Genomic DNA, 89,822 nt, shown 5'->3' on the forward strand with positions numbered 1-89,822 from the left:
ATTATTTATTACGGCTATTACAAACAGGGATTATCCAGTCATAATGGCAATTAACTTAATATTAGCGACATCGATATTAGTAGGAAATCTGTTAGCTGATATATTCTATGCCATAGTAGATCCGAGAATACGTTACGATTGAGGTGAAAACTGATGGAAACTCAAGTACAACAAAATATGCCTCCATCGCCTGGGAAAGTTGATAAAGGAGCTCCTAAAAGTTTAAGTCCTTTCCAATTAGCGATGCGACGTTTTCTGAAAAATAAATTGGCTATAGCTGGAATATTTATTCTTGCATTCTTCGTTTTAGTAGCCGTTTTTGCAGATGTCATTGCAACGCATGATCCAGTTCAATATGACATGTACAATATTGAAGCGAAAGCTTCATCGGAAAACTGGCTAGGTACTGACAGTTCAGGAAGAGATAACTTTTCAAGACTAGTATATGGATCAAGAATTTCATTAACAATTGGATTCTTCGCCATGTTGTTTACATTGGCAATAGGGATAACACTAGGTTCACTATCTGGTTACTATGGCGGGAAAATTGATAGCATCATAATGAGAGCAACTGATTTAATGTTAATTCTACCATTCTTGCTACTCGTATTAACGGTTATAGCAATACTAGAAAATATTAATATTACGATATTTATTTCCGTTATTGCTTTAACGTCGTGGCCAACATTAACGAGGCTCATTCGAGGTACATTCTTATCGTTAAGAGAAAAAGAATATATTTTAGGAGCACGTTCAATAGGGGCATCAGATTTTAGAATTATATTTAAACACTTTTTACCAAATGCTGTCGGACCGATCATCGTTAACGCGACATTAATGATGGCGACGATGATCATTATCGAATCAGCATTAAGCTTTATAGGGTTCGGAATTCCTCAGCCAACACCAACTTGGGGGAATATGATTACCGAAGCGAACAATCTTAGGATGCTGCAAGATAACTGGGAAGCGTGGCTGCCACCCGGTTTGGCAATTTTATTAACCGTACTAGCGATAAACTTTATCGGTGATGGATTAAGAGATGCATTTGATACAAAAGGTTAGGAAGAGAGTAACCACTCTCTTCCTTTTTTTGCATAATTCGACATATTTTCACATCAAATAGATTATAGTAGGAAATTTTTATTCTACCTATTTACTATATAATTGTGAAAAAAATTGAAAAAAACAATGCATATTTTATTTTTTCATTGTATAATGTTTCGTGACATCTATCTAAATAGTTTAATTCATTTAAGTTTTCTAACTTCTAAAGAAAGTCTGTTTTTAATGACAAGAATTCGACAAAGGAAGGGGATGTGAAACGCTTAAATTAAAAAGTTTTAAAATTATGACTTTTTACCCAGAAGATTTTTTGTATGATTTATAAGATTGTTTTTCTCTATATTAATATATCAATATTTGGGAAGTGAAAATAATTTATATCTAGTATTTCAATATAAAGTTGTAATAGTTTGTAATATTTGGGTGTCAGAAAATTGCAAGATTTACTTTACAACTAGTTATCAGACAATTAAAATAATTATAAAACTGTAACAAGATTGTTAGGAAATTGAAAATGAAATTAAACATTGACTTGTTTTAAATACTATAATAATATTTTTAATACCGTTATTTTTTATTATTTTCAGAAAATATTGAAGGGTTTGGTATCCTATGAGCAATCAAGAAACGCTTTTAGAGATAAAGGGTTTGCATACTGGATTTGATATTGACGGACAAACGTACCATGCAGTAAAAGATGTTTCTTTTGACGTTAAGCCTAAAGAAGTCGTATGTGTTGTCGGTGAATCTGGATGCGGGAAAAGTGTCATGTCTCTATCAATTATGAATTTATTGCCAAAGCATAACGGCAAAATTGATAAGGGGCAAATTTTATTCCAAGGCAAAGATATTGCTCCTTTATCTGAAAAAGAAATGAATCGTATTCGTGGAAAAGATATAAGTATGATCTTTCAAGAGCCAATGACTGCACTAAACCCAGTTTTAACCATTGGTTTTCAAATGGATGAAGTTTTAGTTAATCATACAAATACCTCTAGTGAAGAAATACGAAAAAAGAGTATTTCTTTATTACAGCAAGTTGGGATTTCGCGGGCAGAGCAAATTGTTCATGAATACCCACACCAGCTATCTGGTGGAATGCGCCAACGAGTCATGATCGCAATGGCCATTGCTTGTCAGCCTAAATTACTAATTGCAGATGAACCTACGACTGCATTGGATGTAACGGTTCAAGCTCAAATTCTTGAGTTGATTAAAAATATACAAGATGAAGTTGGTATGGCTGTCATGCTTATTACCCATGACCTAGGTGTTGTAGCTGAAATGGCTGACCGAGTAGTTGTGATGTATGCTGGGCAAGTTGTAGAACAGTCTGATGTTGACCGAGTGTTTTACAATCCGAAACATCCATATACAAAATCTCTATTAAGCTCGATTCCACGAATGGATGAAGAACAAGAACAGCTGAACACCATTAAAGGAATTGTTCCTTCATTAAAAAATATGCCGCAAGTTGGATGCCGTTTTGTCGATCGTTGTCCTGAAGCGATGCCGGAGTGCCGAAATATGACTCCACAATTAGGTGAAACGGAAAAGGACCATTCCGTTCGTTGCATTCTTTATGATGCAAGCCATCCGGATAAGGAAACGGAGGTACGATCATGAGTCAACAGACACAAAAGTCAGAGCACTTGTTGGAAGTGAAAGAATTAAGGAAGTACTATCCTGTACGCGGAGGTTTTTTCCGTAAAAAAATCGGTGATGTAAAAGCAGTTGATAACATATCGTTAGAACTAAAGCGTGGAGAAACGTTTGGATTAGTTGGAGAGTCCGGGTGTGGAAAATCTACTGCTGGCCGAACGATCACTCGTTTGTTTAAACCAACTGAAGGCAAGATCTTCTTTGAAGGGAAAGATATTACGAGGTATCGAGGGCCACGATTAAGAAATATCCGAAAAGATATTCAAATGGTCTTCCAAGATCCTTATGCTTCTTTAAATCCAAAAATGATGGTTGGCAGCATCGTGACAGAGCCATTAATTAATTATCATGGAGGATCAGAAAGAAAGTATAAAGATGAAGTAATGGAACTCCTTACGAAAGTAGGACTTCCAGAGGATGCTTATTATAAATATCCGCATGAATTCTCAGGTGGCCAACGTCAAAGGATCGGGATCGCAAGAGCATTAGCGTTAAAACCGAAATTGATCGTTGCAGATGAACCTGTTTCAGCATTAGACGTTTCCGTGCAATCACAAGTATTAAACTTGTTAAAAGAATTACAGAAAGAGTTTAATTTAACTTTGCTTTTTATCGCTCACGACTTAAGTGTCGTTAAACATATGAGTGATCGAATCGGTGTCATGTATTTAGGAAATCTTGTAGAAGTAGCTGATGCAGATGAACTATATAAAGATCCAAAACATCCATACACAAGAGCATTAATTTCTGCAATTCCACAACCAGATCCGCGAAACAAAAGTGAGCGAATTATTTTGAAGGGCGATGTACCAAGTCCTCAAAATCCACCTGTGGGATGTCCGTTCCACCCTCGCTGTCCGGAAGCGATGCCGGAATGCAGTGAGAAAAAACCTCAATTAAAGGGGGTGACCGAGGAACACAGAGTTTCATGCTTGCTATATGAATAACCGATTTTGGTGTTACTTAAACATTAAGGGGGATTTACAAGGATGAAGAAATCACTATTATTGCTACTAGCAATGCTACTAGCTGTTTCTTTACTAGTCGTAGCTTGTGGTGGCGGAGACGATGAAGAGACGGATACAGATCCGGCAGATGAAACAGATGATGTTGATGATGAAACAGAAGGTGACGATGAAGGAGAAGACGATGTTGCTGAAGGCGACATTCCGCAAGGCGGAACCGTCACTTACGGCTTTACACAGCCTTTCGCAGGTGTACTTGACTGGGCTCACTATGACGGTCAAGATGACAGCTTAGCGTTAAAAATCTTTAACGGAGATGCATTAGTTGCAACAGGCGATGACCTTCGCCCTGTTCCACACTTAGCTCATGACTGGGAATGGTCTGAAGATAACTTAACGGTGACTTTTCACTTAGAAGAAGGAGTTATGTGGCATAATGGTGAGGAACTAACTGCAGAAGATTTTGAATTTGCATGGGAAATCATTGCACACCCTGATTATGATGGACCACGTGTATCGAATGTCAATATTATTGAAGGTTTCGATGAGTACAATGAAGGAGATGCTGATTCTCTTTCAGGTGTAGAAGTTGTAGATGACTATACTATAAGTGTTACATTTAAACAAGCTGCGCCGAATAATATAGATGCTTTATGGACGTACCCTGCACCGAAAGCACATTATGAAGGTATTGAAATTGCAGATTTACCAGAATCTGACGAAATTCGTCGTAATCCTGTCGGATTAGGTGCGTATCAAGTAACGAACGTTGTTCCTGGTGAACAAGTAGAATTTGAAGCGTTTGAAGATTACTGGAGAGGTGCACCAAACCTTGACGGCGTCGTTTATAAAATTATTGATGGAACGATGGCTGCAGAGCTGTTAGCTCAAGGAGAGGTTGACATTGTAGAACTACCTCCAGGTCAAGCAGTAACGCTTGAAGGAGACGACAGGGTTTATTTAGAAGACATTGAAGGATTATCTTACAGTTATATTGGCTTTAAATTAGGGCATTGGGATGGCGACGAAAACGTCATGGACAACCCGAAATTTGAAGATAAACTAGTACGTCATGCATTTGCTCATGCAATTGATCGTCAAGGCATTATCGACTCATTTAGTGAAGGTTACGGAACCGTTATTAATGCTCCAGAATCTGTCATTAGCTGGGCATACCCTGACGAGTCTACATTAAATCAATACGAGTATGATCCAGATCGTGCAATGGAACTATTAGACGAAGCTGGCTTTGAAGATGTCACAGGTGACGGCTGGCGTGAAAATGCTGACGGAGAGGAATTCACAGTAAACTTCATGTCAATGAGCGGATCAGATATTTCTGAGCCACGTGCACAGTATATCGTTCAAAATTTACAAGATGTAGGCATTAATGCTCGTCTACAAGATGGTCAACTTTTCGAGTTTAACCTTTTCTATGATTTAGTAGAAGAAGACGATCCAGACATTGACCTATTTATGGGTGCTTGGGGATTATCTGCAGACCCAGATCCAACAGGTCTATGGGCATCTGATGATTTCTGGAACTTCCCTCGTTGGGTAAATGAACAGTCTGATGAATTAATTGCAGAAGGTCTTAGTGAAGAAGCATTTGATGATGATTACAGAAGATCTGTTTATCAAGAATGGCATCAGCTTGTAAATGAAGAGTTACCACTCATTCCATTAAACTCACCACTAGATGTTTATGGTATTTCTGCTGATGTTCAAGGGGTAACGGTTGATATTCGTGATGCGATCACAGATCCTCATTTATGGTACAGAACTGACGCTGAATAATTATCAAGCTTTATGGTTTTCATAAAACCGGAAAGAATTAAAAGAGCAAGGAGTAATGATCAATGTTACTTTATACGTTACGTCGAATACTCATCATGATTCCGATTTTGGTCATGATCTCCATTGTGGTATTTGCCCTGGCATTAGCGATGCCAGGGGATGCCCTTTCCGGGCAAATAGACCCTGCCAATTCAGATCCTGCATATATTGAAGAGCAAAGAGAGCGTCTCGGATTAAATGACCCAATTCATCAGCAATATTTAAGTTGGGCTGGGGGAATTTTACAATGGGATTTCGGTCGTTCGTTTAATTACAAAATGGATGTAACAGAACTGATCGGGCAAAGGTTGCCGAACACAATCCTGCTTTCGATAATGTCATTAATTATCACTTATATACTGGCGTTTTTTATGGGGAAATATGCTGGTCGGCATCCGTATTCAATTGGAGATTATGGTATTCAAGGGTTAAACTATTTAATGCTCGCAATTCCTAGCTTTGTTGCAGCAATCTTTGCGATATTCTTTTTCGCTTTTACATTAGGTTGGTTCCCTGCAACTGGTAGTATTGGCTCGGGTGTGACGCCTGGAACGATGGAATATTGGATTAGTAAAATACAGCATACGGCTTTACCAGCTTTAGTACTTGGAATGTTAACAACAGCTAGTTACACGCAATTTTTACGTAATGATATTATTGAAAGTTCGCAGAAGGATTATGTCCGAACTGCAAGGGCAAAAGGGACACCAGAAAACCGTATTTATAATAAGCACATTTTAAGAAATTCTGTCATCCCAATTATCACACTATTCGGATTCGATATTGCCAGCATTATTGGCGGATCGGTCATTATTGAAACAATTTTCACTTATCCTGGTATTGGAGAGTTATTAATTAGTTCAATCAACAATCGTGATTCGTCTGTCGTCATTGCGATTACGTTAATGCTCTCGATCGCTACGTTAGTAGGGAACTTAATTGCCGATCTTGTCTACGGTGTCGTTGATCCTAGGATAAGGGTAGAATAGGGGTGTATGTATGGCAGTATTAGATACTCAACGTGAAGCACAGTTAGAGAAAAAAGCGAAAAAGCAATCTCCGTGGGCAATTGCACGTAGAAAATTGTTTCGAAATAAATTGGCGATGATTAGTATTTTATTTTTAATTACGGTGACGATTTTGTCCTTTTTAGCACCGATGTTAGCTCCATTTGATCCAGCACGGGTTGACCCGACTAATCGACATGTTGCTCCTGGGGGAGACTTTCTTCTTGGAACAGATAGTTCCGGAAGAGATATTTATACACTATTGCTTTATGGTGGAAGAACATCATTAACAATTGGGTTTAGCTGTATGATTATTGTTGTCACTCTAGGGACAGTTATCGGATCGATTGCCGGTTATTACGGTGGTTGGGTTGATGCAGTATTAATGCGTTTTACAGACTTCGTCATGAATTTCCCGTTCCTCGTCTTTGTAATCGTATTAGCTTCTATTTTTAGAGAGGCTGGAATATGGGCTCTGATCGCAGTCATCAGCTTACTCGGTTGGACGGGAGCAGCCAGGGTTGTTCGAAGTAAAACAATGTCAGAAAAAGAAAACGAATACGTCATGGCAGCAATTTCGATAGGCGGTACTCCTTTTAAAGTCATTCGAAAGCACGTGTTACCGAATGTTATGACAACCATAATTGTACAAGCAACATTATTGTTGGCGGTCATGATTGTTGCTGAAACGTCGTTAAGTTTCTTAGGCTTCGGGGTCCCTTCAGGAACACCGAGCTGGGGGAATATGATGACTGAAGCGAGTCAGCCAAATGTGATTCGTAATATGTGGTGGATTTGGGTTCCGCCTTCATTAGCGATCGTCTTTACAATCCTCTCAATAAACTTTATTGGTGAAGGACTAAAAGATGCGTTTAACCCGAAATCTGCTAGATAATAAATAGAATGCTAGAGTGTATTTCCAAAAAACAATTTTGGAAATGCGCTCTTTTTATATGTAATCAATGTGGGGAGCGTTGGTCACCTTTATATCTTTATACTACATTTTTTAATAAAACAGGTTAGTCGATTTTCAAAGATGGTCATAATAGTAGAAAAAGAAAATGAATCTACTAGAAAAGGGAGAGATTAAAGGTGAATAAATGGCTTTCATTTATAGTCGGTATTTTGTTTGTTGATTTGCTATTTCATAGCGGCCATGCCTATGCAATTGGTTTGAAAGCGACAACCTTATTCGAAAGATTAAGTGCCCTACTATTCACATTGATTCTTACAATACTCTTTTACTATTTGTGCAGAAAGTTTTTTTCGAATTCGTTTTTTCATGGTGTCCTATTCTCATCAGGTTTTTTTGCTAGTTTTGATATTATTGTTGTACATTGGATCTTCCAATTACATCGTCTAACACACGGACCAGAAGCAAATATTCTTGAGCCTTTTTTAGTTGTCGTTGGAATTACAATGATGATATATGCGATAACTAGAGAGAGAAATGAGGAGATAATCGTTTAAAAGTTTAGTAAAGACAATACCTTCAATTGCCTTTTCGTAAGAAACAACGTACACTCGTACTATAAAACGATAAAATTATAAGTGGTGTTCGTTATTTGCGTTATCTACTTAATAACGGAGTCTAGTAATAAAAAAAACGAATACGTTCATGATAATCAACGGTGAAAACTTGGCTCTCCTTTTGAGGTCAATGAAAATATAGGAGTTCATGATGAAGACAAACGTTCAATTAGCAGATGAAATGTTTATGGAAGAAGCGATTGCTGAGGCTGAAAAAGCAGCCAATAAGGGCGAAGTCCCAATAGGAGCTGTCATTGTAAGAGAGGGAAAAGTGATTGCTCGTGGCCATAATATGCGTGAACAAATTCAACAAACGACTGCTCATGCAGAAATGATTGCTATAAAAGAAGCGTGCGAATTAGTGAATAGTTGGCGATTAGAGGAATGCACATTATATGTAACGCTTGAGCCATGTCCTATGTGTGCAGGTGCAATTGTTCAGTCACGAATGAAACGAGTCGTTTATGGTGCAGCGGATTTAAAAGCGGGGTGCTGTGGTACATTAATGAATTTGTTGGATGAACCGAGGTTTAACCACCAAGTTCCGTTTACAAGTGGGGTTTTAGGTGATCGATCATCTCTCATGCTAAAAACCTTTTTTAAAGAGCTTCGGAAGAAAAACAAATAACGAAATTTAATGGAGGAATGAATATGAGACCAAACCAAATTTCATTAGAAACGGCTAAAATGATATCGGAAAAATTAAAAATGCCACTAGAACATGTGATGCACACACCACCACATATTTTAATGGAAAAATTAAAACAAGTGGAAGAGCAAGGATCTGATAAAGATGAAGCTGACAAGAATGATAAATCTGATGATTAGTTTTATGTGAGGCTACTCAACGAAAAGCGTCCGGCGATAGCGATTTCGAATTCAAATACAAGAAAAGACTTTAGGGATAACTCAATTAAAAAAGCCCTTAGTTGGTTAAAGCCCTTATAGAGCGAAATTAAAACGGCCTGTTTTACGGATAGGATGTTTATTCGGAAAAGGTATCCAATGTTACCATTAATCACTTTCACTCATCTATTGCAATTATCGATAAAAAAGTCTATACTATTATTTGCGTCGCATTCATAGACGCACTAAACATGTTAATCAATTTGCCGTGCTAAGCGGGGAGGTAGCGGTGCCCTGTACTCGCAATCCGCTATAGCGAGGCCGAATCCCTTTCCGAGGTTTTAGCATCGTAGGGTCTGACCTAAGTAAGTGGTGTTGACATTTGGGTTCCACGCAACGGGAATCCGTGAACCCTGTCAGGTCCGGAAGGAAGCAGCAGTAAGCGGTACCTTCCGTGTGCCGTGGAGTTGCCTGAATCGAGCTAACTGCTTAGGTAACGCCTGGGGTGCTATTACCGAAGAAAGGTGCACGGCTTTAATTTTACATAGAAAGGCTGTCTGTATGAGCAGGCAGCCTTTTCTCAATAGGTAAAAAGTATAACATTCTAGCTTTCGATAGATGTCTAGCCCCAAAGAGCATTTACATCACGAGCTTCCACACGGATGTGGTGACTTCCGCGTTCCCGCAGGACGCGGGGGTTTTAGTCGAAGGTCTGATCTAGCGATTTACCTCGACGGACAGGACGTCCTAATGCCGGGCATGCCACAGGACGTGGCGTATTGCCCGGTTGACGGATAAAACCACAGAGCGATGCTAGAAGAGGAAGAGGCAGCGCTTTTCGCCGATAGGCGGGCGCCTTGCGCTTTTCTTATGCGTTCTGTACTAGAGAAGTTCATTATACTTTTGAAAAAAGTTTTTCTAATCGGTATAATAAAGAGGGTTAAGGTTTGATGTTGAAGTCGATGAAATGATATACATAATGACTATAAGGACCACGAAAGAAAGGGTGCGCTACATGAGCTATCAAGCGCTTTATCGGGTATGGAGACCTGCAACGTTAAAAGACGTTGTCGGTCAGGAACACATCACGAAGACGCTAAAAAATGCATTAATACAAGAAAAGCTCTCTCATGCCTATTTATTTACGGGTCCGAGAGGTACAGGAAAAACAAGTGCGGCAAAAATTGTTGCGAAAGCGATTAATTGTGAAAAAGCACCTGTCGAAGAACCTTGTAATGAATGTACTGCATGTAAAGGAATTCAAGACGGTTCTATCGTAGATGTCATGGAAATTGACGCTGCAAGTAATAATGGCGTCGATGAGATTCGAGACATTCGAGATAAAGTAAAATTTGCACCAAGTGCAGTTCGATATAAAGTTTATATTATTGATGAAGTCCATATGTTGTCTACTGGGGCGTTCAACGCTTTGTTAAAAACATTAGAAGAGCCGCCAAAGCACGTCATTTTTATATTAGCGACGACGGAACCGCATAAAATTCCATTAACGATCATCTCACGTTGCCAACGTTTTGATTTTAAACGAATTACAGCACAATCAATGATCGGAAGAATGAATGAAATTATTGAAGCATCTGATATTTCTGTTGAGGAAGAGGCACTTTCGATGATCGCAAGAGCTTCTGAAGGCGGTATGCGAGATGCTCTCAGTATACTTGACCAAGCTATTTCTTATGCAGATGATGCTGTCACCCTTCATGATGTTTTATCTATTACAGGTGCTGTATCTCATCAATTGTTGTATGATGTTGCACATGCATTAAAAGATGGTGATGTAGCAGAAGGTTTAAACGCGGTTGATTCAATTGTTCGTGATGGAAAAGACCCAAGCCGATTTATCGAAGATTTAATCTTTTTATATCGAGACATTTTAATGTATAAAGCTGCGCCGCAGTTAGAAGAGTCTCTTCAGCGAGCAGCTACAGATGAGAAGTTTAAAGAACTAGCCGACAATCTTGAAAACAGCTGGATTTATGATGTTATGGAGAAACTTAATAAATCACAACAAGAAATGAAGTGGACGAACCACCCGAAAGTTTTCCTTGAGATGTTTATCGTTCAAGCTTGTCAACCACAAAGCAATATAATACAAAATTACTCTGGAATAGCGCAAAACGAAACGATCCAAGCTCTAGAAAATCGAATCAAGCAATTAGAAATGAAACTGCAAAATGCTGCTGCCATTTCAAGTCAAGGAAGTGACACACAGCATCAAGAACCTTCCAGACCGAAGCCGAGACCTGCCCAAGCTACTGGAAAAAGTCGTGCACAATTGGGACGAGTAAAAGAAATGTTAAAATCAGCATCAAAGCAGCATCTTCAAGCAGTGCACAGTCAGTGGGGGCAAGTGATGGAACAAGTAAAGCAAAAAAGTGTTCCAGCCTCAGCATGGCTTAATGATTGTAAACCTGTTGCATGTTCTGAAAATGTGTGTGTTCTTGCATTCAAAAATGAAATGCATCGGGATATGATTGATAATAAATTTAGATCAGTCGTAGAAGAAGTCATGATGACGACATTCCAGAGGCAAATAACTTTGATCACGTTGCTTTCCGTCCATTGGGAGGAAACGAAGCAATCCTTTGTAAAGGAACAAAAGAGCAGCGATGAACATGATGGGGAAAGTGGTAATAGTAATGAAAACCCTGTTGTTGATGAAGCGGTGAAACTAGTCGGTGAAGATTTAGTGGAAATTAAAGATTAATCGAGTATGAAAAAAGAGTGGAATATCATTTTAATCATTCCCTTTATAAGAAGATTGATAAAGCGGGAAAAGGCAGCTATTTATTACTTAAAGATAAAAAGTCCATTGAATAATTTAATATTTATAAAAGAACTGTTAAACTTATGTTAATGACTAAAAACGCATAACATTGAATAAATAAGTAGAGAGGAAGATATTAATATGAAAAACATGGGTAATATGATGAAGCAAATGCAAAAAATGCAAAAAGAAATGGCGAAAGCTCAAGAGCAGTTAAAGGAAGAGACAGTTGAAGCAACTGCGGGCGGCGGCATGGTAAAAGTAGTAGCAAATGGAGAAAAGAAAATTTTAGATATAGAAATTAATGAAGAAGCAGTCGACCCGGATGATGTAGAAATGCTTCAAGACCTTGTCTTAGCTGCAACGAATGAAGCACTAACAAAGGTCGATGACTTAGTAAGTGAAAGAATGGGTAAATTTACAAAAGGCATGAATATTCCGGGAATGTTTTAATAATCATGAGAAATAGTTCTATAGAACAAAAAGACTTGGTTTAGATGCCAAGTCTTTTCTATGAATGGAAGGTTTGTATACTTCCTATATATCATTTAAAAAACCAGTCTTTTTATAATATGAAATTTGAATGATCACGATATAAAATTGTTTTATTTTCGATTAAACACTTTCGTTGTAAAATAGATAACACTGAAAACATTTTAATTCTTATCCATTGAAGGGGAAATGAATATGCAATACCCTCAACCGATTTCAAAGTTAATTGAAGGATTTATGCGCTTACCTGGTATTGGGCCAAAAACTGCTGCACGATTAGCATTTTATGTATTAGATATGAAGGAAGATGATGTGCTAGACTTTGCGAAGGCACTCGTGAATGCGAAAAGGCAATTAACTTATTGTTCGGTCTGTCATCATATAACCGATACAGATCCATGTCGTATCTGTGATGATAAGTCTCGCGACGGATCTGTTATTTGCGTCGTTCAAGATGCAAAAGACGTGATCGCTATGGAAAAAATGAAGGAATATACCGGACTCTATCATGTACTACACGGAGCTATCTCTCCAGTGGATGGAATTGGACCGGAAGACATTCACATCCCAGACCTGTTAAAGCGCCTGCAAGATGAAACAATAAAAGAAGTGATTGTAGCAACAAACCCTAATATAGAAGGGGAAGCGACTGCTATGTATATTTCAAGGCTTGTTAAACCGACTGGGATGAAGGTCACTCGGATTGCTCATGGGCTACCAGTAGGTGGTGATTTGGAATATGCCGATGAAGTAACGTTATCGAAAGCAATAGAAGGTCGGAGGGAACTATAGGAGGAGAAGAATGCTTTTTAGAAAAAAGGGGAAAATAAGATGCGCAGAGGATGACCAACTCCTCACATTATTAGATAAAATAAAGGAGAAATCTGATCAACAGCACACTCTTATTGATGAAAGTATAGCTTACCATGGAGAAGTCGTTTATTATGCAAAAATGGAAAAAGCAAAATATTTATTTCTATTAAAGGAAGCTAGATATCGTAAAGCACATCTAAAGTAATTGGAGCAATTCGGTCAAGCTTAATGCGTTGGATATTAATATTATATAGAAGAAAGTTGAAGTAATTTGTACTAAGTAACCTTCTGGACTCATACACTTCTATAGAGCTTGTCGTAGGACTAGCAATAGTACTTTACTTATAGGAGGTTAGTTAGTATGGAACCTGTACTTGTGATAACTTTATTAGGCTCTCTCATCTTTCTATTATTAATTTTAGGTGCACCAATGAAGCCTTTGCGTTGGATTGGACAAGGTGCAATCAAGTTGTTAATTGGAGCTCTATTATTGTTCTTTTTAAATGCATTCGGTACGTTGATTGGTTATAGTTTACCGATTAACATTTTTACAGCAACTGTGTCTGGTTTTTTAGGGGTTCCTGGGATTATTGCATTAATCTTTGCAGACATGCTTCTAATTCCATAACCCCTGAGAATTCTTTTAGTTTGATACACTCATTGACCGATGATGTCGACACCTTAAATAATTTAAAAAGGTTGTTGACTTTGTTTTTTGATGATGGTATATTATTATTTGTCGCCGAAAAAACGACGGCAGGTGAACAAAATTATTTTTTTAAAAAGTTGTTGACTGAATGTTGATTTGGTGATACGATAATTAAGTCGCCAAAAAACGGCGTCAACATAAAGTGACCTTTGAAAACTAAACAAAAAGCCAAGCGAAATGGGATATGAAAATATCCCGTCAATGAATTTTTTTAATGTAAGAGTTAAGGAACATCGGCTAATGACATCACATCCTGTGATAACACCGATGTTAGCGCATCCGTGCGCGTCAAACTCGTTAGATCTTTAACAGATCACACTTTATTGGAGAGTTTGATCCTGGCTCAGGACGAACGCTGGCGGCGTGCCTAATACATGCAAGTCGAGCGGACCAACTAAGAGCTTGCTCTTAAGAGGTCAGCGGCGGACGGGTGAGTAACACGTGGGCAACCTGCCTTGCAGACTGGGATAACTCCGGGAAACCGGGGCTAATACCGGATGATCAATGGAACTGCATAGTTCTATTGTAAAAGTGGGGATTTATCCTCACACTGCAAGATGGGCCCGCGGCGCATTAGCTAGTTGGTAAGGTAATGGCTTACCAAGGCGACGATGCGTAGCCGACCTGAGAGGGTGATCGGCCACACTGGAACTGAGACACGGTCCAGACTCCTACGGGAGGCAGCAGTAGGGAATCATCCGCAATGGGCGAAAGCCTGACGGTGCAACGCCGCGTGAGTGATGACGGTCTTCGGATTGTAAAGCTCTGTTGTTAGGGAAGAACAAGTGCTGTTCGAATAGGGCGGCACCTTGACGGTACCTAACCAGAAAGCCCCGGCTAACTACGTGCCAGCAGCCGCGGTAATACGTAGGGGGCAAGCGTTGTCCGGAATTATTGGGCGTAAAGCGCGCGCAGGCGGTCTCTTAAGTCTGATGTGAAAGCCCACGGCTCAACCGTGGAGGGTCATTGGAAACTGGGGGACTTGAGTGTAGGAGAGGAAAGTGGAATTCCACGTGTAGCGGTGAAATGCGTAGATATGTGGAGGAACACCAGTGGCGAAGGCGACTTTCTGGCCTATAACTGACGCTGAGGCGCGAAAGCGTGGGGAGCAAACAGGATTAGATACCCTGGTAGTCCACGCCGTAAACGTTGAGTGCTAGGTGTTAGGGGTTTCGATGCCCTTAGTGCCGAAGTTAACACATTAAGCACTCCGCCTGGGGAGTACGGCCGCAAGGCTGAAACTCAAAGGAATTGACGGGGGCCCGCACAAGCAGTGGAGCATGTGGTTTAATTCGAAGCAACGCGAAGAACCTTACCAGGTCTTGACATCCTCTGACCACCCTAGAGATAGGGCTTTCCCCTTCGGGGGACAGAGTGACAGGTGGTGCATGGTTGTCGTCAGCTCGTGTCGTGAGATGTTGGGTTAAGTCCCGCAACGAGCGCAACCCTTGATCTTAGTTGCCAGCATTTAGTTGGGCACTCTAAGGTGACTGCCGGTGACAAACCGGAGGAAGGTGGGGATGACGTCAAATCATCATGCCCCTTATGACCTGGGCTACACACGTGCTACAATGGATGGTACAAAGGGCAGCGAGACCGCGAGGTTGAGCGAATCCCATAAAGCCATTCTCAGTTCGGATTGCAGGCTGCAACTCGCCTGCATGAAGCCGGAATTGCTAGTAATCGCGGATCAGCATGCCGCGGTGAATACGTTCCCGGGCCTTGTACACACCGCCCGTCACACCACGAGAGCTTGTAACACCCGAAGTCGGTGCGGTAACCTTTTGGAGCCAGCCGCCGAAGGTGGGACAGGTGATTGGGGTGAAGTCGTAACAAGGTATCCCTACCGGAAGGTGGGGATGGATCACCTCCTTTCTAAGGAGCATATAGCTCATTACTTTATCGACGTTTGCGCTTTTTGTTTAGTTTTGAGAGGTTATTTTTTTATCTCTCCATTAAATGTTATTTGCAAAGAGGATTAAGCTATTCGATGAAGAGCGACGATCATCTGCCGTTTTGCAAAGAGGGTCAAGGAGTTCAAGGAAGCAATTGACGAGCCACTGGAGCGTACAACAGTACGTGAGGATGGTGAGGAATGAAGCTGACACAGAAATCTGCAGGCCATCTGCCGCAAAATTGTCCTTTGAAAACTAGATAACAGTAGAAAGACTGATTGATCTTCACCGGTTGTTTGAAGCGAATCCTAACGGATTCGAACGAGTACAACCGAGTGTCTTAGAAGGTTAAAAGACGCCATATGCAAAATTGCAAAACTCAAATTGAGTAGGTTTTGCAAGGAGGATCGAGTTGTTCAAGGAAGCAAGGAATTGAGCGACTGAGCGTATGAAATAGATACGTGACAGGAGCGAGAGACACAGCTGACACAGAAGAACGACGATCATCCGCCGCAAAATGGTTAAGTTATGAAGGGCGCACGGCGAATGCCTTGGCACTAGGAGCCGAAGAAGGACGGGACGAACACCGATATGCTTCGGGGAGCTGTAAGTAAGCTTTGATCCGAAGATTTCCGAATGGGGGAACCCACCACCTGTAATGAGGTGGTATCCATACCTGAATCCATAGGGTATGAGAAGGCAGACCTGGGGAACTGAAACATCTTAGTACCCAGAGGAAGAGAAAGAAACATCGATTTCCTGAGTAGCGGCGAGCGAAACGGAAAGAGCCCAAACCAAGAGGCTTGCCTCTTGGGGTTGTAGGACACTCCATACGGAGTTACAAAGAAACGGAGTAGATGAAGCGACCTGGAAAGGTCCGCGGGACAAGGTAAAAGCCCTGTAGTCGAAACTTCGTTTCCTCCGGAGTGGATCCTGAGTACGGCGGGACACGAGAAACCCCGTCGGAATCCGGGAGGACCATCTCCCAAGGCTAAATACTCCCTAGTGACCGATAGTGAACCAGTACCGTGAGGGAAAGGTGAAAAGCACCCCGGGAGGGGAGTGAAAGAGATCTTGAAACCGTGTGCCTACAAGTAGTCGGAGCCCGTTAATGGGTGACGGCGTGCCTTTTGTAGAATGAACCGGCGAGTTACGATTACGTGCAAGGTTAAGTTGAAAAGACGGAGCCGCAGCGAAAGCGAGTCTGAACAGGGCGAATGAGTACGTGGTTGTAGACCCGAAACCGTGTGATCTACCCATGTCCAGGGTGAAGTCCAGGTAACACTGGATGGAGGCCCGAACCCACGCACGTTGAAAAGTGCGGGGATGAGGTGTGGGTAGGGGTGAAATGCCAATCGAACTCGGAGATAGCTGGTTCTCCCCGAAATAGCTTTAGGGCTAGCCTCGAGGGAAGAGTATTGGAGGTAGAGCACTGATTGGACTAGGGGTCCCCACAGGATTACCGAATTCAGTCAAACTCCGAATGCCAAATACTTATCCTCGGGAGTCAGACTGCGAGTGCTAAGATCCGTAGTCAAGAGGGAAACAGCCCAGACCATCAGCTAAGGTCCCCAAGTATACGTTAAGTGGAAAAGGATGTGGAGTTGCTTAGACAACCAGGATGTTGGCTTAGAAGCAGCCATCATTGAAAGAGTGCGTAATAGCTCACTGGTCGAGTGACTCTGCGCCGAAAATGTACCGGGGCTAAACGTATCACCGAAGCTATGGATTGTCCTTACGGACAGTGGTAGGGGAGCGTTCCAAGGGCGTTGAAGCTCAACCGAGAGGATGGGTGGAGCGCTTGGAAGTGAGAATGCCGGTATGAGTAGCGAAAAGAGGGGTGAGAATCCCCTCCGTCGAAAGCCTAAGGTTTCCTGAGGAAGGCTCGTCCGCTCAGGGTTAGTCGGGACCTAAGCCGAGGCCGAAAGGCGTAGGCGATGGAAAACAGGTTGAAATTCCTGTACCACCACGTCACCGTTTGAACAACGGGGGGACGCAGGAAGGTAGGGTAAGCACGGCACTGGATGTCCGTGTCCAAGCAGTGAGGCTGGTAAGTAGGCAAATCCGCTTACCGTAAGGCTGAGCTGTGATGGCGAGCGAAATTTTAGTAGCGAAGTTCCTGATCCTACACTGCCTAGAAAAGCCTCTAGTGAGGTGACTGGTGCCCGTACCGCAAACCGACACAGGTAGGCGGGAAGAGAATTCTAAGACGCGCGGGAGAACTCTCGTTAAGGAACTCGGCAAAATGACCCCGTAACTTCGGGAGAAGGGGTGCTCTATTAGGGTGTATGCCCGAGAGAGCCGCAGTGAATAGGCCCAAACGACTGTTTATCAAAAACACAGGTCTCTGCCAAGCCGCAAGGCGACGTATAGGGGCTGACACCTGCCCGGTGCTGGAAGGTTAAGAGGAGGGGTTATCCCTTACGGGAGAAGCTCTGAATTGAAGCCCCAGTAAACGGCGGCCGTAACTATAACGGTCCTAAGGTAGCGAAATTCCTTGTCGGGTAAGTTCCGACCCGCACGAAAGGTGCAACGATTTGGGCACTGTCTCAACGAGAGACCCGGTGAAATTATATTACCTGTGAAGATGCAGGTTACCCGCGACAGGACGGAAAGACCCCATGGAGCTTTACTGTAGCTTGATATTGGATTTTGGTACAGCTTGTACAGGATAGGTAGGAGCCTTGGAAACCGGAGCGCCAGCTTCGGTGGAGGCATCGGTGGGATACTACCCTGGCTGTACTGGAATTCTAACCTCGAACCGTGATCCGGTTCAGGGACAGTGTCAGGTGGGCAGTTTGACTGGGGCGGTCGCCTCCTAAAGAGTAACGGAGGCGCCCAAAGGTTCCCTCAGAATGGTTGGAAATCATTCGCAGAGTGCAAAGGCATAAGGGAGCTTGACTGCGAGACATACAGGTCGAGCAGGGACGAAAGTCGGGCTTAGTGATCCGGCGGCACCGTATGGAAGGGCCGTCGCTCAACGGATAAAAGCTACCCTGGGGATAACAGGCTAATCTCCCCCAAGAGTCCACATCGACGGGGAGGTTTGGCACCTCGATGTCGGCTCATCGCATCCTGGGGCTGAAGTAGGTCCCAAGGGTTGGGCTGTTCGCCCATTAAAGCGGTACGCGAGCTGGGTTCAGAACGTCGTGAGACAGTTCGGTCCCTATCCGTCGCGGGCGTAGGAAATTTGAGAGGAGCTGTCCTTAGTACGAGAGGACCGGGATGGACACACCGCTGGTGTACCAGTTGTTCCGCCAGGAGCATCGCTGGGTAGCTACGTGTGGACGGGATAAGTGCTGAAAGCATCTAAGCATGAAGCCCCCCTCAAGATGAGATTTCCCATCACGTCAAGTGAGTAAGATCCCTCAGAGAAGATGAGGTTGATAGGTCTCATGTGGAAGCATGGCAACATGTGGAGCTGAGAGATACTAATCGATCGAGGGCTTAACCAATGTTTTATCAAACCTTCTAATACCGAAGGTCATCAGTCAAATGTTATCTAGTTTTGAGAGGATAAAGAAAAGTTGAATTGCCTTGTATGAGTAGGCAATGAAACAAGAGAACTTCTCAACATTTAAATAGTCCAGTGACGATAGCGGAGAGGTCACACCCGTTCCCATGCCGAACACGGAAGTTAAGCTCTCCAGCGCCGATGGTAGTTGGGGGCTCTCCCCCTGTGAGAGTAGGACGCTGCTGGGCTATCAAAGGCACCTTCAAAAGAAGGTGTCTTTTTTTATGAAATGAGATGTTATTGAGGGGAAAATGGTTTGTGTATCATTAATTTAGAATCATTCTAGTTAGCGGATAAAATGAAATTTTTACCGGATAAACTGAAAAATTCGCGGATAAACCATCAGATAAACCCGGATTTTCGCGGATAAACGATACATACGTCCACAACGACACAAAAAGTGACTGTCCTGAAGCGATATAATCGCAGTTAGGACAGTCGATGGTTTATTCTCTTTCATCAGGATAAATATAATACTTCGTACCAAACGTTTTCGGCATGTCAGCATTGACAGCACGCTTAAAGGAAACTGCGAGCATGATCATAATAAAAATGAGCGGGAACCCTCCGACAATGCTTGCTGTCTGTAGCGTTTCCAGTCCTCCTAAGTACATTAAAATAATCGAGGGAGTGGCTAAAATAATTGCCCAAAACATACGATTCCATCGAATTGGTTCATCGTCAATTTCTTTTTGCGTGACAGAGGCTAAAATGTATGAACCAGAGTCAAAGGTTGTAGCGAGGAACACAAGGGCAAGGACGACAAAGATTGTGACGAATATAGGACTCAATGGTAATTGGGCAATCGTTTCTATAATCGCTGCTTCTGTACTTACATTGTTCATCGTCTCGATTACTGAATACTGCCCGCTAAGTTCTAGATATAAACCAAAATTACCGAGGATCCCGAAAAATAATAAACAGCCGACTGTACCATAAACAAGCGTTCCGACAACCATTTCACGAATTGTTCGACCTTTTGAAATACGAGCAACGAACAAACCGACAAATGGTGCATAAACGAGCCACCAAGCCCAATAGAAGATCGTCCAATCTTCTGGAAAGCCTGTCCGTTCAAAAGGCCCTAAATCTTTAAAAGGTTCAGCCCACATGCTCATCCGAAAGAAATTGTCTGCTAATAGACCGACACTGTTGATCATTGACTGACTGAGAAAAACAGTTGGACCGACAATGAACACAAAGCCTAACAAGATGAATGACAGCCAGAGGTTTAGGTTACTGAGCATTCTAATGCCTTTTCGAAGTCCTGTGTATGAACTAATCGCAAAGATCGTTGTAGCGATAATGAGAACAATTGTATATAAGACAATATCTGGCTCAATGCCAGTAAAGTGACTAACACCAGCACCAATTAATGGAGTGGCTAATGCCATTGTTGTACCAGCTCCACCTAATAGACCAAACATAAATAAAACATCAACAATTGTCCCGACAGGACCGTCTGCATATTTTTTTAATACAGGTCTGCAAGCCTCACTTACTTTTAACACTGGACGTTTACGGACGTAAAAGAAATATGAAATCGGTAAAGCAGGTAAGCAGTAAATTGCCCATGCTATCGGTCCCCAATGAAAAATACCATATGTAACAGCCCATTCAATGGCTTCTCTTGTTCCTGGCTCGACTCCAAATGGCGGAGATTGATAATAAAAAGCCCACTCAATTGTCCCCCAATAGAGAACACTAGAACCGATCCCTGCAGCAAAGAGCATTGCTGCCCAAGTTAACGTATTAAACTCTGGCTGAACTCCTTTAGTTCCTAAAACAATACGTCCATACTGGCTAAAAGCGATGTATATTAAGAAAATGAAAAGCACTATTCCGATTAGTAAGTAAAGGACACCAAAGTTATGGGTTACGAAACTGTTCGCTGCTGTAATTGCCATGTCCCCAAATTCTGGTACAGTGATTAACGGTACTGCGACGATCAATAATATAGCTATAGCACCAATAAAAGTAGGCCAATCAATCAAACTTTTGTTATTCATAGCAGTCTCCTTTGTGTTAATCGAAATTACTTTGTGTAAGCTTTCGTAGTATGTATCAATCATTGCCAGTCTATTCTTGAGTAAGTCAAAATTAGAATGAAACAATTTTTTTAATTGAAAAGGTTGCATTTACTTTTTTATCGAGACAGGAACAAGGACGAAAAGTGTTGCATATAGTGAATCATCTATTTTCATAGATAAAAAGGATAGAGTTGTTCGTTCTCGGCCATACTATAAATGGAGGTGGAGAAACGATGAAAAGTATATTGAAAGAAGAAAAGAAAGATTGTTTCCAAGAATGCTTGATTTGTAAAGAGAAAAAAGAGGCAGGCATTCATTTAGTAAACTTCTTTATTTGTAAACATTGTGAAAGAGATGTTGTTGAAAGTGATGTTGAGGATGAAAGCTATGATTATTATGTCGAACAGCTCAGTCAGGTCCGAGATCAGCTGATTCCTTATCAAAGCAGTAGAGTGCATTAATGATTCGTTATCTGATAAAATGCCTGGTTTTCCATTTCACGAGAATCAGGCATGTTTTGTAGAAAAGAAAAAACACCGAAAAAAATCAGCCCAACTCTAATGGAGTAGGACTGATTTTTATTAAGGAGACTTCCATGATAATTTATTTCAAGAAAGCCTCGTAATAACGGACGATTGTTGCCGCATACTCACCACGCGTTACTTTGTGATCAGGTGAGAATGTTGCTGTGATTTCTGGTTCTAATGCGAAGTCATCTTGTTCTACATCGAAGTTGACATTCATTATGTTGAGATTGATGGCTAACTGAACATAGCCGCGAAGGTGTTCAGGTACATCATCTTGGTCTTCTAACACGATGTGCTCATCTTTGTATTGAACGGTAATATCACCATCAAAATCTTTTGCTTCCTCTTGTAAGCCTAGCGCTTGTACAAGAGAATAGGAGAGTTCTGCACGAGCTACATTACCACGTGGGTCAAATTGACCGTCATTGATTATCATGACACCATCGTCATATTGTTTCGCATCTTTTATTGCAGCTCCTTGTGAAGCGACAGCTGATGCATAGGCATCTAATTCACTATCAACACCTAATTGACCTGAAAGGTCGAGATTTTGTCGAATCCCTGTTCCCATCACGAGATAACGTGCTAAGTCTTCCCGCTTTATGTTTTGGTTTGGCATGAATCGGTTATCGTTGAAACCGTCGACTAAACGATTAGAAACAGCTAATTTAATCGCATCTTCCGCAGAATGCCCTTCAACATCGTTCAATCCAGTAAAGTCAGAAACGGTTGTTAGTCTGATAGTGCCTTCAACTTCTTCTGGTAAAGCAAGTCCAAGTGGGTTCACTTCATGTCCACGTAAACCGATGACTTTTAATTCCCACTCACCCTCTATTGGGTTACTCACTTGAACGACGCGATCAAAGTAAAGAGTGAATAAGAGTGAAACTCCTGATGAGTACTCTTCACCATTTGGATCAACAAGGACTAAGTTCACTGGGTTTCCAGTTAACTCATAGAGACCTTTCCCATCTATGCGTGCAGACAATCCAGCAACACCCTCTTCTACTTCAAAGAGGTAAGAATTTGACGTTGCACCGAGAGGGTCGTAATCAATTGTAAAGCTATTATGTTCTGTTGTTGTTTCAACATGACTGTTGAAGTCTTGATTGATATTTAATACTGAACCATAATCTTTATCGAAAAGAACGGAGTCAAGAGCAGCATATGCATTCACATAACCTGCACCAACTTCCCATGATTCATATCCTGGCATGTTTGTTGCTGTATTTTGCAGGATGGCTTTTACTTCATCGGGAGATAATGTTGGATCAGCTTCAAGTAATAAAGCAACAATTCCTGCTACGTGAGGAGTAGCCATTGACGTCCCGCTCATGACCGTGTAATACGGCAGATAAGCTGTTTCAATCATTTCAGCGTCTTTTTCCACACTTAACACTGCTAGAGGGGAGGTCGTTTTCGTTGAGATAATATCCACACCTGGAGCAACAACCGTTGGCTCATCTCTCCATGTGAATTCTTGACCATCAATGATGAATGTACCACCGCCATCTTTTGTTCCACGAGAAGAGAAATCTGCTAATGTCCCATCTTTGACACCAGCACCGACACTGATGACCCATGGTGCTTTTGCATATGGATTGTGTGTGTTCTCGCCAGGTCCAGAATTACCAGCAGCAAATAAGACGGTAATGCCACGGTCGTATGCTTTCTTACTTGCAACATTTATTGGATGGTAAGGATCAAAGTCTCCTGAACTTCCCCAAGAGTTAGTAATCACACGAATGTCATAACGAGTTTGGTTGGTTACGGCGTAGTCGAATCCGCCAATTCCATCAAGAATAAATAAAGCGGCTCCCGAACCGTAACCAATGAGGTCAGCACCTGGTGCAACACCTTCATATTTTCCGCCAGAATGAGCGCCTGTTCCACCTACAGTACCGGCTACGTGCGTTCCGTGCCCAGAGTTTGTGTCTGTATTTTTAACGTCTTCTACATAAGTGACAGGAAGTAATTCAGGATCTAAAGCGTTTAAATTCAATGAAGCCATAACATTTTGTACGAGGTTTTGACCAAATTCGTGGTCTTTATGTAGCCCATCGACACCACTATCATGGACGACAACTCCAACACTGTCACCAGTAAATGGGAAACCGTCATTTACATTTTGGAATTCTTGTGAGCGGCGAGCACGCTCAACACCTGTTAGATCTGTTGATTTGGCATTGAAATACTCAAGCTCTTCATTCAAATAAATTGAAAGAATATCGTCTTGTTCTTTTAACGTTTCAATTTGACTCTTAGTTGCTAATACGCCAGCGATTGGAAGAGTCTCCATAGTGACACCTGTTGAAATTCCTAATGAATCAAGGAAGTTCAATTGATCGTCTGATACAGGTTTATCTTGATCATACGTAATAATCACTTCATAAATTTCTAAGTTATTCTTTAATGCTTCTTCTAGTGACTCTCCAATTTTGACGTCTTGATTTGCGTGAATGCTGGAGTCACCGTTATAGAAAAAAAGGGCAATCACGAGTGATGCGACGATCGCACCAAACGATAAAATGTATCGTTTCAAATGATTTCATCCTTTCATAATTGATGATTATTTGTCGTTCATTGCTTCTTCCACAGCGTCATATGCATTGATAAATCCCCCGCCAACTTCCCAATCTTCATAACCTTCCATTTCAGTAGCGGTCGTTTCAATGATTTCCTTCACTTCTAAAGGGTTTAATGAAGGGTTAGCTTCGAAAATTAGGGCTGCTACACCTGCAACATGCGGTGCTGCCATAGACGTTCCACTCATTGTTGCATAATAAGGCAAATAGCCGGGCTCAATGTGTTCAATATCGTTTGCCGCTGATAAGGCGGAAAGTGTCCCAATAACGCGTGTTGAAATGATTAAACGTCCTGGTGATGTCACGGTTGGACGGTCAACCCACTCCCATTCTTCCCCATCAACAACAGCGGTGCCGCCGCCATTTTCCACACCACGAGATGAGAAGTTTGTCAGTGTTTGATCACGTTCTGCTGCTGCAACAGTCACGACCCAAGGAGCTTTCTTGTAGTTACCAGAAATTGTTCCTTCTTCTGGACCAGAGTTACCGGCAGAAAAGACTGTTAAAATGCCCCGATCATACAATTTTTTCGTTGCGATGTTAATTGGATCCTCTGGGTTGAACGGATTACCAGCATCTCCTGTTGAACCCCAGGAGTTTGTAATAACGCGGATATTGTATCGCTGTTGATTTACAAGCGCATATTCAAAACCGCCTAAAATATCTAACATCGCAATCGCTGCACCTGAACCGTAACCAACGATATTCGCTCCCGGAGCAACACCTTCGTATTTACCGCCAGATTTAGCACCTGTTCCACCTACGGTTCCTGACACATGTGTGCCGTGACCAGAGCTAGTATCTGTGTTCGGTACATCTTCAAGGTGAAAAATTGGTAAGATCCCACTAATTGAGTTTAAATTTAATTGTCCCGCCACATTTTGAACGAGATTGTTGCCTAATTTATGGTCATCATGAGTTCCATCAACGCCACTGTCGTTTACTACAACCCCAACACCATTACCAGTGATTGGGAATCCGTCATTTTCCTTTTGGAAATCTGAACTCGTTCTAACAGCATTTACACCAGTTTGTTCCGTTGCACTGTAATTATCGTACTCAAGCTCCTGGTTATAAAAGATCCCTCTAATCTTTTCATGTTCAATCACGTTGAAGAGAAGTTCTTCCGTTACAATCGCACCTGCTAAAGGTAATTCTTCGAACACAACAGCTGTTTCTAACCCGAGTTTCTTAAGAAGTGAGATTCGGTCATCTTGTGTTGATTCGTGGAAAGTAATAACAACTTCGGCAGTATTAAAGCCACTGCTTATTAAATCATTTAGCTCACTGTCAATTTTATCGAGGTTAGCATCGAGAGCTTGTGAAGACCCATTATGTAACATCGTAATCAATAAGATTAAAGCTAAGCTTAGGGTGAAAATGAGAAATTTTTTCACGACGATCCCTCCTTTCAAGAAGAGTATATGTTTTCTGAAAATTATTAACAATTGTGCGTTTGGGTATAAAAAGTGACCCATAAGTAGTGTTTGTATCATACGAAAGTATTAGAGAGGTCAGGGAATCAAAGGGGGGAAAAAAAAAACACCCAAACCTTTTTAAGTAAGGGTGTACGAATAATGCCCGACTAAGTGAATTATTTCGGTGGAATCGTAATGAGTTTATTTTGAACTGCATGAATAATCGCTTGAGAACGGCTTTTTACATTGAGCTTACGGAAGATTTTACTTACATGAATCTTAACGGTTGTTTCAGATATATAAAGTCGCTTCGCAATTTCCTTGTTTGATAAGCCTTCTACTAGAATTTGTAGTACTTCTTTTTCGCGATCGGTTAATTCTGCTTTCGTCGAAGCCGTATGTTTGTTTTGATGGTAATCGATCAATTTCTTTGTCATGATGGAATGAATGTAAGATTCACCTTTATGAATAACGAATACAGCTTCAATCACTTGTGAAGTTGGCGAATCTTTTAACACGTAACCTTCTGCTCCTAGTTCAATCGCTCGGTAAAAATAGTTTTCCTGACTAAACATCGTTAAGATCAACACTTTCATCGATGGGTCCATTTCTTTAATTTCTGCAAGTAAGTCCAACCCATTTTTCTCAGGCATATTGATGTCTAAAATGACGACATCAGGGTTGCTCGATTTCAAATTATCTAAAATTCGATCATGAGCATTGGATTCTCCGACAACTTTAATGGTAGCTTCTGCTTGTAAAACATTTTTAAGACCGTCCCGCAAAACGGCGTGATCATCAATCAAAAAGGTTTTAATCATGTTTCGATGCCTCCATTTCAATCCGAGGGACAGTTAATGTGATTTCTGTACCTTTGCCCTCCGCACTTTCAATATCTAATGTGCCGTTAATTTTTTCTGCGGCTTCATTCATATGGCTGATGCCGAAATGGGAATCCTGTTCGGCTTTTATCATAGCTTGAAGGAGCGAAAAGCCTTGTCCATCATCTTTTACACATAATACCGTTTCATCTTGTTTATATGCTAGTCGGACGTGTGTTTGTTCACTTCCGCTATGTTTAATACTGTTTTGAACACTCTCTTGGAACGTATTGTAAATGACTTGTTCCACTAACGAACTTAAATCATATGGTTTTCCTTCAATTTTGAAAGAGACGTAATGTTGTGATTGGCGCATAAAAGTTTCAATACGTTTATTCATAGCAGGAATCAGTCCGACCGTTTCTTCTTTAGGTGGACTGAGCGTGTAAATGGAATTTCGAACTTCAAACAAACTATGACGCATGTTTTCAATGCTCGAGTCTAGTAACGGTTTTATACGTTGGTCGTTCGTTTTTCTCCCCATCGTTTCTAATTGCATGACCGCTGCTGCTAAATTCTGAGCAATCCCGTCATGAATGTTTCTAGCAATTCGGTTCCGCTCTTCTAACAATCGGTGTTCTTCTTGTTCTTGAATAAGCTTTCGAGTGACGAGGACAGCGGCCAATTGATTCGACACGGTCGCAAGAATATTAATTTCTGTTTCCATGAAACTATTTGTTCGTGCTTTGGCGACAATGATTAATCCAATAGTGTTTTGGTTCATTTTAATCGGTGTGTAAATGAATGACTCCATATCTTCACTAAATAGTCTTTGTAGAGGCCCCCCGTTCTGGTCTTTACGACTTTTATAAAAGATCTGTTCTTCCCAATTGACCTTATTAATTTCTTTCTCTTCTAAACCCAAATCTTGAATTGGATGATCATGGTGTGCAACTCTCCATTCTTCATCCTCTTTAAAAATAAGAAGGGACTGATCAAATACCATATGTTCTTTAAATTTAATCATGAAAGCGGAAAGTCCTTCTTCTTTTAGAATGAACTTATTCAAATCTCTCGTTAAATGGAAGAGTCGCTTTAACCGGTTTCGACCGGATTTGATCCGCATGAAACTTGAGCCGATAATCGATAAACCAACAAGGGGTGAGAAAAAGAAAAAGTAAGAGAAAATATCGATATGACCTCGGTCTTCGGCGGATATGACGTACAGCAAGATCCCGTAAATTAATGAAAACAAGGCACTATTTAATTCTGTCTTGAGTTTTGTTTTCCATGCAGTGAATGTGTATGCTTGTGGCCTTAACAGAAGGACCACATCAAAAATAGCGTTATTGATAAGGACATGAATAATTAAAAATGTCGTAAAGATCACAATGCCTTCTAAAACTGGAGTGGTGAGTGAACTAAGTATGTAAGTCGATAAAAAGGTGGCGACTAAATATCCAGCATAAAAACTAAGTATCAATTGCGCGGGGTTAAATAATACCGTCCGAAATGGGCGTTTTTGTAAAGCGTGGACAACCAAAATGACGACACCATAAGTCACAATGGCATATTCGATGCCATAAACGAGATAGAGGACGTAGACGATTGGGAAATTGATGGTCGTAAAGCCGTTCCATACAGGGATCGGAAAGTATTCAGTAATTCCAATCAATAAAGCGAATAACAGTAAAATGACAAATGCTGTTTCAAGCTGAGGCAGCTGGAATAATTGAATCATGTATAAAAGACCACCTAAAATCGTGGTCGTATACATAAAACTTTTCGCAAACAGCTCTTTTTGTGCATATGCAGGTGTGAGTGGTGTCATTGTATTCCTCCGCCTGAACTCATTATTAAAGGATGTTCAAAAAGTCTGGGAATAATAGCTTTCGTATCTCTGCGTTGACTCGTTTATCGTTACTCACGTATGAACACCATACGTTCCGCCACTCAAAACTTCGCAGCCTTGAAAAACACTGTCTCTTCTTCTTCAAGCTGAGCTTTGTCGTGTATCCGACAACCGGATAAAACGTAACGTCCTGTTCGTCGAGACAACTCGATAGGTCAGGTCTTCAGCTAAACTCCCCGCGTCCTGCGGGAACGCCGAAGTTACCATATCCGTGTAGAAGTTCTTTATGTGACGCTTGTGGCTCTTTTTGTCCCACTTTTGAACACAAACTATTACTAATTTGATATTGATTGATAGACGTGTACCTAAGGTCTTTGTCATCGTTTTTTATGGTCATCAATCAACATGTTTTCTTTAAATTCTATCACATACAAGTGATATCGAATATAGCTCATAATGATGCTTAATTAAACAAGTGGCACTGTTCGCTAATATGCCATAGGGGACATAATTTGGTCATTTCTTGTTTGATGCCTATATAATGTTACTGATATTTTGTATAATGGTGAAAGTATGATTTTGTGAAGGTTGGAATGTTAATGGACCAATTCAAAACACCATTATATGACCAATTAATGACACATGTAGATAAAGCCCCTTTATCCTATCATGTACCAGGCCATAAAAATGGTAAAGTCTTTCATAAGAAAGGACAAAATGTATATGAGGCGATTTTACAGCTCGATGTGACGGAAATCTCCGGAATGGATGATTTACACAATCCAAGTGGAGTCATTAAAGAAGCACAACAGTTAGCAGCCGATCTGTATGAAGTCGATCACAGTTTTTTCTTAGTTGGCGGTTCAACGGTTGGAAACCTCGCAATGATCCTTAGTGTCGTTCAGCGAGGAGACACCGTTTTAGTTCAGAGGAACAGTCATCAGTCGATTTTTCATGGGATTGAGCTGAGTGGAGCGAAACCCGTTTTTCTCGAACCCGAAATAGATTCTATGACCGGACTGCCCTTAGGTGTTTCAGTAGAGGTCGTGGAAGAGGCAATTCAAAGGTATCCAGAGGCAAGTGCTCTTATCCTAACGAACCCTACTTATGAAGGATACGGTCAATCATTAAAAAAGCATGTCGCGGCTGCCCATAAAGTAAATATTCCTGTCCTTGTCGATGAAGCGCATGGAGCTCATTTCGTGTTTAATAGTGAAAGCTGGCCAGAATCGGCCATTAAAGCAGGGGCAGATATCATTGTCCATTCTGCTCATAAAATGCTTCCGTCGATGACGATGACGTCTTTTTTACATATTCAAAATGAACGTGTTGAAGTCGAATCAGTCAGTCATTATTTAAAAGTACTGCAATCAAGCAGTCCGTCTTATCCATTATTAGCTTCATTAGATTTGGCAAGAGCGTATTTATATCAGCAAAAAATAGACAGTTCTCATGAAGAAGTGAAGAAGGAAGCAATAACATTTAAACAACATTTTCAAGGAGACTTACAATGGAAGTCAGCACCTGAAGAAGTCGGTGCTTTCGTACAAGACCCTTTGAAAGTATTGTTATTCAGTCCATTTGGAGCAAATGGGTATGAACTGAGGCGTCAATTGGAAACATTACAAATATTTGCCGAGTTTTCAACACGAGACAACGTTTTGTTCACATTACCGTTATCAACAAAGATAAAAAACTATCCAGTAACTGAAATGGTTGAGCTTTTTCAAAAGAAAAATGAAACGAAAACAAACCCATACCGGCCGATTATAAAAAAATCAAAGCTTATTTCTGAAGCGACATGTTTGCCTGAAGAAATAAGAAAGATAGATACATTTCTAGTTCCATATGAAAAGGCAGTCGGATATATAGCTGCTGAGACAATTACTCCTTATCCACCAGGGGTTCCGCTTATATTTAAGGGCGAAATGATTTGTGAAGAGCAGTGTAGTCAGTTAAAGCGATATGATCAAGCCCATAGTTATTTTCAAACTGGAGATAAATGGAGAAAGCAAGGAATTTTAGTCGTTAATTTACATAGATAGGAGAAATGAGCAGTGAATGGTTTATTTATTACATTTGAAGGTGGCGAAGGAGCAGGTAAAACAACTGTTCTAAAGTCCATAATGGAAACATTACAAAAGCAAGGGAAAAAGGTAATGGCAACAAGGGAGCCAGGGGGAAGTGCGATTGCAGAAAAGATTCGACATATTATATTGGATCCTGAACATAACGAAATGGACGCTCGAACGGAAGCACTTCTTTATGCAGCTGCGAGAAGACAGCACCTTGTCGAAACCGTACTTCCGAAACTAGAAGAAGGCTATATCGTTCTTTGCGACCGTTTTATTGACAGTAGTATCGTTTATCAAGGTGTTGCAAGAGGAATCGGGGTTGAGGAAGTCCGTCAAATGAATCTTTTTGCGACTGACGGGTTAATGCCTCATCTCACTTGCTATGTCGATATCGAACCTACGATAGGATTAAAACGTATAGAAGGACATAAAGGCCGTGAATATAATCGGCTAGATCAAGAAGAGATTGATTTTCATTTCATGGTAAGAAGAGCTTATCAGAAGCTGGCAAGCGAAGAACCTACCCGGATAAAGACAATTGATGGAGGAGAATCGTTAGAATCGGTTGTTCAACATACGTATCATGTCATTGAGCAATTTTTAAACAAAGGTGATTGTTAATCTTCGTGTTAAAAGTTCATTCATAATCTAAGTCGAAAATGTTACGCAACGTTTGTTTCTTGTTATAATACAATATATAATAAAATCACTTTCACTGATGAGAGGTTGGGAAAAAGAATGGCATTCCATTGACTGCTCTTTTGCTCACTCTTTATAGAAAAGAAAGTAAGGAGGAGAAACGAATGAAGTTAATAATGGCTGTTGTGCAAGATAAAGATAGTAACCGTCTTTCAGATGCGCTGATAGAAAATGATTATAGAGCAACTAAACTTGCAAGTACAGGCGGTTTCTTAAAAGCGGGTAACACTACCTTTATGATAGGTACCGAAGATCAACATGTCGATCAAGTCCTCCAGATTATAAAAGATAATTGTCAATCAAGAGAACAGCTTGTTGCGCCGATTTCGCCGATGGGTGGGAATGCGGATTCGTATGTTCCATATCCAGTGGAAGTGCAAGTCGGTGGAGCAACAGTTTTTGTTTTACCTGTTGAACAGTTTGAAAAATTTTAACGTTTGTTCAAAATTCGATGCTTTTTGAACTTGATTTAAATAGTAGAAGGTGGATTAGCCATGTCTTGGGAAAGGTTAGAAGGAACACAGCCCACCGTTGTTAAGATGCTTACGAACAGTCTTAAAAAAAATAGACTAGCTCATGCCTACCTTTTTGAAGGTAGTCGAGGGACAGGGAAAAAAGAGGTTGCTATTGAGTTAGCAAAATCTTTTTTCTGTATAGACAAGGACGGAGTAGAACCTTGTCATACTTGTACTGAGTGCAAGCGAATTGATTCAGGAAACCATCCAGATGTTCATTATATTCGTCCTGACGGCCAGTCGATAAAAGTTGACCAGATTCGTCAGTTAAAAAAAGAGTTTAGCTATCGGGGAATGGAATCTTTGAAAAAAGTGTATCTTGTAGAAGATGCAGAAAAAATGACGAACGGTGCAGCAAATAGTATTTTGAAATTTCTTGAAGAACCTGGTGGTGAGTCATTAGCTGTCCTTATGACAACACAATACCACCGGGTCATAAAGACGATCGTTTCCAGGTCACAAATACTCACATTTGCACCCCTTTCACCTGAACGATTAATTCATAAATTAGTAGATGATGGAATTTCTGAGGCACAAGCACGTGCAGTAGCCCAAATAACCGCTGATTTGGAAGAAGCACGGCAGTTTTGCCAGGATAATTGGATTGCAAATGGAAGAAACAAAGTGATACAATTAATTGATGAGATTTATTTGCGCCCAAAGTACGCATTCATTACTTTACAAGATGGATGGATACCATTTTTTCAAGATAAAAAAGAAATGCAAATTGGCTTAGACTTAATGATGATTTGGTATAGAGATATTTTGCGTATACAAGTCGATCAAAAGGATCAGGTTGTTTATATAGATCAATTAGACAAATTGGAAGACCATGCTTTAAAGCAAAGTCAGAGGAAGCTGGGAGCAAACCTCCAAGCGGTAATGAATGCGAAACGTAGGTTGGATGCAAATACCGCTCCCCAGCTATTAATGGAGCAATTGCTCCTTCGTTTACAGGAGGGATAACGTGCATCGAGTAGTAGGTGTCCGGTTTAAAAAAGCTGGGAAGATTTATTATTTCTCACCCGGTGAAATAGATATACAAGTTGATGATTACGTCATCGTTGAAACGGCTCGTGGAATCGAGTTCGGTAAAGTCGTAATAGGTATAAAAGAAGTCGATGAAAACGATGTCGTACTTCCATTAAAAAGTGTTCTTCGTCTTGCAACTGAAAAGGACAAGCTTATCGTGGAAGAGAATCGTGAAGAATCACAGAAAGCGTTTGAAGTCTGCTTAAGCAAAATTACTGAGCACGATTTAGACATGAAGCTTGTCGATGTTGAGTATACATTTGACCGAAATAAAGTACTCTTTTATTTTACAGCAGACGGTCGAATTGATTTCCGTGAACTCGTTAAAGATTTGGCATCCATTTTTCGGACACGCATTGAATTGCGCCAAATCGGGGTTCGCGATGAAGCGAAGATGCTCGGTGGGATAGGGCCATGTGGAAGAATGCTTTGCTGTTCGACATTTTTAGGGGATTTTGAGCCAGTCTCTATTAAGATGGCTAAAGATCAAAACTTGTCACTTAATCCTACAAAAATTTCCGGTCTGTGCGGTCGACTCATGTGCTGTTTGAAATATGAAAACGACATGTATGAGTCGGCTAAGAAAGAACTGCCAGATTTAAATGAGGAAATGAAAACGAGTTATGGCAAAGGGAAAGTCGTTGGTTTGAACATGCTGGAGCGTCTCGTCCAAATCGAGATTTACGAATCAAAGCGAGTCATCGAATATACGTTAGATGAGCTCATGAATGAAGGAGCCATCACCACGGAAACCACGAAATAATGAGGTGTGGGAATCGTGAATAAAAAAGAAATCTTTACACGTGTCAGTCAAATGGAAGAACGAATTGGTGGTCTTCATCATGAGTTAGGAGAGCTAAAAGAACAGTTAGCTTTTCTGCTCGAAGAGAACAACCATTTACAGATGGAAAATGAAAATTTGCGGACGCGAATGAACAAGGAAGCTGTAAAAGTAAAAGAAACAGTAGAAAAAGATACATCTCACCACGAAGAAGCGAATGAAAAAGCAAATCGTGTACAAGGTGATTATGGTGAAGGCTATGATAATTTAGCTCGCCTTTATCAAGAAGGTTTTCACATTTGTAATTATCATTATGGCAGTATTCGTCAAGAAGGTGACTGTTTATTTTGCTTATCCTTTTTAAATAAAGGTACAGCAGCTACTAGTAGTAAGGCTAAATAATAATTAATGGTTAGATAAACGTTAAAGCTGGTTCCTAAGATTGACTCTTGTTAAATCTGTAAATCGATTAAAGATTTGCTATGATGTGATAAGAGGAGTCGATGTGAACCAGCTTTTTTCTTGTATTGTGCAAGAGGCAAAGAGCATTAAAAAAGCCTGCCAAAAAAGGAGGGTAATCGAAGCACAGCCGCCCACTTTTAGGAACGAGGTAAACGATCATAAAGAAAAGGATACGAATAATGAGTCCGAATAATAAAGAACGAATCGATTATATGCCAGGTAAACAACGATATATTTATCAAAGAAGCGATGTCTTCTCGTTTTCAATGGATGCCGTCTTACTAGCCAAATTTACGAGCCTTCCTCGTAACGGGAAAGTGATCGATTTATGTGCCGGCAACGGAGCAGTACCACTAATTATGTCTTTACGTACCGATGCATCGATTCTTGCTGTCGAAATTCAAGAACTGCTATGTCATTTAGCCCAAAAAAGTATTCAGTTAAACGGTTTAGATCAGCAAATTCGAATGATTAACAAAGATATAACCAATTTATCGACTGAAGTGATGTGGGGAAAATATGATACAGTAACGTGCAATCCGCCGTATTTTCCTGTTACACACGATAAAGGGAAAAATGAAAATGAACGTGTCTCACTTGCCCGGCATGAAGTAGCTTGTACGCTTGAAGATGTTATCCAAATCGCATCGAGGCTCGTAAAGTCATATGGGAAAGTCGCATTGGTCCACCGTCCCGAACGAGTCGTTGACATCTTTTCTCTCATGCGAAAGTATAAAGTAGAACCTAAAAGGCTTCAGTATGTGCACCCGAAAGCAGGGAAAGAGGCTAATATGGTACTCGTCGAAGGTGTACGTGACAGGAAGCAAGGATTAAAAACACATTCACCGTTATTTGTATATGAAGAAGGGCAACAATATACAAAGGAGTTTAAAAAGCACTATGAAGGATGATAAACATTTTGTGTACATTTTAAAATGTAAAGATGACACGTTTTATACAGGTTACACAACCGATGTACAAAGGCGGCTAAAACTACATGAACAAGGAAAAGGCGCAAAATATACGAGAGGAAGGTCCCCGCTTCTCGTTGTACATGAAGAATGTTTTCCTACAAAAAGTGAAGCGTTACAGCGGGAACATGAAATCAAGCAATTATCTCGTGGTGAAAAGCGAGCATTAATAGAAGAAAAAAAGGTGGAAACGAATGAACGTTCAAAAAAGTTATAGAGAAAGAGAAAAAGGTCAACTGTACTTAGTGCCGACGCCAATTGGAAATCTGCAAGATATGACATTTCGCGCTGTAGATATGTTAAAGGAAGCAGATCTGATCGCCGCAGAAGACACGAGACATACGAGAAAATTATGTCATGCTTTTGACATTGATACACCGCTAATTAGTTACCATGAGCATAATAAACATGAGCGGGAAGATGAATTAGTAGAAAGAATGAATGGTGGCCAAATTGTAGCTTTAGTAAGTGATGCTGGGATGCCGGCTATATCAGATCCTGGTGCAGACTTAGCTGCACGGTGTATCGAGGAAGGCTTATCCGTCATTCCGTTACCAGGTGCAAACGCTGTTCTTCCTGCATTAGTTACATCAGGGTTATCAACAGAGGCATTCACTTTTCTTGGCTTTTTGAATAGGAAGAAGAAAGAAAAAGAGCAAGCTTTAAATGAGTGGAAGCTGGTTAAAAGTTCGTTAATTATTTATGAGGCTCCGCACAGAATAAAAGAGACCGTACAATCAATCATAAAAGTACTAGGAAATCGGCAAATTGCCCTTTGCCGTGAGTTGACAAAGCAGTATGAAACGATTATAAGAGGGAAAGCAGAAGAGGTTTTAACTGAAATTGAACATTCTGGTATAAAAGGAGAGTGTGTTCTCGTTATTGAAGGAGCATCAGATAAAGATGTAAATGAAGCTTCTGTACCAGCATGGTGGGAGAACATCACTATAAAAGAACATGTCGAACACTATATTGATCGGGGAGAAGGATCAAAAGAAGCGATTAAAATGACTGCGAAAGATCGCGGAATGCCAAAAAGAGAAGTGTATCAAATCTTCCATGTAACATAGAAAGATAAGAAAAAGCTAGGCGATGTGGTCATCGTCTAGCTTTTTCTTGTAATTGTTATGTTTTATTTTTCTTGAGTAGTAATGTAATTTTCTAGTTCTTTCATAATTTCACGAGCGCCAGACGGGCTTAAAATAATCTTTCCATCAGCAATAGATAAGTTGCTGTCAGATACTTCCCCAGTTACTTGACAAGTCATGTTAGGTTTATATTTTTTAAGAACGATACGGTCATCATCGACATAAATTTCAAGAGCATCTTTCTCAGCAATGTCTAAAGTACGGCGTAGCTCGATAGGGATAACTACACGTCCTAATTCATCAACTTTACGTACGATTCCAGTAGATTTCATAATTAACAATTCTCCTCCCGATACGATAATGTATTTTTATTGTCAACAGTTGTCATAGTTCGACAAATTTCTCTACAATTTTAGAATACCAACATTTCCAAAAGAAGTCAATTGAAAATTGTTTTATGAACAAACTTATTATGATCAGATCATAGTATCAGCTAATAGAATACTGTTATGACAGTTTTCGCATTAGATCTTTTTAAACTTTGAAACTTATAGATCTGAATATAATAAATAGATAGGTTCATGTAAAAAATATCTAAAAAGGTAATATTTTTTACTGTTATGATTATTTTTCGACAAAAATCAGTAAAATATGTCGGTTGTTTAGTAAATATTTATAAAAAAGACAATCGCCCCCTTTTTATTCGTAAACCTTAGAGCCAAATGCGCCAACGTTATCCAGTCTATACCCAATTTGGTTATTCCTGTAACATCATAACTGTGAAAAAAAATGTAATTTTCGACTTTTTCAATTGGTGATAATACGTGAGCCACAGAGAAACGAGTCAATGCACAGAATCAAAAGCTATTTTTTCCCGAATTTTTTGAACAACCTCTTATAGAGAACTTGACACGCTTAAATACGTTATGTATATTCTGATTACAAGAAAAACATTGAATAACCTTTTTTCTTCGATGACAGGATGAGTAAAAAGCAATGTTCATGACAGAGAGCCAGGGGAGCTGAAAACTGGTATGAGCAGAACTTTTGAATATGGTCCTTTGAGAAGTTTTCTTTCGAGCGTTATTGACAGTTAAGTGTAGCGGGAATTTGACCGAACATACTTGATTTTCAATGTGTAAGGGGGAAACGTTACCCAGCGTTACTTGGGTTTGTTGCAAAGCTTTCTTTTGCAGCTACTCGAGACTGCCTTTTATAAAAGCAGTGAATTTGGGTGGTACCGCGTGAGTTTACTCTCGTCCCATGGTGGACGGGAGTTTTTTTCGTCCCCAAATCGTTTGAACAACCATGAATGTTGGAACAATGAAATTGAAAGTTATGAGTGTAGAAGGAGGAAATAAAATGCCAGAAGAAAAAAAATCATTTTATATTACAACGCCGATTTATTACCCAAGTGCAAAGCTTCATATTGGTCATGCTTATACAACAGTAGCCGGTGATGCTATGGCACGCTATAAACGGCTGCGCGGGTATGATGTCACATATTTAACAGGTACAGATGAACATGGGCAGAAAATCGAGCAAAAAGCAAAAGAAAAAGGTGTGACACCGCAAGCGTTCGTTGATGATATCGTTTCAGATATTCAAAGTCTATGGAAAAAGCTAGACATTTCCTATGACGATTTTATTCGAACAACAGAGGAACGTCATAAAAAAGTCGTTGCAAAGATCTTTGATCAATTGCTAGAGCAAGGTGATATTTATTTAGATGAATACGAAGGCTGGTACTCTATATCAGATGAAACGTTTTATACAGAAACTCAGTTAGATGACAAAGAATATGACGCAAACGGCAATGTAATCGGGGGAAAGAGTCCAGACAGTGGGCACCCTGTCGAAAAAGTGAGAGAGCAATCATATTTCTTCCGGATGAGTAAGTATGCAGACCGCCTGTTAGAGTTTTATGAAGAAAATCCAGAGTTCATTCAACCAGAATCGCGTAAAAATGAGATGATTAATAACTTCATTAAACCAGGTCTTGAAGATTTAGCAGTCTCACGGACATCATTCGATTGGGGAGTGAAAGTGAATAAGGATCCAAAGCATGTCGTTTATGTATGGATTGATGCTTTATCAAACTACATTACTGCTTTAGGATATGGTAGTGAAAATGATGAGAAATATCATAAATTCTGGCCAGCAGATGTTCATTTAGTCGGAAAAGAAATCGTTCGCTTTCATACGATTTACTGGCCAATTATGTTAATGGCATTAGGCCTTCCTTTACCTAAAAAAGTATTTGGACACGGATGGCTGTTAATGAAAGACGGAAAAATGTCTAAATCAAAAGGAAATGTCGTTGATCCTGTCCCGTTAATTGACCGTTACGGGCTTGATTCACTTCGATACTATTTATTACGTGAAGTACCTTTCGGATCAGACGGCGTTTTTACACCAGAAGGCTTTGTTGAGCGTGTCAATTATGATTTAGCAAATGACCTAGGGAATTTACTTAACAGAACAGTAGCGATGATTAACAAGTATTTCGACGGTGAAATTCCTCAGTATGTAAAAAATGCAACACCTGTTGATGAATCTCTCGTTGAACTTGTCCATGCTACAGTCGATAAAGTGGAGAAATCGCTTGAAGATATGGAATTCTCCGTTGCTCTCACTGCGATCTGGCAATTAGTGAGCAGGACGAACAAGTATATTGATGAAACACAGCCATGGATTCTTGCAAAAGATCCTGATGCAAAAGAGCAGTTAGGGTCAGTTATGTATCATTTAGCTGAATCATTGCGCTATATTTCAGTGTTAATTCAGCCATTTATGACAGAGACTCCTAAGAAAATTTGGAGTCAATTAGGTATTACTGAAGAACAAGTGACGTGGGAGTCAATCCAGTTGTTTGGACAATTAAAAAGCGGGTTGACCGTTGTTCGTAAAGGTGAGCCTTTGTTCCCGCGCTTAGATGTAAAAGAAGAGGTGACTCACATTGTTGAAACGATGGGTGGCACAGTTGTAACGGAAGAAGAAAAGAAAGAAGAGGAACAAAACAGTGTAGAAGTTCCAGACGTTGAAGAAATCACGATTGATGATTTTACGAAAGTCGATTTACGAGTGGCGCAAGTAATAGAAGCTGAAAAAGTGAAAAAAGCGGATAAATTGTTGAAAATCCAATTGGATTTAGGCTATGAAAAGCGTCAAGTCGTTTCTGGAATTGCGAAACATTATGATCCTGAAGAACTTGTCGGCAAAAAAGTTATCTGCGTAACGAATCTAAAGCCAGTGAAACTTCGAGGTGAGTTGTCACAAGGGATGATATTAGCAGGATCGAACGGTGACGAGTTAACCTTGGCAACAGTAGAAAACTCATTGCCGAATGGATCTCAAGTAAAGTAAATGATATAAATTGAGGCTGTCTCATACTTTGTAAGGGCGTTTTCATACAATGATGAATTCAACTTGTGTGAAAGCGCACCGTTGAGACAGCCTTGTTGTTGATCTAAATAAGGAGGACGTAAGCGTGCTATTTGATACACATGTTCATTTAAATGCAGATCAATTCGAAACGGATACAGAAGAAACGATTGCAAGAGCTAGAGATGCTGGAGTTAAACAGATGGTGGTCGTTGGATTCGATGAAAAAACAATATTAAAAGCGATGGAACTTGTTGAGAGTGAAGAAGGTTTATACGCAGCTGTCGGATGGCATCCGGTGGATGCGATTGATTTAGAGCAAAGACATTTAGATTGGATTGAACAGTTAGCAGCCCACCCAAAAGTGGTTGCCATCGGAGAAACAGGTCTTGATTATCATTGGGATAAATCACCTAAAGACGTACAAAAAGAAGTGTTTCGAAAACAAATTCATTTAGCAAAAAAAGTTAACCTTCCGATTATTATTCATGATCGTAATGCGCATGAAGATATTGTGGAAATATTAAATGAGGAAGATGCCAAAGAGGTCGGGGGCATAATGCATTGTTTCGGAGGGGACTTAGACATTGCTAAAAAGTGTCTGGATATGAATTTTCATATTTCATTTGGCGGTCCTGTTACATTTAAAAATGCAAAACTGCCAAAAGAAGTCGTAAAAGAAATCCCGTTAGACCGGCTTTTAATAGAAACAGATGCGCCTTTCCTTGCGCCACATCCATATCGCGGGAAGCGAAACGAGCCTGCTTATGTAAAATTAATTGCAGAACAAATTGCTGAACTAAGAGAAATGGATTTTGAAGATTTTTCCGAGCAAACGACATTAAATGCCCAAAGACTTTTCGGCCTAATTTGATAATAGAATTCCTCGAAACATGGATGAACATGTCCAAATAATGGATTAAAATCTTTCGTTCTACAATGTCCTATCTTTGCATAGAGTAGTCTTGTCGATAGTTTTTTCTTTCCTATTCATTTTCTTTATATCATAATGTCTAGGTAAGAGTTCTCAGAATTTTAATTGACAAGGTGGTGAGATAGAGGTATAATTCGGTTTCTGAGGGAGGGGTTCAACCATGAATCAATGGATGAAGCGTTTTCTCTCCAAGTTTACATGGAGAAAAATTGCCATATCCAGCATAGGCCTCATAGTTATGATGGGGATTATCGGCTTTGCGACTTATGAGCTGACAAAAACTTCAGTGACCGTCAAAGCAGAAACAGAAGAAACGATATATACCCATGCATCGACTGTTGGAGAGGTATTGAAAGAACATGGAATTGATGTAAGAGAACATGATTATATCGAACCATCTTTAGATACAGCTATCACCGAAGCCATGAATATCGAATATATACCTGCACAACAAATTGTCGTAAACCTTGATGGAGATATGAAAACTGTTTGGACGACAGCTTCAACCGTTCAAGAGCTTATGGACGAATTGGATGTGGAGGTAACAGAACATGATTTAATTGAACCATCATTAGATGAAGAGTTGACAGCAGACACAAATATTACGTTTGAAGAGGCTTTTCTCGTTACATTAATTAGTGATGGTGAGGAACATGAACGTTGGACGACTTCGACAACGGTCGCTGACTTTTTAGAGAGAGAAGACATTGCTCTAGGAGAGATGGATCGCGTTGAACCATCAGCAGATGAATCGCTTAATGGCGAAGCTGATGTTCAAGTCATTCGTGTAGAAAAAGTCACCGATGTTGTTGAAGAATCAGTAGACTTTGCAACAGTAACCGAAAATGATTCTTCGTTAGAAGAAGGATCTGAACAAGTTGTTCAAAGCGGAAAAGATGGTAAAATCGAAAAACATTACGAAGTGACCCTCGAAGATGGAGAAGAAGTTTCGAGAGAACTTGTTAAAGAAGATGTCGTAAGAGATAGTGAAGACCGTATCGTAGCTGTTGGAACGAAAAGTCCAACGCCGACTGTCTCCCGTAGCTCATCTTCTAATAACAGCTCGTCATCTAGTGATTCATCATCGAGCAGTTCATCTTCTAAAGGAAGCTGGCAATCGTTTAACGCCACTGCGTACACAGCTAACTGTAACGGATGCTCTGGTGTAACAGCAACAGGTATTAATTTACATGACAATCCAGATGCAAAAGTGATAGCAGTCGACCCAAGTGTTATCCCGCTAGGATCTCAAGTAGAAGTGAAGGGTTATGGGACTTACTTAGCTGCTGATACTGGTGGAGCGATACAAGGTAATAAGATTGATATTTTTATGCCTGATAGTGGTGATGTCAGTTCATTCGGAAGAAGAACGGTTGAAATTCGAGTACTTGAATAGCTTTAATGACTTATTATAGATAGGCACAGAGATTCTTCTCTGTGTTTTTTTCTTGCTCATTATCACATCTAAATAATGAAGTTCAGTTTCATGAGGCATTATGATATCATTCAATATATTAGACGTATCAATGGTGAAAAAGTTTCACAAAAGATAAAATAAATTTCAAATTTCAATTGTTTTCATGGATAATGTGCTTTTGAGACATCAATTTGATGTAATTGATCACAATATAAAAGAAAACAGGCGACAAATCTAGGGGAACGGTTTATGGTAAAAACATTTATTAAAGAGATGATCGTTGTCGAAGGGAAGAGTGATACGAATGCTCTTCGTCATACGGTTGATTGCGATACGATTGAGACGAATGGCTCTGCTGTAAGTGAAGATGTCATTCATCAAGTTCAGTTGGCAAAAGAACGGCGTGGGGTGATCATCTTTACAGATCCAGATTATCCAGGTGAGAAAATACGTAAAACGATTGATCGGGCTGTTCCAGGATGTAAACACGCTTTTTTAAAAAAAGCAGATGCAATCGATAACCGCAAGAAAAAAGTCGGTGTCGAGCACGCTTCAAAAGATGATATCCTCGCAGCTTTACAGCAGGCGAAGCCGTCTTATACAAATGACGGTGATGCACTGATTACACATACTGACTTAATTACAGCGGGTCTCCTTGCCGGTAAAGGGGCTAAACAGCGCCGTGAAAAGCTTGGGGCAACCTTGAAAATCGGGTATACAAATGGAAAACAGCTATTAAAACGCCTTCATCAGTTTAGAGTAACGAAAGAGGAATTTATCGCTGCTTTACAACAAATAGAAAGGGAGCAGTCGAATAATGATTGAGAAAGACATCGCTACACCGAAACGAACGAAAGAGATTCTAGAAAAATATGGTTTTTCCTTTAAGAAAAGTTTAGGACAGAACTTTCTTATTGATACGAATGTGCTTCACAGAATTGTTGAAGCATCGAATGTAACAGATGCTTCTGGAGTTATTGAGATTGGACCTGGGATCGGTGCGCTTACAGAGCAAATTGCAAAACGAGCAAAAAAAGTAGTCGCATTTGAAATTGATCAACGGTTACTTCCGATTTTAAAGGATACACTTTCGCCTTACGAGCATGTCCATATTATCCATCGTGATGTACTTAAGGCAGATGTCAGTCAAGTAATTACTGAACAATTTAAAGGGTATGATGATCTAGCCGTCGTGGCGAACCTTCCTTATTATGTGACGACACCGATATTAATGAAAATACTAGAAGAAAAGCTTCCTGTACGAGCAATTGTCGTCATGATTCAAAAAGAAGTCGCTGAACGAATCGCAGCAGAGCCGAATAGTAAAGAATATGGTTCCCTCTCTATTGCAGCTCAGTATTATGCGGAAGCGAAGACCGTTTTTACTGTACCAAAAAGTGTTTTTGTTCCTCAGCCTAATGTTGATTCTGCGATATTACGTCTTACTTTAAGAGATGAACCGCCAGTAGATGTGCCGGATGAGGAATTCTTTTTTGACATTGTAAGAGCATCATTTAAGCAAAGGCGTAAGACGATATTAAATAACTTGTCCAAGCATTTTAATTTGCCGAAAACAGAGATTGAAGGTTATTTAAATGATGCGAATGTTGAGTCAAGGAGAAGAGGAGAATCCTTATCTATGGAGGAATTTGCTTTGTTAAGTCATGTCCTCTACGCAGTACTTTACAAATAGTAGCATTAAAACGCCTTCTCGCATACGTTATCGTGTGAGGAGGCGTTTGTCATGTCATCGATAAAAGAAGGGAATATTGTAGGACGCTCGTCTTATAATTGTGATATTGTCTTTCGTGTAAAGCAGGTTGAAGGAAATACAGCTATTTTACATGGGGAGGATATGCGGCTTATTGCAGATGCCCCTTTAAAAGACTTGATTATACTTGAAGAAACAGAAAGAAAAAAACGTGAAAATCATCAAAAAGCAAAGGAAGAAAATTGCTATCAGCTTTTCCGACAGGAGCGAAAATTAATTCGAGAAAAAACGGAATTTGAAGTAACATCAGGCTATACAAAAAAAAACGACTATTTTGAAGTTCCTGGCAGAGTGCTTCATATTGATGGTGATCCTCTTTATTTAAAAAAGTGTACGGAAGTATATGATAAATTAGGTGTTCCGGTATACGGGGTTCATGTAAAGGAAAAAGAGATGCCGTTACAAACGGCCTCTTTAATTGAAATGGTACGTCCTGATATTCTTGTTATTACAGGACATGACGCTTATTCGAAAAACAAAGGGTCTAAACAGGATATGAAAGCATATCGCAACTCACGTCACTTCGTTGATGCGGTAAAAGAGGCGAGGAAAGTGGTTCCTTATATGGACCATTTAGTTATTTTTGCTGGTGCTTGTCAATCACATTTCCAATCGATCTTAAAGGCAGGAGCAAATTTTGCCAGTTCACCTGAGCGGATTAATATTCATGCTCTAGATCCTGTGTATGTCGTGTCAAAGGTAAGCCTGACTCCTTTTATGGAACGCGTTGGAATATGGGATATTTTAAAAATTTCGTTGACAGGGGAAAAAGGATTAGGCGGTGTAGAAACGAATGGAGCTTTAAGAAGAGGGATGCCATTTTACCATCAAAAGGAAGAAGAGTAACATATTTCCATATAAAACAGGGGCAGCTCAAAGTACTAACTTTGGAGGCAGCCCTTTTTTCGTTTTATTATCCAATTGATTTGGAAATTCGTCAAATTTAGTGGTTTCATTTATGAGTCATATACATATTTTTCAGAATTTGACACATTATAAGGGAAGAAGTCTGAAAAAAATAGTTGACACATAATGTAGTCCATTGTTATAATTTTAGTTTTATTTGACAATGTTCGTTCGATGTGGTAAGCTATTGAATAGTGAGGTGTAGTCAATGGCAAAAACTTTAATTGAGATTAAACGTTCTTTAGATGAAAATGTCGGTAAGCGAATTACGATTCAAGCAAACGGCGGAAGAAAAAAGATGATTGAACGCTCAGGTTTATTAGAAGGCACGTATCCTGCGGTATTTACGATTAAGTTAGATGAAGATCAAAATACAGTCGAACGTGTGTCTTACAGCTACACAGATATTCTTACAGAAACAGTAAAGTTAAGCGTATGTGAGGAAGCTAAAGCAACTGAACAAGTATAAGAGAAGGTAAAGAAAAAGTACCTCTAGCTTGTTTCTTTTGAACAGGCTCACTCGTAAGAGCAATTGCTCAAGAAAAGGTCTAATAATCGTGTGAATGATTATAGATTCTTTTTTGGGCAATTGTTTTTTTTTGTTTTTCACTCCTTTTTTGTGAAGTGACTTCTTTTTATAGGGGGAATAGGTAAACATTCACTTCGGTATTCGATCCATTTCAGGGAACAATAAAGTTGTCACAGCTTATGGAAGGGGTTGTTTCGCATGGGTAGGAGAAGAAGCGTCATGTCAGACCGCTTTAAGGAAGAACTAGCGAAGGAGCTTGGCTTCTATGATACCGTTCAACAAGAAGGTTGGGGCGGAATTAAAGCGCGGGATGCAGGTAACATGGTGAAACGTGCGATAGAATTAGCAGAGCAACAGCTATCCGAAGAGAAACGTTAAACATGCTGTGACAAAAGCCAAAGTATATACTGCTTTGGCTTTTTCATTCAGATAGACTAGTCTCGCCTGTGAACAAATGGTAAAATAACGAAAGTAACTGTGACGGAAATGTAGGTGATGACAATGAAAGTAGTAAAAGCCCCGGCTAAAATAAATTTAACGTTAGATGTCGTTCGAAAAAGGGACGACGGTTTTCATGATGTGGAGATGATCATGACAACAATTGATCTTGCAGACAGAATCCATTTAACTCCTTTACATACAAATCGAATCATGATTGATGTAACGAAAGGATACGTACCTAATAATGAGAATAACCTTGCCTATCAAGCTGCGCAAAAACTGAAGGAGCGTTTAGGCATAAACAAAGGAGTATCCATTTTTATCGACAAACAAATTCCTGTTTCAGCTGGCTTAGCAGGAGGAAGTACAGATGCTGCAGCTGTATTACGCGGGTTGAATGATATGTGGGGTCTCGGTTTAACAATGGAGGAGCTTGCAGAGATAGGGCTAGAAATAGGTTCAGACGTTCCGTTTTGTGTACATGGCGGCACCGCTGTTGCAAGAGGCCGTGGTGAACAATTAGAATTTATTGACTCTCCGCCACCTTGCTGGGTTGTGTTAGCGAAACCGCCGATCGGTGTGTCAACGAAAGAGGTATATCAACGAATAAAAGTGGATCAATTAACACATCCAAAAACAGATGTAATGGTACAAGCGATCGAATCGGAAAATTTCAAGCAAGTATGTGATCATTTAGAAAATGTGATGGAAAGTATTACATTTAACATGCATCCAGAGGTTAGAAAAATTAAAGAACGTATGAAACAGTTTGGCGCAGATGGAGCAGTCATGAGCGGAAGTGGCCCAACTGTATTTGCGCTCACTCAAAACGACTCAAAAGCTGAACGTTTATATAATGGTTTAAAAGGGTTTGTTGAACAAGTGTACCCCGTTCGCCTTCTTGGAAAAAAACATACGTAAAGGATGAGGGAACTTGTAAAGTCCGTATGAAAGTGATATATTACTTTTAAAATATTCGGATTTTACGGAGGTTTCTATGAAATATCGACGAAGTGGCCGGTTAGTAGACATGACGAATTACTTTTTATCCAACCCTCACCATCAAATTCCTTTAACATATTTCTCTGAAAGATACCAATCTGCCAAATCTTCGATCAGTGAAGATATCGGCATTATAAAAGAGGTATTTGAAGCGAAAAATGTCGGCACGATTGAAACGACAGCTGGTGCGACTGGAGGAGTGACATATATTCCTACAGTGGACCGTTTACAAACTGAAAGAGATGTTGATGCATTTTGTGGTCAGCTTGAGGATTCGAATCGTCTTTTGCCCGGTGGATACTTATACATGATGGATATCATCGGAAACCCTAAATTGATCCAAGATATCGGACGAATTTTTGCTTCACGTTTCCGCCATTCAGAAGTTGATGCAGTCATGACGATGGCAACGAAGGGAATTCCTCTTGCTTATGCTGTTGCTAGCCATTTAAACGTGCCGGTTAGTATCGTTCGACATGAACATCGAATTACGGAAGGTTCAATTGTCAGTATTAATTATGTATCGGGATCGAAAAAGCGGATTCAAACAATGTCTTTAGCAAGACGCAGCTTAAAGCCTTACTCAAATGTATTAATTATTGACGATTTCATGAAGGCAGGCGGAACAATCCGAGGAATGATGGATTTAGTCTCTGAATTCCAATCAACTGTAGCGGGTGTCGGTGTTTTAACTGAAGCTGTCCATGAGGAAGAAAAGCTTGTCTCAGAGTATGTTTCATTAACAAAACTGTCGCAAATGGACGAAAAGAAGAAAACGATAAAAGTTGAACGAGGTAACTTGTTTGATGATCACTATTATTTGCAAAGTTAAAACAGTCTCAAAGAAGTAGCACAAACCAAGGCGCGGTTTGTGCTACTATGTTTTTGATCGAATTATATAAACATGCATGTCTTTTGTTAAACAAGGGAAGAATGAGTTGGTATGCTGAAAATTTACAGTAAATTTCAAAGAATAAATTTATTCCATATTTTTTCACAAAAAAAGAAGGTTTTTTGCTTTCGATGTAGAATCGTGATAACAGAAATCTATTTATTGGATAAAGGTGGTGGCAGATATGGAAGTAACAGATGTGAGACTTCGCCGTGTGAATACGGAAGGTCGTATGCTTGCAATCGCATCTATTACCATCGATGATGAATTTGTCGTACATGACATTCGTGTGATCGACGGCAATAATGGTATGTTCGTGGCTATGCCGAGCAAGCGTACTCCGGATGGAGAATTTAGAGATATTGCTCACCCAATTTCTTCTAAAACACGTGAAAAGATTCAGTCGGCGGTTTTAACTGAGTATGAACGTGCGGGAGATGAAGTTGAATATGAAGAAGCGGGTGCTTCTTAAAAACGAGACCTAGTCCTAATAAGACTAGGTTATTTTTTTGTCACATTTGTTAAAAACCTAGATATTTTAACGTCTACGCTTCATATAATAGCCGTGAACTTGCATGATGGGTTTCTTTGTATCTTGAAATGAAAGGCAATATAAGATATATTCGTAATGGAAAATTGAGCCCTTGGAGGTTGCGATATGAATAAACGATTTGCAGTGATTCTCGCTGCTGGGAAAGGGACAAGGATGAAATCCGACTTATATAAAGTGCTTCATCCTGTCTGTGGAAAGCCAATGGTTCAACATATTGTCGATCAATTATCAAAATGCAGCGTAGAAAAGACGATTGCTGTTGTTGGTCACGGAGCCGAAATGGTGAAGGAACAGTTAGGCGAGAATATCGAATATGCTTTACAAGAAGAACAACTTGGAACAGGACATGCTGTATTGCAAGCGGAAGAAAGTCTTCAAGGTCAAGAAGGAAAAACGGTTGTTCTTTGCGGGGATACGCCTTTACTAACGAAAGAAACGATCGAAGCATTAATTGATGAGCATGAAAAAAAGGGTGCTAAAGCAACGGTTTTAACGGCTTCAGCCGATGATCCTACAGGTTACGGCCGGGTTATTCGTAACGGTGATGGATCCGTAGAAAAGATCGTTGAGCATAAAGATGCATCAGAAGAGGAAAGACTAGTTCAAGAAATTAACACAGGAACTTATTGTTTTGATAATCGTACGTTATTTGAAGCGTTGAAGTATGTCAATAATGATAATGTACAGGGTGAATATTATCTTCCAGACGTGATTGAAATTCTCCAAAAGCAAGGAGAAGTCATTGCTGCTTATATGACAAAGGATTTCAACGAATCGATGGGAATTAATGACCGGGTTGCTTTAAGTCGAGCAGAGAAAGCAATGAGAGCGCGTATAAATGAAAAGTTAATGCGTGAAGGTGTAACTCTGATTGATCCAGACCAAACATATGTATCCGCTGATGCGAAAATTGGAAAAGATACAGTCATTTATCCAGGAACGATCATCAAAGGGGATGTTACGATAGGTGAATGGTGTACAATTGGTCCTCATACAGAGATTTTTAACAGTACAATCAGCAATGGGACTGAAATAAAACAATCTGTCGTACATGACAGTGAAGTTGGACAGAATGTGTCCATTGGTCCATTCTCTCATTTAAGGCCGCAAACGAAGCTCGGTAACGATGTACGTGTTGGTAATTTTGTCGAACTGAAAAAAATGTCGATGGGGAATGGAAGTAAAGCCTCTCATTTAAGCTACTTAGGAGATGCAGAGGTTGGTGAGCAAGTAAATGTAGGTTGCGGTTCAATAACTGTAAACTATGATGGTAAAAAGAAATACTTAACGAAAATTGAAGACGGAGCATTTATCGGGTGTAATTCGAACTTAATTGCCCCGGTAACGGTTGGAAAAGAAGCGTATATCGCAGCAGGTTCAACGATTACGGACGATGTTCCAGGAGAAGCACTTGCGATAGCTCGCGGGCGTCAAACGAATAAAGAAGGTTATGTAAGAAAGAAAAAATAAAGCAAGTGTATGTCTGACTAATTTTTGAACACACGCTTATCTTTTAATAATATTTTATGGAGGTTTTTGCAGCCATGGCACAGCAGTATGGAGATGACAGTTTAAAAGTTTTTACGCTAAATTCTAATCGTGATTTAGCTCATGAAATTACAGACCACATCGGGGTAGAAATGGGTAAAAGCTCAGTTACCCGTTTTAGTGATGGTGAGATCCAAATTAATATTGAGGAAAGTATTCGCGGGTGTGATATTTTCGTCATTCAATCAACAAGTTCGCCGGCAAATGAACACATTATGGAACTATTAATTATGATCGACGCATTAAAGAGAGCATCTGCGAAAACGATCAATGTCGTAATGCCTTACTATGGCTATGCGCGCCAAGATCGCAAAGCTCGTTCTCGAGAACCGATTACGGCGAAATTAGTTGCGAATTTACTTGAAACAGCAGGAGCGAGTCGGGTCATTGCTCTCGATCTTCATGCGACACAAATTCAAGGTTTCTTCGACATTCCAGTAGATCAGCTTGTTGGTGTACCAATTCTTGCTGATTACTTTGAAGCAAAGAACTTAGATGACATTGTCATTGTATCTCCTGACCACGGTGGGGTTGTACGAGCAAGAAAAATGGCAGATCGATTAAAGGCACCAATCGCGATTATTGATAAACGTCGTCCTAAGCCGAACATGGCTGAAGTGATGAATATTGTTGGTAATATTGAAGGGAAAACAGCGATTATTATTGATGATATTATCGATACTGCTGGTACGATGACGTTAGCTGCAAGTGCAATGGTTGAGAATGGAGCAAAAGAAGTGTATGCTTGTAGTACACACCCAGTTCTATCTGGACCAGCAATCGAGAGAATTCAAAATTCTAAAATTAAAGAGCTTGTCGTCACAAATACGATTCCATTACCTGAAGAGAAGATGATTGATAAAGTCACTCAATTATCTGTTGGACCATTGCTTGCAAAAGCAATTATCCATGTTCATGAACAACGCTCAGTAAGTCGATTGTTTAATTAAAGTGCATGTTCAAAAGGGGCGAATAGAACAAAGCGACGAAGTTTTCAGTAGCGGAACGTATGGTGTTAATACATACGTGAGTAACAAAAAACGAGTCAACGCATCCCTGGACTTTTTGAACATCCTCGAAAAATGTGTAATAAATGACATCAGGATCTACTAACAAGCATGTTCAAATAAAGGGTAAAAGAGATACTTATATTGATTTTTTGCCAGTAATTTTTCCCGGGAAAATTTGAACGTCGTAAAAAAAGTTTTCGAGTACGTTAAGGTGTGTTACTTCTAAAAGAGTCTCGCGTTTCAAATCATTTTTTTAAAAGAGTTTTTAAACACCCAAATTAGGGAAAAAAGTAAGAAGACCGAAAAAAATTATGAGGTGAAAAGACATGGCTACAGTATTACAAGCAGCTAAACGAGAAGATCGAAGAGGTTCAAGACTTAATAAGATTCGCAAACAAGGTGGAGTACCAGGTGTTATTTATGGTAAATCATTTGGCAACGAACCTGTTACTGTCGATGAGATAGTTTTTATTAAAACACTTCGAAAGCAAGGGAAAACAGGCGTCTTTAAGCTTGACATAGACGGTAAACAAACAGATGTAATGATTTACGACTTACAATATGACCGCATAAAAAATGAAATTATTCACGTTGATTTTTATGCTGTTGATATGAAGAGTAAGATGAGTGCTGACGTACCGGTACACATCGTCGGTGATTCAGTAGGTGTAAAAAACGGAGGGGTCCTTCAGCATGCTGTTTATGAGCTTTCAGTGGAAGCACTTCCAGCAGACCTTCCTGAAGCCATTGATGTTGATGTATCAAAGCTAGACGTCAATGATTCGGTCCAAGTGAAAGATTTAAAAGCTGGAGCGAAATTTGAATTTAACAACGATCCTGAAGAAGTTATTGTCTCAATCCTTCCACCTACTGAAGAGCCTGAAGAGCCAGCAGCTGGTGGTGATTCTGGTAATCAAGAGCCAGAATTAGTCGGATCGGATGAAGCAGGAAATGAAGATAACAATCAAGAATAAGGAATAAAGGACTTGAGGTATAACCGTCCAGGTTATGCCTCTTTTCATCGTAAGTGCGATTTTTGCCGATGAAAGAGGGCAATCATAATAAAGGGAGAGATCGTATGTTATTAAAAAAGCTTTTTTCAAGAAAGAATGAAGTAGAAAGTGAGGACTTACCAATGAAACTAATCGTTGGCTTAGGAAATCCGGGGGCCAAATACGATGGGACACGTCATAATGTTGGGTTTGAAGTCATTGATCGTTGTCAACAGCAACTATCAATTGAATTAGATCAGTCAAAATTTAAAGGAGCATTTGGATACAGAAAAATAGGTGAAGAGAAAATTTTTCTGTTAAAACCATTAACATATATGAACTTATCCGGTGAATCGATCGTTCCTCTTATGAACTTTTATAAAATAAGGATAGACGAATTATTAGTCATTTATGATGACTTAGATTTACCGCCTGGCGCGATTCGTTTACGTCAAAAAGGCGGACATGGCGGCCATAATGGGATTAGATCGATCATTTCACAGTTAGGTACAGATAAATTCAAACGAATCCGTGTAGGAATTGGCCGTCCACCCCAAGGCCAGGCAGTACCAAATTACGTGTTAAGCGGTTTTCAGGAAGAGGAACGAGCAGAAGTCGATCAAGCTGTTGAAAAAGCAACTGAAGCTGTCGAGGAATGGACGAAAACATCATTTGCTAACGTCATGAATAAGTATAATTAAATACTATAGAGGATGCATAGAGCCTTATCCTTCTGATCATACTACTTAAAGAGTATTGTGATGCATAGAATGGTAAGGAGGGTTCATATGGCTATCCATTATTATTGTCGACATTGCACCAAAAAAGTGGGTACGATTAGCCAATGGTCTGCAGATGAACGACAACTAGGATTTCATGAACTGACTGACGAGGAGCGAAAAGAGATGATTGAGTATGATTCAAAAGGTCATATTCAAGTCAAAACAATTTGCGAAGACTGTGAAAACACCCTTCGAACAAACCCAGATTATCATGCCTATGAGTCTTTTCTTCATTAAGACAATGTTCGACAAGCTTTGGTGCAGCGTGCCAAAGCATTTTTCTAGTAAAATGAGAGGGATGACTAGCTCTGAATATGAAAGTTTGTATGTAAGGATATCATGATATATCATATTGGGAATCCACTTGGTCTTATTCGATTAACAAAAATTTAGACATGTCTGTTTTTAAAATAGAGGATTACGAAAATAGTTCATGAATCATATTAATAGATTATATGGAAATTAACAGGAAATAAATGATCGTTTTCCAGCAGATGATAAGGAGGAGAAGGATGGAAGGATTATTACAATCCATTAAGAATGGTGATGATGTTGGGAGCATCATTGAGGGTATAGAAGCGAATATATCAGAACAAATGGTATCTGGCTTGAGTGGTTCAGCCAGGTCTCTTGTCATTGCTTCCGCTTTCAACGAGACGAAACGTACTCAATTAGTTGTAACCCACAATTTGTTCCAAGCACAAAAATTATATGACGATCTCGTTTCTCTTGTAGGAGAAGAGTCTGTCTTTCTATACCCAGTTAATGAATTAATTGCTTCAGAAATTGCGGTTGCTAGCCCTGAGATGAGAGGGCAGAGAATTGAAGTTTTAAATCGTTTAGCCTCTAAAAAGGAAGCGATTGTCATTTCACCAATGGCAGGTGTTCGAAGACTACTGCCGCCGAAGCAATTGTGGGAATCATACCAAATAGCATTTGAATCAGGGAAAGATATTGATTTAGATACAACATTATCCCAGCTAGTTGCGATGGGATTTCAGCGCGTAGATATGGTGTCAGCTCCAGGTGAATTTAGTTTACGCGGCGGAATTATAGATATTTATCCTTTAACAGAAGAACTGCCTGTAAGAATTGAATTGTTTGATACGGAAGTAGATTCAATTCGATATTTTGACGTTGAAACACAACGCTCAATGAAGCAAGGAAAAGACGTTCTGATTGGACCTGCAAAGGAAGTACTGCTGTCTGAAGAACAGTTTCAATATGGAGCTAGCCAGTTGGAAGCCGGATTAGCTGAAAGTCTAGCAAAAGTGAAAGATAAAGCGACAAAGGAGAAAATGTCAGAGCAAGTTGGTCAAGAAATTGATTGGTTAAAACAGAGAACGATGTTCGATTCGATATATAAATATATGTCATTGTTTTATGATGATCGTTATACATTACTAGACTATTTACCAGATCATAGTATGATTTCGATCGATGAAGTAAGTCGAGTCCAAGAGATGGGACAAAGTTTAGAAAAAGAAGAAGCTGAGTGGTATACAACGATGCTCTCACAAGGAGCGACAGTGACGAACTTAAAGCTATCAAAAGATTGGGAGGAATTGTTTACAAAGACAGCAACCCCAATTGTTTACTTAAGCTTGTTTTTACGACATGTTCCGTCTACAAATCCAAAAAATATCGTCAATATTCAAAGTAAAACGATGCAGAACTTCCATGGACAACTTCATTTATTAAAATCTGAAGTAGAGAGATGGAAGGAAGCGAATTATTCGATTACTGTTATGGCAGGCAATGAACAAAGGGCAGAGCGACTTAAACAAGTGCTTGCAGATTATGATATAGAAGCCGCTATCGTAAACTCTGATCAAGTTCCTGCAAGGGGACAAACACAAATTATGCTCGGACATTTTATGTCAGGGTTTGAATTACCGATGCAACGATTAATCATTATTACGGAAGAAGAAGTTTTTACAAAAAAAGCGAAAAAACCGAAGCGCCGCCAGAAGCTTTCTAACGCAGAAAGAATTAAAAGTTATTCAGAGCTTAAGGTTGGCGACTGGGTCGTTCACACAAACCATGGAATCGGAAAATATTTAGGGATAAAAACGTTAGAAGTCGGCGGCATTCATAAGGATTATATGCACATTTCCTATGCTGGAAATGATAAATTGTACGTTCCCGTTGAACAAATTGACCAGGTGCAAAAATATGTTGGATCGGAAGAAAAAGAACCGAAAATGTATGCACTAGGCGGAAATGACTGGAAAAAAGTAAAAACGAAAGTGCGTTCATCTGTACAAGATATTGCGGACGATTTAATTAAACTATATGCAGAACGAGAGGCAAGTAAAGGTCACGCTTTTTCAAAAGATGGACCAGAACAGCAAGAGTTTGAATCATCATTTCCATACCAAGAAACGGAAGATCAAGTTAGGGCGATTGAAGAAATTAAGAAGGATATGGAACGGGAGCGTCCAATGGACCGGCTCTTATGCGGGGATGTTGGATATGGAAAGACAGAGGTCGCGCTTCGTGCTGCCTTTAAAGCGATTATGGATGGTAAACAAGTTGCCTTTCTTGTTCCAACAACGATCCTTGCTCAGCAGCATTATGAAACGATCCGTGAAAGGTTCCAAGACTTTGCCATTAATGTTGGCTTATTGAGCAGATTTAAAACGAGAAAAGAACAGAAGGAAACGACCGATGGGTTAAAGAAAGGGACAGTGGATATCGTCGTTGGAACTCATCGCTTACTATCAAAAGATATTCAATTTAAGAATTTAGGTTTGTTAATTGTCGATGAAGAACAACGGTTTGGTGTGACTCATAAAGAAAAAATTAAAAGTATGAAAGCGAACGTTGATGTCCTAACATTAACTGCGACACCGATTCCGAGAACGCTCCATATGTCAATGCTCGGAGTACGAGACTTATCAGTCATTGAAACACCTCCAGAAAACCGTTTCCCTGTTCAAACGTATGTTGTAGAGCATAATGATGCATTAGTGAGAGAAGCGATAGAGCGTGAACTATCACGAGGAGGCCAAATTTATTACCTTTATAATCGAGTGGAAGATATCGAGACGATGGCTGATAAAATTTCAATGCTCGTTCCCGATGCGAATGTTCGATTTGCTCATGGGAAAATGACTGAGACAGAATTAGAGTCAGTTATGATCGATTTTCTGGAAGGGAATACGGACGTACTCGTTACAACGACGATCATTGAAACGGGTGTAGATATCCCGAATGTTAATACACTGATTATTCATGATGCTGATCGCATGGGGCTATCTCAGCTTTATCAGCTTCGTGGGCGTGTCGGCAGGTCAAATCGTGTAGCTTATGCGTACTTTACACATCAAAGGGACAAAGTGTTAACAGAAGTTGCTGAAAAGCGTCTGCAATCAATAAAGGAATTTACCGAGCTTGGCTCTGGGTTCAAAATTGCGATGAGAGATTTGTCTATTCGCGGCGCAGGGAATCTATTAGGAGCGGAACAACATGGGTTTATCGCTTCAGTAGGGTTTGACCTCTACTCACAAATGTTAAAAGAAGCCATTGATGAACGTAAAGAAACGCCTGAAGAAAAAACTAAAAAGGAAAAACAGCCTGAATTAGAATTGGATATTCAAGTTGATGCATATATTCCAGAAGGATATATCTCTGATTCAAAACAAAAAATTGATATGTATAAGCGGTTTAAAAGTTTGGAAACGGAACAGGACATCCAAGATTTACAATCAGAAATGATCGACAGATTTGGTGATTACCCTGAAGAAGTCGGCTATTTATTCCAAGTATCTCGCATTAAACAATATGCCGTTCATTACGGAATTGAAAATATAGTGGAAAAAAGTGATCAGTGTAAAGTACTGTTAAGTGAGAAAACGACCAATCAAATTGATGGCTCAAAGCTATTTTCAGTCGTGAATCAAATTTCTCGAAAGTTAAACTTATCGATGACTGGAAAACAAATTATGATCCATTTAAAAACAAAGACATTAACGGATGGAGAATATTTAACGATTCTCGAAAAGGTTCTGTCTGAATTGGACAACGTAAAGAAGGAAGCAAGCTCTGCTAGTTCTTAAATGGTTTCAGAAGAAAAGGGGTTGTCTTAAACGTCCATGGCTTGGCAGAAAAACGAGTTGAGGTATGTTATCTCAGCTCGTTTTTCTTATTTATTTGAATCAATTTCATAATTCATCTTATTAAAAATGATTACAGTCTCAGAATTTGTTTATTATGCTTTTTTAATTTGTACACTTTTTATTTGGATCGCAGTTGAAATACACTTCGCTTTCCGCGGCAAGCGAGTGTTTTTGAAACAATCAACCCCATATAAAGTAAGTACCTGAAAAAGGAAGAAATGGCACTCACTGTCGGTGAGTGCCACTCATATTAACTGGGTTTTGTCCCAACCTCCGGAAGTTGAGGCATTGCCCGCTGCAAAGAAGACACTACGAATGCAAACGAAGTGCAGCACGAGTAGATGTCACACTTGTGCTTTGGAGTGAAAGCATTCGCCGATAGCGATTTCGAATTCTATTTGATTATAATGTGAAAGAAAAGGTGTCCTCAAAATACTTTTGGACAACCTAAAATTTAATAAGGTCCTTTAAAGGGTGGTAAAGTGCCCTTTTATGATGAAATGGCACCGCTCGTTTTACTTGCGGATAACTTATTCATGAGATATTGTGCAAATTTCTTGTTGAAATGGTGAATAGTTCTTTTTTTTTAATGGATAATAAAGACAAGATTTCATTTTATGCAATGCGAAAAGCCGATTTTTCTTATTCAATACTTGCATGCAAGAACATCAATGTGAATTCAACAAGGAAAGTGAGGCAACGTAAGTATGAAAGCAACTGGTATTGTTCGCCGTATCGATGATCTAGGACGTGTCGTTATTCCGAAAGAAATTCGACGTACTTTGCGTATTCGTGAAGGGGATCCATTAGAAATCTTCGTTGATCGTGACGGGGAAGTCATTTTAAAGAAATATTCACCAATTTCTGAACTGGGGGACTTTGCGAAAGAATACGCTGAAGCACTTTATGACAGCTTAAACCACACCGTCCTCATAGCAGACCGTGATACATATATTGCGGTTGCAGGCGGATCTAAGAAGGAATATTACAATAAAAGTATTGGACAGCTTGTCGAATCTTCAATGAATGATCGGAAAACGATCCTTGAAGCGCAAACTGGGGAATACGAATTGGCAGGTGACTCGAAAGAAGAAGTTCATGGATGCTGTATCGCACCTATTATTGCAAGTGGTGATCCAATCGGAGCTGTTGTTTTAGTTTCAAAAGACTCTAACAGCTTTGGGGATGTCGAGAAGAAGCTGGCAGAAACAGCAGCAGGCTTTTTAGCAAGACAAATGGAACAATAGGAAATCTTAATGATAAGGGACGCCAGTCCTTTTCTCAGGCTGTAGAGAAATTTTTCTCTACAGCCTGCTTTGTTTTTTGTCACAAATCGATCCTCTATTTTGTCATATTAGTGAAGACCAAAAATACTTTAATGGAGGAGATTGACATGGAGCAACGTATTAACTACATGAGGACAAACCGGGAAGTTTTCAAATTAATAAGTCAATTGGAGGAGTACAAAAATACAACAGGATTTGATATGAAATTAATCGAATTGATTAAAATTCGTGCTTCCCAAATGAATGGCTGTGCATTCTGTTTAGATATGCACACAAAGGATGCCCGGGCAAATGGTGAAACTGAGCAAAGGATTTACTGTTTAAATACTTGGCGTGAGTCACCATTCTATTCTGTAACAGAAAGGGTAGCACTTGAATTAACAGAAGCAGTGACAAACATTTCGGTAAACGGAGTACCAGATGATTTGTATGAGCGAGTTCACGTTCATTTTAATGAAAAACAATATATTGATCTTGTAACGATCATTATCACGATCAATAGTTGGAACCGATTGGCCATATCATCGAAAAGTATACCCGGACAATACAAACCTGTAACAAAATAGATGTTGCCATCATTAAATCCCTCGTATTCATTTTGAACGAGGGATTTTTTCCTTTAAAAGATAAGAATTTATAAAATATTAGTCTCTCGATTGTTGTCTAAACTAGCAGGAACGAGCGTTTACTACACGAGCTTCCACACAGATGTGGTGACTTCGGTGTTCCCGCAGGACGCGGGGGTTTTAGCCGAAGATCTGATCTAGCGATTTGGCTCAACGGACAGGACGTCCTAATGCCGGGCATGCTACAGGACGTGGCGTATTGCCCGGTTGACGGATCTAGCTTCAAAGTGATACTAGAAGAGGAAGAGGCAGCGCTTTTCGTCGATAGGCGGGCGCCTTGCGCTTTTCTTAATCAGCTCAATTAGCGAAGTGGGTTTGCCGGAAGATTAGGTAAGGTTTTCTTGTGCTATAATAGCACGAGATGAAATGGTTCACTTTTTGCGGAGAATATTTAAATTAGTTAGGATTGAACAATAAATTGAAACAACAACATTCATGGATGAAAGGTGCACTTTATTTATCATTAGCTGCATTTATTGTGAAAGGATTAAGTGCTTTATATAAAGTTCCTTATCAAAACTTTACTGGCGACCACGGTTTTTATGTGTACCAGCAAGTGTATCCTATTTACGGAATTGCCCTCGTTTTAGGAAGCTATGGAATTCCTGTCGTCATTGCGAGGATCGTTTCAGAAGGTGAGGCAGATAAACCGTTTAACGGAAATAATGGACAACGGATCTTTCGTATGTTTTTATTTTTAACTGCTTTGTATTCAAGTGTCGGAATCTGTTTGTTCTATTTCGCTGAATATATTGCAATATTGATGGGAGATCGACAGTTAACACGACCGATACAGTGGTTGGCGTTGCCTTTTTTTACTTTACCGTTTTTAGCTGTTGGCAGAGGTTACTACCAAGGAAAGCAAATGATGCTGCCCACTGCATTCTCACAAGTAGGAGAACAATTCGTACGTGTTGTCATGATTATCATGGTCGCTGCAGTTGCTATGCAGTACAGTGGTGACCCATATAAAGCCGGAATCTCTGCAGGGGCTGGAGCGTTTGCGGGTGGTCTTGCAGGCATCGCAATACTTGGCTACTACAGTAAAGGGATCTTTTCATTAAATGTATTGAAAAAAGTAACGACGATTAAATATGACCAAATAGGAAGAGACTTCCGAGATCTGATCGTTTCCGGTTTATTCGTCTCTATTAGTGCAATGGCTTTCATCATCTATCAGCTCATAGATGCCTTTATGGTTTATCGATTATTACTAAATGAAGTAGATGGATCATCTGCTGCTGTTTTAAAAGGTATATATGACAGGAGCTGGCCGTTAGTGCAGTTTGGCGCAGTAGTAACAACTGTATTTTCATACGCAGTCCTCCCGTTTATTACGAAAGCATATATGACGAAAAAAAACAATTTAGTCCAGCAATATATTGGACAGTCCTTAAAAGTGTGTCTTGTATATGGCGGAGCGGCTGCAATAGGATTAATCACACTCATGCCGTCTATAAACCCGATGCTGTATATGAATCATGATGGACAAGTGTCTTTGCAAATTCTTGCTACAACCGTATTGTTCGGGTCAATGTTTATGACTGGCGCTGCACTGCTCCATGCGGTGTATAGGTCTGGTGCAGCATTTGTCGTTTTATTAGTAGGCTTAGTCCTTAAATTTATGCTTAACATCGTGCTCATACCCGAATTTGAGATTCGTGGTGCAGCCTTAGCTTCGGCGGGGAGTTTTATGATTGTCGCTATTTTATTAATTATGTATATGAAAAAGAATCATCTCTTTCAAGGATTTAACCGTTTATTTTGGGGAAAATGGATGATATCTCTTTCAATAATGGCAGCTTTTGTTTTAATCGTACAATTTGCCGTCGAGCAAATATTATTATTAAATTTTCAGTTGCCAGAACGTCTAGTTTATAGCATGAATGCAATATTCACCTCAACGGCAGGTGGAGCGCTTTTCATACTCGTTATCTGGAAGTTACGTGTTTTTGATAAGAATGAATGGGAGAGTTTACCAAAAGTATCCCGGTATCTCCCTTATCAATAAGGAAGCAGGAGTGAATCGTTCATGAAAAATAAAATTGTCGTTTTAGGGCTTGGAGCCGGAAATATTGAGCAATTGCCTTTAGGAGTTTATCGAACGATAAAAGAAAATGAGCGTATATTTGTACGTACAAAAGAACATCCAGTATTAAAGGAGCTATTAGAGGAAGGTGTATCATTTACCAGCTTCGATGATATTTATGAAGCTCATGATCAATTTGCTGATGTATATGAAAACATCGTGGAAACATTGTTTGAACAGTCCGAACATGGCGAGTTAATTTATGCCGTTCCAGGTCATCCATTTGTTGCAGAATCAACTGTAAAGATGCTGCTCGAAAAAGCGGAAGATAGAAATACGGAAGTAGAGTTTTCGGGGGGACAGAGCTTTTTAGATGCGATGTTTCAAACATTGAAGATCGATCCTATTGACGGTTTTCAATTATTAGATGGTACAGTATTAAAAAAAGAAGATATCCAGCTTAGAAATCATCTTATTATTGCACAAGTGTATGATTCTTTTATCGCTTCAGAAGTGAAGCTGACATTAATGGACATCCTTCCTGATGAATATGAGGTGACAATCGTCACTTCTGCAGGTAATGATAATGAACAAGTCCAACGAGTACCATTATATGAATTAGACCGTGTTACAACTTTAAATAATTTAACCGCTGTCTACATACCACCAGTAACCGATGAGACGTTGCTTTACCATGATTTTCAAAAGCTGCGTGAAGTGATTGCTACATTGAGAGGCCCGGAAGGCTGCCCGTGGGACCAAAAACAAACCCATGAATCGTTAAAAAAATATTTAATTGAAGAAGCTTATGAGGTTTTGAGTGCGATTGATGAAGGAAATACAGACCATTTAGCCGAAGAGTTAGGGGATGTATTATTGCAAGTGATGTTACATGCTCAAATTGGTGAGGACGAAGGGTACTTTTCAATTGATGATGTCATTTTACACATTACTGAAAAAATGGTGCGCCGTCACCCTCATGTATTCGGAGATGCTGCCGTTGAAAATGCAGACGATGTTGTTTCAAACTGGGAAGAAATAAAGAAACGTGAAAAAGGTGGCAAAGCAAGAGAGCAATCAATCCTAGCCGATATTCCGAAAGAATTCCCGAGTTTACTAAAAGCTTTTAACATACAAAAAAAAGTGGCTAAAGTTGGATTTGACTGGGGAGAAGAGGCACCGATGTGGATGAAACTTCAAGAAGAAATATCGGAATGGATGTATGAAAGAAGAAAAGGAAATAAAGAGGCGAGTGTAAAAGAACTCGGGGATGTATTTTTTGCGCTCGTAAACTTAGCGAGGTACGATAACATCGATCCAGAAGAAGCTCTGCGGCAGACGAATGAAAAATTCATCTCACGCTTTCAATATATTGAGAAAGTGCTGCAGGAAAAAGGGCTTGATATAAAAGAACAGCCGCTTGAACAATTAGACTTGCTTTGGGAAGATGCAAAAAGACAAGATTAGGAGAGGATCTTATGAGATTAGATAAATTTTTAAAAGTTTCCCGTTTAATTAAACGCCGTACGATGGCAAAAGAGGTAGCTGAACAAGGAAGAGTATCGATTAATGGTCAACCTGCTAAAGCGGGGGCTAACGTTAAAATCGGTGATGAACTTGCCATTCAATTTGGCCAGAAAAAGGTCGTTGTGAAAGTAGAACGTTTAGAGGAAGCTGTTCGAAAGGACGAGTCTGGCACACTTTATTCATTAATAGAAGAAGTTCACAGTGAGCGATAATCACACCTGCGAAAAAACCTTCGAATAAATCTCATCAAAAATAAAAATAGGCTTGTTCTATTCTAATTCCTTCGTACATACAAATATAACAAAGTACGGAGGAGGGGAATGTGATGGAACATTCATATGATTATACAAATAGTGGACAAGGGCGTAATATTAAAGATCACAGCGTATCGCTGCGCGGCAGAAAAACATTAGAAATCACCGGAGTAAAACATGTTGAGAGCTTTGACAATGAAGAATTTTTGCTCGAGACTGAATTGGGCTTTTTATCGATTCGTGGAAATCATCTGCAAATGAAAAATCTAGATGTAGATGAAGGGCATGTATCGATTCAAGGAAGAATTGACGACCTCGTTTACTTAGAACAACAACAAGGTGAAAAAACTAAAGGCTTGTTTGGGAAGTTATTCAAGTGACGTTGGAAGTTCAATTTATATCCATGCTGGCAAGTGTAGGGGCTGGAATCTGGTTAGGGTTATCCTTTGATACGTATAAGCGTTTGGCGGGAAAGAATAAGCGTTTCCGCTGGATGCTTATCGTGAATGACGTATTGTTTTGGCTCCTGCAAGCGGTCATCTTCTTTTATATCCTTTTAAATGTGAATGAAGGAGAGGTCCGCTTTTATTTATTGTTAGCACTTTTGCTCGGTTATTCTATTTACAGAGCTATACTTGAGAAGTTATACTTGCGTATCCTTGAATCGGTCATCTATATGACAGTTCAATTCTTCCGATTTCTATTCCGTTTGACACAAGTCCTGATAATAAATCCTACTAAATGGTTATTGAAACTTGTCTTAACTTTAGGTATATTATTGTTATCCACATTCTGGAGCATTATATCTTTTTTACTAAAAGTAATCATATTTCCATTTCGCTGGGCCTTTAGACTCTATGTCGAAAAATACGGAATCCCGTTTCATTCATTTTTAAAACGAGTGAAACAAAGGGTCAGCATCCTATATAACAAGATTAAAAACTGGATAAAACGTGAATAAATTGAGGTGTTGGACATGAAGGAAGAGCAAAAACAGAATATAAGGAAGCTTTCTTCTGAATATATGGAAAAACAGGCTCTTCTGCATGAGCAAAAACTTCGTCGACGAAAAGGACTAATTCGCCGACTAACCGTTTTCTCTTTTATCATGGCCGCAATCATTATTTTTACTGGCATCACTTTATATAATCAGCAGGCAACAATGGATGAACAAAAGAACGAATTGCAGCAATTAGAGGAAGAGCTTACGACAATGGAACGGCAAGAAGCTGCGTTAGAAGAAGAGATTGATCTCCTCCACGACCCTGAATACATAGCAGAAATTGCCAGGAGGGATTTCTTTTTAACAAAGCCCGGAGAGACCTTATTCCAGCTCCCACGATCGTCTTCATCCAATTGACATGATGAAATTTGACTCGTTATAATAAAAAAATATTCGAATTTACTTCAGAACTCTTTCACTTTTACAAAAAACTGAAGTATAATACTAGTAATGAGGTCTCAAGTTAAACTATAATCACTTGAGAACAGTTTTTTATATTCTAAGGAGGAGCATTTTTTAACATGTCCATTGAAGTAGGCAGCAAGTATCAAGGAAAGGTCACGGGAATAACGAATTTCGGAGCTTTTGTTGAACTCCCGGGTGGGACAACAGGTTTAGTACACATCAGTGAAGTTGCTGATAACTACGTAAAGGATATTAACGAGTTCTTAAGCGTAGGAGACGAAGTAAAAGTTAAAGTATTAAATGTTGAAGATGATGGGAAGATTGGATTATCGATTCGCAAAGCGAGTGAATCAGCACAATCACAGTCACAGTCCCAATCTGAACGTCGCCCACACAAGAAAGGATCTCGTCCACCAAGACAACGTCAAATGTCTTTTGAAGATAAGATGAACCGCTTCTTGAAGGATAGTGAAGAGCGACTGTCTTCATTAAAGCGCAACACAGAATCTAAGCGGGGCGGTCGAAATTCGAAGCGAGGATAGTCTTGCTGCTAAACATATTATAGAACGTTATATTAAAAACACTTGTCTAATATAGATGAGTGTTTTTTTTGCTTATCTTAAATTTGCCTCTTTTATTCGTGAAAAATTTAAGTGTATTCCTGATTTTTTTCGTTTTATCCACGAAAATCAGCTTTTATACTTTAAAAATTCGTGTTTATCGGTTAACTAGAATCATTCTAAATAAATCCTGTTTAACCTCATTCAAACTCCTATTATTAGAGATCATTCTAAAACTCAAGCTTTTCTTATAATGTTTCGTCATAATTAAGCAAACATTTACGATTCGTCGGAATGACAAGAAGTGTGTATCTTTCCGATAAAAAAGGCTTGTTATCAAGGGTTAACGTATATGCTAAAGATAAAAAATTTAGTAGGAAAGAAAAAGCAAACCAATCTTTTAATGGAAAATAAGGAAAACTTAGAACGTTATAACAAGATTTACGTCGAAGAGTTTTTTTTCTTACATTTGTTGTTTTGACATAATATTCAATCTATTCATGTTTATAATGTTAGCACGATTATGAGAACAGGTGGTGTTGGTAGAATGCAAAGAGTTTCGATTCGACCGTTTGGAGGACAAGCTTCTGCAATCGTCAATAGTGTAAAACCGTTTATGTTTTCTGGAAAGAAGGAGGAAACGAAGAAAACGAATGATGACATTAAAACAACTTCTTGGCGTACCACACTCATTGTTATTGCGTTAGGCTTATTACTTGGTCGTGCGGTAATTTTACTAGAAATGCTTCCTTTTGCCATCCCGTTTTTAGCAGTCATTTTTTATTGGAAAAAGAAGTATACATTAATCGCAGGATTATCATTGATTGCAGGGTCTGTAACCGTATCATTGCCATTTGCCGGTTATACGACGATCGCTGTTTGCCTTTATTTGTTATTACAAGGCTTGTTTCAAAAATATGCAACAAAGCAGCAGTTTATTCCTCCGATCGTCTTTATGACAGTCTTAACAGCTAGTTACAGTACTTCATTTTTAATGAATGGACATGCTATGTATCATTTTATTACAGCATTAATTGAAGCGGGGTTAGCTCTCGTTGTGACGATGATCTTTTTGCAAAGTATCCCTTTAGTGATGGAGAAGCGAAAGAAATTAACGCTGAAACATGAAGAAATTGTATGTTTAGTTATTTTGCTTGCATCTTTAATGACCGGAACTGTAGGCTGGCTCATCTATTCATTGTCAGTTGAACATATTCTTGCTAGATATCTTGTTCTCATTTTTGCGTTTGTCGGCGGAGCTGCAATTGGAACAACAGTCGGGGTTGTTGTTGGCTTGATTTTAAGTTTAGCCAATGTTGCAAACTTATTTTATATGAGTTTGCTAGCGTTTTCTGGACTACTTGGCGGGCTCTTAAAAGAAGGGAAGCGAATATCAGTTGCTTTCGGGCTTATAGTTGGAACGTTATTAATGGGAATGTATGGAGATAATCAAGTATCACTTCAGATTTCTTTATATGAAAGTTTAGCAGCGATTGCATTGTTTATGATGACACCTAAACGGTGGACGACTGCTTTATCAAAATATATACCAGGGACGATCGAGCATTCACAGGAACAACAGCAATATTTACGAAAGATTCGTGATGTTACAGCAGGCAAAGTCGAACAATTCTCTAGCTTATTCCTTAGTCTGTCTAAAAGCTTTTCATTAATGGAGGCAAATGATGAAAAATCAGACCGTGAACATGAGGTGAATTTATTTTTAAGTAGAGTAACAGAAAAAACGTGTCAGACGTGTATGCGAAAGCACCAGTGCTGGACACGGAAGTTTTCTGAGACGTATTCGTTAATGGAGCAAATTATGGAGGAGTGTGAAACAGAAGGTGACGTTAAAAACCGCCAGCTATTAACGAAGTGGAATCGTCATTGTATGATCGATGACCGAGTAATCGATGTTGTCAAAAAGGAATTGAGTCATTATAAGGCGAGTAAACATTTAAAACGCCAGCTAATTGAAAGCAGAAGGCTTGTCTCTGATCAGCTGAAAGGTGTCTCTAAAGTAATGGAGGATTTCGCGAAAGATATTCAAAGGGAAAAGAAAGCGCACGAACATCAAGAAGCTGAAATTACAGAGACGATTCAACGTGCCGGGCTAGATGTTGAACTTGTTGAAGTGTATCATCTTGACCCTGGAAATATAGATATTGAAATTGTATTGAGCAGCAATGACTTCAATGAAAGTGAGAAGATTGTTGCACCGCTGTTATCGGATATTTTGCAGGAAACGATCACCGTAAAGCACCTAGAGCCTGCATCTATGTCAGGAAACGAAGTTCGTGCAACTTTTGGATCTACGAAACGATTTATCATGGAAGATGGAGTGGCCCATGCAGCTAAAGGAGGCAGATGGGTGTCCGGAGACAGCTATTCAACGATGGAGCTCGGTGCAGGCAAATATGCAATGGCAATTAGTGACGGTATGGGAAATGGTGAGCGCGCTCATATGGAAAGCAGAGAAACGATCGATTTATTAAAAAATATCCTTCGTTCAGGTATTGAAGAGACGGTAGCCATTAAATCGATAAATTCCGTATTATCTCTTCGGTCTGATGATGAAGTATTTTCCACTTTAGATTTAGCGATGGTTGATTTGCAAGACGGGTTCGTCAAATTTCTAAAAGTAGGATCGATCCCTAGTTATATAAAACAGGGAAATCAAGTGAGATCGGTTGAGTCAGGAAATTTACCGATTGGTATTCTTCGGGAATTAGATGTCGATGTCGTAACGGAAGAGATGAAAGCAGGAGACCTGCTTATTATGATGAGCGACGGTATTTATGAAGCACCTACTGACATTGAAAATAAAGATGTCTGGTTAAAACGAATCATTAAAGAAATCGAAACAAAAGATCCACAAGAAGTGGCAGACGTCCTAATGGAAAGAGTAATTCGGGAAAGTGGCGGAGTCATTCACGATGATATGACGATTATCGTTGCTAGAATGGAGCATCATACGCCAGAGTGGGCAACGATCAATGTTCCTCAACAGGAATATGCATAAGAATAGCGCAAAGCGATTGTCTTTGTAGCGGAAGGTGCCAAACAGCGGTAAAAGCGACAGTTGAAGGCCCTGCATGAACGAGAAGGCTGAAGGGTTACCCACGGAAAGCGAGTATTCTGAAGCGAAAATCAATATCAAGCAAATTTTTAAAACGATGTAACAATTTGATTCATCTATAAAAACAAACGTGAAAATGTGTTTTCTCCTATGAACCTAGCACAATTCACGTATAAACATAGATTTTATAAATATGAGTAAACGATGAAAAACCTGTTATAGTGCATATTCAAAAAGGAGGAAAAAATGAGACCGTGTAGATCAATACGAAGAAGTTTTGAGTAGCGCAGCGTATGGTGTAAATTGAGTAACAGAGAAACGAGTAAACTCCAAGATACGAAAACGATATTTCCCGGACTTTTTGAACATCCTCTCATAGTATATTTTCTCTCAATCTTGTAAAAGATGTTACTAATTACGAGATTGGAGGAGAAACGATGCATAAAGGAACGTTACGACAAATTTTATTACTAACAGACGGGTGCTCAAATACTGGGGAAGACCCTGTAGCAATGGCAGCTCTGGCAAAAGAACAAGGGATGACAGTGAATGTGATCGGAGTCGTCGAACGGAATGAATTAAGTGAACGAGGAGTAACAGAAATCGAAGGCATTGCAGAAGCTGGAGGTGGAATTAGTCAAGTAGTCTATGCGAAGCAGTTATCACAAACGGTTCAAATGGTGACGAGGAAAGCGATGACTCAAACAATTCAAGGAGTTGTCACGAAAGAACTGCAGCAAATACTAGGTGAAGAGAAGGAAATAGAAGATGTAGAGCCAGATAAACGAGGAGAATTAATGGAAGTAGTAGATGACTTAGGGGAAACGATGGATTTAGAAGTGTTTATATTAGTTGATACGAGTGCAAGTATGAAAAATAAACTGCCAATGGTCCAGGAAGCATTAATAGATTTATCGGTAAGTTTACAATCGAGAACAGGGAATAATGAATTTACGTTATATTCATTTCCCGGGAAAAGGAAAGATGTCGAAAAATTGATAAATTGGACCCCTCACTTTGATTCATTATCAAATGCATTTAAAAAACTATCTACTTCAGGGGTGACTCCGACAGGTCCTGCTTTGCAAGAGGCAATTCGGCTGATGCTGAAAAGAATGAAGAAGCGAGGTTCGGACGATGAGGGAATTGAGTTCGAAGAAGAATCAAGTATGTAAATTATCTATTAATGAGCAGATTACCGGAAAGTGGCAGAAAAAGACTTACCGTATTATTAGAGAATTAGGATACGGAGCAACAGGTACGGTCTACCTTGTTGACTCTGATCGCGGTCCCTTAGCACTTAAAATTGCGAGTGAAGCGATGTCCATTTCTTCTGAAGTGAATGTCCTCCGCCACTTTTCTAAGGTTCAAGGTCCGTCACTCGGGCCTTCTTTTTTTGATGTAGATGATTACGTTTTTCGTGGGAAAGTATATCCTTTTTATACGATGGAATACATTAACGGCCAGCCGTTTTTGCCATTTTTAAAAGCGAAGGGACCAGAGTGGATTCGTGTATTATCGATCCAGCTGTTAAACGATCTACAAAAGCTTCATGAGATCGGTTGGATTTTTGGGGATTTAAAACCAGAAAACTTACTCGTAACGGAGAACCCGACACGAGTTAGGTGGCTTGATGTCGGTGGTATGACAAGGACCGGCCGAAGTATAAAAGAGTTTACCGAGTTTTTTGACCGTGGTTACTGGGGTCTTGGAAGCCGAAAAGCAGAATCTAGTTATGATTTATTTTCAGTCTCAATGTTAATGATTAATTGCGCTTATCCTTCAAGATTTGAAAAGGCTGGAAAGGATGGGAAGTCGTTTTTAGTTAATAAAGTGAAGAAAAGGGCGATATTACACCCTTATATGCCAATCATTTTGAAAGGGTTGGATGGCAAATATCTTTCAGCTAATGACATGAAGCGAGATTTATTGGAGCTCATTCAGTCTCCAGCAAGTAATAAACGTAACGACAATCAACGGAATAAAAAGATGAGGCGTTATCAACCAAGTAATAGGAAAAAAAGGTCGAACGCTGATACGTTTGGAAAAAGTAGGTGGTTAGGGGTCTTTGAATCATTGCTTGTTGCCTCTTTTCTTCTTATTCTATATATTCTATACTTATTTGGACAAAACGTTTAACAAATTTGGATAGCTTAGCCAAGACAGGAGGAAGCTGCCATGTCCAAAGCAGATGAAGTGATGGACATCTGTTTACTAGCTGGAGACATTATGTTGAAATATGGCGCAGAAACGTATCGCGTTGAAGAGACGTTGGAGCGCATGGCTAAAGCCGCTTCGTTTAAAAATGTCCATTGTTTTGCAACTACAACGGGAATATTTTTGTCTTTTGAAGAGAGAAAAGGGAAAGAAGATCTCATGCAAATGGTTCGGATTGATGATCGAATGCAGGATTTAAATAAAGTGACAGAAGTAAACCAAGTATCAAGAGAATTTGTTGCTGGACAATTAACGGTAGAAGAAGCACATGAGAAGCTGGTTAACATCGAGAAAGCTCCTGTTCAATATCCACTGTGGCTTATTCACTTTTGTGCAGGGATAGCAGGAAGTGGTTTTTCCTACTTATTTGGCGGGGGATGGTTCGATCTCATTCCAGCCTTTTTCGCCGCTCTTATTTCCAGTTTAGTTGTCGTTGAATTTGAACGGTACTTCAGAGTTCGTTTTGCTGCAGAATTTGTCGCTGCCTTTAGTGGGGGAACGACTGCAATATTACTTGTTTATTTCGGGCTTGGGAATAGCCTTGATCAAATTATTATCGGATCGTTAATGCCGTTAGTACCTGGTGTGCCTTTGACTAATGCGGTGCGTGACTTAATGTCTGGAGATTTAATCGCTGGTGTAAGTCGCGGGGCTGAAGCACTGTTAACTTCATTATCGATTGCGAGCGGAATTGCGTTAACAATTTCTTTGTTCGTATAATGTGACATGTGGCTGAATAGAATAGATACATCGTTTTTGAAAGGTGGGGCGTCATGCAGCTTTTGATTGAGCTTATCATTACATTTTTTGCGATTATCAGTTTTGGTGTCATCTTTAGTGTACCAAAAAGGGCACTTTTAATAGGCGGCAGTATTGGAATGGTCACCTGGGGAGTTTTGCAGTTTGGATTGACCTTCGCTGCGTCGACTGTATTTGCAACAGCCCTTGCTTCACTAACAGCAGCAACAATCGCACATTTACTTGCCAAAAAAATCAAAATACCTGTTACGACTTTGGCAATTCCGGGAATCTTACCACTTGTACCAGGGAGCCGCGCATACTTTACGATGTTATCGTTCGTAGAAGGTAATTACATACAGGGTCTTGAGTTTGGGGTAGAAACGATGCTTCAAGCTGGTGCTATTGCAGCTGGGCTTGTTTTTGCACTTTCGATATTTTCGTTAGGGAAAGGGATTGGCCACCGTTATGAACCCAACCATTAATACTGTAAAATCGTTCATTCTAAAGCATGAGCTAGTAAGTAAAAATGACCATATTATGATCGCTGTTTCCGGTGGACCAGACAGTATCGCACTTTTGCATTTTTTTTATCATCATTATAGAGGGGATTGTAAATTAAGTGTTGGACATGTTGAGCACGGTTTAAGAGGAAGTGAATCTGTAGAAGATTTACATTTTGTTAAACAAATTTGTAGTGACTTAGGGGTTCCGTTTTATTCCTTTCGCGGTGATGTCGCTGCAGTGAAAGAGGCTAAAGGAGTATCAACTCAGGAAGCTGCACGTGAAGTGAGATATACGTGGTTTTATAAAAAAATGGACGAAATCAGTGCAAATAAAATTGCATTCGGTCATCATGGAGATGATCAAATTGAAACAGTAATGATGCGGCAAGTTAGAGGAAGTTATGACGGATTAAAAGGAATGCCTGTAAAGCGCCACATAGGAAATAAACAGCTGATCCGTCCTTTGTTATGTTTAAATAAAAAGCAAGTGATCGATTATTGCGATCAGAACGATTTATCATACCGAATTGATTCTTCAAATGAGAAGGATGATTACCAGCGGAACCGATTCAGGAACAATGTTTTACCATTCATTCAGTCGGAAAATCCGAATGCACATACGGTTTTCCAAAAACAAAGTGAATGGTTAACAGATGATTTTCAACTTCTCGAACAATTAGCTGAAAAAGCGCTTCACGAATCGTTACAAAAAAAAGATCCTCAAGAAGTGATCTTATGTAAAGAGCGTTTTCTTCATATCCCAATCTCTTTACAAAGGAGGGTACTTCATCTAATATTAAACTATCTGTCAGTAAATGTGGAACGGGAAATTTCAAGCGATCATATTGAAGACTTGGTAACATTCATACATAAACAAAATCCTTCAGGGTCACTTCACCTTCCTGATGGGATACGTGTTAGAAAATCTTACGATGATTGTATTTTTTCTGATCAAAGCTTTATGAATAAAAAGAAACAGTTACCATTGAAGAAGATTTCAGTTCCGGGAATGATCCGCTTAGATCAGGGGAAAATAACCGCTGAGATTATGAAAAAAGGAAATCAGCTTTCACATGAAGCATCGGTTTTTTTAGCTGATTACGAAAAATTAGTTTTTCCGTTATATGTTCGATCAAGACAATCAGGGGATCGCATCTCTCCAATTGGAATGAATGGCTCAAAAAAGATAAAGGATTTGTTTATTGATCATAAAGTCCCTCATTCAAAACGAGATGAATGGCCGATTATTACGGATGAAAATGGAAATGTTTTATGGGTTCCTTCCTTAAAACGATCTAAGCATGCGTTAATTGATGAGAATACGGAAAAAATACTCGTTCTTCGATATGATCTGGAGAATCATGTTATTCCGTGAGAATATACATAACAATTCGTTCACAGAGATACTTACTAGGAGGTTCATTTAATCACTATGAGAGACGATATTAAAGAAGTATTGATATCTGAAGAAGAAATTCAACAAAAAGTTGATGAATTAGGGAAGCAAATAACGGAAGAATATGAAGGAAGGTTTCCACTTGTTATTGGAGTATTAAAAGGATCATTGCCATTCATGGGCGACTTGATCAAAAAAATTGATACTCATGTCGAACTGGATTTAATGGATGTTTCAAGTTATGGTAATGAAACGGTTTCATCAGGAGAGGTTAAAATCGTCAAAGATTTAAATACATCTGTAGAAGGACGTGATGTATTAATTCTTGAAGATATTATCGACAGTGGATTGACATTAAGCTACTTAGTGAAGCTGTTCCACTATCGCAAGGCTAAATCGGTAAAAGTAGTAACACTATTAGACAAACCAGATGGGCGTAAAGTCGACCTTGTGCCAGATGTGGCAGGCTTTGTAGTTCCAGACGAGTTTGTCGTTGGGTACGGACTCGACTATGCTGAACGCTATCGAAACCTCCCATTTATCGGTATTTTGAAGCCGGAAATTTATGAAAGTTAATTAATTGTAGTGTAAGATACTTATGTGGTAATATTATCTAAGTGTAATTGACCGTGGGAGGAGGTAAAGAATGAATCGGATTTTTCGTAATACAATTTTTTATTTATTGATTTTCTTAATTATTGTGGGGGTAGTCAGTATTTTTCAAAGCCCGCAAACAGAAACTGAGGAAATCACTTTTGATAAATTCCAAGAGCTACTTGAAACAGGACAAGTTGATTCATTAAATATTCAACCTAAAAATGATGTATATGCCGTACGCGGTCAGGAAGTTGGAGCTGAGGAAGATCACTTTTTCACAGTCAATATCCCTGATCTACCTTCATTCTTAGAAGTCGTCATTGCATCTACAGATGGTGGAGAAGGACTTAATGATCTTGTGTTTGAACAAGCAGATGAGCCTAGTGGCTGGTTAAACTTCTTTACCATGTTAATACCGTTTGTGATTATTTTCATCCTCTTCTTCTTCTTGTTGAGCCAGGCTCAAGGCGGCGGGAGCCGAGTGATGAACTTTGGTAAGAGTAAAGCAAAGTTAGTTAGTGAGGATAAGAAAAAAGCACGCTTTAAAGATGTTGCTGGTGCGGATGAAGAAAAGCAAGAGCTTGTAGAAGTTGTTGATTTCTTAAAAGATCCACGTAAGTTCTCGCAAATTGGCGCACGTATTCCTAAAGGGGTACTTCTAGTAGGACCTCCTGGTACAGGTAAGACACTTCTTGCTCGTGCAGTCGCAGGTGAAGCTGGCGTACCGTTCTTCTCTATTAGTGGTTCTGACTTCGTAGAGATGTTTGTCGGTGTCGGTGCATCACGTGTACGTGACTTATTTGAAAATGCTAAGAAAAACGCTCCATGTATTATTTTTATTGATGAAATTGATGCAGTTGGTAGACGCCGCGGAGCAGGACTTGGCGGTGGGCATGATGAGCGTGAGCAAACATTAAACCAATTACTAGTTGAAATGGACGGATTTGGTGTCAATGAAGGGATTATTTTAATTGCCGCTACGAACCGTGCAGATATTCTTGACCCTGCGTTGTTACGTCCAGGACGTTTTGATCGTCAAATTATGGTAGGGCGTCCAGATGTAAATGGTCGTGAACAAGTGTTAGAAGTTCATGCGAAGAATAAACCACTTGCTGAAGACGTTGATTTAAAAACAATTGCTCAACGTACGCCAGGGTTCTCTGGAGCGGACTTAGAGAATTTGTTAAATGAGGCAGCTTTAGTATCAGCAAGATCGAATAAAGAAAAAATTGATATGGAAGCAGTTGAAGAAGCAATTGACCGTACGATTGCAGGTCCATCTAAGAAGAGCCGTGTCATTTCTGAAAAAGAGAAAAACATTGTCGCTCACCATGAGGCCGGTCATACGGTTGTCGGTGTGAAACTGGAAAGTGCTGATATGGTCCATAAAGTAACGATTGTCCCTCGAGGTCAAGCTGGCGGTTATGCGATGATGCTTCCGAAAGAAGATCGTTACTTCATGACAAAACCAGAGCTGCTTGATAAAATTGTCGGCCTTCTAGGAGGACGTGTCGCTGAAGAAATCATTTTCGGTGAAGTGAGTACAGGCGCACATAATGACTTCCAAAGAGCGACAGGCATTGCCCGTAAAATGGTAATGGAATATGGTATGAGTGAAAAACTCGGACCAATTCAATTCGGTAGTACGCAAGGTGAAGTATTCCTTGGAAGAGACATTAATAACGAACAAAACTACAGTGATGCGATTGCTCATGAAATTGACCTTGAAGTACAACGTATTTTAAAGGAATCTTATGAGCGTTGTAAGCAAATTCTTCAAGAAAATGAAGATAGCTTAAAATTGGTTGCTGAGACGTTAATGGAGCATGAAACGCTAGATGCTCAGCAAATTAACTCACTAATTGAAGAAGGCAAATTGCCAGATGATCACCATATGACGAAGAAAATGAATGGTGAACATGAAAATACTTCTGAAAAAAATGACCAAGATGTGAAAGTAAACATCCAAGGGAAAGAAACAAATAAAAATAATGATTCTGATGTCGTCGACTCATCTGATTCCGTTGAAGAAAGTACAGAGAACACGGCTGATAATCAAGAATATTCATCTGAGGACAGTGACAGCTTGAACGATGAAGAGAACAAAAAAGACTAATAAAAAACTTCAAAAAGGTTAGGATGAGATCCTTAGTCCACTTCCTATTCTTTTTGAAAAGCATAAAAAAGGGGTGTCTAATTTAGGCACCCTTTTTACGTGAATAATTGTTGAAGAATGATTTTTCCAAGGTGGTGGCAGAAATATGATTTTAGTGATGGACGTTGGGAATACGAATATCGCATTAGGGGTATATGAAAAAGAGGACTTGAAATATCATTGGCGCATTGGCACAGATTCTTCAAAGACAGAGGACGAATATGCAATGGTCATCAAAAGCTTATTCAGTCACGTCGAGGAGACGTTTAATGAGGTGGAAGGGGTTATTATTTCCTCTGTCGTACCGCCAATTATGTATACATTGGAGCAAATGTGTAAGAAGTACCTTCATATTACACCAAAAATAATCGGACCTGGCATTAAAACAGGTTTGAATATTAAGTATGATAACCCGAAAGAAGTTGGCTCTGACAGGATTGTCAATGCAGTAGCAGGGATTCAATTATACGGGACGCCAATCATTATTGTTGATTTTGGTACAGCTACGACGTATTGTTATATAAATGAACAAGGACATTACATCGGAGGAGCCATTGCGCCAGGTATCCGAATATCGTCGGAAGCTCTTTATAACCGGGCTTCTAAATTGCCACGAATTGAAATAGCTAAGACGAAGCAAATCGTAGGCAAAAATACTGTCGATGCGATGCAAGCCGGTATTTTATTTGGTTATGTTGGACAAGTGGAAGGAATTGTTTATCGAATGAAAGAACAAGCAAGGCATACACCGACAGTCATTGCTACTGGCGGTTTAGCATCAATGATCTCTTCGGAAACGGACGTTATTGATGTGGTCGATCCTTTGCTAACGATTAAAGGGCTGCAACTGATCTATCAAAAAAACAAATAAAGCGTGAATCGAAGGAAAATATAATCATAACTTACATATAGGGGTGTTCAAAGGAAAGTAAAAAGGACAAGTCAATATGCTCATTCGCAAATAATGACTCAGCGTGTTAATTAGAGGTTATTTTATTAAAGATTGTTGCTTCTGAATCATTTCATATGATTGTTTGAATCCGTTACGGGCGGACGCTTTCACTCCAGAGCACAAATGCGACATCTACTCTTGTTACACTTTTCAATATCACAACGATCTATGCGAAAAGAGCCTAATTAGGAGAACTTTTTACGAACTTTTTAAACAACCTCACCTAGAAGGAGTGTTACGTGTTGACAGATTATTTAGTAAGATCTTTAGCTTATGATGGGACAGTAAGAGCGTACGCAATTAAATCTACCGGGATGGTTCAAGAAGCAGCAAGAAGGCACAACACATGGCGAACAGTTACTGCAGCATTAGGAAGAGCTTTATCAGCAGGAACGATGATGGGAGCGATGCTGAAAGGTGAAGAAAAACTTACGATTAAAATCGAAGGAAATGGACCCGCAAGTCCAATTATCGTCGATGCAAATGCATCTGGAGAAACGAGAGGGTATGTGAAAAACCCTCATGTTGATCCTGAGCGAAAAGAAAGCGGAAAATTAAATGTATCCCTTGCAGTTGGAAATCAAGGTTCACTTTCTGTCGTAAAGGACTTAGGGTTGAGAGATTATTTCACTGGAAGTGTTCCGCTCGTATCTGGAGAGCTTGCAGAGGATTTTACGTATTACTTCGCTTCATCTGAACAAACGCCGTCTTCTGTGGCTCTTGGTGTCATCATCGATAAAGATGAGATTGTTACAGCAGCTGGAGGCTTTATCATTCAAATGATGCCAGGGGTGTCAGATGAGACAATAGATGAATTAGAAAAACGAATTAATGAGCTTCCTCCAGTATCAGACCTCATTTTGAATGGTTTAACACCGGAACAAATCTTATATCGAGTGCTAGGTGAAGACAATGTGCGCATTTTAGATACGATGGGTGTTGCTTTTCAATGTAAGTGTTCAAAAGAGCGTATTAGTAATGCGATCATCAGTTTAGAAGAAAAAGATCTTAAAGCGATGATTGAAGAAGATGAAGGTGCGGAAACACATTGTCATTTTTGCAATGAGACGTATACGTTTACGAAAGAAGAGCTGGAAGGGTTGCTTGAAGAAAAAACGAAGGAGTAAAAATTGGGAATATTCACCTTAATTGTTGACCGTTATACTGATAATTAGGTAAAATAAATAGTGAATAAAACCAATAAAAATACTCGGGTTTCGTTTGTGCGAATACCGAAAAGAGGAGAGTGCGTATGGTTAAAGTAGTCAATTCCATAACTGAACTGATTGGGGATACTCCTTTAGTGAAGCTTCAACGTCTTGTAACAGATGAGCATGCTGATGTGTATTTAAAGCTTGAATTTATGAACCCTGGAAGCAGCGTAAAAGACAGAATTGCTTTGTCAATGATTGAAGATGCTGAAGAGAAAGGCAGACTTAAAGACGGCGATACGATTGTAGAACCTACGAGTGGAAATACTGGGATCGGCCTTGCTATGGTTGCTGCAGCGAAAGGCTATCGGACTGTATTAGTAATGCCAGATACAATGAGTATGGAAAGACGAAATTTATTACGTGCTTATGGGGCCGAGCTTGTCTTAACACCAGGTCCTGAAGGAATGGGCGGAGCTATACGCAAAGCAAATGAGCTTCAACAGGAACATGGATATTTTATGCCTCAGCAATTTGAAAATGAAGCGAACCCTAAAATTCATAGAGAAACGACTGGGGAAGAGCTGTTAGAACAAGTTGGGGGCCAACTAGATGCATTCATTTCAGGGATTGGTACGGGGGGCACAATTACAGGTGCTGGTCAGCTTTTAAAAGAAAAATTCCCTGATTTACACATTGTCGCTTTAGAACCAAATGATTCACCTATATTATCTGGTGGAAAGCCAGGTCCTCATAAAATTCAAGGAATTGGAGCTGGCTTTGTACCTGAAATATTAGATACAGATATTTATAATGAAGTCATGAAAGTGTCGACGGAACAAGCCTTTGAATATGCCCGTCGAGCAGCTAAAGAAGAGGGGATTCTTGGAGGAATCTCGTCTGGTGCAGCGATTTATGCCGCGCTTGATGTTGCAAAAAGACTTGGCAAAGGGAAAAAAGTCGTTGCAGTTATTCCGAGTAATGGAGAAAGATATTTAAGTACTCCACTGTATCAATTTGAAGAAGAAGAATAGTAATAAGTATTATTAGCACTCCTTGACGGGCTAGCTCGTCCTGGGGTGTTTTTATATATAAAACGTCAAGGATTATACCAGAAAATGTACCCAAGTAATGGTACTTACGATTACGTTTGCTACTTCGTTTTTTCAATCGTATAATGGGTGGAGATGTAAGATTTCATTGGTGATTTATGTACCTAAAAGGCGGGATAGTATGACTTCGATTAAACGAAGTGTAGCTGGATATAGAAAGTCGTTACTGGATATTACAAGCAATTGGTTTCAAACATATACGTCATTAGCAAAGGGGAAATCTCACCACGTTTTACTTGAAAGCGGCCGTGGGGGAAGGTATTCAATTGTTGGTTTAGGTCCGTGGGCAATTTTAACAGGAAAAGACGATAAATTAATCATCGAAACGAATGATAAACGAGATGTGTATGAAGGCCCTTTGCTAGCTTCATTAAATCAATGGCTGAAAAAATATGAAGTAGAAAAAGATGATCGGTTGCCAGACTTCCAAAGTGGAATTATTGGGCAATTTAGCTACGACTTAGTGAGGCAGATCGAAAAGCTTCCAGAACAAGCTCGTGATGATTTAAATACGAATGACCTATATTTTTTAGCGTTTGATGAAATAGTTGTGATCGATCATGAGAAGGCGGACATATGGTTTATTGTTGTCGTAGATGGAGGATCAGAACCTACGTCGATCCTTGAAAACCTAGAACATAAATGGAAACATGCTTCTCTTTCTGAATGGCATAAAAGTGAAAGTGAAAATTATCGATATGGGGATGAAGAGGAAGTTATCCGTTCATTCCCTGAATCGACTTTTTCAGAAGCAGTAGAAAAAACAAAAGAATATATTGCTGCAGGTGATGTGTTCCAAGTAAACCTTTCTGTGAGAGAAACGAGAAAGTTGCAAACTCATCCTTTACACATTTACGATTGTTTACGGCGGATTAACCCTTCACCTTATATGGGATATTTCCATACACCAAAGTTGCAATATGTCAGTGCATCACCTGAATTATTAGTAAAGGTGAAGGACGATGAAGTGAGTACGAGACCAATTGCGGGGACGCGTTCACGTGGGAAAAATGAAGAAGAAGATCGTATGTTAGCAGATACTCTTATAAACAATGAGAAAGAACGTGCAGAACATGTGATGCTAGTAGACCTTGAAAGAAATGACCTTGGGCGTGTCTGTAAATATGGTACGGTTGAAGTCAATGAATTAATGGTTATTGAGAAATATTCACACGTCATGCATATCGTTTCAAATGTTAGAGGAATGAAAGCACCTCAGCACGAAACTATAGATGTCGTATCTGCAACATTCCCTGGAGGAACGATAACAGGGGCACCTAAAGTGCGAACAATGGAAATTATTGAAGAACTAGAGCCGGTTCGCCGGGGCGCGTATACAGGCTCATTAGGCTGGATAGGGTATAATGGAGATATGGAGTTGAACATTACAATTCGAACGATGGTAGTCAAAGATAACCTTGTTCATGTTCAAGCAGGGGCAGGAATTGTCATCGATTCAAACCCGCGCGCTGAATATAAAGAATCGCTAAAGAAGGCAAAAGCTTTATGGAAAGCAAAAGAGTTGAGTGAAGAAGAGAAGAAATCAAAAATGAGTATGAGCTGAGAAGGAGATGTTACAAAATGATTTTAATGATTGATAACTATGACTCATTCACGTACAACCTCGTTCAATATTTAGGTGAGATGGGGCAAGAACTCATCGTCAAACGAAATGATGAGATTTCGATTAAAGAGATTGAGGAAATGAACCCTGATTTTTTGATGATTTCACCAGGTCCGTGTACACCGAATGAAGCGGGAATTAGTTTGGAGGCAATTCGCCATTTCGCAGGGAAGATTCCGATATTTGGTGTTTGTTTAGGTCACCAGTCGATTGCGCAAGTTTTTGGAGGCAAGGTTATCCGTTCTGATCGGCTTATGCACGGGAAGACATCTGAAGTCAACCATACTGGTGAAACGATTTTTAAAGACATTCCAAATCCGTTTACTGCAACAAGATACCATTCGTTAATCGTAGAACGAGAGTCGCTGCCAGATTGCTTTGAGATTACTTCAGAAACTGAGATCGGGGAGATTATGGCGATTCGACATAAGGATTTACCGGTGGAAGGAGTTCAGTTTCATCCTGAATCGATTATGACGGGCGAAGGAAAGCAATTATTAAGAAACTTTATTGAAAGATACAAGGAGTTTGACAAAACATGTACATCTACATGAATGGAAAAATTGTTGAAGCTTCCAAAGCGAAAATTTCCCCTTTTGATCACGGCTTTTTATACGGAGTCGGCTTGTTTGAAACATTTCGCACTTATCAAGGTCATCCTTTTTTACTGGATGACCATTTTCGTCGTTTGCACGATAGTGCAAATGAGCTCGGTATTCGTATTCCTCCATATGATCGTCAGAAGACGACTGACATTATTTACGAATTGTTGGAAAAAAATAGCTTGGAAGATGGATATTTTAGATGGAATATTTCTGCAGGGGAAGAGCAGCTCGGTTTAACAGCAGAAACTTATAATCGCCCTACAACAATCGTGTTTGTGAAACAACTTCCTTCATCGTTTTTAAACGAAAAAAAGGGAAAAGTATTAAAGACGAATAGAAATTCGCCAGAAACGAAAGAGCGCTTGAAAACCCATCATTTTTTAAATAATATCATAGGAAAACGAGAAGCTGGTTCTGATCCAAGTGTAGAAGGGTTATTCTTAACGGAGCAAGGGCATTTATCTGAAGGGGTTGTGTCAAACCTCTTTTGGATAAACGGAATGACGCTCTATACGCCGGACCTTAGTTGTGGAGGGTTAAACGGAGTAACACGGCAGTTTGTCATGCGGCTAGCATCAAAATGCGGCTTTAAGGTGAGAGAAGGTAAGTTTCATCTTTCGGCATTATACGAAGCTGAAGAAGTGTTTATGACAAACTCGGTTCAAGAGCTTGTCGCTCTTAACGACATTGACGGTCAGTCTTATCCTGGAAAGAACGGACCATTGTATAAGCGTTTATTTGGTGAATATAGAGAATATACCCCTTCTTTGTGGAGCAGAAACGATATGAAATGAAGAAAGGAACGTGCGAGAGATGTTAGAGTTAAAAAAGCATAACGATAAAATCATTTGGGACGGTTATGAACTAGATTTTTCAAAAAAAACGTATGTGATGGGGATCTTAAATGTGACTCCTGATTCTTTTTCTGATGGCGGCAAATTTAATCATATCGATGAAGCGGTAAAACATGCCGTATCCATGGTTCAAGAGGGGGCAGATATACTCGACATCGGAGGAGAATCGACTCGACCAGGGGCGACAAAGGTAGAGGAAGAAGAGGAAATCTCGAGAGTTGTTGAACCGGTCAAAGCAGTAAGAAAACATGTCGATGTCCCGATCTCGATTGATACGTATAAAGCGAATGTGGCCAAAGAAGCGATTGAAGCTGGAGCGAATATCATTAATGATGTATGGGGTACGAAAGCTGATCCTAAAATGGCTGATGTTGCTGCAGCTTACGATGTACCGATTATCTTAATGCATAACCGCAACGAACCGATTTACTCAGACTTAATGAAAGATATCATACAGGACTTGACTGAATGCATTGAACAATGCTTAAAGGCAGGCGTAAAGGAAAACAAGATCATCCTCGACCCTGGTATAGGTTTTGCCAAAACATATGAACACAATGTCCTCGTTATGCGATATTTAGACAAGGTGACAAACTTAGGTTATCCAGTTTTACTCGGGACGTCGAGAAAATCGTTAATTGCTCAAACGTTGGATTTGCCAGTTGATGAGAGAATGGAAGGAACAGGTGCGACCGTCTGCTATGGAATCGATAAAGGTACAGATATCGTCCGGGTGCATGACGTTCGTGAAATTAGCCGCATGACAAAGATGATGGACGTTATGATCGGAAAGGGAAATGTGAATAAGTGATCGGATTGTTGAGGAGGACTATGTGTGGATAAAATATATGTTACAGGTATGAGATTTTTCGCTTATCATGGTGTATTTCCAGAAGAAAACAAGCTCGGGCAGCGATTTCATGTAGACGTCGTGTTGGAGTTGAGTACGAAAGCTGCAGGGGAAACAGATCGGTTAGAAGAAACGGTCAATTACGGTGAAGTTTACAGTGAGATTAAAGAAATCATGGAAGGTGATCCTGTTAAACTTGTCGAAACGTTAACAGAACGAATTGCTGCAAGGATGCTCTCTACTTTTGCAGTGATCCATGCCGTTACAGTGAAGGTTATTAAGCCTGATCCGCCCATCCCAGGACATTATGATTCTGTTGCAGTAGAAATTAGAAGGGAAAAGTAGTAATATGCCAGTCATTTACGATCAAAAAAATAATGTTGCACACCTTTCGCTAGGGTCAAATATGAAAGACCGATATAACCATTTAATGGAAGCCATACAATTTTTAAAAGAGGACGAACATATCGATCTTCTATCATCGTCGTCTATATATGAGACAGAGCCTGTAGGTTATACAGATCAACATGCATTTTTAAATATGGTATTAAAAGTTTCTACTTCCTATAAACCGTTGGAGCTTTTGGAAACGGTACAAAATATTGAGCAAAAAGGTGGAAGAAAAAGGGATATTCGATGGGGACCTCGGACAATAGACCTTGACATTTTACTCTATAATAACGAAAATATAAATTTGAAACAGTTAATCATTCCGCATCCAAGAATGTTTGAAAGAGGCTTTGTTCTTATACCGTTTAAAGAAGTAGAAAGTTCATATACATTTACGACAGGAAAAACGATCGACGATTATATAGATGAATTACCTGACAAAGAGGGTGTACAAAAGTGGAAGAACTCATTTGGGGAAGAAGAGTCAGAGCGTACCGAAAATTAAAAGGCTTCACGCAAGAAGAACTTGCTAATCAACTTGGGATTTCTGTTTCTGTACTAGGGGAGATTGAACGGGGAAACCGGCAACCTTCCGATGAAATGATTGGGCAAATCATCGATGTATTAAATATTACGATCGAAGAACTGACGTCAATAAAGTAATAAATGGGGTGAACAGTAAATGCTTAAGATTCGTAATATAGAAATGAAGAATCAGGTCGTTTTAGCACCGATGGCGGGTGTATGTAACCCTGCCTTCCGATTAATTGCGAAAGATTTTGGGGCAGGACTCGTTTGTGCTGAAATGGTCAGTGATAAAGCGATTCTTCATCAGAATGAACGTTCCATGAAAATGCTATATGTTGATGAGCGGGAAAAACCGCTGTCATTGCAAATATTTGGCGGTGATAAAGACACATTGGTTGAAGCTGCAAAAATCGTTGATAAAAAAACGAATGCAGATATTATCGATATTAATATGGGCTGTCCGGTTCCAAAAATTACAAAATGTGATGCTGGAGCGAAATGGCTGCTTGATCCTAACAAAATTTATGAAATGGTATCCTATGTTGTAGATGCAGTTGACAAACCTGTAACTGTAAAGATGCGTATGGGTTGGGACGAAGATCATATATACGCTGTTGAGAATGCACAAGCGATAGAAAGAGCGGGCGGTGAAGCCGTTGCTCTTCACGGACGTACACGTGTTCAAATGTATGAAGGAACTGCTAACTGGGATATTATTAAAGAAGTAAAAGAGGCAGTAAGCATCCCCGTTATTGGTAATGGTGATGTTAAAACACCAGAGGATGCTCGAAGAATGCTCGATACGACTGGTGTTGACGGTGTCATGATTGGAAGAGCTGCTTTAGGTAATCCTTGGATGTTATACCGTACCATTCATTATTTAGAGAACGGCGAAAATATTCCTGAACCATCGCCGCGTGAGAAAATGGACGTATGTGTGCTTCACATGGATCGTCTAATTGATTTGAAAGGTGAAGAAGTGGCTGTAAGAGAAATGAGAAAGCATGCTGCTTGGTATATTAAAGGAATGCGAGGATCTTCTCACCTGCGCAGTCAAATTAACAGCTTTACAAAAAGAGACGAATTAGCAAACGCATTATATGAATTTGTTGACCTCGTCGAGGCGAAACAAAAAGAAAAGGAAATGGCTGTTGCTGGCCGTTAAGTTGACATGCTACATGAAAACTTCTATAATACCTCTGAGATAAAACAGAACTGCCAGTCGATTGCTGGCAGTTTTCTTCTTCAAAAGTTCATTTCTATCTCTCTATTTTAAAAAGAGCGCATACAACACGTCATCCATTCCGATGCGATGAATTTGGCGTTGGTGGTTTTACACTAGTAATCAAACGGAAGACACAAGAAGTTCTACTCTGGATTTGTTTTGAGAGACAGGGCGTGGCGGTTAGCCAAGTTGACCGATATGCACCAATACTTCACTAGCAGAGAGACAAAGGCGCATGTACTTTTCTTATTTTTTAGTTTGATTCATATAGAGTTTATAAACGAATTTAAATATCTTTTAGGAGTTGGTAAGGGTGAGTCAAGAACTCGAATTGAATGACCAATTGCAAGTTCGTAGAGAAAAATTAAAAGAAATGGTAGACCTCGGAATTGATCCTTTCGGCAAACGTTTTGAAAGAACACACTCGGCTGAACAATTAAAAGTATCATATGATGAACGGACGAAGGAAGAATTAGAAGAGGATGAAGTTTCAGTAACGATTGCTGGACGCGTGATGACGAAACGTGGAAAAGGAAAAGCCGGATTTGCTCATATCCAAGACTTAACAGGACAAATTCAACTATATGTTCGTAAAGATCAAGTAGGAGATGATCAATATGAACAATTTAACCGAATTGATATAGGGGATATTGTAGGTATTTCTGGTGTCGTATTTAAAACAAAAGTAGGGGAATTGTCAGTGAAAGCGCAAGACTTTCAACTGCTAACTAAAGCTTTACGACCATTACCTGATAAATATCACGGATTAAAAGATGTTGAACAACGTTACCGTCAACGCTACCTTGATTTGATTGTTAACCCTGAAGTTCGTGATACATTCGTATTAAGAAGTAAAATACTTCAATCAATGCGTAGATACTTAGATGATCAAGGCTACTTAGAAGTAGAAACACCAACCATGCACTCAATTGCCGGAGGAGCATCAGCAAGACCGTTTGTTACCCACCATAATGCACTTGACATGACATTGTACATGCGGATTGCGATTGAACTCCATCTAAAAAGACTAATTGTCGGCGGGTTAGAAAAAGTGTATGAAATCGGACGAGTATTTCGAAATGAAGGGATCTCTACACGTCACAACCCAGAATTTACGATGATAGAGCTTTATGAGGCATATGCAGATTATAAAGATATTATGTCTCTAACAGAAAACCTAGTCGCTCACATTGCAAAAGATGTATTAGGAACAACATCAATCAAATATGAAGATTATGAAGTAGACCTTGCTCCAAAATGGAAAAGAGTACACATGGTCGATGCTGTAAAGGAACATACTGGTGTAGATTTCTGGGCTGAAATGTCAGATGAGGAAGCAAGAGCTTTAGCAAAAGAACATAATGTACCAGTAAAAGATACAATGAAGTTTGGTCATGTCGTGAATGAATTTTTCGAGACATTTGTTGAAGAGAAACTTGTTCAACCGACTTTTATTTATGGACATCCTGTAGATATATCACCGTTGGCAAAGAAAAATGAAGAGGATCCACGATTTACAGACAGATTCGAACTGTTTATCGTTGGACGCGAGCATGCAAATGCGTTTACAGAATTAAATGACCCAATTGATCAAAGAGAACGTTTTGAAGCTCAGCTTATAGAACGCGAACAAGGTGATGATGAAGCACACATGATGGATGAAGATTTCGTTGAATCATTAGAATACGGAATGCCGCCAACGGGTGGTTTAGGAATCGGAATAGATAGACTTGTTATGTTACTGACAAATTCTCAATCGATTCGTGATGTCCTTTTATTCCCACAAATGCGCCACCGAGAAACGACAGAAGAGTAGTTATTGTTAGTCAAGGACACGTATGACGCGTGTCCTTTTTTAAAGGTTAAGAAAGTATAAAATTTCAATCTCTCGATTGCTGTCTAGGGTAGCAGGCACGTGCCTTTCCTACACGAGCTTCCACACGGATGTGGTGACTTCGGCGTTCCCGCAGGACGCGAGGGTTTTAGCCGAAGATCTGATCTAGCGATTTGAGTCGACGGACAGGACGTCCTAATGCCGGGCATGCCACAGGACGTGGCGTATTGCCCGGTTGACGGATCTAGCTTTAAAATGATACTAGAAGAGGAAGAGGCGGCGCTTGCTCCTGCGGTTACTCGTCGCAGACTGCGTGCTTCTTCCTCTGCCAGATTAATCGAAGAAGCGAATGCGTCGAAGCAGCTCGTAGAGAATTCAGGGGAGAGTTGCTCGTTGCTCCTGCGGTTACTCGTCGCGGACTGCGTGCTTCTGCCTCTGCCAGATTAATCGAAGAAGCGACTGCGTCGAAGCAGCTCGTAGAGCATTCAGCGGAGAGTTGCTCGTTGCTCCTGCGGTTACTCGTCGCGGACTGCGTGCTTCTGCCTCTGCCAGATTAATCGAAGAAGCGACTGCGTCGAAGCAGCTCGTAGAGCATTCAGCGGAGAGTTGCTCGTTGCTCCTGCGGTTACTCGTCGCAGACTCCGTGCTTCTTCCTCTGCCAGATTAATCGAAGAAGCGAATGCGTCGAAGCAGCTCGTAGAGAATTCAGCGGAGAGTTGCTCGTTGCTCCTGCGGTTACTCGTCGCAAACTCCATGCTTCTTCCTCTGCCAGATTAATCGAAGAAGCGAATGCGTCGAAGCAGCTCGTAGAGGATTCAGTGGAGAGTCGCTCGTTGCTCCTGCGGTTACTCTCGCAGGTAAATAGTGTCGCCGATAGGCTGGCGCCTTGCGTTTTTCTTAAAAGAAAGCCTAAAGTTTCTAATTCTCGATCGCTATCCTATGATGAGCGATTAAGCGCAAGTTTGCTTTAAGTCGTTTTGATGGAGAAAAAGAAAAATGCCCTTTTGCTTCTGTTCCTATAAAGCCTAAGGGGGTATGCTAAAGTGATGTCCTGGCAAATGAATGCATGACACTTCAGATCGTCAATTTAACGTGTAATAAAGAAATATAAAATTGTACATAGTAAACATTGAGGTTTAATCTTTCACGAAGTTATGAAAAAATAAACTTATCATTATTCATGTGCTTGCTTTAACTTAATTATTAAATGTAATGTACTTTCAGTCGCTTCCATTCTAACGCTTTATTTATTTTCAAAAAAAAATTTAAAAAGGGGGTTGCGTCAAAAACAATTATCGTGGTATATTATTATCCGTCGCCGAAAACGGCTGACACAAACGAAAAAATAAATTGTGAAAAGTTGTTGACAGTGAACATCAAGAAATGTTATATTAATTGAGTCGCTGAAAAACGACACAAAACGATTTTGACCTTTGAAAACTAAACAAAAAGCCAAGCGAAATGGGATATGAAAATATCCCGTCAATGAATTTTTTTAATGTAAGAGTTAAGGAACATCGGCTAATGACATCACATCCTGTGATAACACCGATGTTAGCGCATCCGTGCGCGTCAAACTCGTTAGATCTTTAACAGATCACACTTTATTGGAGAGTTTGATCCTGGCTCAGGACGAACGCTGGCGGCGTGCCTAATACATGCAAGTCGAGCGGACCAACTAAGAGCTTGCTCTTAAGAGGTCAGCGGCGGACGGGTGAGTAACACGTGGGCAACCTGCCTTGCAGACTGGGATAACTCCGGGAAACCGGGGCTAATACCGGATGATCAATGGAACTGCATAGTTCTATTGTAAAAGTGGGGATTTATCCTCACACTGCAAGATGGGCCCGCGGCGCATTAGCTAGTTGGTAAGGTAATGGCTTACCAAGGCGACGATGCGTAGCCGACCTGAGAGGGTGATCGGCCACACTGGAACTGAGACACGGTCCAGACTCCTACGGGAGGCAGCAGTAGGGAATCATCCGCAATGGGCGAAAGCCTGACGGTGCAACGCCGCGTGAGTGATGACGGTCTTCGGATTGTAAAGCTCTGTTGTTAGGGAAGAACAAGTGCTGTTCGAATAGGGCGGCACCTTGACGGTACCTAACCAGAAAGCCCCGGCTAACTACGTGCCAGCAGCCGCGGTAATACGTAGGGGGCAAGCGTTGTCCGGAATTATTGGGCGTAAAGCGCGCGCAGGCGGTCTCTTAAGTCTGATGTGAAAGCCCACGGCTCAACCGTGGAGGGTCATTGGAAACTGGGGGACTTGAGTGTAGGAGAGGAAAGTGGAATTCCACGTGTAGCGGTGAAATGCGTAGATATGTGGAGGAACACCAGTGGCGAAGGCGACTTTCTGGCCTATAACTGACGCTGAGGCGCGAAAGCGTGGGGAGCAAACAGGATTAGATACCCTGGTAGTCCACGCCGTAAACGTTGAGTGCTAGGTGTTAGGGGTTTCGATGCCCTTAGTGCCGAAGTTAACACATTAAGCACTCCGCCTGGGGAGTACGGCCGCAAGGCTGAAACTCAAAGGAATTGACGGGGGCCCGCACAAGCAGTGGAGCATGTGGTTTAATTCGAAGCAACGCGAAGAACCTTACCAGGTCTTGACATCCTCTGACCACCCTAGAGATAGGGCTTTCCCCTTCGGGGGACAGAGTGACAGGTGGTGCATGGTTGTCGTCAGCTCGTGTCGTGAGATGTTGGGTTAAGTCCCGCAACGAGCGCAACCCTTGATCTTAGTTGCCAGCATTTAGTTGGGCACTCTAAGGTGACTGCCGGTGACAAACCGGAGGAAGGTGGGGATGACGTCAAATCATCATGCCCCTTATGACCTGGGCTACACACGTGCTACAATGGATGGTACAAAGGGCAGCGAGACCGTGAGGTTGAGCGAATCCCATAAAGCCATTCTCAGTTCGGATTGCAGGCTGCAACTCGCCTGCATGAAGCCGGAATTGCTAGTAATCGCGGATCAGCATGCCGCGGTGAATACGTTCCCGGGCCTTGTACACACCGCCCGTCACACCACGAGAGCTTGTAACACCCGAAGTCGGTGCGGTAACCTTTTGGAGCCAGCCGCCGAAGGTGGGACAGGTGATTGGGGTGAAGTCGTAACAAGGTATCCCTACCGGAAGGTGGGGATGGATCACCTCCTTTCTAAGGAGCATATAGCTCATTACTTTATCGACGTTTGCGCTTTTTGTTTAGTTTTGAAGGGTTAACCTTCAATACACAAAAATGAAATGCTCCTGCGATTACTCGTCGCAGAAAAACAATGCTCCTGCGATTACTCACCGTAAGAAGCGGAGATTTTTTGTGAGCCATTAATCTTATTTAGTTTTGAGTGAGAATACTCTCAAAATAATATGGAAACCCCTTAATTAGGGGGCCTGTAGCTCAGCTGGTTAGAGCGCACGCCTGATAAGCGTGAGGTCGGTGGTTCGAGTCCACTCAGGCCCACCATATTCAATATACGATAAATGAGGGGCCTTAGCTCAGCTGGGAGAGCGCCTGCTTTGCACGCAGGAGGTCAGCGGTTCGATCCCGCTAGGCTCCACCAAATTTTAAAATTGTCCTTTGAAAACTAGATAACAGTAGAAAGACTGATTGACCTTCACCGGTTGTTTGAAGCGAATCCTAACGGATTCAAACGAGTACAACCGAGTGTCTTAGAAGGTTAAAAGACGCCATATGCAAAATTGCAAAACTCAAATTGAGTAGGTTTTGCAAGGAGGATCGAGTTGTTCAAGGAAGCAAGGAATTGAGCGACTGAGCGTATGAAATAGATACGTGACAGGAGCGAGAGACACAGCTGACACAGAAGAACGACGATCATCCGCCGCAAAATGGTTAAGTTATGAAGGGCGCACGGCGAATGCCTTGGCACTAGGAGCCGAAGAAGGACGGGACGAACACCGATATGCTTCGGGGAGCTGTAAGTAAGCTTTGATCCGAAGATTTCCGAATGGGGGAACCCACCACCTGTAATGAGGTGGTATCCATACCTGAATCCATAGGGTATGAGAAGGCAGACCTGGGGAACTGAAACATCTTAGTACC

At 40.1% G+C, this 89,822-nt stretch carries 78 protein-coding genes, 2 tRNA genes, 5 rRNA genes and 1 other RNA gene (2 of these 86 cut by a window edge); 80 read left to right on the forward strand and 6 right to left on the reverse strand.

Going from position 1 to position 89,822, the window contains the following annotated elements; all coding sequences use genetic code 11:
- From CD001_RS02805 to rrf, 19 genes are all read left to right on the forward strand, one after another.
- On the forward strand, positions 1-142 hold the end of the coding sequence (locus CD001_RS02805) for an ABC transporter permease (RefSeq protein ID WP_096186109.1). The gene continues 824 nt to the left of window position 1, outside the view; only the last 142 of its 966 coding nucleotides appear in the window; its start codon lies off the left edge, out of view; the stop codon is at positions 140-142.
- 11 nt (positions 143-153) lie between these two features.
- On the forward strand, positions 154-1,065 hold the full coding sequence (opp4C, locus tag CD001_RS02810; RefSeq protein ID WP_096186110.1) for an oligopeptide ABC transporter permease: 912 nt from the start codon (positions 154-156) through the stop codon (positions 1,063-1,065).
- 612 nt (positions 1,066-1,677) lie between these two features.
- A complete protein-coding gene (locus tag CD001_RS02815; protein ID WP_096186111.1) occupies positions 1,678-2,691 on the forward strand; it encodes an ABC transporter ATP-binding protein in 1,014 nt (337 codons plus the stop codon).
- Positions 2,688-3,674, forward strand: a complete 987-nt coding sequence (locus tag CD001_RS02820) for an ABC transporter ATP-binding protein (protein ID WP_096186112.1) — start codon at positions 2,688-2,690, stop codon at positions 3,672-3,674. The genes CD001_RS02815 and CD001_RS02820 overlap by 4 nt, the downstream gene beginning before the upstream one ends.
- A gap of 42 nt (positions 3,675-3,716) precedes the next feature.
- Complete coding sequence (opp4A, locus tag CD001_RS02825; RefSeq protein ID WP_096186113.1) at positions 3,717-5,489, forward strand: oligopeptide ABC transporter substrate-binding protein; 1,773 nt, start codon at positions 3,717-3,719, stop codon at positions 5,487-5,489.
- A 62-nt stretch (positions 5,490-5,551) separates the two neighbouring features.
- Positions 5,552-6,517, forward strand: a complete 966-nt coding sequence (opp4B, locus tag CD001_RS02830; protein ID WP_096186114.1) for an oligopeptide ABC transporter permease — start codon at positions 5,552-5,554, stop codon at positions 6,515-6,517.
- Between the two features lie 10 nt (positions 6,518-6,527).
- Positions 6,528-7,430: an oligopeptide ABC transporter permease gene (gene opp4C / locus CD001_RS02835; protein WP_096186115.1), complete on the forward strand. Its 903-nt coding sequence runs from the start codon at positions 6,528-6,530 to the stop codon at positions 7,428-7,430.
- Positions 7,431-7,627: 197 nt separating this feature from the next.
- Complete coding sequence (locus tag CD001_RS02840) at positions 7,628-8,005, forward strand: hypothetical protein (RefSeq protein ID WP_096186116.1); 378 nt, start codon at positions 7,628-7,630, stop codon at positions 8,003-8,005.
- 211 nt (positions 8,006-8,216) lie between these two features.
- A complete protein-coding gene (gene tadA / locus CD001_RS02845) occupies positions 8,217-8,693 on the forward strand; it encodes a tRNA adenosine(34) deaminase TadA (protein ID WP_096186117.1) in 477 nt (158 codons plus the stop codon).
- A gap of 23 nt (positions 8,694-8,716) precedes the next feature.
- The gene (locus CD001_RS02850; RefSeq protein ID WP_096186118.1) at positions 8,717-8,893 is read left to right on the forward strand and encodes a YycC family protein; all 177 of its coding nucleotides are present in this window, start codon (positions 8,717-8,719) and stop codon (positions 8,891-8,893) included.
- A 284-nt stretch (positions 8,894-9,177) separates the two neighbouring features.
- Positions 9,178-9,443, forward strand: an RNA gene (gene ffs / locus CD001_RS02855) — signal recognition particle sRNA large type.
- Between the two features lie 483 nt (positions 9,444-9,926).
- The gene (gene dnaX, locus CD001_RS02860) at positions 9,927-11,636 is read left to right on the forward strand and encodes a DNA polymerase III subunit gamma/tau (protein WP_096186119.1); all 1,710 of its coding nucleotides are present in this window, start codon (positions 9,927-9,929) and stop codon (positions 11,634-11,636) included.
- Between the two features lie 201 nt (positions 11,637-11,837).
- The gene (locus CD001_RS02865; RefSeq protein WP_096186120.1) at positions 11,838-12,149 is read left to right on the forward strand and encodes a YbaB/EbfC family nucleoid-associated protein; all 312 of its coding nucleotides are present in this window, start codon (positions 11,838-11,840) and stop codon (positions 12,147-12,149) included.
- A gap of 234 nt (positions 12,150-12,383) precedes the next feature.
- Entirely contained in the window at positions 12,384-12,980 is a 597-nt protein-coding gene (recR, locus tag CD001_RS02870; protein ID WP_096186121.1) for a recombination mediator RecR, read from the forward strand.
- Between the two features lie 10 nt (positions 12,981-12,990).
- Positions 12,991-13,206, forward strand: a complete 216-nt coding sequence (locus tag CD001_RS02875) for a YaaL family protein (protein WP_096186122.1) — start codon at positions 12,991-12,993, stop codon at positions 13,204-13,206.
- 156 nt (positions 13,207-13,362) lie between these two features.
- Positions 13,363-13,629, forward strand: coding sequence for a pro-sigmaK processing inhibitor BofA family protein (locus CD001_RS02880; protein WP_096186123.1), 267 nt, complete (start codon positions 13,363-13,365; stop codon positions 13,627-13,629).
- 401 nt (positions 13,630-14,030) lie between these two features.
- A 16S ribosomal RNA gene (locus tag CD001_RS02885) occupies positions 14,031-15,585 on the forward strand.
- Between the two features lie 539 nt (positions 15,586-16,124).
- Positions 16,125-19,060 (forward strand): 23S ribosomal RNA (locus tag CD001_RS02890).
- 130 nt (positions 19,061-19,190) lie between these two features.
- A 5S ribosomal RNA gene (gene rrf / locus CD001_RS02895) occupies positions 19,191-19,307 on the forward strand.
- The 16S, 23S and 5S rRNA genes sit together here, the layout of an rRNA operon.
- 258 nt (positions 19,308-19,565) lie before the next feature.
- On the opposite strand, the gene CD001_RS02900 is transcribed toward rrf, so the two are convergent.
- Complete coding sequence (locus CD001_RS02900) at positions 19,566-21,128, reverse strand: BCCT family transporter (protein ID WP_096186124.1); 1,563 nt, start codon at positions 21,126-21,128, stop codon at positions 19,566-19,568.
- 254 nt (positions 21,129-21,382) lie between these two features.
- Here CD001_RS02900 and CD001_RS02905 point away from each other — a divergent pair, with 254 nt between their 5' ends.
- Complete coding sequence (locus CD001_RS02905) at positions 21,383-21,610, forward strand: sigma factor G inhibitor Gin (protein ID WP_096186125.1); 228 nt, start codon at positions 21,383-21,385, stop codon at positions 21,608-21,610.
- A gap of 142 nt (positions 21,611-21,752) precedes the next feature.
- On the opposite strand, the gene CD001_RS02910 is transcribed toward CD001_RS02905, so the two are convergent.
- The 4 genes from CD001_RS02910 to CD001_RS02925 all read right to left on the reverse strand — a co-directional run bounded on the left by CD001_RS02910 (position 21,753) and on the right by CD001_RS02925 (position 28,331).
- Complete coding sequence (locus CD001_RS02910) at positions 21,753-24,218, reverse strand: S8 family serine peptidase (protein WP_096186126.1); 2,466 nt, start codon at positions 24,216-24,218, stop codon at positions 21,753-21,755.
- Between the two features lie 27 nt (positions 24,219-24,245).
- Positions 24,246-25,658, reverse strand: a complete 1,413-nt coding sequence (locus CD001_RS02915; RefSeq protein ID WP_257009692.1) for a S8 family serine peptidase — start codon at positions 25,656-25,658, stop codon at positions 24,246-24,248.
- Positions 25,659-25,855: 197 nt separating this feature from the next.
- Positions 25,856-26,500, reverse strand: coding sequence for a response regulator (locus CD001_RS02920; protein WP_096186127.1), 645 nt, complete (start codon positions 26,498-26,500; stop codon positions 25,856-25,858).
- Entirely contained in the window at positions 26,493-28,331 is a 1,839-nt protein-coding gene (locus CD001_RS02925; RefSeq protein ID WP_096186128.1) for a sensor histidine kinase, read from the reverse strand. Before CD001_RS02925 ends, CD001_RS02920 begins: the two co-directional genes overlap by 8 nt.
- Positions 28,332-28,951: 620 nt before the next feature.
- Here CD001_RS02925 and CD001_RS02930 point away from each other — a divergent pair.
- From CD001_RS02930 to rsmI, 9 genes are all read left to right on the forward strand, one after another.
- The gene (locus CD001_RS02930; protein ID WP_179298587.1) at positions 28,952-30,397 is read left to right on the forward strand and encodes an aminotransferase class I/II-fold pyridoxal phosphate-dependent enzyme; all 1,446 of its coding nucleotides are present in this window, start codon (positions 28,952-28,954) and stop codon (positions 30,395-30,397) included.
- 12 nt (positions 30,398-30,409) lie between these two features.
- On the forward strand, positions 30,410-31,048 hold the full coding sequence (gene tmk / locus CD001_RS02935) for a dTMP kinase (RefSeq protein WP_096186130.1): 639 nt from the start codon (positions 30,410-30,412) through the stop codon (positions 31,046-31,048).
- A gap of 182 nt (positions 31,049-31,230) precedes the next feature.
- Complete coding sequence (locus CD001_RS02940; protein WP_096186131.1) at positions 31,231-31,560, forward strand: cyclic-di-AMP receptor; 330 nt, start codon at positions 31,231-31,233, stop codon at positions 31,558-31,560.
- Positions 31,561-31,620: 60 nt separating this feature from the next.
- The gene (holB, locus tag CD001_RS02945) at positions 31,621-32,607 is read left to right on the forward strand and encodes a DNA polymerase III subunit delta' (RefSeq protein WP_096186132.1); all 987 of its coding nucleotides are present in this window, start codon (positions 31,621-31,623) and stop codon (positions 32,605-32,607) included.
- Position 32,608: 1 nt separating this feature from the next.
- A complete protein-coding gene (locus CD001_RS02950; RefSeq protein WP_096186133.1) occupies positions 32,609-33,436 on the forward strand; it encodes a PSP1 domain-containing protein in 828 nt (275 codons plus the stop codon).
- Positions 33,437-33,451: 15 nt separating this feature from the next.
- The gene (gene yabA / locus CD001_RS02955; protein WP_142303539.1) at positions 33,452-33,856 is read left to right on the forward strand and encodes a DNA replication initiation control protein YabA; all 405 of its coding nucleotides are present in this window, start codon (positions 33,452-33,454) and stop codon (positions 33,854-33,856) included.
- Positions 33,857-34,095: 239 nt separating this feature from the next.
- On the forward strand, positions 34,096-34,827 hold the full coding sequence (locus tag CD001_RS02960; RefSeq protein WP_096186134.1) for a tRNA1(Val) (adenine(37)-N6)-methyltransferase: 732 nt from the start codon (positions 34,096-34,098) through the stop codon (positions 34,825-34,827).
- Positions 34,817-35,104, forward strand: coding sequence for a GIY-YIG nuclease family protein (locus tag CD001_RS02965; protein WP_096186135.1), 288 nt, complete (start codon positions 34,817-34,819; stop codon positions 35,102-35,104). Before CD001_RS02960 ends, CD001_RS02965 begins: the two co-directional genes overlap by 11 nt.
- A complete protein-coding gene (gene rsmI, locus CD001_RS02970; protein WP_096186136.1) occupies positions 35,082-35,957 on the forward strand; it encodes a 16S rRNA (cytidine(1402)-2'-O)-methyltransferase in 876 nt (291 codons plus the stop codon). The genes CD001_RS02965 and rsmI overlap by 23 nt, the downstream gene beginning before the upstream one ends.
- 62 nt (positions 35,958-36,019) lie before the next feature.
- On the opposite strand, the gene CD001_RS02975 is transcribed toward rsmI, so the two are convergent.
- On the reverse strand, positions 36,020-36,307 hold the full coding sequence (locus CD001_RS02975; protein WP_096186137.1) for an AbrB/MazE/SpoVT family DNA-binding domain-containing protein: 288 nt from the start codon (positions 36,305-36,307) through the stop codon (positions 36,020-36,022).
- Positions 36,308-37,337: 1,030 nt separating this feature from the next.
- On the opposite strand from CD001_RS02975, the gene metG reads away from it, so the two are divergent.
- From metG to CD001_RS03230, 51 genes are all read left to right on the forward strand, one after another.
- Positions 37,338-39,341 carry a methionine--tRNA ligase gene (gene metG / locus CD001_RS02980; protein WP_096186138.1) on the forward strand — a complete coding sequence of 668 codons (2,004 nt, stop codon included), beginning with the start codon at positions 37,338-37,340 and terminating at the stop codon, positions 39,339-39,341.
- 124 nt (positions 39,342-39,465) lie between these two features.
- Positions 39,466-40,233 carry a TatD family hydrolase gene (locus CD001_RS02985; protein WP_096186139.1) on the forward strand — a complete coding sequence of 256 codons (768 nt, stop codon included), beginning with the start codon at positions 39,466-39,468 and terminating at the stop codon, positions 40,231-40,233.
- Between the two features lie 220 nt (positions 40,234-40,453).
- Positions 40,454-41,689, forward strand: a complete 1,236-nt coding sequence (locus tag CD001_RS02990; RefSeq protein ID WP_096186140.1) for a G5 and 3D domain-containing protein — start codon at positions 40,454-40,456, stop codon at positions 41,687-41,689.
- A 270-nt stretch (positions 41,690-41,959) separates the two neighbouring features.
- Positions 41,960-42,535, forward strand: a complete 576-nt coding sequence (gene rnmV / locus CD001_RS02995; protein WP_096186141.1) for a ribonuclease M5 — start codon at positions 41,960-41,962, stop codon at positions 42,533-42,535.
- A complete protein-coding gene (rsmA, locus tag CD001_RS03000) occupies positions 42,531-43,403 on the forward strand; it encodes a 16S rRNA (adenine(1518)-N(6)/adenine(1519)-N(6))-dimethyltransferase RsmA (protein ID WP_096190468.1) in 873 nt (290 codons plus the stop codon). The genes rnmV and rsmA overlap by 5 nt, the downstream gene beginning before the upstream one ends.
- Positions 43,404-43,454: 51 nt before the next feature.
- Positions 43,455-44,327, forward strand: coding sequence for a sporulation peptidase YabG (yabG, locus tag CD001_RS03005; protein ID WP_096186142.1), 873 nt, complete (start codon positions 43,455-43,457; stop codon positions 44,325-44,327).
- 268 nt (positions 44,328-44,595) lie between these two features.
- Complete coding sequence (gene veg / locus CD001_RS03010; RefSeq protein ID WP_096186143.1) at positions 44,596-44,856, forward strand: biofilm formation stimulator Veg; 261 nt, start codon at positions 44,596-44,598, stop codon at positions 44,854-44,856.
- A gap of 258 nt (positions 44,857-45,114) precedes the next feature.
- Positions 45,115-45,294 carry a small, acid-soluble spore protein, alpha/beta type gene (locus tag CD001_RS03015; RefSeq protein WP_096186144.1) on the forward strand — a complete coding sequence of 60 codons (180 nt, stop codon included), beginning with the start codon at positions 45,115-45,117 and terminating at the stop codon, positions 45,292-45,294.
- 123 nt (positions 45,295-45,417) lie between these two features.
- Complete coding sequence (ispE, locus tag CD001_RS03020) at positions 45,418-46,278, forward strand: 4-(cytidine 5'-diphospho)-2-C-methyl-D-erythritol kinase (RefSeq protein ID WP_096186145.1); 861 nt, start codon at positions 45,418-45,420, stop codon at positions 46,276-46,278.
- 76 nt (positions 46,279-46,354) lie between these two features.
- A complete protein-coding gene (gene purR / locus CD001_RS03025; protein WP_096186146.1) occupies positions 46,355-47,191 on the forward strand; it encodes a pur operon repressor in 837 nt (278 codons plus the stop codon).
- A 244-nt stretch (positions 47,192-47,435) separates the two neighbouring features.
- A complete protein-coding gene (spoVG, locus tag CD001_RS03030; RefSeq protein ID WP_096186147.1) occupies positions 47,436-47,723 on the forward strand; it encodes a septation regulator SpoVG in 288 nt (95 codons plus the stop codon).
- Positions 47,724-47,909: 186 nt separating this feature from the next.
- Positions 47,910-49,274, forward strand: coding sequence for a bifunctional UDP-N-acetylglucosamine diphosphorylase/glucosamine-1-phosphate N-acetyltransferase GlmU (glmU, locus tag CD001_RS03035; RefSeq protein WP_096186148.1), 1,365 nt, complete (start codon positions 47,910-47,912; stop codon positions 49,272-49,274).
- Positions 49,275-49,348: 74 nt separating this feature from the next.
- Positions 49,349-50,302, forward strand: a complete 954-nt coding sequence (locus CD001_RS03040) for a ribose-phosphate diphosphokinase (protein WP_096186149.1) — start codon at positions 49,349-49,351, stop codon at positions 50,300-50,302.
- A 386-nt stretch (positions 50,303-50,688) separates the two neighbouring features.
- Positions 50,689-51,336 carry a 50S ribosomal protein L25/general stress protein Ctc gene (locus CD001_RS03045; RefSeq protein WP_096186150.1) on the forward strand — a complete coding sequence of 216 codons (648 nt, stop codon included), beginning with the start codon at positions 50,689-50,691 and terminating at the stop codon, positions 51,334-51,336.
- Between the two features lie 161 nt (positions 51,337-51,497).
- On the forward strand, positions 51,498-52,055 hold the full coding sequence (gene pth / locus CD001_RS03050) for an aminoacyl-tRNA hydrolase (protein WP_096190469.1): 558 nt from the start codon (positions 51,498-51,500) through the stop codon (positions 52,053-52,055).
- Positions 52,056-52,142: 87 nt separating this feature from the next.
- Positions 52,143-52,373: an anti-sigma-F factor Fin family protein gene (locus tag CD001_RS03055; protein ID WP_096186151.1), complete on the forward strand. Its 231-nt coding sequence runs from the start codon at positions 52,143-52,145 to the stop codon at positions 52,371-52,373.
- A 275-nt stretch (positions 52,374-52,648) separates the two neighbouring features.
- On the forward strand, positions 52,649-56,197 hold the full coding sequence (gene mfd / locus CD001_RS03060; protein WP_096186152.1) for a transcription-repair coupling factor: 3,549 nt from the start codon (positions 52,649-52,651) through the stop codon (positions 56,195-56,197).
- A 767-nt stretch (positions 56,198-56,964) separates the two neighbouring features.
- Positions 56,965-57,504, forward strand: a complete 540-nt coding sequence (spoVT, locus tag CD001_RS03065) for a stage V sporulation protein T (RefSeq protein WP_096186153.1) — start codon at positions 56,965-56,967, stop codon at positions 57,502-57,504.
- A gap of 146 nt (positions 57,505-57,650) precedes the next feature.
- Positions 57,651-58,109, forward strand: coding sequence for a carboxymuconolactone decarboxylase family protein (locus CD001_RS03070; RefSeq protein ID WP_096186154.1), 459 nt, complete (start codon positions 57,651-57,653; stop codon positions 58,107-58,109).
- Positions 58,110-58,587: 478 nt separating this feature from the next.
- The gene (locus CD001_RS03075; protein ID WP_096186155.1) at positions 58,588-60,180 is read left to right on the forward strand and encodes a putative polysaccharide biosynthesis protein; all 1,593 of its coding nucleotides are present in this window, start codon (positions 58,588-58,590) and stop codon (positions 60,178-60,180) included.
- A gap of 21 nt (positions 60,181-60,201) precedes the next feature.
- Positions 60,202-61,665, forward strand: coding sequence for a bifunctional methyltransferase/pyrophosphohydrolase YabN (yabN, locus tag CD001_RS03080; RefSeq protein WP_096186156.1), 1,464 nt, complete (start codon positions 60,202-60,204; stop codon positions 61,663-61,665).
- 11 nt (positions 61,666-61,676) lie between these two features.
- Positions 61,677-61,937 (forward strand): RNA-binding S4 domain-containing protein, encoded by a 261-nt coding sequence (locus CD001_RS03085; protein ID WP_096186157.1) that lies wholly within the window; start codon positions 61,677-61,679, stop codon positions 61,935-61,937.
- Between the two features lie 113 nt (positions 61,938-62,050).
- Positions 62,051-62,359 (forward strand): sporulation protein YabP, encoded by a 309-nt coding sequence (gene yabP / locus CD001_RS03090; protein WP_096186158.1) that lies wholly within the window; start codon positions 62,051-62,053, stop codon positions 62,357-62,359.
- Positions 62,356-62,940, forward strand: a complete 585-nt coding sequence (gene yabQ, locus CD001_RS03095) for a spore cortex biosynthesis protein YabQ (protein WP_096186159.1) — start codon at positions 62,356-62,358, stop codon at positions 62,938-62,940. Before yabP ends, yabQ begins: the two co-directional genes overlap by 4 nt.
- Before the next feature lie 15 nt (positions 62,941-62,955).
- Positions 62,956-63,339, forward strand: a complete 384-nt coding sequence (locus CD001_RS03100; protein WP_096186160.1) for an FtsB family cell division protein — start codon at positions 62,956-62,958, stop codon at positions 63,337-63,339.
- A gap of 164 nt (positions 63,340-63,503) precedes the next feature.
- On the forward strand, positions 63,504-63,929 hold the full coding sequence (locus CD001_RS03105; protein ID WP_096186161.1) for a S1 domain-containing RNA-binding protein: 426 nt from the start codon (positions 63,504-63,506) through the stop codon (positions 63,927-63,929).
- A gap of 565 nt (positions 63,930-64,494) precedes the next feature.
- Entirely contained in the window at positions 64,495-66,969 is a 2,475-nt protein-coding gene (gene spoIIE, locus CD001_RS03110) for a stage II sporulation protein E (RefSeq protein WP_257009693.1), read from the forward strand.
- 494 nt (positions 66,970-67,463) lie between these two features.
- Positions 67,464-68,201 carry a vWA domain-containing protein gene (locus tag CD001_RS03115; RefSeq protein ID WP_096186163.1) on the forward strand — a complete coding sequence of 246 codons (738 nt, stop codon included), beginning with the start codon at positions 67,464-67,466 and terminating at the stop codon, positions 68,199-68,201.
- Positions 68,164-69,165 carry a protein kinase domain-containing protein gene (locus CD001_RS03120; protein WP_096186164.1) on the forward strand — a complete coding sequence of 334 codons (1,002 nt, stop codon included), beginning with the start codon at positions 68,164-68,166 and terminating at the stop codon, positions 69,163-69,165. Before CD001_RS03115 ends, CD001_RS03120 begins: the two co-directional genes overlap by 38 nt.
- A gap of 39 nt (positions 69,166-69,204) precedes the next feature.
- Positions 69,205-69,963: a threonine/serine exporter family protein gene (locus CD001_RS03125; RefSeq protein ID WP_096186165.1), complete on the forward strand. Its 759-nt coding sequence runs from the start codon at positions 69,205-69,207 to the stop codon at positions 69,961-69,963.
- A 53-nt stretch (positions 69,964-70,016) separates the two neighbouring features.
- Positions 70,017-70,466: a threonine/serine exporter family protein gene (locus CD001_RS03130; protein WP_096186166.1), complete on the forward strand. Its 450-nt coding sequence runs from the start codon at positions 70,017-70,019 to the stop codon at positions 70,464-70,466.
- Positions 70,450-71,862: a tRNA lysidine(34) synthetase TilS gene (tilS, locus tag CD001_RS03135; protein ID WP_096186167.1), complete on the forward strand. Its 1,413-nt coding sequence runs from the start codon at positions 70,450-70,452 to the stop codon at positions 71,860-71,862. Before CD001_RS03130 ends, tilS begins: the two co-directional genes overlap by 17 nt.
- A gap of 57 nt (positions 71,863-71,919) precedes the next feature.
- Complete coding sequence (gene hpt, locus CD001_RS03140; RefSeq protein ID WP_179298588.1) at positions 71,920-72,459, forward strand: hypoxanthine phosphoribosyltransferase; 540 nt, start codon at positions 71,920-71,922, stop codon at positions 72,457-72,459.
- Positions 72,460-72,529: 70 nt separating this feature from the next.
- Positions 72,530-74,596: an ATP-dependent zinc metalloprotease FtsH gene (gene ftsH, locus CD001_RS03145; RefSeq protein WP_096186169.1), complete on the forward strand. Its 2,067-nt coding sequence runs from the start codon at positions 72,530-72,532 to the stop codon at positions 74,594-74,596.
- 145 nt (positions 74,597-74,741) lie between these two features.
- Complete coding sequence (locus CD001_RS03150) at positions 74,742-75,506, forward strand: type III pantothenate kinase (RefSeq protein ID WP_096186170.1); 765 nt, start codon at positions 74,742-74,744, stop codon at positions 75,504-75,506.
- 323 nt (positions 75,507-75,829) lie between these two features.
- The gene (gene hslO / locus CD001_RS03155; RefSeq protein WP_096186171.1) at positions 75,830-76,714 is read left to right on the forward strand and encodes an Hsp33 family molecular chaperone HslO; all 885 of its coding nucleotides are present in this window, start codon (positions 75,830-75,832) and stop codon (positions 76,712-76,714) included.
- A gap of 125 nt (positions 76,715-76,839) precedes the next feature.
- Positions 76,840-77,772 carry a cysteine synthase A gene (gene cysK / locus CD001_RS03160; protein ID WP_096186172.1) on the forward strand — a complete coding sequence of 311 codons (933 nt, stop codon included), beginning with the start codon at positions 76,840-76,842 and terminating at the stop codon, positions 77,770-77,772.
- 199 nt (positions 77,773-77,971) lie between these two features.
- Positions 77,972-79,414: an anthranilate synthase component I family protein gene (locus CD001_RS03165; RefSeq protein WP_096186173.1), complete on the forward strand. Its 1,443-nt coding sequence runs from the start codon at positions 77,972-77,974 to the stop codon at positions 79,412-79,414.
- A 17-nt stretch (positions 79,415-79,431) separates the two neighbouring features.
- Positions 79,432-80,028, forward strand: a complete 597-nt coding sequence (gene pabA, locus CD001_RS03170; RefSeq protein WP_096186174.1) for an aminodeoxychorismate/anthranilate synthase component II — start codon at positions 79,432-79,434, stop codon at positions 80,026-80,028.
- A complete protein-coding gene (gene pabC / locus CD001_RS03175) occupies positions 80,013-80,873 on the forward strand; it encodes an aminodeoxychorismate lyase (protein ID WP_096186175.1) in 861 nt (286 codons plus the stop codon). Before pabA ends, pabC begins: the two co-directional genes overlap by 16 nt.
- Positions 80,874-80,892: 19 nt before the next feature.
- Positions 80,893-81,744, forward strand: coding sequence for a dihydropteroate synthase (folP, locus tag CD001_RS03180; RefSeq protein ID WP_096186176.1), 852 nt, complete (start codon positions 80,893-80,895; stop codon positions 81,742-81,744).
- A 24-nt stretch (positions 81,745-81,768) separates the two neighbouring features.
- On the forward strand, positions 81,769-82,128 hold the full coding sequence (gene folB / locus CD001_RS03185) for a dihydroneopterin aldolase (RefSeq protein WP_096186177.1): 360 nt from the start codon (positions 81,769-81,771) through the stop codon (positions 82,126-82,128).
- Positions 82,129-82,132: 4 nt separating this feature from the next.
- Entirely contained in the window at positions 82,133-82,678 is a 546-nt protein-coding gene (gene folK, locus CD001_RS03190) for a 2-amino-4-hydroxy-6-hydroxymethyldihydropteridine diphosphokinase (protein WP_096186178.1), read from the forward strand.
- Positions 82,630-82,836, forward strand: a complete 207-nt coding sequence (locus CD001_RS03195; protein ID WP_096186179.1) for a helix-turn-helix domain-containing protein — start codon at positions 82,630-82,632, stop codon at positions 82,834-82,836. The genes folK and CD001_RS03195 overlap by 49 nt, the downstream gene beginning before the upstream one ends.
- A 19-nt stretch (positions 82,837-82,855) precedes the next feature.
- Positions 82,856-83,866 (forward strand): tRNA dihydrouridine synthase DusB, encoded by a 1,011-nt coding sequence (dusB, locus tag CD001_RS03200; RefSeq protein ID WP_096186180.1) that lies wholly within the window; start codon positions 82,856-82,858, stop codon positions 83,864-83,866.
- Between the two features lie 373 nt (positions 83,867-84,239).
- On the forward strand, positions 84,240-85,742 hold the full coding sequence (lysS, locus tag CD001_RS03205; RefSeq protein ID WP_096186181.1) for a lysine--tRNA ligase: 1,503 nt from the start codon (positions 84,240-84,242) through the stop codon (positions 85,740-85,742).
- A 216-nt stretch (positions 85,743-85,958) separates the two neighbouring features.
- On the forward strand, positions 85,959-86,207 hold the full coding sequence (locus CD001_RS03210; protein ID WP_096186182.1) for a hypothetical protein: 249 nt from the start codon (positions 85,959-85,961) through the stop codon (positions 86,205-86,207).
- Positions 86,208-87,364: 1,157 nt separating this feature from the next.
- Positions 87,365-88,919, forward strand: a 16S ribosomal RNA gene (locus tag CD001_RS03215).
- 229 nt (positions 88,920-89,148) lie between these two features.
- Positions 89,149-89,225: transfer RNA gene (locus CD001_RS03220), tRNA-Ile, on the forward strand.
- Positions 89,226-89,246: 21 nt separating this feature from the next.
- A tRNA-Ala gene (locus CD001_RS03225) sits at positions 89,247-89,322 on the forward strand.
- A gap of 374 nt (positions 89,323-89,696) precedes the next feature.
- Positions 89,697-89,822, forward strand: a 16S ribosomal RNA gene (locus tag CD001_RS03230); it runs 1,384 nt beyond the window's last position.

The organism is Evansella halocellulosilytica, from assembly GCF_002335745.1.
Classification (GTDB): Bacteria; Bacillota; Bacilli; order Bacillales; family Salisediminibacteriaceae; genus Bacillus_CA; species Bacillus_CA halocellulosilytica.

What these genes read in the sequence shown, in the direction of transcription:
- opp4C (WP_096186110.1), top strand. Translation starts at nt 154, where the DNA reads ATGGAAACTCAAGTACAACAAAATATGCCTCCATCGCCTGGGAAAGTT.
- CD001_RS02815 (WP_096186111.1), top strand. Translation starts at nt 1,678, where the DNA reads ATGAGCAATCAAGAAACGCTTTTAGAGATAAAGGGTTTGCATACTGGA.
- CD001_RS02820 (WP_096186112.1), top strand. Translation starts at nt 2,688, where the DNA reads ATGAGTCAACAGACACAAAAGTCAGAGCACTTGTTGGAAGTGAAAGAA.
- opp4A (WP_096186113.1), top strand. Translation starts at nt 3,717, where the DNA reads ATGAAGAAATCACTATTATTGCTACTAGCAATGCTACTAGCTGTTTCT.
- opp4B (WP_096186114.1), top strand. Translation starts at nt 5,552, where the DNA reads ATGTTACTTTATACGTTACGTCGAATACTCATCATGATTCCGATTTTG.
- opp4C (WP_096186115.1), top strand. Translation starts at nt 6,528, where the DNA reads ATGGCAGTATTAGATACTCAACGTGAAGCACAGTTAGAGAAAAAAGCG.
- tadA (WP_096186117.1), top strand. Translation starts at nt 8,217, where the DNA reads ATGAAGACAAACGTTCAATTAGCAGATGAAATGTTTATGGAAGAAGCG.
- CD001_RS02850 (WP_096186118.1), top strand. Translation starts at nt 8,717, where the DNA reads ATGAGACCAAACCAAATTTCATTAGAAACGGCTAAAATGATATCGGAA.
- dnaX (WP_096186119.1), top strand. Translation starts at nt 9,927, where the DNA reads ATGAGCTATCAAGCGCTTTATCGGGTATGGAGACCTGCAACGTTAAAA.
- CD001_RS02865 (WP_096186120.1), top strand. Translation starts at nt 11,838, where the DNA reads ATGAAAAACATGGGTAATATGATGAAGCAAATGCAAAAAATGCAAAAA.
- recR (WP_096186121.1), top strand. Translation starts at nt 12,384, where the DNA reads ATGCAATACCCTCAACCGATTTCAAAGTTAATTGAAGGATTTATGCGC.
- CD001_RS02875 (WP_096186122.1), top strand. Translation starts at nt 12,991, where the DNA reads ATGCTTTTTAGAAAAAAGGGGAAAATAAGATGCGCAGAGGATGACCAA.
- CD001_RS02880 (WP_096186123.1), top strand. Translation starts at nt 13,363, where the DNA reads ATGGAACCTGTACTTGTGATAACTTTATTAGGCTCTCTCATCTTTCTA.
- CD001_RS02900 (WP_096186124.1), bottom strand. Translation starts at nt 21,128, where the DNA reads ATGAATAACAAAAGTTTGATTGATTGGCCTACTTTTATTGGTGCTATA.
- CD001_RS02905 (WP_096186125.1), top strand. Translation starts at nt 21,383, where the DNA reads ATGAAAAGTATATTGAAAGAAGAAAAGAAAGATTGTTTCCAAGAATGC.
- CD001_RS02920 (WP_096186127.1), bottom strand. Translation starts at nt 26,500, where the DNA reads ATGATTAAAACCTTTTTGATTGATGATCACGCCGTTTTGCGGGACGGT.
- CD001_RS02925 (WP_096186128.1), bottom strand. Translation starts at nt 28,331, where the DNA reads ATGACACCACTCACACCTGCATATGCACAAAAAGAGCTGTTTGCGAAA.
- CD001_RS02930 (WP_179298587.1), top strand. Translation starts at nt 28,952, where the DNA reads ATGGACCAATTCAAAACACCATTATATGACCAATTAATGACACATGTA.
- CD001_RS02940 (WP_096186131.1), top strand. Translation starts at nt 31,231, where the DNA reads ATGAAGTTAATAATGGCTGTTGTGCAAGATAAAGATAGTAACCGTCTT.
- holB (WP_096186132.1), top strand. Translation starts at nt 31,621, where the DNA reads ATGTCTTGGGAAAGGTTAGAAGGAACACAGCCCACCGTTGTTAAGATG.
- CD001_RS02960 (WP_096186134.1), top strand. Translation starts at nt 34,096, where the DNA reads ATGAGTCCGAATAATAAAGAACGAATCGATTATATGCCAGGTAAACAA.
- CD001_RS02965 (WP_096186135.1), top strand. Translation starts at nt 34,817, where the DNA reads ATGAAGGATGATAAACATTTTGTGTACATTTTAAAATGTAAAGATGAC.
- rsmI (WP_096186136.1), top strand. Translation starts at nt 35,082, where the DNA reads ATGAACGTTCAAAAAAGTTATAGAGAAAGAGAAAAAGGTCAACTGTAC.
- CD001_RS02975 (WP_096186137.1), bottom strand. Translation starts at nt 36,307, where the DNA reads ATGAAATCTACTGGAATCGTACGTAAAGTTGATGAATTAGGACGTGTA.
- metG (WP_096186138.1), top strand. Translation starts at nt 37,338, where the DNA reads ATGCCAGAAGAAAAAAAATCATTTTATATTACAACGCCGATTTATTAC.
- CD001_RS02990 (WP_096186140.1), top strand. Translation starts at nt 40,454, where the DNA reads ATGAATCAATGGATGAAGCGTTTTCTCTCCAAGTTTACATGGAGAAAA.
- rnmV (WP_096186141.1), top strand. Translation starts at nt 41,960, where the DNA reads ATGGTAAAAACATTTATTAAAGAGATGATCGTTGTCGAAGGGAAGAGT.
- yabG (WP_096186142.1), top strand. Translation starts at nt 43,455, where the DNA reads ATGTCATCGATAAAAGAAGGGAATATTGTAGGACGCTCGTCTTATAAT.
- veg (WP_096186143.1), top strand. Translation starts at nt 44,596, where the DNA reads ATGGCAAAAACTTTAATTGAGATTAAACGTTCTTTAGATGAAAATGTC.
- CD001_RS03015 (WP_096186144.1), top strand. Translation starts at nt 45,115, where the DNA reads ATGGGTAGGAGAAGAAGCGTCATGTCAGACCGCTTTAAGGAAGAACTA.
- ispE (WP_096186145.1), top strand. Translation starts at nt 45,418, where the DNA reads ATGAAAGTAGTAAAAGCCCCGGCTAAAATAAATTTAACGTTAGATGTC.
- purR (WP_096186146.1), top strand. Translation starts at nt 46,355, where the DNA reads ATGAAATATCGACGAAGTGGCCGGTTAGTAGACATGACGAATTACTTT.
- spoVG (WP_096186147.1), top strand. Translation starts at nt 47,436, where the DNA reads ATGGAAGTAACAGATGTGAGACTTCGCCGTGTGAATACGGAAGGTCGT.
- glmU (WP_096186148.1), top strand. Translation starts at nt 47,910, where the DNA reads ATGAATAAACGATTTGCAGTGATTCTCGCTGCTGGGAAAGGGACAAGG.
- CD001_RS03040 (WP_096186149.1), top strand. Translation starts at nt 49,349, where the DNA reads ATGGCACAGCAGTATGGAGATGACAGTTTAAAAGTTTTTACGCTAAAT.
- CD001_RS03045 (WP_096186150.1), top strand. Translation starts at nt 50,689, where the DNA reads ATGGCTACAGTATTACAAGCAGCTAAACGAGAAGATCGAAGAGGTTCA.
- pth (WP_096190469.1), top strand. Translation starts at nt 51,498, where the DNA reads ATGAAACTAATCGTTGGCTTAGGAAATCCGGGGGCCAAATACGATGGG.
- CD001_RS03055 (WP_096186151.1), top strand. Translation starts at nt 52,143, where the DNA reads ATGGCTATCCATTATTATTGTCGACATTGCACCAAAAAAGTGGGTACG.
- mfd (WP_096186152.1), top strand. Translation starts at nt 52,649, where the DNA reads ATGGAAGGATTATTACAATCCATTAAGAATGGTGATGATGTTGGGAGC.
- spoVT (WP_096186153.1), top strand. Translation starts at nt 56,965, where the DNA reads ATGAAAGCAACTGGTATTGTTCGCCGTATCGATGATCTAGGACGTGTC.
- CD001_RS03070 (WP_096186154.1), top strand. Translation starts at nt 57,651, where the DNA reads ATGGAGCAACGTATTAACTACATGAGGACAAACCGGGAAGTTTTCAAA.
- yabN (WP_096186156.1), top strand. Translation starts at nt 60,202, where the DNA reads ATGAAAAATAAAATTGTCGTTTTAGGGCTTGGAGCCGGAAATATTGAG.
- CD001_RS03085 (WP_096186157.1), top strand. Translation starts at nt 61,677, where the DNA reads ATGAGATTAGATAAATTTTTAAAAGTTTCCCGTTTAATTAAACGCCGT.
- yabP (WP_096186158.1), top strand. Translation starts at nt 62,051, where the DNA reads ATGGAACATTCATATGATTATACAAATAGTGGACAAGGGCGTAATATT.
- CD001_RS03100 (WP_096186160.1), top strand. Translation starts at nt 62,956, where the DNA reads ATGAAGGAAGAGCAAAAACAGAATATAAGGAAGCTTTCTTCTGAATAT.
- CD001_RS03105 (WP_096186161.1), top strand. Translation starts at nt 63,504, where the DNA reads ATGTCCATTGAAGTAGGCAGCAAGTATCAAGGAAAGGTCACGGGAATA.
- spoIIE (WP_257009693.1), top strand. Translation starts at nt 64,495, where the DNA reads ATGCAAAGAGTTTCGATTCGACCGTTTGGAGGACAAGCTTCTGCAATC.
- CD001_RS03115 (WP_096186163.1), top strand. Translation starts at nt 67,464, where the DNA reads ATGCATAAAGGAACGTTACGACAAATTTTATTACTAACAGACGGGTGC.
- CD001_RS03120 (WP_096186164.1), top strand. Translation starts at nt 68,164, where the DNA reads ATGAGGGAATTGAGTTCGAAGAAGAATCAAGTATGTAAATTATCTATT.
- CD001_RS03125 (WP_096186165.1), top strand. Translation starts at nt 69,205, where the DNA reads ATGTCCAAAGCAGATGAAGTGATGGACATCTGTTTACTAGCTGGAGAC.
- CD001_RS03130 (WP_096186166.1), top strand. Translation starts at nt 70,017, where the DNA reads ATGCAGCTTTTGATTGAGCTTATCATTACATTTTTTGCGATTATCAGT.
- tilS (WP_096186167.1), top strand. Translation starts at nt 70,450, where the DNA reads ATGAACCCAACCATTAATACTGTAAAATCGTTCATTCTAAAGCATGAG.
- hpt (WP_179298588.1), top strand. Translation starts at nt 71,920, where the DNA reads ATGAGAGACGATATTAAAGAAGTATTGATATCTGAAGAAGAAATTCAA.
- ftsH (WP_096186169.1), top strand. Translation starts at nt 72,530, where the DNA reads ATGAATCGGATTTTTCGTAATACAATTTTTTATTTATTGATTTTCTTA.
- CD001_RS03150 (WP_096186170.1), top strand. Translation starts at nt 74,742, where the DNA reads ATGATTTTAGTGATGGACGTTGGGAATACGAATATCGCATTAGGGGTA.
- cysK (WP_096186172.1), top strand. Translation starts at nt 76,840, where the DNA reads ATGGTTAAAGTAGTCAATTCCATAACTGAACTGATTGGGGATACTCCT.
- CD001_RS03165 (WP_096186173.1), top strand. Translation starts at nt 77,972, where the DNA reads ATGACTTCGATTAAACGAAGTGTAGCTGGATATAGAAAGTCGTTACTG.
- pabA (WP_096186174.1), top strand. Translation starts at nt 79,432, where the DNA reads ATGATTTTAATGATTGATAACTATGACTCATTCACGTACAACCTCGTT.
- pabC (WP_096186175.1), top strand. Translation starts at nt 80,013, where the DNA reads ATGTACATCTACATGAATGGAAAAATTGTTGAAGCTTCCAAAGCGAAA.
- folP (WP_096186176.1), top strand. Translation starts at nt 80,893, where the DNA reads ATGTTAGAGTTAAAAAAGCATAACGATAAAATCATTTGGGACGGTTAT.
- folK (WP_096186178.1), top strand. Translation starts at nt 82,133, where the DNA reads ATGCCAGTCATTTACGATCAAAAAAATAATGTTGCACACCTTTCGCTA.
- dusB (WP_096186180.1), top strand. Translation starts at nt 82,856, where the DNA reads ATGCTTAAGATTCGTAATATAGAAATGAAGAATCAGGTCGTTTTAGCA.
- CD001_RS03210 (WP_096186182.1), top strand. Translation starts at nt 85,959, where the DNA reads ATGCCGGGCATGCCACAGGACGTGGCGTATTGCCCGGTTGACGGATCT.